Source organism: Streptomyces sp. NPDC007157, assembly GCF_040634235.1.
GTDB lineage: Bacteria > Actinomycetota > Actinomycetes > Streptomycetales > Streptomycetaceae > Streptomyces.
Window position 1 is genome coordinate 289,702 of record NZ_JBEYFE010000005.1, and the last position, 113,053, is coordinate 402,754.

Consider the following 113,053-nt stretch of genomic DNA (forward strand, 5'->3'; position numbering starts at 1 on the left):
GCGGCCGGGGGGGTGGGCGGCGGGGGGGGGGGGGGGGTTGGGGTGGGGGGGGGGGGGGGGGGGCGGCTGCCCGGCCCCCCCCCCCCCCCCCCGGCTCGGGTGCGTCATCAGTGCCCGATGGTCAGATCTCAAGCTTGAAGCCGACGTGCGAGCCGGTGAAACCGAGCCGCTCGTAGAAACGGTGGGCGCTGGTGCGTGACGCGTCCGAGGTCAGCTGCACCAACTGGCAGCCCTGACGGCGAGATTCCTCGATCGCCCACTCGATGAACCGGGTGCCCAGTCCGCCGCCGCGCTCGTCTGCGTGGATGCGTACGGCCTCGATGATCGACCGGGTGGCGCCGCGTCTCGACAGCCCGGGGATGATCGTCAGCTGGAGCGTGCCGACGACGCGGCCCTCGCGTACGGCGACCACCAGCCGTTGGTTGGGGTCGGCGCTGAGCCGCTCCAGGGCGCTGAGATAGGGCGTCAGGTCGTCCGGTGATTCCCGCCGGGCGCCCAGCGGGTCGTCGGCGAGCATGCCCACGATGGCCGGGATGTCGTCGGCGACCGCGGCACGTATGTCAAGATCTCCCATGCCCGCAGCCTATGCGGGCACGTTCAGCGATTCCACGACCCGCACCAGGGGGGCCAGCTCCGGGTTCCTGGCCGCCTCGTCCAGGGCCTCGCGCAGCGCGGTGTCGTTGGTGGGGCGAGCCTCTTCGAGCAGCCGCAGCCCCGTCTCGGTGACGTTCGTGTAGATGCCGCGCCGGTCGGTCGGGCACAGGTAGCGCTCCAGGAGGCCCCGGTCTTCGAGGCGCGTCACCAGCCGGGTGGTGGCGCTCTGGCTGAGGACGACGGCGTCGGCGACCTGCTTCATCTGCAGATGGCCCCCTTCGTCGTCGTGCTGTCGGCTGAGGACATCCAGCAGGGAGTACTCGCGCACGCTCAGGTCGTGCTTCCCCTGAAGGGCGCGCTCGATGTGCGCCTCGATCCTCCCGTGGAGCAGGGAGAGAGCGCACCAGCCTTGGGCAAGGGCGGTGAGCGCGGGGTCTGTCGCTGTCATTGGCGTGTTCCTCCGTCCCGGAGCGGCTGACACCAGGATAGAGCAGGTTCGCAATATCCAGCGGTTGCATATAGCCCGCGCATGCAATTAATGTGGACGCACGCTAAGCGCACCTGCAATCTTCTGGGAAGGTGTACCCCCCATGCCTCTCGCGCTTCTGGCCCTCGCGATCGGGGCCTTCGGAATCGGAACGACCGAGTTCGTGATCATGGGCTTGCTGCCCGAGGTCGCAGGCGATTTCGGGGTCTCCATCCCCACCGCCGGCCTGCTGGTGACCGGCTACGCGCTCGGTGTGGTGATGGGCGCCCCGCTGATGACCGTCCTGGGCACCAAGGTCCCGCGCAAGCGGATGCTGATGTTGCTGATGGGCTTGTTCATCGCGGGCAATCTGCTGTCCGCCGTCGCCCCCTCCTTCGCCGTCATGCTGATCGGCCGCGTGGTCGCCTCCCTCGCCCATGGCGCCTTCTTCGGTATCGGCTCGGTCGTGGCGGCCGACCTGGTCGCCCCGAGCAAGAGGGCCGGCGCCATCGCGATGATGTTCACCGGCCTCACCGTCGCCAACGTCGTCGGCGTCCCGCTCGGCACCCTGGTGGGACAGCACGTCGGCTGGCGCGTCACCTTCGGCATCGTCGCCGCCCTCGGCATCGTCGGCCTGGCCGGCATCGCCAAGCTGGTGCCCGAGCTGCCCAAGCCGGAAGGCGTGCGCCTGCGGCACGAGCTGGCCGCGTTCAAGAACACCCAGGTCCTGCTCGCCATGGCGATGACCGTCCTCGGCTTCGGCGGGGTCTTCGCGGCCATCACCTACATCGCACCGATGATGACCCATGTCGCCGGCTTCGCCGACGGCTCCGTCACCTGGCTGCTGGTCCTGTTCGGTCTCGGCATGGTCGGCGGCAACCTCGTCGGCGGCAAGTTCGCCGACCGCGCCCTGATGCCCATGCTGTACGTGTCGCTGAGTGCCCTGGCGGTCGTCCTCGCCCTCTTCACGGTCACCGCGCACAACAAGATCGCGGCCGCCGTGACCGTCGCCCTCATCGGTGCCCTGGGCTTCGCGACCGTCCCGCCGCTGCAGAAGCGCGTCCTCGACCAGGCGCACGGTGCCCCCACTCTGGCCTCGGCCGTGAACATCGGCGCCTTCAACCTCGGCAACGCCCTCTCCGCCTGGCTCGGCGGCATCGTGATCGCCGCGGGCTTCGGCTACACCTCCCCCAACTGGGTCGGCGCCGCCCTCGCCGCGGCCGCCCTGCTCCTCGCCTTCCTGTCGGCCGCACTGGAGCGTCGCGACAGCGCCCCGAGCGCCGTGGCCGCCGGCGCTGTACCCGCAGCGCAGCGGGAGTCGGTCCACCACTGAGACGGCCGCAAGGCCACAGTTACGGGTCCGGCACCGACCGAGCCCTGCCCTGGGACACGGGGCACCTCCCGGCCCGCCCATGCCCTCTCTGTCGGCGTCGGTGGCGGTGCCCCCGACCAGGACCACGGCTTCGCCACGGACGCCGTACGGGCACTTGTCTGACCGCACTCGGATCAGCGCGGAACGCCGGCTCCCTCAGGGGGCCGGCGTTTGACGTACCGTGGGTCCCTCAGCCCGCTGCCACCGTCAGCGGCGCGAACCGCCGCGTCCAGTCTCCCGGCAACTCCGTGATGCCATAGGTCATCACGGAGTTCATGGTGACGGAGGCCAGCCCGCGCTCCTTGGCCCATCCCAGCAGTTCCTCGTGCCGGATGTCGATGTCGGTGCGGAGCGGGCGGTCCGTGTGGGTGGCGAGCGAGGCGATGAGGGACTTCGCCGTCTCCGTGTCCCGGGCGATCAGCGGCCCGACGACATGGGTGTCCATGTTGGGCCACGCGGCCGCATAGCCGACGACCTGCCCGCCGTCCACGGCCACCCGCAGCTGGTCCGAGAACGCGGGCAGGCGGGCGATGAGAGGCGTGCGGTCGGTACCGAACACCTCCTCGTCCAGCCGCAGGATGGAGCCGAGGTCCTCGGCCGCGGCCGCCCGTGTCGCCACCCGGGGCTCGGGGCCGCCGGGAGTGAAGGGCCCGGTCAGCATCTCCGAGTGCCCCGTTGTCTTGAACCCCAGCTCCTCGTAGAGCGGACGGCCGTACGGCGTCGCGTACAGAGTCAGGGGAGTCGTTCCCATCACCGAGACCATGTGGCGCATCAGCCGGCGCCCGACACCCTGACGGGAATGCCGTGCGGCGACCAGGACCATGCCGATCGCACCGAGATCCGGGCGTTCGCCCGAGCCGTACTCCGTGATGACGCAGGCGGCGACCAGGCCTCCGCCTGGGTCGTCGATGCCGTATCCCTTTCCGGCCGTAAGGAGCAGGCGCCACTTGTGTTCCTCGCGCGGCCACCCCCGATCCTCGGACAAGTCGGCGCAGGCGGTGAGATCGCCTGGCGTCAGTCGGCGAATGGGCAGTGAGGCGACGGAAGGAGTGGGCACGCAGGTCAGGCTTTCCGACCGGCACCCGTGGCGTCCACCTGTTTCCAGGTAGACACACGCGCTTTTGGCCATGCCGTAGTCCTGAGCACAGTCCCTGGACAGGCGGGGGACGTTTCACGTGAAACATCGCCCCATGGCCGTTGCCCGAGACCTCCCCGGCGAGCGCTGATCCCTTCCCACTAGCCTCGGGACCATGGCGCGACTTCATCTCTTCGATCTCGACGGCACATTGCTGCACGGCACCTCCGCCCCCGTCGAGATCTCCCGTCAACTCGGCCTGGAAGCCCAGACGGTGGAGCTTGACCGGGCGATTTCAGCAGGACGGATAGCCCCGCCGGAGTACGCGGCGCGCGTGTACTCCCTCTGGGCCGAGCTGACCGACGCCCATGTCACCGCGGCATTCGACGGAGCGCCTTGGCTGGCTCGTATCCGGGACGTCTGGGCCGAGATCAGGGCAGCGGGCGAGTACTGCGCCGTGGTCTCGCTCTCGCCCTCGTTCTTCGTGGAGCGCCTACTGGGCTGGGGAGCCCATGCCGCCTTCGGATCGCGCTTCCCGGCGGTGCCCTTCGTCGAGCCGGTGGATCCGGCGGGCCTCCTTGATCCTGCGGCCAAGGTGACCATCGCCGACCGCCTGTGCGAGGAGTTCGGGGTCGGCCGGGCAGACTGCGTCGCCTACGGAGATTCGATGTCGGACAGGGAGTTGTTCGCCGTGGTTCCGGTGTCCGTGGCGGTCAATGCGGACGGACATCTCGCCGGTCTCGCAACGTACTCCTACACGGGCCGGGATCTATGGGATGCCTATGAATTGGCGCGCGGCACCAGGTAGTTGAGAGACCTTGTGGTTCGCCCGTTGTTGGATTCGTGGGGGAGACAGGGGGGACTTGTGCGCGGAGCGACGGCCGGTAGGGTCGACTCCGGTTCCCGTCCGGATGAGACGTCCGGCGGGAGTGACTGCGGTCCATGTCACACTTTCGCCTTACTTGTCCGTACGCGAAGGAAGCGCGGTTCAATGTGGCCGTGTCGGCCGCAGGCCGGACCGGGAAGAGCCAGCCGTCAACGGGGGAACACAAGCACCTTCCGAGTGAAGTGCGCAGACCGACCGAAAGATGTTCGAGGCGAGGCACACCATGGATGCTCCGACCACCACGTCGGCGGGCAACGACGGGGCCGGCGGAAGCAGCTGGTTCACGTCCCCCAGCAACACCCCGGTCGAGCCCGCCGCCGAACAACCGGTCGCGGCGCCGGGTGGATGGCAGGAAACGCCCCAGAGCCGCCCTCCCGCGTCCGGAGAGGCCCGGGAGCGAATACGGCCGACGGAGGAGCCCGCCCGCCTCCAGAACCCCGCCCAGGCTTCCCCCGCCGGGCAGTACGCGGCCTCCGGCCCCTTCACCCCCACAGCCGGGCAGCCGATGCCCCCCACGTTCGAACAGCGCGTCCCACCGCAGCGCGGCGTACAACCGACTACGGACGCCTCCCCGGACGCGATCCGCATCCGCGGCACCATGGCCGAGGTCGGTCCGATAGCCGACAAGGTCACCTCGTACTTCTACGCACTGCTCTTCGTGCGCCATCCCGAACTGCGTTCACTGTTCCCGGCCGCCATGGACACCCAGCGGGACCGGCTCCTGAAGGCACTGCTCACCGCGGCCGAGCACATCGACAACACGCCCGTCCTGGTCGAGTACCTCCAGAACCTGGGCCGCGGCCACCGCAAGTACGGCACCCGCCCGGAGCACTACCCGGCGGTCGGCGAGTGCCTCATCGGTGCGTTGAGCAGGTACGCCTCGGGCATCTGGGACCCGGAGACGGAGGCGGCCTGGGTGCGGGCGTACACGACGATGTCGCAGGTGATGATCGACGCGGCGTCGGTGGACGAACTGCGCGCACCGGCCTGGTGGCATGCGCAGGTCGTCGCCCACGACCTCAGGACCGCGGACGTCGCGGTGCTCACGGTCCGCCCGGACCAGCCGTACCCCTTTCTCGCGGGGCAGTACGCGAGCATGGAGACGCCCTGGTGGCCGCGGGTCTGGCGGCACTACTCCTTCGCCTCCGCCCCCCGCTCGGACGGGCTGCTGACCTTCCATGTGAAGGCGGTTCCGGCGGGCTGGGTCTCCAACGCGCTGGTGCACCGTGCCCGCCCCGGTGACGTCATCCGTCTCGGTCCTGCCGTCGGCTCGATGACCGTCGACCACTCCAAGGACAACGGACTGCTCTGCCTGGGCGGCGGCACCGGCATCGCCCCCATCAAGGCCCTGGTGGAGGACATCGCCGAGCGCGGCGCACGCCGCCCGGTCGAGGTGTTCTACGGCGCCCGTACCGACCACGACCTGTACGACATCGACACCCTGCTCCGGCTCCAGCAGAGCCATCCCTGGCTCTCGGTCCGCGCGGTCGTCGACCAGCAGGCGCATCTCCAGCTCCCCGACGCCATCCGCGCCTACGGTTCGTGGAGTGAGTACGACGCCTATCTCTCGGGTCCGCCCGGCATGATCCGCAACGGTGTGCACGCCTTGCGGGACGTCGGTATCCCGGCGCACCGCATCAGGCATGACTCGGTCGAGGAGCTGGTCGTGGTCGGCGACTGATCCATCACCCGAGGTCGGGGGCGTGCATGGCCCGTACGCCCTCGATGTTCCCGTCCAGGTAGTGCCGCAGCGAGAGCGGCACGAGGTGTACGGAGGCGATCCCGACACGGGTGAAGGGGACGCGAACGATCTCGTACTCGCCGGCGGGCTCCTCGACTTCGGGGCCGTGCCGCAGGGTGGGGTCCATGGACTCCAGCCGGCAGACGAAGAAGTGCTGCACCTTCACACCGGTGGTGCTGCCGCTGTCGCCGATGTGTTCCACGGTGTCCACGAAGCAGGGCACCACATCGATGATCTTGGCGCCGAGCTCCTCGTGCACCTCGCGGTGAAGGGCGTCGACGACAGTGGTGTCCTCCGGTTCGACCCCGCCACCGGGAGTGACCCAGTAGGGATCGACACCTGGCTTGGTGCGCTTGATCAGAATCAGGTCGTCGCCATCCAGGAGAACGGCACGTGCGGTGCGCTTGACCACGGGTCGGACGGTCATGGGAGAAATGTGGCCCAGCTGGTTCCACGTGAAACATCGCGAAGCCCCACCGTACGGCTGGATCGCGTCAACTCCGCCTGATGAGCTCAGCCCCAGTCCGCAGCCGCGTGGTGGAGCCACTCATGTGCCCGCGCCACATGCGGCATGGCGAGCGTGCCGGTCCGTACCACCAGGAAGTAGGTCCGCAGCGGGGGTACCGCGGGCTCGTGCAGCGCCATGACCTCGCCGCGGTCCAGGGCGGCCGTACACAGATAGCGGGGCAGTACGGCGAGGCCGGCGCCCGCGACCGCGCAGGCGAGGACGGCACGTAGGTCGGGCACGACGACCGTGCCGGAGGCGGCCGGCAGGGCGTCGAAGACGGAGCCCCAGTAGCGTGAGACGAAGGGCAGCGACTCATGGACCTCGACGACGGGCAGGTTCTCCAGGACCGGCGCGCCCTTGTCGCCCACCGTCCCGGTGCCGATCTCCTCGGCCCAGCGGGGAGCGGCGACCAGTACGTGCTCCTCGTCGCAGAGGGCGGTGGCGGTGAGCAGGGCGCCACGCGGCCGGGCCGTGCTGATGGCCAGGTCGTGGTGTCCGGCGGACAGCCCCTCCAGGGTCTCCTCGGCGGTGCCGAAGGAGGCGCGCAGCGCGAATCCCTGGCCGTCGTCGCCGGCGAGCTCCGAGAGGGCGGGGAGAGCTCGCTCGGCGGTGAACTCGGGCGGGCCGGCGAGATGCAGGGTACGTACCGAGGAGTCGTCGTCGAGGCCGCGTTCCGCTATCTCCACGAGCGCGTCGAGGTGCGGGGCGGCCTTGTGGGCGAGTTCGTCGCCGATGGTCGTCGGGGTCACCCCTCGGGCCTGCCGCAGGAAGAGCGGACGACCGAGCTGTCTTTCCAGAGTGCGGATCTGGGAGGTCACGGCCGGCTGCGAGAGTCCGAGCAGGGCCGCGGCGCGGGTGAAGGAGCCGGCCCGGTGCACGGTCACGAAGGTCCGTAGCAAGGCCAGGTCCATCGTTCACCCTTCTTTTCGCCCTGCCCCTCGCCGGCCCTCGGGACAGGTCCCCAACTATAAATAAGTCGATAGGTCTCTGTCCCTACAGTGATTGGACACTGACGCAGAGTCAACTAGCCTTGGTCGCGCGGTTCTTGGCGCGCGAGAGCCGGGACGGTCCGAGCCACGAGGGGGGAGGCTCGGACCGTCCGTTATACGTAGTCGGGTCGGCGCGGCCGTCCGTAATCCGGTCACTGATCCGACTCGTCGAGCGCGCGGAGCACATCGGCCACCAGATCTTCGGGATCCTCAGCTCCGACCGACAGCCGGATGAAGCCCTCCGGTACGTCGTCCCCGCCCCAGCGTCGCCGCCGCTCGGCCGTGGAGCGCACCCCTCCGAAACTCGTCGCATCTTCGACCAGCCGCAGCGATTCCAGAAAACGCTCGGCACGCGCGCGTGTGGGCAGCGTGAAGGAGATCACCGAGCCGTAGCGCCGCATCTGCTGCGAGGCGATCTTGTGCGCGGGGTCGTCGGGCAGCCCCGGGTAGCGCAGCCCGGACACGTCCGGCCGCCGGCGGAGCGCCTCCGCGAGCACCAGGGCGGTGGCGTTCTGCCGGTCCACCCGCAACTGGATGGTGGCCAGGGAGCGATGGGCCAGCCAGGCCTCCATGGGCCCGGCGATCGCGCCGATGATCTTGCGCCACCGGCGTACGGCGGCCATGGCCTCCGTGTCCCGGCCGGCGACGTACCCCAGCAGGACGTCCCCATGCCCGGTGAGCTGCTTGGTGCCGCTGGCCATGGAGAAGTCGGCGCCCAGCGCCAGCGGCCGCTGGCCGAGGGGGGTGGCGAGGGTGTTGTCGACGGCGACGAGGGCGCCACGCGCGTGTGCCGCCTCGGTGAGCCGCCGGATGTCGCACACGTCGAGCCCGGGGTTGCAGGGCGACTCGATCAGCAGCAGCTTCGCCCCGTCCAGAACGTCGAGCTGGGCGTCGTCGGCGGTCGGCGCGGGGCGCACCTCGATGCCGTAGGCCTCCAGCTGGGCGCGGACCAGGGGCAGCACCTGGTAGCCGTCGGACGGCACCACGACCACGTCGCCGGCGCGCAGCTGAGAGAAGAGCACGGCCGAGATGGCCGCCATGCCGGAGGCGAACACCAGCGTCTCGACGTCCTCGCCGGGCGCCTCCAGCTCGCCGATGGCGCGCTCCAGATGGGTCCAGGTCGGGTTCTCGTCACGACCGTAGGCGTACGGCCCGCTGACCTCGCCCGGCAGATGGAAGTGTGCGGCGAACACCGGGCCGGGCAGGGTCGGTTCGTTCTTGACCGGCTCGGGCAGTCCCGCGCGCACCGCGCGTGTGCCCTCACCCGTCGCGAGGCCGGACTCGGAGCTGGAATCGCTCATGCCGCTGTTCCTTCCACTTCGTCGCGTACTGCGGCGAGGAGGCCCTCGCTCGCCGCCTCCACCATCTCAAGACACTCCTCGAAGCCGTCCGGACCGCCGTAGTACGGATCCGGTACGTCGAGGTCGTCGGCGGCATCGGGGTCGTAGGAGCGCAGCAGGTGCACCTTCTGCGCGTCCTCCACGGTGGGGGCGAGGCGGCGCAGGGCCTTGAGGTGGCCGGAGTCGAGGGCGATCACGAGGTCCAGGCGGTCGAACCAGGACGCCTGGAACTGGCGGGCGGTGTGATCGCCGTCGTAGCCGTGTTCCTGGAGGACGCGGACGGTGCGCGGGTCGGCGCCGTCGCCCTCGTGCCAGCCGCCGGTGCCGGCGCTGTCGACCTCGACACGGTCGTCGAGCCCGGCCTCGGTCATGCGGGCACGGAAGACGGATTCGGCCATCGGGGACCGGCAGATGTTGCCGGTGCAGACGAAGCAGACACGGTAGGTCATCGGGCGCTCAGTCCGTGTCGGGAAGGATCATGTTCAGGGCCCACGACACGATCGAGATGATCAGGCCACCCAGGACGGCCGTCCAGAACCCCTGCACGTGGAAACTCAGGTCGAGCTTGTCGCACACCCACGACGTCAGCAGCAGCATCAGCGCGTTGACCACCAGGGTGATCAGGCCGAGCGTGAGGATGAACAACGGGAAGGTCAGGATCTTCACGATCGGCTTGACCAGGAAGTTCACCACGCCGAAGACCAGGGCGACCAGGATCAGCGTCCAGACCTTCTTGGTGGTGCTGTCGCCGGTCAGAGTGATCTTGTCGAGCAGCCACACGGCGACGGCCAGGGCGCCTGCGTTGGCGATCGTCTTGACTACGAAATTCTTCATGTGTCTGATCGTGGCAGACGAGATCAGATACGAGCAGTGGGGCGAGGGCGGACAACGGCGATGAAGGCATTCCGGCTGGACGAACTGGAGGCGGAACGCGCCGCCAACGACGGGGCGTACCTGCAGTTTCTGCGCGAGCGGAACATGTCGGTCGGCCTCTACGCCCTGAACGCGGGCGAGCAGGACCCGCAGAAGCCGCACAACCAGGACGAGGTCTACTTCGTCGTCAGCGGCCGCGCCGCGATCACCGTCGGCCTGGAGACCACGCAGGTGGCCCGGGGCAGTGTGGTGTACGTGCCGGCCGGGGTGGCCCACAAGTTCCATCACATCAGCGAGGATCTGAGGGTCCTGGTCGTCTTCTCTCCCCCCGAGGCGTGACCTTCCCCTCGGGGTTCCCTAGGGGAAGGGTCAGGGGAGGACAAGGGATCAGGGGCCTCCGGACGACCCCCTCGCGGCTCTAGCATCGAGTGCAGGACATCGCATCGTGCGGCGCGCACGAGACCGACGGTACGTGCCGAAGCGCACGGGAAAGCAGAGGGCAGGGCAATGCGAGAGATCTTCACGGGTCTGCCGTGGTGGGTGAAGTGGATCGCGGTGCCGGTCATCGCGCTGGTGGTGTTCGGCGGCCTGATCGGCTCCATCGTCGGCTTCCTGGCCTACCTGCTCTTCAAGTTGCTGATCTTCGTGGCGCTGGTCGGCGGACTGATCTACATCGTGCGGAAGTTCATGTCGAACTCCTCATCGAAGAGCGACTGGTGAGGACCGTGGGAATCGGTGACCGGTAACAGGAATCGCCGGTTCCCTCGGGGGAGGGAAGTTTCCCGCACGGGCCGACCGGGAGCGGTGGCGGACGGTTAGAGTCGCTGACCCCCTCGCGCTCCGGGAGTGACCCTTGGCCACGCTTGATGCCACCTCCGCCCCCACGGAACATTCACCACCCCCCACCCAGCGCCGGTCCGGCACACCCCCCGTGCAACGGCCGGCCACCTCGTCCGACCCCGCACAGCCGCACTCGGCCACTCTCATCGGCTCCGTGCAGCGTGCGATGCGCCTGCTGGAGTGTGTCGCCGGACACGAACACGGCGCCCCTGCCAAACAACTGGCCCGCGAGACCGCCCTCGCGCTGCCCACCGCCTACCACCTGCTGCGCACCCTGGTCCACGAGGGCTATCTGCGCCGCGACAAGGGGCTGTTCTTCCTCGGTGAGGCCGCGGAGCGGCTGAGCAGCAGCGGGGCGCAGCAGAAACGTCGCAGCGTGGTTGTCGACACCCTCGCCCACTGGCGGGATTCGATCGGTGCGCCGGTGTACTACGCCATGTACCGGGACGGCGAGATCGAGGTCGTGTGCGTGTCCGACTCCCCGGGCACCCCGGCGGTCGAGGAGTGGGCCGACTTCCGCGAGACCGCGCACGCGCACGCCATCGGCCAGTGTCTGCTCTTCCAGCTGGACGAGAACGCCCGCCGTGACCATCTCGACCGCTACCCCCTGCAGGCCCTCACCCCGTACACGGTCCGTGACAGCCATGCACTGCTGCGGCGGCTGGAACGGACGCGGCGGATGGAGCCGTTGGTGGAGCGCCAGGAGTACGCGCTGGGCACGGTGTGCGCGGCGATCCCCATCACCGTCGGCACCACGGCGGCCACGGTGGCCATCTCCCTCCCTCTCCACCAGGCCGACCGGCTGCTGCCCGCCGCACGCCAGTTGCAGGCGGAGGTGGGTCGGCATCTGGGATCCCTGGCGATCGCTATCAGTATCTGAAAACTCACTCCTTGTGATCTGCTGTGTACGTTCAGCAAGATTTGACCACCATCAAAGGGATAAAACCCGGCCAGTCGGTGTCATATGACGGGGTAGGCGATGCGCGAGTCCGTACAAGCAGAAGTCATGATGAGCTTTCTCGTCTCGGAGGAGCTCTCCTTCCGCATCCCCGTGGAGTTGCGCTACGAGACCTGTGATCCGTATGCCGTGCGGCTCACTTTCCATCTGCCCGGGGACGCGCCGGTGACCTGGGCCTTCGGCCGTGAGCTGCTGATCGACGGGGTGGGCCGGCCGTGCGGGGAGGGCGATGTGCATATCGCCCCCGCCGACTCCGAGGTGCTGGGCGAGGTTTTGATCAGGCTTCAGGTCGGGGGCGACCAGGCGGTTTTCCGGTCCTCGGCACCACCGCTGGTGGCCTTTCTCGACCGTACCGACAAGCTGGTGCCGCTGGGCCAGGAAGGTGCGCTCGCCGACTTCGACGCCCATCTCGACGAGGCTCTGGACCGCATCCTGGCCGAGGAGCAGAGCGCGGGCTGAAGCGTTACGGCACGGGGCGTGAGCCGCTCCGCCGAGCCGCGTGAGGATGCGCAGGAACGCTTCTGCGCGTCCCTGGGCGGCGGCGGAACGCTTCTCCTCGTGCGCGCCGTCATGTGCCGCCCACCGCGCCCTCACCGCTTCCGGCGCCGCCCTCGCCCGCTGCGCGCCGGGGCCTCCACGGACGCGACCGTCGCCGTGCCCGGCCGGTCGGCCGACACCACCAGGGCCGCGAGCAGCGTGGTGACGGGTACCGAGGCGACCAGGCCGATCGAGCCGACCAGCGTACGCACGATCTCCTCGGCCACCAGCTCACTGTTGGCGACCGTCGCCACGCTGCTCTGCGCGATGGAGAAGAGCAGCAGCAGCGGCAGCGCGGCGCCCGCGTAGGCCAGGACGAGGGTGTTGACGACGGACGCGATGTGGTCGCGGCCGATGCGGATGCCCGCCCGGTACAGCCCGCGCCAGCCCATCGTCGGGTTGGCCTCGTGCAGCTCCCAGACGGCCGAGGTCTGGGTCACCGTCACATCGTCCAGGACACCGAGCGAACCGATGATGACGCCGGCCAGCAAAAGACCACTCATGTCGATCGACGGGTACAGGCCGTGGATCAGGCCGGTGTTGTCGTCGGTGTTGCCGGTGAGCGCGGCCCAGTCGATGAACTCCGAGCCGAGGACGCCGATCAGGCACAGCGAGACCAGCGTGCCCAGCACCGCCACCGAGGTCCGGGCCGACAGGCCATGGCACATGTACAGGGCGATCAGCATGATGGCGCTCGCCCCGACCACCGCCACCAGCAGCGGATTCGAGCCCTGCAGGATCGCCGGCAGGATGAACAGGGTCAGCACCATGAAACTGACGGCGAGCGCGACGAGCGCCATCACACCGCGCAGCCGGCCCACCACGACGACGGCGAGTGCGAAGATCCCGGCCAGCAGCGCCATCGGGAGCTTCCGGTTCACATCGGTGACCGAGTACTGCAGGTCCTTGGGCGCCGAGGGCTCGTAGGCGACCACGACCTTCTCGCCCTCATCCAGTTGACGGGACTGGTCGGGCTGCACGATCTCGGTGAACGTGCGGCCTTTGTCCTTGCCGGTGTCGACCCGGACCGTCGCCTTCTTGCAGGTGCCGTCCTCCTCCTGCTTGGCGGAGCTGCCCTCGGCGGCGGAGGTGTCGCCGGTCGAGCCGCCCCCGGAGGCGTTGACCGACTTGCAGCTGACCGGGACGACCTTGGTGACCGTGGCCTGCTGTGTCTGGCGGTCGAAGCCGACGCCGGTGCGCTCGTGTGCCGGGGCGCCGCCGGGCCACAGCACCACGAGGCCGGCCACGACCGCTGCGGTGAAGGGGATGAGGATCGCTGCGATGACCTTGCGCAGATGCTTGGAGACCGGCGCGGCGGGGCCATGGCTGTGCGAGTGACCGTGCCCGCCGCCTGACCCGGAACCGCCCTGCCCGGGTCCTCGACCTGGCGGGTGGCCGTTGGCATGGCCGTCGTCGTGACTGTGGGCGTGCCCCTGGTCGTGCGGGTGGCCCTGCCCGTGGTCGTGCGCGTCACCGGCACCATGGCCCCCGTGGCCGGTTCCGCCGCCCTGTGCGGCACCGTTGCCGCGCCTCGGGTCGGGGGGCGGATAGGGGTGCTGCTGTGTCGTGGTCACCGCCCGATCATCGCAAGAACGGCAGGGGCCCTCTGTTCACCGCGCCCGAATTGACGCTAGCGTGGAGGCACCTTTGCACACGCGGGAGCTCGGAGCACCGGGCTGAGAGGGCGCTGACCTCCGTATTCGCGATGTTTCACGTGGAACGAGTGATGTTTCACAGGAAACGCCGCCCGACGGAAGCCGCTGCGTCGACCGCCGAACCTGTTACCGGGTAATGCCGGCGTAGGGAGTAGGTCTCATGACCAACAAGGACGCACGCACGCCTGCCCTCAGTCAGGACGAACAGCCCATTGCGGGTGAACCGTCCACAGGGGCCGGGAAGTCCATCGGCTGGCACAAGGGGTATGTCGAGGGTTCGCGCCCCGACCTTCGGGTGTCGGTCCGTCAGGTGCACCTCACCAACGGGCAGTCGGTCACGCTCTACGACACCTCCGGCCCGTACACCGATCCGCTCGTCGAGACCGACGTCCGCAGGGGTCTGCCGCCGCTGCGGGAGAACTGGATCATCGCCCGCGGGGACACCGCCGAGTACGCGGGCCGCCCCGTCCGTCCCGAGGACGACGGGGTCAAGCACACCTCGCCGCGTGGTGGGCTGCGCAACCTGGACGCGGTATTCCCGGGCCGCCCGCGCCAGCCGCGTCGCAGCCGGGACGGCGAGGCGGTCACACAACTGGCCTATGCCCGCCGGGGTGAGGTCACCCCGGAGATGGAGTACGTGGCCATCCGCGAGAACGTCTCCCCCGAGGTCGTCCGTGAGGAGATCGCGGCGGGACGGGCCGTGCTGCCGGCCAACGTCAACCACCCGGAGATCGAGCCGATGATCATCGGCAAGCGGTTCCTGGTGAAGGTCAACGCCAACATCGGCAACTCGGCGGTGACTTCCTCGATCGAGGAGGAGGTCGAGAAGATGACCTGGGCGACCCGCTGGGGCGCCGACACGGTCATGGATCTGTCCACCGGGCGCAACATCCACACCACCCGCGAATGGGTGCTGCGCAACTCCCCCGTCCCCATCGGCACGGTGCCGCTCTACCAGGCCCTGGAGAAGGTCGACGGCAGGGCCGAGGAGCTGACCTGGGAGATCTACAAGGACACCGTGATCGAACAGGCCGAGCAGGGTGTGGACTACATGACCGTCCACGCGGGGGTGCGGCTGCCGTATGTGCCGCTCACCGCCAACCGCAAGACCGGCATCGTCTCGCGCGGCGGCTCGATCATGGCGGCCTGGTGCCTCGCGCACCACAAGGAATCGTTCCTGTACGAGAACTTCGAGGAACTCTGCGAGATCCTCGCCGCCTACGACGTCACGTACTCGCTGGGCGACGGCCTGCGCCCCGGCTCCATCGCGGACGCCAACGACGAGGCCCAGTTCGCGGAGTTGCGCACGCTCGGGGAACTCAACCGGATCGCCAGGCGTTTCCATGTACAGACGATGATCGAGGGCCCGGGCCATGTCCCGATGCACAAGATCAAGGAGAACATCGACCTTCAGCAGGAGATCTGCGATGAGGCTCCGTTCTATACGCTCGGCCCGCTGACCACGGACGTCGCGCCGGCGTACGACCACATCACCTCCGGCATCGGTGCCGCGATGATCGCCTGGTGGGGCACGGCGATGCTGTGCTACGTCACGCCCAAGGAGCACCTGGGTCTGCCCAACCGGGACGACGTCAAGACCGGCGTGATCACCTACAAGATCGCCGCCCACGCGGCGGACCTCGCCAAGGGCCACCCGGGCGCGCAGGAGTGGGACGACGCGCTGTCCGACGCCCGCTTCGAGTTCCGGTGGGAGGACCAGTTCAACCTCGCCCTGGACCCGGACACGGCACGCGAGTTCCACGACGAGACGCTTCCGGCGGAGCCGGCGAAGACGGCCCACTTCTGCTCGATGTGCGGGCCGAAGTTCTGCTCGATGAAGATCAGCCACAGCATCACAGAGCGGTTCGGTGGGGCGGCGGCTGAGGGGGCGTCTGCCGAGGAGGTCGTGGAGGGGATGCTGCAGAAGTCGAAGGAGTTCGCGGCGAGCGGGAACCGGGTGTACCTGCCGATCGCGGACTGACATCGACCGTCGGTGCGCTGCACCGGGAGACCGGCGACGGCCCCGGGTGCAGCGCCCCCGCCCTGGCCGGCGATCGGCGGCGGCCGTGCGCCCGGAGGTCGCAACCGCCTAGCTCGTCGCGGGCTTGTCGCACAGGGCGTGGTCGACGAGGGCGCCCGTCGCGCGGTTGAGAGCCGCCAGATCCGGCGGCGCGGTAGTGGTGGTGAGGGAGACGGTCACCGCGCGTTTGCCGTCCGCGCTCACCGCGGGGCGGGTGTTGACACCCGCCCCGTCGCCCTCGTGGGCGTAGTAGAAACCGCCGCAGGAGAGCGGGATCCGGCGCAGCCCGAGACCGTAGGTGCCCTCGGGCATCTCCGCCACGTCCTCCGGGTCGTCGGTCCGCTGGACGGTCCGCCGCATCTCGCGCCACTGCTCGGCCGGCAGCAGCTTCCCACCGGCCAGCGCCCGGAAGAAGGTGTTCAGGTCGGCGGTGGTGCTCACCACCCCGGAGTCCGCGGTGTGCTGGAAGCTGTGCTCGGTGACGTCGAGACGCTTGCCGTCGGCGGTCGTCAGGTACGCGTTCACGTGCGGGTCGGGCAGGTAGGGGTCGAGCCCGGGAACGGAGGTGTTCCGCAGCCCCAGCTTCGCGATCACCCGGTGCTCGACCAGCGCGTCCCAGGGTGCGCCGCCGGCCCTCTCCGCGATCATGCCGGCCAGCAGGTAGTTGGTGTTGGAGTACGCCCACCGGGTGGCCCCGCCCGGCGCGGGCACGAACACCGGCCGGTGCTTCATCGCCACCGCGACCAGGTCGGCCGCAGGCGTGGCGTCGTAGCGGTTCTCGTCGAAGTGGTTGATCAACCGGTCCTGGATCTCCGGGTCGTCGACGTAGTCGTACAGGCCGCTGGTCTGGCGGAGCAGGTCGCGGACGGTGATACGGGTGCCGTCGTTGCCGTGGCCCGCGACGATGCCCGGCAGCCAGTGCTCGACGGTGTCGTCCAGCGACAGCCGCTTCTCCGCCACGAGTTGCAGGACCACGGTCGCCACGAACGTCTTCGTCGTGCTCGCCACGCGGAAGTGCGAGTTCCACGGGATCGGGGCCGAGGAACCGGCCGTCCGGGTGCCGATGCGTGCCATGAGTGGCGCGCCGTTCGTTCGGTCCACCCTGGCCAGCACGTTCACATCGCCGCCCCCGGCCTTCCGTACGGCTGCCAGGTCCTGCCGGAGTGCGTCCTGGTCGTACGAGTGCCTTGCGGCCGTGTGCCCGGCGGTGGCGGCGGTCGCGACCGCGGGCGAGCCCAGCGCGAGCAGTGCTGCCGCCAGCACGGCGGTCCTGGCCTTTTTCGACATCGGCATCTGCATGTTCGAATCCCCCGGTGCTCTGCGTCCTGGTCGGTGACGATCACCAGCCAACCGGATCCAGAAGCGCCGGAGAATGGGACTGCCCTCCGAACGAGGGGTGTACCTGGCCCCCCTTCGCCTTCACCCACCGGGGACGACGCGTTCGCGTGGACGGGGTGTCCGGCTTGCGCCCCCGGCGGGGGCGCAAGCCGGGCTATTCCGGCTGGTGCTCCGGGCCTCCGAAGTCCGGGCTGGTGTAGTCCGGGCTGGTGAAGCTCGGCCGGGAGGCGGGTGCGGTGCCGTCATCGGTGCTGAAACCGGGGCGGTCGTAGCCCAGGCGCGGCATCCGGCCCCCCGGACCCGACGGGGTGGTACGGCGCAGTTCGGCCGTGCCGGGCTCGGTGGCCAGTCCTTCCCGCAGGAAGGGCAGGATGCCGCGCTCCAGCAGGGCGTCCCGCCAGGCGTCCCGGGCCTTGGCCACCTCCCCGCCGGGTTCGCCGTAGGCTCCGGCCTCCAGTGAGGGACTGTTGCGCAGTGCGGTGAGCAGCAGCCCCGCGCCGGCCATCAGGATGGCGGCCGCGGTCACGACGCCGAAGACCCAGCCGGCGGTGAGCATGGTCTGGGCGAACGCCGGGGCCGGGTCCAGCATCTTCAGGACGTAGCCGACGAGCAGGAAGATCGCGGCGGCGGTACCGGCGAGCACGGGCGCCAGGACCAGGGCGAGGGCGAAGCCGCCGGCGCCGGTGGTCTCGGCGGCCTCGCCGAGGGTGGTGGCGAGCCCCATCGCACCGCCCGTGGCCGACTCCGCGGAGTCGGACTCGTGGACAGTGGCCGGGGTGGACCGCGCCGGGTTGCGCAGTTCCTCGCGGACCTTCACATAGTGCTGGTACTCAGCCGCCGCGGCCGCCGCTATCAGTGCGGTGGCGTTGAGCGCCATGGTGCGCAGCTGTTCGGTGTTCAAACGCTGGCCGGCACCGGCCAGTTCGGGACGGTAAGGGGCGGAGCGCAGCGCCTCATCGAGGATCCGCTCGTATTCCTGGCGGTCCTCGCTGTGCAGGTGCTGCGGAACGCTGTTCATGTGCATCCCCCGATGCTCCGTAGGGCTTGGGGCTCGCACGCCGGCGAGCCGTCGGGCAGAAACGGAGGGGAGCCTGCTACGGATAAACCGATGGTAGAGCCGTTAAGGCACGCGGTGACAGGGGGTTGCCGGAAATTGGGGGTGGCCCGCGTGTGACATCGGGGTACAGAACAGCGTGCCGAACGTTCAGCTGTCCAGCGGAAGTTGTCTGACCAGCAACTTTCCGGCCATGGTCACTCCGCCGTCCATGGCGATGGCCAGGCCGTCCGCGTAGACGTGTGGTCCCTCCACCAGGGGGCCGGTGGTCTCCTCGCCGTCCTCGGAGCCGACTTCCCCCAGCAGATAGGGAATCGGGCTGTGCCCGTGAACGATGCGGGTGCCGCCGTACGTATCGAGAAGGGAACGGACGGCGTCTGCACCCCCCTCGTCGCGGAAGGAGAACCGCTTGGTGAACTTCCGGAACAGGTCCCAGACCTCGTCCGCGTCATTACGGGTGATGGTCTCGCGGACTGTGTCGTTGACCGCCTCGATCGAGTCGCCGTAGTCGAGGTAGGCGGTGGTGTCGGAGTGGACCAGCAGATAGCCGTCGACCTCCTCGACCGCGTCCAGGCGGGCCATCCACTGGAGGTGGTGGTCCTGGAGCCGGTCCATGTCGGTCTTCTGACCGCCGTTGAGCAGCCAGGCCGCCTGGAAGGTGGCGGTGCCCGCCCCGGAGTTGACGGGGGTGTCGCCGAACCGCTTGGCGCCGAGCAGCAGCAGCTCGTGGTTGCCCATGAGCGCCTTGCAGTAGCCGCCGGCCGCGGCCGCCTCGGCGGACAGCCGCATCACCAGGTCGATGACGCCGATGCCGTCCGGACCCCGGTCGGTGAAGTCGCCGAGGAACCACAGCCGGGCGGTGCCCGCGCACCAGTGCCCGTCCGTGTCGATCAGTCCCTGCTCCCGCAGCGCGCCGATCAGCTCGTCGAAGTAACCGTGCACGTCCCCGACGACATACAGCGGGCCCGGACCGGCCGCCGTCTGAGCGACCGGATCGGCGGCCGGGTCGACCGGCAGCTGGAGCGTGTCGCCACGGTGGATGACCGGCAGGTCGCGCTGGGTCGGCGTGTACCCCTCGGGATATCCGTCGGGGTACGGCTCGTCGAGCGCCGGGGCCACGTCGCCGGGGTGGGTGCTCTGGACGTACGGACCGGTCTCGTTGACGTACGCGGGCACCCGGAAGTCGCGCAACGTCGCCGTCCGTTCCGCCTCGGGTCCCTGACCGGCCCCCTGAGTCATCAGACCCCTCCACCATCGCGCCGCATCTGCACCGCTTCGGACTGCCTGGTCGCAGCGGCCCGCGGTGTCGTGGGCCCATCATAGGAATGCCCGTCGCGCCGTGTGATGACCCAGGGGTGGTGAATCGGAGCGGGACTCCAGTTCCATGCGGCTTTCGCCCCGGTTGGGCAGGGGTTCGACCACCGGCCGCTCACCTGCCGGCAGTCTTTCGACGACATCCGGCAGGCGCGTCGGCCGCTCCCGTGTGCGCACGGACCCGCCGGGCGGGCGTAGCGAGCGGCCGCGGGTGGGTGCGGGGCGTCCGTGCGTGGGTGCGGGGCGTCCGTGCTACTCCTCCTCCGGTGCCCGTGGCGGGCTGACCGTGGTGCGCTGCGGGCGTCGCTGGGAGGAGGTACGCACGATCAGTTCGGTCGGTATCACCTGCTCGACCGGCTGGTCCGACTCCACTCCCTCGATCGCGTCGATGAGCAGCTGCACCACCGCCGTGCCGATGCGGCGCGGCTTCAGGGAGAGCGTGGTGATGGGCGGCTCGGTGTTGGCGTACACGGTCGACTCGCTGCAGCACACCAGCAGCAGGTCGTCGGGGACGCGCAGCCCGTAGCGGCGGGCGGCGGCGAGCAGGTCGGTGCCGTTGGGGTCGAAGAGGCCGTAGACGGCGTCGGGGCGGTCCGGGCGGGCCAGCAGCCGGTCGGCGGCGACCGCGCCCGCACAGGGGTCGTGCGCCGGGTAGGCCTCGTAGACCGGGTCCTGGCCGACCCGTTCGCACCAGCGCAGGTAGGCGGTGGTGGACAGATGGGTGTACGTGTCCGTCGTGGTGCCCGTGAGCAGGCCGATCCGGCGGGCGCCCGCCGCGGCGAGATGGTCGAGGATGCCGAGTACGGCGGCCTCGTGGTCGTTGTCCACCCAGGCGGTGACCGGGAGCGAGCCGGCCGGGCGGCCGTCGGAGACCACCGGCAGCCCCTGCCGGACCAGCTCGCTGACCACCGGGTCCTGGTCGGACGGGTCGATGACGACCGTGCCGTCCAGGGCGACGTTCGACCACACGTCGTGGCGTGAGGTCGCCGGCAGGATCACCAAGGCGTAGCCGCGGGCTAGCGCTGCCGAGGTGGCGGCCCGCGCCATTTCGGCGAAGTACGCGAACTCGGTGAAGGTGAAAGGTTCATCCCCGTACGTCGTCACGGTCAGGCCGATCAGTCCCGACTTGCCGGTACGGAGGGTGCGGGCGGCGGCTGAGGGGCGGTACCCCAGCCGGTCGGCGACCTCGCGGACGTGGCGCCGGGTGGCATCCGGGAGTCGGCCCTTGCCGTTCAGGGCGTCGGAGACGGTCGTGATGGAGACTCCGGCGGCGGCGGCCACGTCTCTGATGCCCGCCCGGCCTGGCCGGCTTCCTCGCCGAGAGGTTTCCGCGCGGCTCACCTGGTGCTTCCCTGCTGCTGTCATGGCGAGCCGATAGTAGGGCTCATGCGGTGGGGTAGTGCGGACGCATATGCACGCGTTGACAGGCACGTTTCTGCAAGGCCAAATGGGGTCAACTACCTTAGAAAGAAAGTCAGTTGAACGATCCAATGGCGAGACGTGACTTGTCGGCACGCATGGGCCTGCCAAGTGCCCGATGTCTCGAAGAGGTCTCAACTCACCTTCACGGGTGATGCGCGCCACGGCGTGAGCCACCGGCGCGTAGATATATGTAGGGCGCGCCCCCGAAAAATGCGCCTTCGTATGGTGATGCCCGTGATGCCAGTGGGACGGATGAGGTCAGGCCCCCGCCTGCCGGGTCCCTCCGGTGCTGTACGCAGCGGCACCGAATCCTCATAAGGTAAGCAGTATTGGATGCCGGCGGCGCGGACGGTCCGCCGGTGGTCGCGAGGAGGACTGCGGTGAGCGAGACGAGCCCCAAGCTGCGCGCCGAGCTGGAGAGTATCCCCACCTACAAGCCGGGCAAGCCTGCCGCGGCCGACGGCCCGGTCGCCTACAAGCTCTCCTCCAACGAGAACCCGTATCCTCCGCTGCCCGGCGTGCTGGAGTCCGTGACCGCGGCCGTTGCCGCCTTCAACCGCTACCCGGACATGGCGTGCACGGGCCTGATGAACGAGCTCTCGGACCGCTTCGGCGTCCCGCTCGGCCATCTGGCCACCGGTACCGGCTCGGTCGGCGTCGCCCAGCAGCTGATCCAGGCCACCAGCGGCCCCGGCGACGAGGTGATCTACGCCTGGCGGTCCTTCGAGGCCTACCCGATCATCACGCAGATCAGCGGCGCCCGCTCGGTCCAGGTGCCGCTCACGCCCGGGGAGGTGCACGACCTGGACGCGATGGCGGACGCGATCACCGACCGCACCCGCCTGATCTTCGTCTGCAACCCCAACAACCCGACCGGCACGGTCGTGAAGCGAGCCGAACTGGAGCGCTTCCTGGATCGGGTGCCGAGTGACGTGCTGGTGGTCCTCGACGAGGCCTACCGGGAGTTCATCCGCGACCCCGAGGTGCCCGACGGCGTCGAGATCTACCGCGAACGACCCAACGTCTGTGTCCTGCGGACCTTCTCCAAGGCGTACGGCCTCGCCGGGCTGCGCGTCGGCTTCGCGATCGCCCATGAGCCGGTGGCGGCGGCGCTGCGCAAGACGGCGGTGCCGTTCGGCGTGAGCCAGCTCGCCCAGGAAGCGGCGATCGCCTCGCTGCGGGCCGAGGACGAACTGCTCGGCCGGGTCGGCTCTCTGGTGTGCGAGCGGCAGCGGGTGGTCGGGGCGCTGCGTGCCCAGGGCTGGACGGTTCCGGAGACCCAGGCCAACTTCGTGTGGCTGCGGCTGGGGGAGCGTACGACGGCCTTCGCGCAGCTCTGTGAGGAGCATGGGGCGGTCATCCGGCCGTTCCCCGGCGAGGGTGCCCGGGTGACGATCGGGGAGACCGAGGCGAACGACATCTTCCTGAAGGCGGCGGAGAACTTCCGCAAGGAGCTCTAGCCGCAAGGAGCCTTGGCCGTCGGCCAGTTCCACACGTACGGGGTCGCCGTGAGGCGGCCCCGTTGCGTTTGGGTTTCACGTGGAACCGAGGGTCGCGGGGCGACGTGACGGAGAAGACAGGCCCCCCATGGATGCGTCGAAAATCAGTGCGTCATAATGGCTTGTGAATGTGAATGCATTCACAAGCTCGTCCTCTTTGGTCCGTGATGTACGTGACAAAAGGGGCAAAGTGCCGCTGTACCCCGGCGACGTAAGGAGACTGACGACGTGGACCTGGCTCTGGCGCCGGAGACACTGGCGCGTTGGCAGTTCGGCATCACCACCGTCTACCACTTCCTGTTCGTCCCGCTGACGATCTCTCTGGCCGCCCTCACGGCGGGCCTGCAGACCGCATGGGTGCGCACGGAGAAGGAGAAGTACCTCAGGGCGACCAAGTTCTGGGGCAAGCTCTTCCTGATCAACATCGCGATGGGTGTGGTCACCGGCATCGTGCAGGAGTTCCAGTTCGGCATGAACTGGTCGGACTACTCGCGGTTCGTCGGTGACATCTTCGGCGCCCCGCTCGCCTTCGAGGCGCTGATCGCGTTCTTCTTCGAGTCCACCTTCATCGGGCTGTGGATCTTCGGCTGGGACAAGCTGCCCAAGAAGATCCATCTGGCCTGCATCTGGATGGTCTCCATCGGCACGATCCTGTCCGCGTACTTCATCCTCGCGGCCAACTCATGGATGCAGCACCCCGTCGGCTACAAGATCGACAAGGCGAAGGGGCGCGCCGAACTGACCGACTTCTGGGCCGTCCTGACCCAGAACACCGCGCTGGCCCAGGCCTTCCACACGCTGACCGCGTCCTTCCTGACCGGTGGCGCGTTCATGGTCGGCATCGCCGCCTTCCACCTGTTCCGCAAGAAGCACATCACCGTGATGAAGACCTCGCTGCGGCTGGGTCTGGTCACCGTCGTCATCGCCGGCCTGCTCACCGCGATCAGCGGCGACACCCTCGGCAAGGTCATGTTCAAGCAGCAGCCGATGAAGATGGCCGCCGCCGAGGCCTTGTGGGACGGCCAGAAATCGGCACCGTTCTCGGTCTTCGCCTACGGCGACGTGAGCAAGGGCCACAACAGCGTCGAACTGTCGGTCCCCGGCATACTGTCGTTCCTCGCCGACGACAACTTCAACTCGTACGTCCCCGGCATCAACGACACCAACAAGGCCGAGCAGCAGAAGTACGGTCCTGGCGACTACCGCCCGATCATCCCCGTCACCTTCTGGGCGTTCCGCTGGATGATCGGCTTCGGCATGGCGTCCTTCGCCATCGGCCTGGTCGGACTCTGGCTGACCCGCAAGAAGTTCATGCTGGCCCAGCATCTGCGGGTCGGTGAGGACGAGGTGCCGCATCTGGTCCTCTTCAAGAACAAGGCTCTCAGCCCGAAGCTCGGCAGGCTGTACTGGCTGGTGGCGATCTGGACGCTGGGCTTCCCGCTGATCGCCAACTCCTGGGGCTGGATCTTCACCGAGATGGGCCGTCAGCCCTGGGTCGTCTACGGCGTTCTGCAGACCCGTGACGCCGTCTCCCCCGGTGTCTCCCAGGCCGAGATCCTCATCTCGATGATCACCTTCACCGCGCTGTACGCCATCCTCGCCGTCATCGAGGTCAAGTTGCTCGTGAAGTACATCAAGGCCGGCCCGCCCGAGCTCACCGAGGACGACCTCAACCCGCCCACGAAGATCGGCGGCGAGGCGCGTGACGCCGACAAGCCGATGGCCTTCTCGTACTAGGCCGAGGGAGACGCAGTCATGGAACTTCACGACGTCTGGTTCGTCCTGATCGCGGTCCTGTGGACCGGCTACTTCTTCCTGGAGGGCTTCGACTTCGGGGTCGGCATCCTCACCAAGCTGCTCGCCCGTGACCGGCCGGAGAAGCGGGTGCTGATCAACACGATCGGCCCGGTCTGGGACGGCAACGAGGTGTGGCTGCTCACCGCGGGCGGTGCGACCTTCGCCGCCTTCCCCGAGTGGTACGCCACGCTCTTCTCCGGCTTCTATCTGCCCCTGCTGGTCATTCTGGTCTGCCTGATCGTCCGGGGTGTCGCCTTCGAGTACCGGGCGAAGCGGCCCGAGGAGAAGTGGCAGCGCAGCTGGGAGACCGCGATCTTCTGGACCTCGCTGATCCCGGCGTTCCTGTGGGGCGTGGCCTTCGCGAACATCGTGCGGGGCGTGAAGATCGACCGGCACTTCGAGTACGTCGGCAGCGTCTGGGACCTGCTCAACCCGCACGCTCTGCTCGGCGGACTGGTGACGCTGACCTTGTTCACCTTCCACGGAACGGTGTTCACCGCCCTCAAGACCGTCGGTGACATACGGGTACGGGCGCGGAAGCTGGCGACCAAGGTCGGTCTGCTCGCCGCCGTGCTGGCGCTGGCCTTCCTGGTGTGGACGCAGGCCGACAGCGGGGACGGCAAGAGCCTGGTGGCCTTGGTCGTGGCGGTCGCCGCGCTGGTCGCCGCCCTGGGGGCCAACCTGCGGGGCCGTGAGGGATGGGCGTTCGCCCTGTCCGGCATCACCATCGTGGCCGCCGTGGCGATGCTCTTCCTGTCGCTCTTCCCGAACGTCATGCCGTCGTCGCTCAACGCGGACTGGAACCTCACGGTCACCAACGCCTCGTCGAGCCCCTACACCCTGAAGATCATGACGTGGCTGGCGGCGATCGCCACGCCGCTCGTCATGCTCTACCAGGGGTGGACGTACTGGGTGTTCCGCAAGCGGATCGGCACGCAGCACATCGCAGCCGAAGCCGCCCACTGAGTCGGCGCCGACTCGGCGCCGAACCGGCACCTGAGTCTGTACTGACTCCGCACTGAGTCCGCATGAGTCCAAGGAGTGGGTGTTTCACGTGAAACACCCACTCCGGGCCGAAGGGCATGTTTCACGTGAAACCAATCGATCCGCGTCTGCTGCGCTACGCCCGAGCCACTCGTCTCTTCTTGGTCGCGGTCGTCGGCCTCGGTGTGGTCGGGGCCGGGCTGGTCATCGCCCAGGCGATGCTCATCGCCGAAGTGGTGGTCGGCGCCTTCCAGCACGGCCACTCGGTATCCGAACTCCGCACTCCCCTGCTGCTGTTGGTGGTCGTTGCCATCGGTAGGGCACTGGTCTCCTGGCTGACCGAGCTTGCCGCGCACCGGGCGAGCGCGGCGGTCAAGTCCGAACTGCGGGGGCGGCTTCTCGACCGGGCCGTGGCGCTCGGGCCCGGCTGGCTGAGCGGTCAGCGGACCGGATCGCTGGTCACCCTCGCCACGCGCGGCGTCGACGCCCTCGACGACTACTTCTCGCGCTACCTGCCCCAGTTGGGGCTCGCGGTGGTCGTACCGGTCGCGGTGCTCGCCCGGATCGTCACGGAGGACTGGGTGTCCGCGGCGATCATCGTCGGCACGCTCCCGCTCATTCCGCTGTTCATGGTGTTGATCGGTTGGGCCACCCAGTCCCGTACGGACCGTCAGTGGCGGCTGCTGTCCCGGCTGTCCGGCCACTTCCTGGACGTGGTCGCGGGGCTGCCCACGCTGAAGGTGTTCGGGCGGGCCAAGGCGCAGGCCGAGTCCATCCGCCGGATCACCGGCGAGTACCGGCAGGCGACCATGCGGACCCTGCGGATCGCTTTCCTCTCGTCCTTCGCGCTGGAACTGCTTGCCACGCTGTCGGTGGCGCTGGTCGCCGTGACCATCGGTATGCGGCTGGTGCACGGCGACATGGACCTGTACATCGGGCTGGTCATCCTGGTGCTGGCGCCCGAGGCGTACCTACCGCTGCGGCAGGTGGGTGCCCAGTTCCACGCGGCGGCGGAGGGGCTCGCGGCGGCGGAGGAGATCTTCGCGGTGCTGGAGACGCCGGTGCCGGGGTCCGGTACGGGCGAGGTCCCCTCTGGGCTCTCCGGGGCCTCCCTGGCCTTCGAAGGGGTGACGGTCCGGTACCCGGGCCGCTCGGCGGACGCGGTGACCGAGGTGTCGTTCACCGTGGAACCCGGCGAGACCGTCGCACTGGTCGGCCCGAGTGGAGTGGGCAAGTCGACGCTGCTGAACGTGCTGCTGGGGTTCGTACGGCCGGTGGCGGGCCGGGTGCGGATCGGGGGAGCCGAGCTCGGCGAGGTGGACCTGGAGGCGTGGCGGTCGCGAATCGCGTGGGTGCCGCAGCGGCCGCATCTGTACGCCGGGACGATCGCCGAGAACGTACGGCTAGCGCGTCCCGACGCGGACGACGAGGCGGTACGGCGGGCGTTGCGGGACGCGGGGGCGCTGGAGTTCGTGGAGGCGTTGCCGGAGGGCGCCGGGACCGTGCTCGGCGAGGACGGGGCCGGACTGTCCGCCGGGCAGCGGCAGCGGCTGGCGCTGGCGCGGGCGTTCCTGGCAGACCGGCCCGTGCTGTTGCTGGATGAGCCGACGGCTGCGCTGGACGGGATGACCGAGGCGGAGGTTGTGGCGGCGGTACGGCGGCTTGCCGCGGGGCGGACGGTGTTGCTGGTGGTGCACCGGCCGGCGCTGCTCTCGGCGGCGGACCGGGTGGTGCGGCTCTTTGGCAGCGAGGCCCCCAGGGGGCTCCGCCCCCTGGACCCCCAGCCCCTCCGCCCACCCACCACCCGACTCGGTCGATGGGAAGGCGAGGCGATCGAACAGCTCGGTCGACTGGAAAGTGGACCGGCGGAGTTGCCCGGCGAGCTGGGAAGCGGCCCGGTGGAGGGACTTGGGCTGTCTGCGGGGGGCCCGGCGGAGGGGCTTGGGCTTTCCGGGCGGGGCTCGGCGGGGTGGTTCGGTCTTTCCGGGCGTGGCTCGGGGGAGTTGGTGGCGGGGTCTCGGCGGGGCGTTCTGAGGCGGGTTCGGGGGGACTCCGGGGCTCGGCGGGGACGGTTGTCGCTCGCTCTTCTGCTGGGGGCTCTCGCGCTCGGCAGTGCCGTGGGGTTGATGGCGACCTCCGGGTGGCTGATCTCGCGGGCCTCGCAGCAGCCGCCGGTGCTGTATCTGATGGTCGCCGTGACGGCTACGCGGGCCTTCGGGATCGGGCGGGCCGTGTTCCGGTACAGCGAGCGGCTCGTGTCGCACGACGCCGTGCTGCGGATGCTGGCCGACACCCGGGTCGCCGTGTACCGGCGCCTCGAACGGCTCGCACCTGCCGGGCTCCGGGCGACCCGGCGCGGGGATCTGCTCAGCCGGCTGGTCGCCGACGTGGACACGCTGCAGGACTACTGGCTGCGGTGGCTGCTGCCCGCCGGGGCCGCGGTGGCCGTGTCCGCCGGGGCCGTGGGGTTCACCGCCTGGCTGCTGCCCGAGGCGGGCGCCGCCCTGGCCGTGGGGCTGCTGGCGGCCGGCGTCGGTGTCCCGCTGGTGACCTCCGCCGTGGCCCGTCGCGCCGAGCAGCGGCTGGCGCCCGCCCGCGGCCTGCTCGCGACCCGGGTCACCGACCTGCTCACCGGCACCGCCGAACTGACCGTCGCCGGCGCGCTGCCCGCCCGTACCTCCGAGGCCCGGCAAGCCGACCGCACGCTCACCCGGATCGCCTCGCGGGCCGCCACCGCCACCGCGCTCGGTGACGGACTGACCGCTCTGCTCACGGGCCTGACCGTCGCCGCCACGGCACTGCTGGGCGCCCAGGGGGTCGCCGACGGCCGGCTGAGCGGGGTGGCGATGGCCGTGCTCGTGCTCACTCCGCTGGCCGCCTTCGAGGCCGTACTGGGGCTCCCGCTCGCCGTGCGGCACCGGCAGCGGGTGCGCAAGAGCGCCGAGCGCATCTACGAGGTGCTGGACGCGCCCGAACCCGTACGGGAGCCCGAGCGGCCGCGCCGGGCGCCCACCACGCCCTTCCCCGTCGTACTGAAGGGCCTGTCCGCCCGTCACGAGGGCCAGCGTCGGGACGCGCTCGCGGGGCTCGACCTCACCCTCCACGAGGGACGCCGGATCGCCGTGGTCGGCCCCTCCGGTTCCGGCAAGACGACCCTCGCCCAGGTCCTGCTGCGGTTCCTCGACCCGGACGCGGGCTCCTACACCCTGGCCGGCGTGGAGGCGCACGGCATGGACGGCGACGACGTACGCCGGCTCGTCGGGCTGTGCGCCCAGGACGCGCACCTCTTCGACAGTTCCGTACGCGAGAACCTGCTGCTCGCCCGCAAGGACGCCAGCGAGGAGGACCTGCGGGACGTGCTGGGCCGGGCCCGGCTGCTGGACTGGGTGGACGGGCTGCCCGACGGGCTCGACACCCTCGTCGGCGAGCACGGGGCCCGGCTGTCCGGTGGGCAGCGGCAGCGGCTGGCGCTCGCGCGGGCGCTGCTGGCGGACTTCCCGGTGCTTGTCCTGGACGAGCCCGCCGAGCACCTCGACCTGCCCACGGCGGACGCGCTCACCGCGGATCTGCTGGCCGCCACCGAGGGCCGTACGACCGTGCTCATCACCCATCGGCTGGCGGGACTGGAGGACGTGGACGAGGTGGTCGTGCTCGACGGGGGCCGGGTGGTGCAGCGCGGGCCGTACGCGGAGCTGGCCGCCGTGGCCGGACCGTTGCGGGGGATGGCGGAGCGGGAGGCGGCGACGGAGTCGCTCGCGGAAGCGTCCGAGGGCCTGGTGGGAGCGCCTTAGGGCCGAGTGGAGCACCTGCGGGCCGCGCAGCCCCCTGCGGGCCGCAGGCCGTCCCTTGGCCCTCCGGGGCTTCCGCCTTCGATGGGCGAAGAAGGGTTCGCGGCGCCGAACCTGACGGGGCGGCACGACGGTGATCTGGCAGGCGCCGCCGTACCGAACCGATCTGGCAGGCGCCGTACCGAGCCGGAGTCGGCAGTCCCTGCCGTAGCGCGTGCCGTGGCGGGGACCGCGGCGAGCGTCGGGCCGAATCCGGCAGCTTCAGATGCGGGCGGCCAGCAGCTGTTCGATCACGACCGCGACACCGTCCTCGTTGTTGGCCACCGTACGGCCGGAGGCGGCGGCGATCACGTCGGGGTGGGCGTTGCCCATCGCGTACGAGTGTCCGGCCCAGGTCAGCATCTCGACGTCGTTGGGCATGTCGCCGAAGGCCACGACCTCCTCGTGCGAGATGCCGCGCTCGGCGCACTCCAGGGCCAGCGTGCTGGCCTTGGAGACCCCCGGACCGCTGATCTCCAGCAGGGCGCTGGGGCTGGACCGGGTGACGTTGGCACGGTCGCCGACGGCGAGGCGGGCGAGGGTGAGGAACGCGTCGGGGTCGAGGTCGGGGTGGTAGGCGAGGATCTTGAGCACGGGCTCGCCGGCGCCCCGGCCGTCCGCCGCGAGGATCTCCTCGGCGGGCAGCAGATGGTCCGGCGTCTCCAGGTGCAGCTTGGGATAGGCAGGCTCCTGGTGGAAGCCGTACGTCTGCTCGACCGCGTACACCGTGCCGGGCACGGCATCACGCAGCAGTCGTACGGCGTCCAGCGCGTTCTCCCTGGCCAGTTCACGCACCTTCACGAAGCGGTGGGCGCCGGGGCCGCCGTGCAGGTCGACCACGGCGGCGCCGTTGCCGCAGATCGCCAGGCCGTGGCCGTGGACATGGTCGCTGACGACGTCCATCCAGCGGGCCGGGCGGCCGGTGACGAAGAAGACCTCGATGCCCGCCTCCTCGGCGGCGGCCAGCGCGGCGACCGTCCTCGGGGAGACCGACTTGTCGTCGCGCAGCAGGGTGCCGTCGAGATCGGTGGCGATCAGCCGGGGCGGGGTGGCGAAGGCGAGGGTCTCGGGCTGTCGGGTCGCTGAGGTCACCGCGCCATTCTCGCGCATATGCCCGCACGCCAGTGCGGTGCTGCGCACAGATGAGACACAGATGACTCCCCGAGCGTCCTCCGGGCTCGGCCCGGTGCCCCTCGACCCCTGGTCGGCGGCCCCCCGCCGGTCGGCCTCAGGCCAGCTGGGCCAGGGCCTCCATGGCGATCTGCTCGAAGACCTTCTCGTCGGCCGCGAAGTCCGAGTCCGGGATGGGCCAGTGGATCACCAGCTCGGTGAAGCCCAGTTCCTGGTGGCGGCCGGCGAAGTCCACGAAGGCGTCCAGGGACGCCAGCGGACGGGCCCGGTCCGGGGTGAACCCGGTGAGCAGGATCTTGTCCAGCTCCGACGCGTCCCGGCCGATCGCCGCGCAGGCCTCGCCGAGCTTCGCAGTCTGACCGCGCAGCGCCTCGACGGACTGCTCGGGCGTGCCGTTCTCGTAGAGCTTCGGATCGCCGGTGGTCACCCACGCCTGTCCGTACCGTGCGGCCAGCTTCAGCCCGCGTGGGCCGGTGGCCGCGACCGCGAAGGGCAGCCGGGGGCGCTGCACGCAGCCCGGGATGTCGCGCGCCTCGTGGGCCGAGTAGAACTCGCCCTCCTGTGTCACGGAGTCCTCGGTGAGCAGCCGGTCGAGCAGCGGCACGAACTCGGCGAACCGGTCGGCGCGCTCGCGCGCGGTCCACGGCTCCTGGCCCAGCGCGGTGGCGTCGAAGCCGGTGCCGCCGGCGCCGATGCCGAGCGTCACCCGCCCGTTGGAGATGTCGTCGAGGGAGATCAGCTCCTTGGCGAGCGTCACCGGGTGCCGGAAGTTCGGCGAGGTGACGAGCGTGCCCAGACGCAGCCGGTCGGTGACGGACGCGGCGGCGGTCAGCGTCGGAATCGCACCGAACCACGGGCCGTCCCGGAAACTGCGCCAGGACAGGTGGTCGTAGGTGTACGCGGTGTGGAAGCCCAGCTCCTCGGCCCGCGTCCAGGCGGTACGGCCGCCCTCGTTCCAGCGGCGGTACGGCAGGATCACGGTGCTCAGACGCAGACTCATGCGTCCGAGACTAAGGGGCCACACCGACGAGGGACGAAACGGTCACCGTATGCGGCCGCTCAGCCACGGCGTGAGGAAGTTCGCGGCCAGGTACTCCTTGTACGTACGGTCCCCGGGCAGCGGTACGACCAGCCAGGCCACTGGCGGGAAGCGGCGGGAGCGGACATGGGCCAGCCCGTCGAAGACGGAGCGGAGAAACGCGGGTACGTCGTCACGCGGGAGGTCGTGGAACGCGACGCCCTCCACCGTGATCAGCGCGTCGTCGTCCGGGTAGAGCCGCACGCTCACCCGGGGCAGCCCGCCGAACTCGGCGTATGCCTCGTGCGGCAGCGAACCGTCCGGGTCCGCGGTGACTCCGAAGCCCGCCGCGCTGCGCCGGGAGGTCTGGTCCGCGCCGATGTCGTGGGTCACCTCGATCTCGCGGCCGTACTCGGCGGCGATCGCGCGAAGAGCGGTCACGGCCGCCTCGGTCGTGGGGAGATGGTCCCTGCGGTCACTCTGGTCCATACCAGTCATCATGCAGGGGTCAGTGCGGGTCGGGGAAGCGCAGGTATTCCGGCGGTACGGCCTTGGTCAGCCACACCCCGTTCGCGCTGACGTGGAAGACATGGCCGGCCCGGTGCATCGCGCCCGCGTCCACCGACAGCACGACCGGGCGCCCGCGCCGGGCACCGACCCGGGTCGCGGTCTCGCGGTCGGCCGACAGATGTACGTCGTGCCTGCTCATCGGGCGGAGACCCGCGGTCCGGATCGCGTCCAGGTACCGGGCCACGGTCCCGTGATAGAGGTACGGCGGCGGGGTCGCCGGGGGCAGTCCGAGCTCGACGTCGATGCTGTGGCCCTGGCTGGCGCGGATCCGGGCGCCTTCGATCGCGAAGCGCTGCTTGTCGTTGGCGGCGACGACGTGGTCGAGTTCCTCGCGGGTGACCGGGAAGCCGTGCGCCGCTGCCGCTGCGAGCAGCGTGTCGATCTCCACCCAGCCGGCCTCGTCGAGCGTGAGGCCGATGCGCTCGGGCTGGTGGCGCAGGTGTTTCGAGAGGTACTTCGACACCTTCACGGTGCGCCGCTCGTCCCACGTCCTGTCATTCTGTCCGATGTTCGGTTTGTCGTTTGTTTTGTCGTGCGGTCTGTGGCTCTTCTTGTCGTTCACATCACCAGCGTGCCGGGAGAGACGCGGATCACGCAGTTATTTTTCGCGGGAGGTTTGATCCACAACCAAGTTCGGTTATCCACAGGGGAATTGGCCGTGCTGTGGACAACCTCTGGGCGGTTCAGGGTGTTTCGTCAAGATCGTTAACAGGTCTGTGATCTGCGGTGAGCGCGTCCAAGTGGCGTGCCCTGGCCTCCCGTTCAGCGGCCAGGGCGATGAACTCGGCGATGTGGTCCGGACCAACGAGACGTCCTACGGCCTGAATCGTGTCGGCGGGGAGAGACACGGTACGCGTCTCCTCCCGGGTCTTCGGCCGCTCCCCCGCACCAAGTCGCCTGCGCACCTCGCGGGTCGCGAACAGGCGCATGGCCCGGGCAAGTTCGGCGTCCACGGTCTGCTGAGCGAGCGGGCGCAGGCGCCGTACCAGGGAGGCCGCCTCGGCCGCCTTCGCGTCGGTGCGATGGTGCGGGTCGTCGAGGTAGCGGGCGAAGACGTGCTCGGTGGTGAACTCCAGGAAACGGGCGGCTATGTGCTCGACCTGGACCCGCAACTCCCGCAGATGGTCCGAGATCGCGGTGAGCGGTACCCCGGCCGCGTGCAACTCGGCGGCCACGGCCAGTTCTTGTGGGCTCGGTACCAGGAAGGAGTCGGGGTCGCCCGCCACCGGTTCCAGGACGCCGAGTGCCATGGCCTCGGCCACGGCCGTGTCGTCGGGGGTGCCGCCGAAACGGGCGTCCAGGTCGGCGCGGGACAGACGGGCCGGTTCCTCGTCGGTCCAGGGGCCCTCGGCCTCGGTGACGAGGCCCAGGACGCCGGCCAGGCCGCGGCCGGTGTCCCAGGCGTCCAGGAGCTCCTTGATGGAGGCCAGGGTGTAGCCGCGGGCGAGGAGGTCGGCGATCTGGTGGAGGCGGGCGAGGTGGACGTCGGAGTAGAGGTTGGCCCGGCCCTGGCGTTCCGGGCGGGGGAGGAGGCCCTTGTCCTGGTAGGCGCGGATGGTTCGGACGGTGGTCCGGGACCGGTGGGCCAAGTCCTCGATGCGGTAGGTCTTGTGGGGCGGGGGATCGGCCGTCACAGCCTCGGCTCCATCCTCGCGATCCTCCGCAGCACCCCCGGTGCCACCCGCGACAGCAACCGCGCTCCCCGTGCCTCCGGGGTCACCGGCACCACCGCCCTGTTGTGTTCCACCGCCTCCAGAATCGCGGAAGCGACCTTCTCCGGCGGGTAGTTGCGCATCCCGTACAGGCGTGCCGAGCGCTGCTGCCTGCGTCGTTGCTCCGCCTCGTCGACCCCGGTGAAGCGGGCCGTCGAGGTGATGTTGGTGTTGACGATGCCGGGGCAGATCGCGGTCACGCCGATGCGCTGAGCGGCGAGTTCGGCGCGCAGGCATTCGGACAGCATCAGGACCGCCGCCTTGGAGGTGCTGTAGGCCGGCAGCGCCCGCGAGGGCTGGAAGGCGGCCGCCGAGGCGACGTTCACGATGTGGCCGCCCTGGCCGCGGTCCGCCATCCGCGCGCCGAACAGGCGGCAGCCGTGGATCACGCCCCAGAGGTTGACGTCCAGGACCTTGCGCCAGTCCTCCGTGGTCGTCGTGAGGAACGAGCCGGAGAGGCCGATGCCCGCGTTGTTGACCAGTACGTCCAGGACCCCGTACGCGCGGTGGACCCGCTCGGCGAGCTTCTCCATGGCCTGTTCGTCGGAGACGTCGGCCGTCTCGGGCCACGCGTCCGCCGCTCCGATCAGCCGGGACAGCTCGGCGGTGCGGGCGGCGGCCTCCGCGTCCCGGTCCACGGCCACCACGCGCGCGCCCGCCTCCGCGAACGCGAACGCCGTGGCCCGGCCGATACCGCTGCCCGCGCCGGTGACCAGGACCAACCGGCCGCCGAACCGCTGGGCATGGCGGTCCGCGGGCTTCGGCTCGGTGCCCCGGCCGTCCTCGACGGAGATCACGAACTCCTCGATCCAGGCCGCCACCTGGTCCGGCCGGGTGCGCGGGATCCAGTGCTTGTCCGGCAGGGCGCGGCGTGTCAGCTGCGGTGCCCAGTGCTCCAGGTCGTCGTACAGCCGCTCGGAGAGGAAGGCGTCGCCGAGGGGCGTGATGAGCTGCACGGGCGCGTGCGCGTACGCGTCCTCGCGCGGGCGGCGCAGCCGGGGCCGTACGTTGTCGCGGTACAGCCAGGCACCGTGCGCCGCGTCGGAGCGGAGGGAGCCGGTCGGGTAGTCCCCGGCGGGGAGCTTCTCGGCCCGTCGGAGGATGCCGGGCCAGGCCTTGCCGAGCGGGCCGCGCCAGGCCAGTTCGGGGACGACGGGGGTGTGCAGCAGATACACGTACCAGGACTTGGCGCCCTGGCCGAGGAGCTGTCCCACCCGGCGGGGCGTGGGGCGCTTCAGGCGCGCGTTGATCCAGTGTCCGAAGTGGTCGAGGGACGGTCCGGACATCGAGGTGAAGGAGGCGATGCGGCCCTCCGTGCGCCCCACGGTGACGAACTCCCAGGACTGCACCGAGCCCCAGTCGTGGCCGACCAGGTGCACCGGGCGGTCCGGGCTCACCGCGTCGATCACCGCCAGGAAGTCGTCGGTCAGCTTGGCCAGCGTGAAGCCGCCGCGCAGCGGTTGCGGTGCGGTCGAGCGGCCGTGGCCCCGGACGTCGTACAGCACCACGTGGAAGCGCTCGGCCAGGCGGGGCGCGACCTCGGACCAGACCTCCTTGCTGTCCGGGTAGCCGTGGACGAGGACGACCGTCGGCTGTGCCGGGTCGCCCAGTTCTGCCACGCACAGTTCGATGCCACCGGTGCGTACCCGGCGCTCGCGTGCGCCCTTCAGTGCCGTCACTTGTCCTCCGCCCAGCGCCGCACGTGCGGCAGATCGTCGTCCAGCCAGAAGGCGCTCTGCTCGGGGTCCCGGGAGTCGGTGACCACGAGGATCTCCTCGAACTTGGCTCCGGTGCCCCGGAAGCCGAGGTGTGGTTCGACCGCCCACAGGCCCGGCTGGGGCGGGTGGTCGGAGAAGCGGTACGGCGACCACAGGGGCGACCAGCCCTCGCGGTGGCCGTGCAGGGCGTCGGCGGCGAGGCCCTTCAGGGACTGGGTGCCGAACCCGAAGAGGTGAGGTGACCAGCGGCGCTGTTTCACCCGGTCCACCTTGTGGGCGATCACGCCGAACGGGTAGGCGCGGTGCCGGTTGGCGTAACCCTGGCGGACCATCAGGCGGTCCACGTCCTCGTAGATCTCGCGCAGCGGGCGCCGTTCGCGCACCTCGCGCAGGATCAGTTCCCGGTGTGCCTCCAGGTCGGCCATCAGCCGGTCCTGGACGGGGTTGATCCCGAGGGAGCCCGAGTAGCCGATGTCGGCCGTGAAGCCGTCGTGGACCGGGGCCAGGTCCAGGATGAACGGCATCCCGGGGGCCAGCCGGCGGTCGGTCGGGAAGAACTGCAGCGGTATGCGGAAGTCCGTGAACGCGGTGCGGTCGCCGAACCAGGCGAAGGGGAGGTGGAACCAGTCCCGTACGCCACGGGCGCGCAGCCACTCGCGCTGCATCCGGGCCGCCTCGCGCTCGGTGATCCCGGGCTCCAGCCGGGCCGCGACCGCCTCCGCGCATTCGTACGCGAGTCGCTGCACCCGCCGGAAACCCTCCAGCTCCGTGGCGCGTTCGGAGAGTACGTCCTGCACTGTCGTCGTCATCCGCCCCGTCCCCGTCGACTGCGGTACGCGTCCGTAACTTGACACTGGTGAATGTGACAGTTGTTAGAGGCGGCGTCAATAGGAGGCGCAAGGCCTGTGGACAACTCTGTGTAGCTCTCAGGCAGGGGATCCCCTAGGGTCCCGTAATACTCGAGAGTGATGCGAAGACGGCTCTCGGGTCTGACGACCCCCGTGGTCCACGTCACTACCTTCGATGGCGTGACTGTGATCGCGACCGAAAGCCTGAGCAAGCGGTTCCCCCGGGTGACCGCGCTCGACCGGCTGTCCGTGGACATCGGACCCGGTGTGACCGGACTCGTCGGAGCCAACGGCGCCGGCAAGTCCACCCTGATCAAGATCCTGCTGGGTCTGTCCCCCGCCAGCGAGGGCCGAGCCGAGGTGCTCGGCCTCGACGTGGCGACCAAGGGTGCCGCCATCCGCGAGCGGGTGGGCTACATGCCGGAGCACGACTGCCTGCCGCCCGACGTCTCGGCCACCGAGTTCGTCGTGCACATGGCCCGCATGTCCGGCCTGCCGCCCACCGCCGCACGCGAGCGCACCGCCGACACCCTGCGCCATGTCGGGCTCTACGAGGAGCGGTACCGCCCCATCGGCGGCTACTCGACCGGCATGAAGCAGCGCGTGAAACTCGCCCAGGCGCTGGTGCACGACCCGCAGCTGGTCTTCCTGGACGAGCCGACCAACGGCCTCGACCCGGTCGGCCGCGACGAGATGCTCGGCCTGATCCGCCGTATCCACACCGACTTCGGCATCTCGGTCCTGGTCACCTCGCACCTGCTCGGCGAACTGGAACGCACCTGCGACCACGTGGTCGTCGTCGACGGCGGCAAGCTGCTGCGCGCCAGCTCCACCACCGACTTCACGCAGTCCACGACCACCCTCGCGATCGAGGTCACCGACAGCGACGAGCACCCCGACGGCACCCGCGCGGTGCGCGACGCGCTCCACGCGCGCGGGGTGGAGACGAACGCCGAGGGCGGCGGCCTGCCCGGAGCCGGCCACATCCTGCTGCTCACCGCCCAGGGTGAGGAGACGTACGACCTGATCCGCGACGTCGTCGCCGACCTCGGCCTCGGCCTGGTGCGCATGGAACAGCGCCGACACCACATCTCCGAGGTCTTCACGAGCAGCGACGAGCAGCCGAAGGAGGCGGCCGTCCATGGCGGTTGAGCAGCCCCTGGCCACCCCCGCGGGTGACCAGTCCCGAATCCACGACATCGGTTACCGCGGCTACGACGGCCCGCGCCTGGGCCGCGCCTACGCCCGCCTGTCCCTCTACTCGCAGACCCTGCGCGGCTCCTACGGCCTCGGCCGCTCGGTGAAGTCCAAGGTGCTGCCGATGCTGCTGTTCGCGGTGATGTGCGTGCCGGCGGCCATCATGGTCGCCGTCGCCGTCGCCACCAAGGCCCATGACCTGCCGGTGTCCTACACGCGGTACGCGATCATCATGCAGGCCGTCATCAGCCTGTACGTCGCCTCGCAGGCGCCCCAGGCGGTTTCCCGCGACCTGCGCTTCAAGACCATCCCGCTGTACTTCTCACGGCCCATCGAGACCGCCGACTACGTCCGGGCCAAGTTCGCGGCCCTGGCGTCGGCGCTGTTCATCCTCACCGGCGCTCCGCTGGTCGTGCTGTACGTGGGCGCCCTGCTGTCCAAGATGGACTTCGCCCACCAGAGCAAGGGGTTCGGCCAGGGACTGGTCTCGGTGGCCCTGCTGTCCCTGCTGTTCGCCGGCATCGGCCTGGTCATCGCCTCGATCACCCCGCGCCGCGGCTTCGGCATCGCCGCCGTGATCGCCGTACTGACCATCTCCTACGGCGCGGTCTCCACCCTCCAGGCCATCGCGGACGCCCAGGGCAGCACCGGCGCCATCCCGTGGATCGGCCTGTTCTCGCCCGTCACCCTGATCGGCGGCCTGAGCACCGCCCTCCTCGGTGGCACCAACACCTTCCCGGGCGGCGACGGACCCTCCCACGCCCAGGGCGCGGTGTACGTGCTCGTCGTCCTCGGCCTCATCGCCGCGGCCTATGGCCTGCTGCTGCGCCGTTACAAGAAGGTGGGACTGTGACCACGCTCTCCATCGACCACGTCTCCCGCTGGTTCGGCAACGTGGTCGCCGTCAACGACGTCACCATGACCATCGGCCCCGGCGTCACCGGCCTGCTCGGCCCCAACGGCGCCGGAAAGTCCACCCTCATCAACATGATGGGCGGCTTCCTCGCCCCCTCCACCGGCACGGTCACCCTCGACGGGCAGCCGACCTGGCGCAACGAGGCCATCTACCGGCACATCGGCATCGTCCCCGAGCGCGAGGCGATGTACGACTTCCTCACCGGCCGCGAATTCGTCGTGGCCAACGCCGAGTTGCACGGCCTGGGCGCCAAGGCCGCCCAGAAGGCGCTGGCCACGGTGGAGATGGAGTACGCGCAGGACCGCAAGATCTCGACGTACTCCAAGGGCATGCGCCAGCGCGTGAAGATGGCGTCCGCCCTGGTCCACGACCCCTCGCTGCTCCTGCTCGACGAGCCCTTCAACGGCATGGACCCGCGCCAGCGCATGCAGCTGATGGACCTGCTGCGGAAGATGGGCGACGAGGGTCGTACGGTGCTGTTCTCCTCGCACATCCTCGAAGAGGTCGAGCAACTCGCCTGGCAAATCGAGGTGGTGGTCGCCGGCCGGCACGCGGCCAGCGGCGACTTCCGCAAGATCCGCCGTCTGATGACCGACCGCCCGCACCGCTACCTGGTGCGCTCCAGCGACGACCGCGCCCTCGCGGCCGCCCTGATCGCCGACCCCTCCACCTCGGGCATCGAAGTGGACGTCACCGAGGGCGCGTTGCGTATCCAGGCCGTCGACTTCGGCCGCTTCACCGCCCTGCTGCCGAGGGTCGCCCGCGACCACGGCATCCGGCTGCTCACGGTCTCGCCGTCCGACGAGTCCCTCGAATCCGTGTTCTCGTATCTGGTCGCGGCGTAGGAGGCCGAAGATGTACGACCCCACAGTCGCCCGGCTCACCTATCGAGCCCTGCTCGGCCGCCGCCGGGCCCTCATCCTGGGGGCACTGCCCCTGCTGCTCATCGCGATCTCGGTCGTCGTCCGCGGCCTCGCCGGCGCCGACGACCAGACCGCCTCCGACCTGCTCGGCGGCCTCGCGCTCGCGACCATGGTGCCGATCATCGGCGTCATCGCCGGCACGGGGGCGATCGGCCCGGAGATCGACGACGGCTCGGTGGTGTACCTGCTGTCCAAGCCGATCAAACGGCCGACGATCATCCTCACCAAGCTGATCGTGGCGATCGCCGTGACGATGGTGTTCTCCGCCCTGCCGACGCTGATCGCCGGCTTCATCCTCAACGGCAACGGCCAGCAGATCGCCGTCGCCTACACGGTCGCCGCGCTGGTCGCGTCGATCGCCTACGCGGCGCTCTTCCTGCTGCTGGGCACGGTGTCCCGGCACGCGGTCGTCTTCGGGCTCGTCTACGCGCTGGTCTGGGAGGCGCTGTTCGGCTCCCTCGTCCCGGGCGCGCGCACGCTGAGCGTCCAGCAGTGGTCCCTGGCGGTCGCCCACAAGGTGACGGGCGGTGAACTGGTCACGTCCGACGTGTCCCTGGTGACGGCCACGGTGCTGCTGATCGCGGTGACGGTCCTGGCCACCTGGTATGCCGGTCAGAAGCTGCGCTCGCTGACGCTGGCGGGCGAGGAGTAGACGCCCGCTTTATTGACAGGGGCTTCACCTCTGTCCGGGCACACTGGACAAAGCGGGTGCACTGCGTAGGAGGCGCGGGATGGCTGAGGGTTTCGGAGACGGGGACTGGGACGGGGTTGTCCTGGACGAGGACTTCATACGGTCCGCGGGGACTTCGGAGCCGTCCGCGCGGGCGCGGATGCTGGCCGCGAGGTGGAAGGCCGAGGGGCCGGAGCCGCAGCCGTGGCGGTCGGACGAGCCGCCCGCGGGGTGGTTCTTCAGCAAGGTGCGGCGTAGGTGGTGGCGCCGGTGAGGTGGTGGGGTGGCTGCGGGCGCCCGCAAAATCAGTAGCGCCCAACTCGGCTCAGAGGCACAGTTGTTGTGTCACCCCACCATCTGGGAGAGGAGCCGGACGATGTCCATGCACGACAGTACGTCCCGCTCCCGTCAGGGCAGCCCGCGGCGGATCGCCGTGTAGCTGCCCGGGGCGGCCGCTTCGAGCACGCGATGGTCGCTCTCGCGTGGGCCGCCCACCCGGAGGATTGGCCGAGTGGTAAGGCACTGGCTTGCTAAGCCTTGGTCGGGCCCGGAAAGCCCGCGCACGTTCGATCCGTGCATCCTCCGCACCGTTTTGACGGCACCTCAGCCGAGCAGACGCTCCAGCACCACCGCAATACCGTCCTCCTCGTTGGAGGACGTCACCTCGTCCGCCACAGCCTTCAGCTCGGCATGTGCGTTGGCCATGGCCACGCCCCGGGCCGCCCAGGCGAACATCGGGATGTCGTTGGGCATGTCGCCGAAGGCGATCGTGTCGGCGGCCTTCAGGCCCAGCCGACGCGCGGCCAGCGACAGGCCCGTCGCCTTCGACAGCCCCAGCGGCAGCAGCTCCACTATCCCCTCGCCGGCCAGGGCGACCGTGACGAACCCGCCGGCCGCCCGACGGGCCACCTCGGCCAGTTCGTCGTCGGAGAGCCCGGGGTGCTGGATGTAGATCTTGTTCAGTGGTGCCGCCCAGAGATCCGCCGTGTCCCTCAACGGCGTCGACGGGAGCTTCCCGGTCACCGCGTACCCCGGCCCCACCAGCACCTCGCCGTCGAGGCCGTCGCGGCTCGCGGCGAGGTACAGCGGGCCGACCTCCGCCTCGATCTTCGCCAGGGCGACCCCGGCCAGCTGACGGTCCAGCGTCACGGACGTCAGCAGGCGGTGCGACCCGGCGTCGTACACCTGCGCCCCCTGACCGCACACGGCGAGGCCGTGGTAGCCGAGGTCGTCGAGGATGGGCCGGGTCCAGGGGGCGGCGCGGCCGGTGACGACGATGTGCGCGGCGCCCGCCGCGGTGGCCGCGGCGAGCGCGTCACGGGTGCGCCGTGAGATCGACTCACCGGGGCCGAGGAGCGTGCCGTCGAGGTCGGTGGCGATGAGCGCGTAGGGGAAACTCACCGGGACACCGGCTCCAGGACCTCCCGGCCGCCCAGGTACGGGCGCAGCACCTCGGGAACCCGGACCGAACCGTCGGCCAGCTGGTGGTTCTCCAGGATGGCCACGATCGTGCGCGGTACGGCGCACAGCGTGCCGTTCAGCGTGGCCAGCGGCTTGACCTGCTTGCCGTCACGGACCCGGATCGACAGCCGGCGGGACTGGAACTCGGTGCAGTCCGACGTCGACGTCAGCTCGCGGTACTTGCCCTGCGTCGGGATCCACGCCTCGCAGTCGAACTTGCGGGCCGCGGAGGAGCCGAGGTCACCGGTGGCGACGTCGATCACGCGGAACGGCAGCTCCAGCGAGGTCAGCCACTGCTTCTCCCAGGCCAGCAGACGCTGGTGCTCCGCCTCCGAGTCCTCGGGGGCGACGTAGGAGAACATCTCGACCTTGTCGAACTGGTGGACGCGGAAGATGCCCTTGGTGTCCTTGCCGTGCGAACCGGCCTCGCGGCGGAAGCAGGGCGAGAAGCCGGCGTAGCGCAGCGGGAGCCGCTCGGCGTCGATGATCTCGTCCATGTGGTACGCGGCGAGGGCCACCTCGGACGTGCCGACCAGGTAGAGGTCGTCCTTGTCCAGGTGGTAGACGTCCTGGGCCGCCTGACCGAGGAAGCCGGTGCCCGCCATGGACTGCGGCCGGACCAGTGCCGGGGTCAGCATCGGTGTGAAGCCGGCCTCGGTGGCCTGCGCGATCGCCGCGTTGACCAGCGCCAGCTCCAGGAGGGCGCCGACACCGGTCAGGAAGTAGAAGCGGGAGCCGGAGACCTTGGCGCCGCGCTCGACGTCGATCGCGCCGAGCAGCTGGCCCAGCTCCAGGTGGTCCTTGGGCTCGAAACCCTCGGCGCCGAAGTCACGGATCGCGCCGTGCGTCTCCAGCGTGACGAAGTCCTCCTCGCCGCCGACGGGCACGTCAGGGTGGACGAGGTTGCCGAGCCTGAGCAGCAGCTCCTGGGTCTCGGCGTCGGCCGCGTCGCGCTCGGCGTCGGCGGCCTTGACGTCGGCGGCGAGCTGGCCGGCCTTCTTCAGCAGCTCGGCCTTCTCGTCACCGGCGGCCTTGGGGATGAGCTTGCCGAGCTGCTTCTGCTCGTTGCGCAGCTCGTCGAAGCGGACGCCGGAGGACCTGCGCCGCTCGTCGGCGGAGAGGAGGGCGTCGACGAGCGCGACGTCCTCTCCACGGGCGCGCTGGGACGCGCGCACACGGTCGGGGTCCTCACGGAGCAGGCGTAGGTCAATCACGGAGCCAAGGCTACCGGTGTGGGGTTGCCCCCCACTAATCACTATTGACCCGTGTTCCGAATCGCGGCTTACGTTCCGTTATGGGGGAATTGCCGAGCGTGTCAATAAAAAGTGTCTCACTCCCCGAGACGGGGCAGGCGTGCGGCCCGCGGTTGACTCGATTCCCTTGCGGAGAGCGGGACTTGGGGGCGGGGTTGTCCACAGGAATCCCCACCCTCGCCAGAGTTATCCACAGGCTGTGTGGATGAGGTGTGGACTTCGGAATCGATCACTCCGGCTTCGGTGTGTGAAGAGAGGAATTCCCCGCTCAAACCAGGGCAACACCCACTTTCGAGTGGAAAGGCATCGCCCCAAAAGATGAACCATGGGAAACGAGTGGACGAAGGGTGATGTGAGTGATCACCGGCCCGCCGGTGGGTTGTAGGCCGATTTGTCGACAGAGTCAGGTGTTGCTGTCGACTTGTCCCCAGGTCGAGTTGGGGACCTGTGGATAACCTCTGTGGATAACTTAGATATGAACGTATGGCCGGTTAGAAACGGCCGTCCTGGCAGCGCGCCACCCAGTCCGAGGCCGCCATGAACTCCTCGTCCGACGTCCCCGGCCGCGTCGGTCCCACGGTCTCGCCCGGCTTGATGTCCGCCCGCGGGTACGAGCCGAGGAACCGGACCTGCCGGCAGATCCGCTTCAGCCCCATCAGGGCCTCCGCCACCCGGCGGTCGGAGATATGTCCCTCGGCGTCGATGCAGAAGCAGTAGTTGCCGATGCCGGCGCCGGTGGGCCGGGACTGCAACAGCATCAGGTTGATGCCCCGGGTGGCGAACTCGCCGAGCAGGTCGCGCAGCCCGCCGGGGTGGTCGTCGTTCTGCCAGAGCACGACCGAGGTCTTGTCCGCGCCGGTCGGGGCCGCGGGCCGCGCCGGACGGCCGACCAGGACGAACCGGGTCTGCGCGTTCTTCGCGTCGTGGATCTCGGTCTCCAGGGCCTCCAGGCCGTACCGCTCGGCCGCGAACTCACCGGCGAACGCGGCGTCGTAGCGGCCCTCCTGCACCAGCCGGGCGCCGTCCGCGTTCGAGGCGGCGGACTCCCAGAGGGCGTTGGGGAGGTGGGCCCGCAGCCAGTTGCGGACCTGCGGCTGGGCGACCGGGTGCGCGGTCACCGTCTTGATCTCGGAGAGCTTGGTGCCCGGGCGGACCAGCAGCGCGAAGGTGATCGACAGCAGCACCTCGCGGTAGATCGTCAGCGGCTCGCCCGCGACCAGCTCGTCGAGGGTCGTGGTGACCCCGCCCTCGACGGAGTTCTCGATCGGCACGAAGGCGGCCTCGGCCTCGCCGCCCCGCACCGCGTCCAGCGCTGACTGCACGGAGACGTATGGGATCAGCTCCCGGGTGGCCGTCTCCGGAAGAGTGCGCAGGGCGACTTCGGTGAAGGTGCCTTCGGGACCGAGATACGCATAGCTCGCTGGCATGTCCCTCACCCTAATGGGCGCAGGGGAGCGCGGCTCACTTGTCCCATCGGATCCACTCGACCGGGTGGTTTGAAACCCGGAACCGCAACTGTCCGGCCTCAGCCCTCCAGCAGCCGCTGCCCCACGTACTCCCCGTCGGCCGCCCCGCCCGGCACGGCGAACAGCCCGCTCGCCTCGTGCCGGATGTACTGCGAGAGCGCGTCCCCGCGGTCCAGCTTCCGCTGCACCGGCACGAACCCGCGCAGCGGATCCGCCTGCCAGCAGACGAAGAGCAGCCCCGCGTCCGGCGTTCCGTCGGCGTCGATGCCGTCGTGGTACGAGAACGGACGTCGCAGGATGGCAGCGCCCCCGTTCTGGTCGGGCCGGGTGATCCGGGCGTGGGCGTTGATCGGGACGACGTACTCGCCGTCGGCCCTGGCCTTCTCCAGGTCCATCGCCGTCGTCTCGGAGCCCCCGGACAGGGGTGCCCCGTTCGACTTCCTGCGCCCGATGACGTTCTCCTGGGCCGCGACCGACAGCTTCTCCCAGTCGTCGAGGAGCATGCGGATCCGGCGTACGACGGCGTAGGAGCCGTTCGCCATCCAGGCCGGGTCGCTCGAACCGGAGGCCGGTACGAAGATCCGTTTGTCGAAGTCGGAGTCCGTCGGCTTCGGATTGCGCGTGCCGTCCAGTTGGCCCATCAGGTTGCGGGCCGTCATAGGGCGGGTGGTGGCGCCCGGGGTCCGGTTGAAGCCGTTCATCTGCCAGCGGACCCTGGCCGCGCTGCCCGCGTCCTTCTGGACGGCACGCAGCGCGTGGAAGGCGACCAGGGCGTCGTCGGCGCCGATCTGCACCCACAGGTCGCCGTTGCTGCGCGCCCTGTCGAGGTGGTCGGAGGAGAAGTCGGGCAGCGGGTCCAGGGCGGAGGGGCGCTGCTTCTCCAGGCCGGTGCGGGCGAAGAAGCTGTTGCCGAAGCCGAAGGTGACGGTCAGCGACGAGGGACCGGCGTCACGGGCCACATCCGTGTCGTCCTGGGTCATCGCTTCGCCCGCCATCAGCCGCTCGGCCGTCGTCGACCAGCGACGCAGCAGCGCGGCGGCCTCCTTCCGCCCCGCGCCCGCCGCCAGGTCGAAGGCGATGAGATGGCCGCGGGCCTGGAGACCCTCGGTGATGCCGGGCTGATGTTTCCCGTGAAACATCGCCCGGTCGGAGCCCACCGAGCTGAGCGGGGTGGCCTGTGCGGGCGCGGCCGCGTAGCCGACGCCCGCGCCTGCCGCGCCGAGTACGAGTCCGGTGGCCCCGGCGGTGCCGAGCAGCGCGCGCCGGCTGACGCCTTGGGCCGGGGGAGCCGACGGGCTCTCCTCGGTGACCGACGGACGGAGGGACTGGGACGGTTCAGCCATGGTGCGGTTCAGCCGATCTGCGCGTTCTTGGAGACGGTCACCTGGTCGATGTCGGAGGTCCGCACGGTCACGGAGATCTGCCAGTCGCCGGCCATGGGGATCTGCACTCCGTTGGCGGCCCAGTGACCGGTGGTGACGTGGTCGGGGGCGACGGGAAGCGGCCCGATCTTCTTGGCGGCGAGCGTGAAGGCGACCTTCACCTCGGGGATGTCGAAGGCCCGGCCGTTGGGACGCTGGACGTAGACGTGCATCTCGTTGCTGCCCACGGCCGCGGGGTCGAGGTCGACGCGGACGACGCCCTTGCCGTCCTTGCCGCCGGTGTCGAAGGACATGTCGAGGGTCAGTGCGCCCGAGGACGAGTTCGATGCGGAGGACGAGGAGGAGGACGCCGCGGCGGCGGTGGCCTTGGCGTCCTGCTCGGTGCGGCCCGGTTCGGTCTGCGTCAGCACGGTCGTGACCGCGAGCAGGGCGACGGCGACCCCTGCCTCGGCGAGCACCGAACGGCGCAGGCCGAAGCGGTTGGGGTCGGCGTCGCGGACGCGCTTCTGCCGGGCGGCGTCCTTGGCGGCCTGCTGCCTGGCCAGTTGGGCGGCACGGTCGGGGTCCGTGGAGTTGTCACCGGTGGAGCCGCCCTTGCCGGAGACCTTGGCGCCGGACGTGCCGGAAGCGCCAGAAGCGGCGGAAACGCTGGATACGCCGGAGGTGCCAGAAGCGGCGGACGTGCTGGACGCGCCGGACTTGACCGACGCCTCCTTGGTCGCGGCGGACGCCTTGACGGTCTCCTTCGCTTCCTGCGCGTCGGTGACTTCCCCGACCGAGTCCTCCGTCTCCGTCTCCGTCACCGCAGTCTCCGCGAGCCGTCCCGTCCACCGCCGTGAGATGGACGCGATGCCGACCAGCAGCGCCACCAGTGCGATCTTGACCAGCAGCAGCTGTCCGTATGCCGTGTCGGTGAACGCCGACCAGGAGCCGAGCTGGCGCCAGGACTGGTAGATGCCGGTGGCGACCAGTGCCACCACGCTTCCGAAGGCCACCCGGGAGAAGCGGTGTACGGCGGTGGAGTCGACCGGGATGTCGGCCGGCGCCCGGTAGAGGGCGAACAGCAGGGCGGTCAGGCCGCCCAGCCAGGTGGCGACGGCGAGCAGATGGATGACGTCGACCGGCATCGCGATGCCCGGCTGGAGCCCGGTGGAGGCGTGCTCGGCCATGGCCCAGCTGGCCGCGAGCCCGGCGGCCACGACGGTGCCGCCGATGGCGAGCCCGAAGGTCAGGTCCCGCTTCTCGGCGCCCTCCTCACGCTTGTCGTAGGCCCCGAAGAGGACGGCGATGAACAGTGCGGCGGCCGCGAGCAGCAGCAGCCGGGAGATCAGGGCGGCACCGGGCTTGGTCTGGAGGACCTGGCCGAGCAGGTTCAGGTCGAAGATGTCGCCGAAGCTTCCGGAGGTGGTGTAGGAGCCGCGCAGGAGCAGCAGCCAGAGGGTGGCCGCGGTGAGCGTCAGCCAGCCGCCGACGACCAGTCGCTGCAGGGCCTGTACGCCGGCGCCGCGCTGCCAGCAGGCGAGCACGAAGGCGGCGCCGCCGACGAGCACGATGTATCCGGCGTACGACATGTACCGCCCGAAGCCGTAGAGCCAGCCGACGACCCCGCCGCCCGCGTCCTGGTCCCCGACCGAGGCGACGGTCTTGGAGGGCGCGCCGACGGAGAAGGTGTAGGCGCCGGCGACGGGGTGGCTGTCCGCCGAGACGACCTGCCAGGCGACGGTGTAGGTGCCCTTGCCCAGCCCGCTCTTGAGCTGGACGCCGTAGGTCGTCCCGGTCAGGTTGTTCGGTTTGGCCACGTCGACCCGTTTGCCCCCGGGGTCGAGGACCCGGATCGAGTTGTTGTTCAGCGACACGTTCTCGGAGAACGTGAGCGAGACCTGGTCGGGTGCCTTCGGGACCACCACCCCCTGGGCGGGGTCGCTGCCGGTCAGCGCGGCGTGCGCGGAGGCCGGCCCGGCGCCGGCCAGCAGCGCGCCGGTGACGGCGAGGAACAGCAGCACCAGCGTGCGCAGGCGGGGGGTGATGGTCCGCGTCAAGGTCGGTCCTCCCTCAGTGTCCGGTCGACGGGTTGTACGTGGCGGACTTCACCGGCATCTCGACGGTGAGCGGACCGGATTCGGCGAACTTCAGCTTCAGGGTGATCGTGTCGCCCTGCTTCGGGCGGCGCTTCAGCTTCTCGAACATCAGATGGTTGCCACCGCTTTTGAACACGAGTTGACCGTGGGCGGGCACCTCGAAGGAGCTGACCTCCTCCATCGCCCCGCCGTTGGTCTCGTGCATGGTGACCTGACCGGCGGAGTCGCTGGTGACGGACGTCAGCTCGTCGTCGGTGGCGCCTTTGTTGGTGATCGTCAGGAAGCCGGCGGCCATGTCGGCGGAGACCGGCTGGGGCATGTAAGAGGCGCCGACGGAGAGCCCGGTTCCCGAGGAGCCCGAAGAATCCGAGCCGCCGCAGCCCGCCAGGACCAGCGCGCCGGCCAGGGCTATGCCGGTCGTGGCCACGCCGGTCAGGGCGAGCCGTCGCCCGGTCAGCGCCGGGCGGGGCAGTGCCGGGAGGTTCAGGACCGGACGCCTCACGGGTTCTCCCCCTTGATCAGCTTGGGAAGGTCCTTGGTGTAGTCGTCGACGGTGGCGTCCTCGCCGTAGAGGACGTAACCGCCGTTGGTCTTCGGCGAGAACGCCATGACCTGGGTGCCGTGCACCGAGACGGTCTTGCCGGTCTTCTTGTCCTTGTGGGTCGGCTCGATGGAGATGCCGATGGTGCGGGCGCCCGCCTGGATGGTGGAGAAGTCGCCGGTCAGGCCGATGAACTGGGAGTCGATGCCCTTGAGCCACTTGCCGAGTTCGGCCGGGGTGTCGCGGGCGGGGTCGGTGGTGACGAACACGACCCGCAGCTTGGCCTGGTCGGCCTTGGGCAGTGCCTTCTTGGCGACCGCGAGGTTGTTCATGGTCAGCGGGCAGACGTCGGGGCAGTGGGTGTAGCCGAAGTAGATGAGCGTCGGCCTGCCCTTGGTCTCGGCGCGCAGGTCGTACTTCTTGCCATGGGTGTCGGTGAGCACCAGATCAGGCTTCTGGAACGGCTGGTCCAGGATGGTCGCGGCCTTGTTCGAGGTGTCCCCGGCGACCACGGTCACGGGTGACTTGCTGTCGTCGCCGCTGCCGCAGGCGGAGAGGGTCAGGGTGGCGGCGGCGAGCAGCGCGGCCGCGGCGAACGTCTTCTTGCGCATAGGAAAATGTCCCAGATGTGAGAGATCCGGCGCGCACCGGGGGCGTACGAGAGCTGCCGGGGTGTACGAGAGCTGTCGGAGCCTCGACAGCCTCGCACGGCCCCCTGTGCGCGCTACGGACGTGGGGCTCAGGCCTCGGAGCCGGTGGACCGGCGGCGGCCGGCGAGGACGCCGTAGGCGACCCCGGCCGCGCCGACCACGATGCCGACGACGCCGAGGACGCGGGCGGTGGTGTCACTGCCGCCCGAGGAGCCGGAGTCGTCGGAGGCCGTGGTCTCGGTCTTGGCCGCGGTGTCCTCGGCGGTGGCGGTCCCGTGGTGGTCGTCGGTGGCGGCGGACAGCGCGAGGGCCGGGGCCGGGTTCTCGGGCTCCTCCTGGCCCTTCTGCTGGACCTCGATCCAGCGGACGACCTCCTTGTCGGAGTACGTCTGGATCGCCTTGAAGACCAGTTCGTCGGTGTTCTCGGGCAGGGCGCCCACGGAGAGCGGGAACTTCTGGAAGTAGCCGGGCTCGATCCCCTTGTCCTCGGCGGTCCAGGTGACCTTGGTGACCGCCTCGTCGATCTTCTCGCCGTGCATCTCCATCGGCTTGGCCAGCTTGGACTTGGTGACCTCGACCTTCCAGCCGGCCATCGGCTGCGGCATCACGGAGGCCAGCGGGTGGTCGGCGGGGAAGTTGACCTCGACCTTGGTGGTCGAGGCGTTGTCGCGCTCATTGGGGACCTTGAAGTCGATGACCGCGTAGCCGCCCTTGGCTGCGGTGCCCTCGGGCTGCACGCTGACGTGTGCGAACGCGGGCGAGGAGACGGCCAGGACGGCCGTGCCCGCGACGGCGGTGACGGCGGCGGCACGGGAAGCCTTCATGGCACGGAAAGCCTTCATGGCAGGGAGCACTCCACTCTGAGTGAGTTCTGTCGTTGAGGGGGCGCGCGGGCGGCGGAAAGCGCGCACGCGCGCGTGCCGCGCGACGGCGGCAGGCCCCTCCGGATCCGGACAGATCCCGGGAAGTGCTCTGGTCGCGTCGCGTCAGGCGGCGAGAACGAGTACGGCGGCGGCCATGGGCGGCCCACGCCTGATCACGGAGTGCTGGAGTGCGACGGTGTGGGGCGCGGGCGGCTCGTCCCAGGTGTTGCGACGGCTGTGCGTGGGCGCCTCGGGTACGGCCACGAGCCCGGCGCACAGAGCGCACGCCAGCGCGAGCGCCCCGCGCAGGGAACGAACGAGCGCCCCCTCGGCGACCCCGTGCGCCGACAGCTCGATCAGCCGCAGCAACGCCAGGTCGCCCCGGCGCAGCAGCCAGCCGGCGACGACGGCCGCGAGGAGGTGTCCGAGGAGCATGGGCACGGAGGGCAGCAGCGAGCCGGAGGCCCCGGTGGCGTCCGCCGCATGGGCCGTTCCGCTCAGGCTCGCGGCCGAACCGGAGGTGGAGGTGCTGAGATGCGCGTCGGAGAGGATCTTGTACGCGTGGGCGGGGCTGAGCTGCGCCGCCCCGGCCCCGCACACCAGCCGCGCGGCCCGCTCGACCAGTGAGGCGTCACTGGCCGACATGCCCGGCATCGAGGACATGGAAGACATCGACATCGAGCCGGTGGACATGGCGCCGCCGCCGTGCTGACCGAGCCCGAACAGCGTGTGCAGCGTGGTCTGCATGACCGCGAGGAGCGCCACGATCCCCGGCAGTGTGCGGGCCCGCCCGGTGAGCGGGGCGACGAGCGCCAGGGTGCCCAGGAAGCCCGCGCCGAGCGTCCACAGCGGAACGGTCGCGCAGGATGCCAGCGTGTGCCCCGCCGCGGCCAGCACGACGCAGAGCGCGGCGAACACGGCGGCCCGCAGGAGCCGCAGTCCGCTTCCGGTGCGCGCCGCGCGCGGGTGGGGGGCGTTCATGGCGCGCTCATCATCGCACTGGGCCCGCACCCGCCATACGGCAGGTCCAACAGATTCGGTTACAGGTGAAAGGAGTGAAAGAACCGGAAGATCGTCCTTGCTGCGAACCGCCCACTCATACACCGAAACCTCCCAAGGCGCATCCCCCGGATGGGCGTTCTCACATGAACGGAGTGCTTACACCCGTGCACGGGTGGCAATAGGTATCGGTATGTCGAGCCGCGGCCAGGAGGCTGGAGCATGAGCATCTGGTGGTCACTCCATCTGCGGCGTGAGGCCGCGAGCGTCCCGCTCGCCAGGCGGTTGCTGATCGGCACGATGGAGACGGCGGGCGTCGACCCCGAGATCTCCTACGACCTCTCCGTGGCCCTCAGTGAGGCCTGCGCGAACGCCGTGGAGCACGGCGGGGCGGGCCGCCCTTCGGAGGCGTACCGGGTCACCGCCTATCTGGACGGCGAGAAGTGCCGTATCGAAGTGGCCGATTCCGGCCCGGGAGTCGGTCCGGGGTTCGCCCGCACCCAGGAGATCCGACCCGCTCGCCCCGACGCCGAGCACGGCAGAGGGCTCTGTCTGATCAGAGAACTCGCCGATCACGTCCACATCGGCAACAAGCCGGGCCGTGGTGGCACGGTGGTCAGCTTCGACAAGATCCTCAAGTGGACCAAAGATCCTTCCCTGCTTTCGGCATGACTCTCCCTCCTGCATAACCCGCGCGCTAGGGTGCGCGCATGATTCTCGGAAAGATTAAAGAAAAAGCAATCCTGCCCGGCGTGATATTGCGTCCCATTGCCGTCGGCGACGAGAAGCCGCTGTCCGCCGCGTACGTCGGCAACCGAAAGCATCTCGAACCCTGGGAACCGCTCAGACCCGAGTCCTTCTTCACCGTCGAGGGCCAGGCCGAACGCATCGATGGCCTGCTGCGACAGGCCGCCGACGGGATCATGGTCCCCTGGGTCATGGAGGCGGCCGAGGATCGCCGGATCGTCGGCGCGATCACCCTTTCCGGAATTTCCCTGGGTCCTTTCTGCAGTTCGTACGTCGGCTATTGGGTGGCCGGTGATCAACAGGGCCGCGGTCTGGCCAGCGCCGCTCTGGAGCGGGTATGCGAGATCGCCCGGGATGTCCTGGGACTGCACCGGATCGAGGCGTCCACCCTGATCGACAACACGACGTCGCAACGCGTGCTGAAGAAATGCGGATTCGAGACGATCGGAGATGCGCCGCAGTATCTCCACATCAATGGAGAATGGCGGGACAGCCGGCTGTTCCAGCGGGTTCTGCACGACCGCGACCCGGCCCTGTGAGGACGTCGCCCCACCTCTGTGACCAGTGTTTTTCCGCCGAGTTCAGCTTCCTGGGCGTTCACAGCCGGTTGCCAGCCCCTGCCCACGCCCCTGACAAACGGCCTTCCTAGCTTCGTCGGCCATGACGGGAAACCACAAAGACACGTCGATCACCCGCCGCCGCGCCCTCGTGGTGTCCGGCGGCACGGTGGCGGCCGGCGGCCTCGCGGTCGCCGGCTTCCAGTCGGCCTTCGCCGACGCGACCGACACCGGCACCGACGCGGACGCCACGGCCTCCGCCAGTTCCACCAGCAGTGAGTGCATGACGCTGATGAGCAGCGTCACGGAGGGCCCGTACTACCTCGATGGTGCCTTGGTGCGCAAGGACATCACCGAGGGCAAGGCCGGCGTCCCGCTCACCCTTCGCCTGACCGTCGTGGACGCCACCGACGGCTGCACCCCGGTCAAGGGCGCCGCGGTCGAGATCTGGCACTGCGACGCCTGGGGCTACTACTCCGGTTACACCACCGCCAACCCGGGCGGCTCCGCCCCCGCGGAGAGCGAGGAGGGCGACTCCGCCGACGACAACACCTATCTGCGCGGCTACCAGATCGCCAACGCCAACGGGGTCGTCAAGTTCGAGACGATCTTCCCCGGCTGGTACACCCCGCGCACCTGCCACATCCACGTGAAGGTGCACACGGGCGGCGAGAAGGAGGACGGCACCTACGAGGGCGGCATCGTCAACTACACCGGCCAGCTGTTCTTCGCCGACGACATCGCCGAGGAGATCTTCGCCCTCGACCCCTACGCGAAGCACACCGGCAGCTACACCGTCCTCGCCGACGACATGGTCTACGACGGCGGGGGTGTCTCCAGCGGTCTGCTGACCCTGAAGGCCGTGCACAAGAAGGACCCTTCGAAGGGTTACAAGGGTTCCCTGACCCTGGGCATCGACCCGGACGCCGAGAACACGGGCGCCGGCAGCGGCGGCGGAGGCACCCCGCCCAGCGGCGCTCCGACGGGCACTCCGCCGAGCGACAGCGCCTCCCCTTCGGCCTCCGCCTCCTCATAAGGTAAGGGACATGACAAGCCGCGAGGACGACGCGCTGGCGCAGGCCGCCGTGGCCGCGCTCACCGGTCAGCTGGCGCTGGCCCCGAAACCGGGGCTGCCCGACCCGCGTGACCTGGACGCCCGCAGCAGGCGCCGGGAGCACGACAGTCTGCGCTGGTCGGCCAGGGCGCTGGCGCCCGGCCTCGCGGCGATGGCCGCCTCCGCCCGCCGTACCGGTGAGGCCTCGCCGGTGCTGCGGGCGGAGCTGGGCGCGATCGGCCGGTCCACCGAGCACTCGGTCTCACTCGCCGGCGGCGGCCACAAGGGCGCCCTGTGGGCCCTCGGCCTCCTGGTCGCCGCGACCGCCCTGGACCCCCGGGCCAAGGCCCGCGAGGTCGCCGCCACGGCCCGCAGGATCGCCGCCTTCAACGACAAGGGCGCCCCCAAGCGCCCCTCCCGGGGTTCGTCGATCTCCGCCAAGTACGGCGCGGCCGGCGCCCGGGGCGAGGCCAGGGCCGGATTCCCGCACGTACGACGGGCGTTGGACGCACTGGCGACGGCCCGCAGGGCGGGCGCCACCGAGAACCAGGCCCGTCTCGACGCCCTGCTCACCGTGATGTCCACCCTCCAGGACACCGAACTCCTCTACACCGCGGGCCCCTTGGGTCTGCGTCACGTCCAGGCGGGCGCCCGCGGCGTCCTGGAGGCGGGCGGTACGGCGACGGAGGCCGGTGCCGAGGCGCTGATCGCCCTGGACGCCGACCTGTACGAGCGCGCCTGGAGCCCGCGGGGCAGCTCGGGCCTGCTGGCCGGCGCCCTGTTCCTGGACGCCCTCCCGACGCGGTGAGTCAGCCGTCGAGCACCTTGGCGAGCACCTCCAGGGCCTCCGGATAGAGCCGCTCCCGAGGCGTCCCGTACCCGACGACCAGGCCTTGCGGCCGCCCCGCACCGCCACCGGTGTGCCAGTGCTCCCCGAGGCCGCCCACCGCCAGCCCCGCGGCCGCCGCGCGGGCCAGCGTCTCCTGTTCGTCGGCCACCGAGACGAGCGCGTGCAGCCCGGCGGCGATCCCCCGCACGTTCCGGCCGGCGCCCAGCCGCCCCAGCAACTGGTCCCGGCGCCGTCGGTAGCGCAACCGGCACGCGCGCACGTGCCGGTCGTAGGCGTGGCTCTCGATCAGCTCGGCGAGCGCCAGCTGTCCGATGGACTCGGTGTGATGGTCGCTGTGCAGTTTGGCGTCGGCGACGGCGTCGACGAGATGCGGCGGCAGCACCATCCACCCGAGCCGCAGCGCGGGCCCCAGCGTCTTGGAAGCGGTCCCCAGATACACGACCTGCCCCGGCGCCACTCCCTGCAGGGCACCCACGGGCTGCCGGTCGTAGCGGAACTCCCCGTCGTAGTCGTCCTCGACGATCACCCCGCCACGCGCGCGTGCCCAGTCCAGCACGGCCCGCCGCCGCTCCGGATGCAGCGTGACCCCGGTCGGATACTGGTGGGCCGGGGTGAGGACGACCGCCGCCGCGTCTCCCAGCTCCGCCGCCCGCGCCCCCCGTTCGTCCACCCGCACCGGCACCACGGTCCCCCCGTTTTTGCGCACCACCTCCTGGTGGAACGGCATTCCGGGGTCCTCCATGGCCACGGCGGCGGACCCGCCCAGCACCCGCGTGAGCAGTGCGAGCCCCTGCACGTACCCCGAGGTGACGACGATCCGCTCCGGCGGCGCCACCACCCCACGGGCCCGCACCAGATACCCCGACAGCGCGGTCCGCAGCTCGATCCGCCCGCGCGGATCGCCGTAGTCGTACGCCAGGGAGGGCGCTGCGGCGATGGCCCGCCGCAGCGCCCGCAACCAGGCGGCCGCCGGGAACGCCCCGGTGTCCGGCCCACCGGGCCGCAGATCGAAAAGCGGCGCACGCGCGCGTGCGGCCGCCTCGGGAGCGTCACAGGCGCCGGAGGGAAGCGAGGCGACCCGGGTCCCGGACCCCTGCCGAGCGGTCAGATACCCCTCGGCGACCAGCTGGTCGTAGGCGGCCTTGGCGGTACCGCGAGAGATCCCGAGTTCAGCGGCGAGCCGCCGGGTGGCGGGCAACCGGGCTCCTGGCACCAGCCGCCCGACGCGAACGGCGTCCCGCAGGGCACGCTCCAGCCCGGCCCGTCGTCCGTCGCCGGTGTCGCCCTCCAGACGCAGTTCGACACCACTCCAGAAGTCGTCCACTTGTAACCCCCGTTGACTGGACCTACCCAGAGGCGTGGGGCCGTGTCGATGTGCGGCTACCGCCGCGCAGGCGCGACCAGCTCCCACGAACCCGAAGAACACAACAATGGCCGGGCACCCACCCAGGTACCCGGCCATTGACACCACACGTCAGCTCTTGAGCGAAGCCATCCACGCCTCGACCTCGTCCGACCGCCGGGGCAGCCCCGCGGAGAGGTTCCGGTTCCCGTCGGCCGTCACGAGGATGTCGTCCTCGATCCGCACCCCGATCCCCCGGTACCCCTCGGGCACGGTCAGGTCGTCGGCCTGGAAGTACAGCCCCGGCTCGACGGTCAGCACCATCCCCGGCTCGAGGACGCCCTCCACGTACGTCTCGGTCCGCGCGGCGGCGCAGTCGTGGACGTCGAGGCCGAGCATGTGCCCCGTCCCGTGCAGCGTCCACCGGCGCTGCAGTCCGAGCTCCAGCACCCGCTCCACCGGCCCCTCGACGAGCCCCCACTCGACGAGCCGCTCGGCCAGCACCCGCTGCGCGGCATCGTGGAAGTCGCGGTACTTGGCGCCCGGCTGCACCGCCGCGATGCCGGCCTCCTGGGCGTCGTACACCGCGTCGTAGATCTTCTTCTGCAGCTCGCTGTACGTGCCGTTGATCGGCAGCGTGCGCGTGACGTCGGCGGTGTAGAGGCTGTGCGTCTCCACGCCGGCGTCGAGGAGGAGCAGGTCGCCCGAGCGCACCGGGCCGTCGTTGCGGACCCAGTGCAGCGTGCAGGCGTGCGGGCCGGCGGCGCAGATCGAGCCGTAGCCGATGTCGTTGCCCTCCACGCGCGCGCGGAGGAAGAACGTGCCCTCGATGTAGCGCTCGGACGTGGCCTCGGCCTTGTCGAGGACCTTCACCACGTCCTCGAAGCCGCGGACCGTGGAGTCGACTGCCTTCTGCAGCTCGCCGACCTCCCACTCGTCCTTGACCAGCCGCGCCTCGGAGAGGAAGACACGCAGCTCCTCGTCGCGCTCGGCGGTGACCTTGTCGGTCAGCGCGGCCTCGATGCCGGCGTCGTACCCGCGCACGACCCGCACCGGGCCGGTGGCCTCGCGCAGCTTGTCGGCGAGTTCACGGACGTCGGCGGCGGGGATGCCGTAGAGCGCCTCGGACTCGGTCAGCGAGTGGCGGCGGCCCACCCACAGCTCGCCCTGCCCGGAGAGCCAGAACTCGCCGTTCTCGCGGTCGGAGCGGGGCAGCAGGTAGACGGTGGCCACGTGGCCGTCGTCCTTCGGCTCCAGGACGAGTACGCCGTCCTCCGTCTGGTCGCCGGTGAGATAGACGTACTCGACCGACGCCCGGAACGGGTAGTCCGTGTCGTTCGATCGGGTCTTCAGGTTGCCGGCCGGGATCACCAGGCGGTCGCCCGGGAAGCGGGCGGACAGCTCGGCGCGGCGGCGGGCGGTGTGCTCGGCCTGCTCGACGGGGGTCAGGTCGCGCAGCTCCGTGTCGGCCCAGCCGGACTTCATGTTCTCGGCGAGCTCGTCGGACACGCCCGGGTACAGGCCGTTCTTACGCTGCTTGATCGGCTCTTCCGACTCGGTCTCCGGGGTCTCCGGAGTTTCCGGGTTGAGCTCGTCGGCCACGGTCATCCTCCTAGACACTGCACTGGATCCCGTCCATCGTACGGTCGTACCGAAGGACGCCCCAGGGCCGGACGACTCTTGACCGGGTGACCTGCCTTTTTGACTGACCGATCAGTCGAAACGGGCCGCGAGGAGCACCACGTCCTCTTCACTGCCGGCCGAGTCCAGCCCGTCGGGCAGCACCGTGTGCAGCACATGGTCGGCGATCGCCCCGGGGTCGTGGCGCAGCGCGCGCGGGATGCTCGCGGCGGCCGTGTGCAGCCGGGCGAAGGCGCGGTCCATGGGGTCGCCGGTGCGGTGCAGCAGCCCGTCGGTGTAGAAGAGCACGGTTTCCCCGGCCTCGGCCTCGATCTCCACGCTGGGCGCCTCCCAGCAGGAGAGCATCCCGAGCGGCGCGGAGACCGATGTCTCGGCGAACTCGGTGCGGCGCTCCCCGATCAGCAGCGGCGGGCTGTGCCCGGCCCCGGCCAGGGTGACCTTGCGCAGCGCGGGCTCGCAGTAGGCGAACAGGGCGGTGGCGGCGCGGGCCGGTTCGGTCAGCCGCAGCAGCAGTTCGAGGTCGGAGAGGACCGCGACCGGGTCCTCGCCCTCCATCACGGCGTACGCCCGCAGGGAGGCCCGCAGCCGGCCCATGGCGGCCACCGCGCTGGGCCCGGAGCCGGTGACCGAGCCGACCGCGAGACCGAGGGCGGCGTCGGGCAGCGGCAGTGCGTCGTACCAGTCGCCGCCGCCGCGCGGGCCGGTGCGGTGCCGGGCGGCGAGCTGGACACCGGCCACCCGGGGCAGCCGGGAGGGGAGCAGTTCCTCGGCGATGGTCGCCATGCACGCGCGCGTGCGCTCGACTTCCAGCAGCCGGGCCAGGTGCTCGGCGGCGAAGCGGACGTACAGGCCGATGAGGTGGCGCTGGCGCTCGTTCGGCTCGGCCGGCCCGTCGTACAGCCACAGGACCGCGCCCAGGCGGGCGGCGGCGTCGGTGGTCAGGGGGAGCGCGTAGCTGGCGGCGTAGCCGAGGCGGGCGGCGACCTCGCGGTGCCGGGGGTCGAGGCCGTCCTCGGCGAACAGGTCGGGGTGGACGATCTCGGTGCCGGTGCCGGTGCCGGTGCCGGTACCGGTGCCGGTGCCGTACGGCAGCGCGCAGGCCGGGATCGTCTCCAGGTGGCCGAGGTCCGCGCGGCCGAGTCCGAGACCGAGCGTGGTGTGCGGGCCGAGACCGTCGGCGGGCTCCAGCGCTACGAGTCCGCGCCGGGCGCCCACGAGGGCGGCACCGGCGCGCAGCAGTTCCTGGAGGGCGGGCTCCAGTCCGCCGGTGCGGGCGAGCCGTTCGGTCAGTTCATGGAGGGTGGTGAGGTCGGAGACCCAGCCGGCCAGCCGGTCCTGGAGGACGGTGCCGGGCGCCGGTACGGCGGGGGCCTTCGGGACGGAAGGTGCGCCCGGGGCGGGGGGAACCGGCGCGACAGTGTGTGCGGGCGTGGGGACCGTTGAATCGATTCCAGCCACTTTCGGAGGGTGCGGGGCGCTCATCGTGTCCGGCTTTCAGACCTGTGCGTATTGCTCAAAAGCATCGCAAACCCCCATGTCCTTCTGCGCCGCTAGCAGTGTCTCCACATGTACACGCACTCGTGAGGGGATGTCCAGCATTGTCCTGCCGGGATTCCTGGTGTCCATGGGTCTTCCGGTGACTTCTCCCGGACGGCTTGCACAAAAGCAAAGTTGGCTTAAAACTGACTCGGGTAACGGCTCGTTGCGGTCGACTGGCCTTGCTCCACGGAGCGTCACAGCGGTCGTGATGGGTACGTACTCGGAGAAGGCCAGGGGTGGTTGGGGATCACCCGGAACCTGGCGACGGACCCGGGCGTCTTAACCACCGACGACCGTGCCCCATCCTCCCGTGGCGGCGGCGGAGAGAAACACTCGGAACGGCAAAACGCCAGACTTCGCCACCCCCACGCCGTGGCCGTGCTTTTGATGGACGCAGTATTGGATGCGGGCGCGGCCCCCGGCTCGACCCCCAGGGGTTCCCCTTGCCAGTGCAGGGGTGTGATGCGCCAACAGGTACGCACAGTGAAGTGATCGACACATGATGTGATGTGGTCCACGGTGTTGCCAGCGGTGCAACGGAAAGGAACGAGCGCTAATGCGCGAGATCCTCGGAAGGCGACGCAGGCTCCTGTCCAGGCGGAAAGACAAGGGGCCTGAGTTCCTCGGCGCGGCCCTGACCTTCGCGACGGAATGGCAGTGGCCCGTACTCCCGGGTGTGGCTCCGGACCCACAGGGCCGGGCCCGCTGTGCCTGTCCCGACCCGGAGTGCACGGTGCCGGGTGCGCACCCCTTCGACCCCGGTCTGCTCGCGGCCACCACCGACGAGCGCATGGTGCGCTGGTGGTGGGGCAACCGGCCGGCCGCGCCGATCATCCTGGCCACCGGAGCCGCCGGCGGCGCGGCACCCTGCGCGGTCAGTCTGCCCGCCCTCGCCGCCTCCCATGCCCTGACTCTTCTCGACCGCCGTGGCATGCGCCTCGGGCCGGTGGTCGCGGCGCCCACCCGCTGGGCGCTGCTCGTCAAGCCGTACTCCATGGAGCAGCTGGGCGAGTTGCTGTACGCCAAGGACTTCGTCCCGGGCTCGCTCCGCTTCCACGGGGAGGGCGGCTATCTCGCCCTGCCCCCCTCCGAGACCGGCCAGGGCGCCATCCGCTGGGAGCGCGCCCCGCTGCCCGGCTCGGCCAAGCCCTGGGTGCCCGATGTGGAGGCCGTGGTGGACGCCGTGGTCGACGCCCTCACCCGTACGGGTGTGAGCGCACCCGAGTTGTAAGGGTGTCGGGCGCGAGATCACGGCTTCTCGTGTCTCGCTGGTTATCTTCCGCACATGGTGCGTAATTCTGGGGGGCAACCCCCAGACCCCCGACTACGTCTGCTCGCCCTGGCGGGCGTCATGGTGTGCGCGGTCGCGTTGCCGCTGACCGTGGCGTCCGCGGGACAGGTGGGCGACGCCGCCGGACACCCCGCCAGGAGCGACGACGAGAAGCTGCCGGCTCCCGTGCGGTCCCCCATGGTGCTCGGCCTGGGCCTGGCCACGGCCGCCCGCTGCGGTCCCGAACTCACCTCTCCCGGCGGAGTGGAGGCGCAGACCTGTGTGATGACCCAGGGCGCGGACACCTGGGCGCGCACCTACTACCGCAACGCCACCGGGGCGGACCTGGAGTCCGTGCTGAGCCTGATGGGCCCGCACGGCCGCACCGTGCAGACGCACTGTGCCGCGGACGCCGACGACGAGCCCGCCACCTGTGAGACGCCCCGGGAGCACACGCGGGGCGCGCTGGACGCCTACACGGCCGTCTCGGAGTTCGCGGCGCGGGACGACGACGGGCCGTTGCTGCTGCGCAGCGCCAGCAACTCTGCGAGCGGCTCCGGGAGCGATGCCGGGGGTGACTTCGGGAGTCGTTCCGGGGGCGACGCCGGGCGGGAGGCCGGGCGGGAGGCCGCGGGCTTGTCCGGCAGCAACTCCGGTGGGTCAAGCGGGAGTTGACGTATCGCTACGGTCCGTACACCGGACGTCGGCATGACCGTGGGCATGAAAAGGCCCGGTTGCTGGCGACGGGGGATGCACCAGCAACCGGGCTACTGAGACCGTAACAAGAGATCGGCGGTTCGCAAATTCGATCTCGGCTATTCGGACACGTATTTGCTTGCCACGTAGGGAAGTTGTGACAGGAGTCACCCGAGTCAACGGGTCCGGAGCGGCTGACCGGTCGGTCAGCCGCGTCCCTCCGTCGGCCTTGATCGTCAGCTGAGCGTGACCTGCCGGTTGGTCAGCCCGCCGCGGGCCCGGCGCTCGTCCGCCGTGAGCGGTGCCTCCGAGGCCAGAGCGGTCGCGAGCCGCTCCGCGAACTCCGCGGCCGGCTTCTCCACGTCCTCGGCGCCGACACCGCTCGGCAGGTCCCAGACCGGCACGGTGAGACCGTGGGCGCGGAAGGAACCGACCAGCCGGGTCCCCTCGCCGAGACTGGACCCGCCCGCCGCGTGCAGCCGCGCGAGAGCGTCCAGAAGCTGCTCCTCGGGATACGGCATGACCCACCGAAGATGGTTCTTCTCCGGCGTCTCGCACCAGTAGGCGGAGTCGACGCCGGTCAGCTTCACCGTCGGGATGGCGGCCGCGTTGGCCCGCTCCAGGGAGGCGGTCACCTCGGTGGTGGCGTTCTCCGCGTCCTGCACCCAGAACTCGAAGCCCTCGTGCACGACCGGCACGAAGGGGCCCTCGGGGTCGAGCAGATCCTGCAGCCGGGGGCTGTCGGCGGGGGCGCGGCGGCCCTGCACCGGGGTGCCCGGTTCGGCGGCGAGGGCGCGCTGGAGGGTGTCGGCGAGGTCGCGGCTGATGTCGCCGGACGCCGTGTCGTTCTGCAGGCCGATGAGGACGGTGCCGTCCTCGCGGCGCAGCGCCGGCCAGGCCATCGGCAGTACCGTCGCGAGCGTGACCGAGGGGACGCCCTCGGGCAGGCCGTCCTTCAGGGTCAGCTCGACCGTGGCGGCGGGGACCAGCTCGCGCAGTGCCACCCAGTCGCCCTCGCCGGCCAGCCCCTCGAACGGGCGGTGCACCAGCTCGGTCGCCGCGTGTGCGGCCGCCCGGCCGTGGCACGCCTTGTAGCGCCGGCCGCTGCCGCAGGGGCAGGGTTCCCGGGCACCGACAACCGGAAAGTCTCCATCAGCGCTTCCGGCCTGGGCCGCATCGCTGAGCTGCGGCCGCGTGGCCTTTGTCTGGGGTCGCTTCTTGGCCATCTGGGTGTCTCCCGGTTACGGCTCGTCTCGTACTGGCGGGAGCCTAGCCGTTCATACCCTGAGCCACGGGTACCTGTGGACAGAGCCGCGGCACCGGGCACCCCCGGACGGGTCAGTACGGCTCGCCGCCGACCGGACAGGTCGGACATGGCGCGGTCCGGATCGGTACCGGCCGAACCGGATCGGTACCGGTCGGTCCAGGTCGGTCCGGGCCGGTCCGGTCCAGTCAGTCCAGGTCTTCGAATGCGTCGGCGAAGTCCAGACCGGCCATCTCCGGGGCGGCCGGCGCGGTGACGCGCGTAGCGAAGGCGTCCCGGCGGACCCTGCCGTCCGGATCACTCACGTTCTTGTGGACCACGACCCAGACCGTCACCTCGCCCCGGGCGTCGTCCCGGACACCCCAGTCGTCCGCCAGGGCCGAGATGATGTTCAGCCCGCGGCCACCGTGCGCCGTGACCGACGGGGTCATGGGAGCCGGGCGGGTCGGTCCGCCGCCGTCCGTCACCTCGACGATCAGTCGGCCGCGCGGGTCCACCCGCCAGGCGGCCCGGACGTCGCCGTCCCCGGCCAGCGCGTCCCCCAAGGGGCGGCCATGCTTGCACGCATTGCTCAAAAGTTCGGAAAGGATAAGTACGGCATCGTCGATGACCGATTCCGATACGCCACCGGTGCGCAACTGATCGCGCATGCGGTGCCTCGCCTTCCCCACGCCCGCAGGGCCATGGGGTACGGCCATGCTCGACGACGTGGGCACCTCCTGTGCCACCACCAACGCCACCCCCGAGACCTCCTTTGCCCCACGCCACGGTGTGGATGCCCCATCGGCCTGAACCGGAAACCGGCCAATGAATGTCCGGTGACGCACTCGCAACGAACGAATACGGACCGAACGCGCCGGAGCACACCCTGTGACGGGTTCGTTGCCATACCCCCCGGATATGGCTTCGTGTGGCTTGATTTCGATGGTGTGGCCGATAGGTGAGAATGGTGTGAGTGGGCTGTGGGGTCAAGGGGTGCGGCGATTCCTTACGCGACTCTTTATCTGAGCCTCGTTCAGCAGGAACGGGAGCCGGCTCGTCGGGCTCATCGTCCGAGCCGCCGCAGCACCGCCCCCGGCCGGTTGGTGATGATCGCGTCGATACCGAGCTCCAGGCACAGATCCACGTCCTCCGGCTCGTTCACCGTCCAGACGTGCACCTGGTGGCCGTTCCGCTTCAGCCGCTCGATGTAGGTGGGGTGGTTGCGCACGATCCGGATCGAGGGTCCCGCGATCCGCACCCCGGCCGGCAGCCGGCCGTCGCGCAGCCGGGGCGAGAGGAACTGCAGCAGATAGACCGTCGGCAGCGTCGGCGAGGCCGCCCGCACCCGGTGCAGCGAACGCGCGGAGAAGCTCATGACCCGCACCTGCGACTCGGCCGCCGTGGCCGGGGCGTCCAGGCCGAACCGCTTGAGCAGGTGCATCAGCCGCTCCTCGACCTGCCCCGCCCACCGCGTGGGGTGCTTGGTCTCGATCGCCAGCTCCACCCGCCGCCCGGCGTCCGCGACCAGCTCCAGCAACCGCTCCAGCGTGAGTACGGCGGTGTCCGCGCGGTCCTCCGGCCGGAACTCCCATTCGGGCTCCTCGTCCCGCCCCCGCCAGGCCGGGCCCTTCCTCCAGGAACCGAAGTCCAGGGCGGCAAGGTCCGCGAGCTCCAGGGCCGACACCGCTCCGCGCCCGTTGGACGTTCGGTTGACGCGGCGGTCGTGGACGCAGACCAGATGGCCGTCCGCGGTCAGCCGTACGTCGCACTCCAGGGCGTCGGCGCCGTCCTCGATGGCCTTTTTGTAGGCGGCAAGGGTGTGCTCGGGGGCGTCCTCGGAGGCCCCGCGGTGGGCGACGACCTGGATGCGATGCTGTGGTGCGTGGGTCACCGCGACATGGTGCCACCGTGCGGGCGTACGTGGGGGCATCCCCGATGCCAGCAAAGGGAACTTTTGTCAGACAAGCCCTATATAAAGGTTGTCGGTATACCCACAGCCACCGCTTATGGTGCTCTGACGGCCTGTGGGAAAAGCTGACGGCATACAAAAGCACGTGCACAGCTGAATCGCGCCGGACCGACAGCAAGCGTGAAAGAGCGTGACCGAGTGCGACCGAGAAGAAAAGCCGTGGACCGAGGAGAGAAGCTGTGAGCACCGAGAACGAGGGCAACCCGGTACCTCCGGCCCCGTCCGCACCTCCCGTGCCGCCGACGTCTCCCGCTGCCTCGCCGCAGGCAGCCGCGTCCGACGGCGGGGAAGCGCCGACCACCCCGATCCCGCAGGCGCCCCAGGGCGCGCCCGCGGGTGACCCTTACGCCGCACCGCGGGCCCCCGAGGGCTCCTGGCCGCCCCCGCCCCCCGCGACCCCTTCCTACGCGGACGCCGGCGCGGGTGCGGCCACCGGGTCGGCCGCCGGCGTCGGCTGGGGCGCGCCGTACGACCAGCAGCACCAGCAGTACCAGCAACACCAGCCGTTCCAGCAGCCGCAGCACGCGCCCAAGAAGGGCAGCGGGCGCGGCGGTCTGATCGCCGCCGTCCTGGTGGCCGCGCTGGTCGCGGGCGGCCTCGGCGGCGGCCTCGGTTACACGCTGGCCAAGAACAACGACGACATGGGCTCCACGACCGTCTCCGCCTCCTCCGACGGCGGCGCCACCCAGGTCAAGCGCGCGGCCGGCACCATCGCGGCGGTCGCCGGCAAGGCGCTGCCCAGCACGGTCACCATCGAGGCCGAGTCGACCAGCGGCGAGGGCGGCACCGGCACCGGGTTCGTCTTCGACACCCAGGGCCACATCATCACCAACAACCACGTGGTCGCGGACGCCCTCGACGGCGGCAAGCTGACCGCGACCTTCCCGGACGGCAAGAAGTACGACGCCGAGGTCGTCGGCCACGCGCAGGGCTACGACGTCGCGGTCATCAAGCTCAAGAACCCGCCGTCGGACCTCAAGCCGCTCGCCCTGGGCAACTCCGACAGCGTGGCGGTCGGCGACGAGACGATCGCGATCGGCGCCCCCTTCGGCCTGTCCAACACGGTCACCACGGGCATCATCAGCGCCAAGAACCGCCCGGTGGCCTCCAGTGACGGCAGTGCCTCCAGCAAGGCCTCCTACATGAGCGCCCTGCAGACCGACGCCTCCATCAACCCGGGCAACTCCGGCGGCCCGCTGATGGACGCCTCCGGCGCGGTGATCGGCATCAATTCCGCGATCCAGTCCGCCTCCAGCGGCGGCCTGGGCAGCACCGGGCAGTCGGGCTCGATCGGCCTGGGCTTCGCGATCCCGATCAACCAGGCCAAGTACGTGGCCCAGCAGCTGATCAAGACCGGCAAGCCGGTCTACGCGAAGATCGGCGCGTCGGTGTCCCTGGAGGACAGCAGCAACGGCGCGCAGATCACCGACTCCGGCTCGGGCGGCGCGGCCGCGGTCGAGTCGGGCGGCCCCGCCGACAAGGCCGGCCTCAAGCCCGGCGACGTCATCACCAAGCTCGACGACTCGGTGATCGACAGCGGCCCCACCCTGATCGGCGAGATCTGGACCCACAAGCCCGGCGACAAGGTCCAGGTCACCTACAAGCGGGGCGGCTCGGAACACACGGTCGAAATGACCCTGGGCTCCCGCGTGGGCGACAACTGACCCGCACACGCGCGTGCCGACCGGTTACTCTGTTCCCCGCGCCGATCTCGGTCGACGCGGGGTGGGTTGCCCGAGCGGCCTAAGGGAACGGTCTTGAAAACCGTCGTGGCAGCAATGTCACCGTGGGTTCAAATCCCACACCCACCGCAGGTGAACGGCCCCTGACCAGGTAGATCGGTCAGGGGCCGTTTGATCACTTGGTGTCGACGTAGTCGCCGGCGGCACTGGCGGAGGCCGTCGTGGTGGTGCCCGCGAAGGCGTAACGCCAGTAGCCGTCGGCGGATGCGGCGACGGTCGTCCTCAGGGTGCCGGTGCTGCTTGTGGTGACGGTCTTGACCGTGGTGTAGGTGCTGGTGCCCGCCTTGCGGAACTGCAGTTTCACCGGCTGGCTGGCGTACCCGTGGTACGCGTTGTCGTCCCAGTTCGCCCGGCTGAGCTTGCCCGTCACGGTCAGGGTCGCGCCCTTGCGCACCGGTTCGGGCGAGGCGTTGGTCGTGAGCTTGGCATACCGCTTGACGTTGAACTTGGTGGGCCAGTTCTGCGTTACGACGTCGTGGTCCTTGGAGCTGATGTCCACGTACGCCTGCCAGGCCCCCGCCTGCGCGTTCTCCAGTCCGTGGTAGCCCGGGTCCATGACGTAGCTCATCGAGCAGGTGGCGGTGGTGGCGTTGACGGCCTTGCAGCCCAGGTTGTCGTGGTATCCGAAACCGGTGGCGGTTGCCGTGCTCCAGATGCTGGAGTAGGCCGCGTTGATCCCGGAGCTGTCCGTGGCGGTGATCGCCAGGATGAAGGTCTTCTTCGCCGTGGTGCCGACCACGACGGACTTGCCACCGTTGAACGACACCTTTGTGATCTTCAGGTCCCCGTTCCCGCTCACGGCCTCGGCGGCCGGAGCGGTCAGAGCCGAAAGCGCCACCGCGGACGGCAGCAGGATGCCGACGGCAAGCTTGCGCATGAAACCCCCCATAGGGCAGGCCCACCGTCCTGATCCATAACGGTGGGATGTTGAACAGGTGTGCGGAGTTTAGAGGCGCGCGTGCAAGCCGATCGCGACAGGGCGGCGATGGACGCTGACCTGTGCGTTCCCGGGATGCTCGGCGGTTTTTCCCGTTGTACCCCGCCTGCCGCCCGTCCGGCGGGCGTACCGAGTGCTGTCGCAGGTCAGAGCCGCTCTTGGCGCCCCTTACGGGTGCGGTCTGGACGTGTGCCGCCGGGATGGGAAAGCTTCGGGGATGCGCTCAGCCGACTGGTACTTGACCGAAGACGCCGACGCCTTCCTGGCCCGGGCCGGGGACTTCCTGCGTTCGCGTCCCGTCCTGCACACCTCTGCGCTGTCGGTGATGGAGAAGCTACGCACCCTCGGGAGGGCAGGGGTGGGCGGCCGGGTTCCCGTGCTCGGCCGGCTGGAGCGAGCGGGTGAGGTCAGCGCCTTCTTCTACCGCTTTCTGCCCGGGGGGCCGACCATCTCCTCCCTGACACCCGAGCAGGCCGACGACCTCGCTGCCACCCTGGTCGCCCTCGGGCACTCCCTGCCCTCTGTCAGCGCGGACCACGACACCGCCACCGCCTTCGCCGAGGCCTGGCAGCGGCACACCGGTGCGACGCCGACGCTCCGCGTCCGGATGCACCTGTACCGACTCGGCACGCTCACTCCGCCGGATCCGTTCCCCTCGGGCAGGGCCCGGCTCATGGGCGAGCCGGACCACGAGCACCTCATGCGCTGGTGCCGTGAGTTCGCCGCGGACGTCGGGGAGGACGTCGTCATCGACGCGGACTCCTGGGCCGGGACCCGCTTCGCCGAGAAGCGTTACACCCTGTGGGAGACCCCGGACGGCACTCCCGTCTCCATGGCGGGCGTGAACCCGATGGTCGCCGGCATGGTCCGGGTGGATCCCGTCTACACCCCGGCCCACCTGCGCGGTCACGGCTACGCGGGCGCCGTGACCGTCGAGGTGAGCCGGGCCGCACTCGCCGCAGGCGCCCGAGAGGTCGTGCTGTACACGAACGCGGCCAACCCCACCAGCAACGCCCTCTACCAGCGGCTCGGCTACCGCAGGCTCACCGATTGGGCCGTGTACGACTTCTCGTACGCCGCTCCGGAAGCCGGCTAGGACCTCGGCGGGCTCTGCGGGTCGGCCGTTGCGCCGGTCGTCGGTGCGCCGCTCCCACTCCCTGGCGTCCGTCGTCTCCGTGATCTCGCGGCGGCGCCCACCGGCGCACGCCGGGAAATGAGGCGAGGACGACACGGGTCAGGGACATGAGTGGCAGGTCGATGGGGCGGGCGGGCGGTTGTCGGCGTTCGATTTTCAGGGGCGGTGGCCGGTCATGCGGGCCGCCGACGCGATCGTCGCGCGGGCCTCTTTCTCCGTCAGGCCGGTGTGGACGGCCGCGTCGATCAGCGGGGCTCGCAGGGCGCGGCCGATGCCGTTCTCGTAGGCGCGGCAGGCCGCCCAGAACAGGCGGGTGTTGCGCTGGCCCTCGTGGGCGGCGAGGACGAACTGGACCAGGCCCTGGCCGCGGTTGCCGACCGAGGGGTGGGTCGCGGGGTGGGGTGCCCGTGGGGGCGGGAGCAGGAGGCGGAGCAGGGACGGCGGGCAGGGGGCCGGTACCAGGTGTTCGGTGCCGGGCGCGGTGGCGTAGACGCCGTGGTCGGTGCGGGAGCCGGGGCCGACCAGGTAGCCGCCCGCGCCCCGGATGTCGATGCCGGGGGCGAGCCGGCCGGCCGAGTTGGGGATCACGGCGTCCGGCGGTCCGGTCAGCCAGAGGTGGCGGCCGCCGCTGGGCGTGAGCACGACGACGGTGGGCGGAATGGTGAACAGGTGCCGCAGCGCCAGTTCGCGCAGGGCGCCGGTGGCGTCCGTACCGGACTTCACGTCGAGGTCGACGCCGATGAGGCGGTACGGGGGCAGCCCGCAGGCGATGCCGTAGCCGGTCGCCCAGGGCGCCGCGGCGAACAGCTCGCGGATGCGGGCCGGGTCGGTGGTGGCGTCGTACACCCCGTGGCCGGGGCGGCCGCACTCGCCGTGGCAGGGCGGCAGCGGCGGTTCCGGCTCTCCGGGGTCCAGGGAACGGTCCGGAGTTCGGTCCGGGGACGGAGGCCGGTCCGGGGATCGGTCCGGGGACTGGGATCGGTGCGGGGAGCGAAGGGCCGGGAGTTTGGTCCGGGACAGGGGGATGACGGCCAGGCCGCGCTCGGCGGCTGACAGGGCGTGTGCGAGGGCCAGCGTCGTGGCCTGCCGGTCGGTGGTGGCCATGGATCCATGTTCGTACGTACGTTCGAAAAAGGGAAGAGGTGCCCGGTGTGACACGCCGAGGTCGGCAGCTTGGCCGGAAAGGGCGCCGGATCGGTTCTTCCCTTGGGGCGCTTGAAGGGGCGATGTCCGGACTGGTCATGACTGGGGCTGGAGTCGACCAAAGATGGCGAAAGGGGTTTATCGACTTGTCATCACGCTTGAGGGCGAATGATCCCGTCAGGGCTGGTTCGCCGGGGATTCGGTGGGCAATTCTGATCTCGCGACGTCGATGACAACCACCGAGGCGGTTGGCCAACTGCCCTGGAAAAAGCCTTACTTGACGTAGTTTCCGGCATAGCCGGGCTCTGAGAGGAAACAACATGGCAAGCATCCGTACCGCCCGCGTTCTCGCCGCCGTCTCCGCCCTCCCGCTCGCCGCCGCTCTCTTCGCCGGTGTCGCCGCCGCGGACAACGGCGCGCTCGCGGGCAACGGATCGAGCGCCAACACCGGTGTGGCGGGCATCATCGGCAGCGGCGTCGGCCACGACAACAACGGCAACTCCTCCACCACGCAGCAGAACGCGGTGGGCAACGGTGCCTCGAACCAGAGCAACACCGCGCAGGTCAAGGGCTCCGCGTGGACGGCCGTCCAGCAGGGCAACGACAACGTTGCCGTCCACTTCACCCGGCTGTGGTAGTCCCCGACTGAGCCCTGGTGGGGTGTGCTCTGTGGGGATGCGGCACGCCTGCGCGGCGGTACTCCGGTACCGCCGCGCAGGCGTTTTTCCGGCCCATGGCCGCTCGGCGACTCTCCGCCTGCCGGCTCCGCGCGCGGCCTGTTCGACCTTGACAGCGGGCCATATCTGACGGACAGTCAGAAACCATGCATCTGGCCCCCACCGAACGCCAGCAGCGGCTGCGCGCCGAACTCCGCGCCTACTTCAGGTCCTTGATCCCCTCTCCCGCCCCCGAGGCGCCCGAGGAACGCCGTGCGCTGCTGCGCCGTATCGGCGCGGACGGCCTGCTCGGCCTCGGCTGGCCCGTCGAGTACGGCGGTCAAGGACGGGGCGCCGACGAGCAGTTCGTCTTCTTCGACGAGGCGTACCGGGCCGGCGCCCCCGTCTCGATGGTCACGCTCAACACGGTCGGGCCCACGCTCATGAAGTACGGCAGCGAGCAACAGAAGGCCCGCTTCCTGCCCGGCATCCTCAGCGGTGACCTGGTCTTCGCCATCGGCTACAGCGAACCCGCCGCCGGCACCGACCTCGCCGCGCTGCGCACCCGGGCGGTGCGGGACGGCGACGGATGGCGGATCGACGGGCAGAAGATCTTCACCTCGGGCGCCCAGCACGCCGACTGGATCTGGCTGGCCTGCCGTACCGACCCCGAGGCGCCCAGGCACCGCGGCATCTCGATCCTCCTGGTCCCCACCGACGCCCCCGGGTTCTCCTGGACCCCGATCGAGACGGTGGGCGGCCAGATCACCACGGCGACCTACTACGACGGCGTCCGCGTCCCGGCCGGCCACCTGGTCGGCGCCGAGCACGACGGCTGGTCGCTCATCACCAACCAGCTCAACCACGAGCGGGTCGCCCTCGCCGCGACCGCCATGCAGGCCGAGGACTTCTACGACGCCGCGCTCACCGCCGCCCGCACCCCCGATCCGGTGACGGGCCGACGCCGTGTTGACGAGCCCTGGGTGCGTTTTCGGCTGGCCGAAGCGCATGCCCGGCTGGCGGCGAACCGCCTGCTCAGCTGGCGTCTGGTGGGGGACACGGGGGCAGGGCGGGTGGCCCCCGCGGAGGCCAGCGGCGTGAAGTTCGCGGGAACGGAATCGGCAGTCGCGACGTATCGCATGTGTCAGGAGATCGTCGGCGAGGCGGCATTGGTCCGGTCCGGATCGCCGGGGGCGTTCGGGGACGGCGAGCTGGAGCGGCTCAACAGGGCGGCGCAGATCAACACGTTCGGGGGCGGGGTGAGCGAGGTGCAGCGGGAGATCGTCGCGACGATGCGGCTCGGGATGAGGAGGGGTGGCCGTGGCCGGGGGGACTGACGAGCTGGGCGTGCGGCTCAAGGCGTACGAGGGGCTGCCGGCCTCCCGGGCGGGCACCGGCAAGGACCCGGTCAACCTGCCCATGATCCGGCACTGGTGCGAGGCGATGGGCGACACGAATCCGGCGTACCGGGGAGCCGATGCCGTCGCCCCGCCCACCATGCTCCAGGCATGGACGATGGGCGGCCTCTCCGGGAACACGGCACGCACCGGCGCGTACGACGAGCTGTCCGCCCTGCTCGACGAGGCGGGCTGTGTCTCGATCGTCGCCACCGACTGCGAGCAGGAGTATCTGCGCCCGCTGCGGCCGGGTGACGAGCTGGTCTTCGACACGGTGATCGAGTCGGTGTCCGGCCGGAAGACGACGAAGCTGGGCACGGGCTACTTCGTCACCACGCGCACGGACATCCGAGTCGGCGAGGAGCTGGCGGGCGTCCACCGCCTCCGCGTCCTCAAGTACGCGCCCGCGGGGAAGCCGGTCAAGGCTCCGCCGCGGCCCCGCCCCGTGATCAACCGGGACAACGCCGGCTTCTGGGAGGGCGTGGCCGAGGGCCGCCTCCTCATCCAGCGCTGCGCCGGCTGCGGCACCCTGCGCCACCCCTGGCTGCCGGGTTGCAACGCCTGCGGCTGCTCCGACTGGGACACGGTCGAGTCGGCCGGTGCGGGCACGGTCTATTCGTACGTCGTGATGCACCATCCGCCCTTCCCGGCCTTCACGGAATCCGAGCACGCCGGCGGCGCGGCGGGTCCGTACGCGGTGGGCCTGATCGAACTCGCCGAGGGCGTGCGGATGGTGAGCAACGTGGTGGGGGTGCCGTACGACAAGGTGCGGATCGGGCTGCCGGTACGGGTGGAGTTCCGCCGGTACGAGGACGAGGAGGGGGCGCTGACCCTGCCCGTCTTCCGGGGTGTCGAGGGCGAAGACACCCTCGCCGGTCTCGGTGGGGAGGTCTGACATGGACTTCACGCCCACCGGGGCGCAGGCCGAGGCCCGTGACCTGGCCGCCAGGATCTTCGCGGACCTCGCCACCCCGGAGCGGCTGCGGGCGGCCGGCACCGGCAGCGACCCGGAGCTGTGGAAGGCCCTCACGGCGGCCGGGCTGGTGGCCGCGGTGGAGGAGCTGGGTCTGCTGGGGCTGGTGCTGCTCCTGGAGGAACAGGGGCGCACCACGGCCCAGGTGCCGTACGCGGCGAGCTGTGTGTACGGGCAGCTGGCGATCGCGGCCCACGGCACGAGTGAGCAGCGGGAGCGGCTGCTGCCGGGGATCGGAGACGGGTCGGTGGTCGTCGCCGGCGCGTTTCCGGCCCAGCAGGGGGTACGACCCGGCGCGCGGGGCGGGTTGAGCGGCACCGTCCCCGTCGTCCCGTGGCTGCGCGACGCCACGCACGTGCTGGTCGCGGACGCCGGCCGGCGGCTCTGGCTGGTGCCGCTCGGGGAGGGCACCGGCATCGAGGAGACCGAGCTCACCGCGCCCTGGTCGGCGGGCCGGCTCACCCTCCACGAGGCCCCGGCCGAGCCCCTCGGCACCGGCACCGGCACCGGCACCGGCACCGGCACCGGCACCGGCACCGACCCCGGCCTCAGCCCCGGCCCCGGGCCCGACCCCGGCCTCAGCCCCGGCCCCGGCCCCGGGGGTACCGACTCCGGCGCCCTCGCTCCCGACTCCGGCGCCGACTCCGGCGCCCTCGACTCCGGTGCCCGCGCTCCCACCGCCTACGCCCCCGACGCCACCGCCTACGCCGACGTCCTGGCCGCCGCCCGTACCGCCTTCGCCGGGCTGCAGGCCGGTGTCTGTGCGGGCTCCCTGGCCCGGGCCGTCGCGCACACCAACACCCGCGAGCAGTTCGGACGCCCGCTCGCCACCCGGCAGGCCGTGCAACTCCGTGCCGCCGACGCCCATATGGACACCGAGGCGATACGGGTGACGGCGTACGAGGCGGCCTGGCGGCGGGACGCCGGGCTGCCGTACGCCACGCACGCGCTGACCGCCGCCTGGTGGGCGTCCGAGGCGGGGCAGCGGGTCGTGCACACGGGCCAGCATCTGCACGGCGGCGCGGGCGCCGACGTCGAGCATCCGGTGCACCGGCACTTCCTCTGGGGGCGCCAGCTGGACGCGTATCTGGGCAGCGGGAGCGAAGTGCTCCAGGAACTGGGGGAGTTGATCGCGAGTGGGAGTTGAGACGACACGGCCGGGGGTGGGCACCGTGCTGCCGCCGCTGGAGATCCCGATCACGCGGACGCTGATCGTGGCCGGCGCGATCGCGTCCCGGGACTACCAGGACGTGCACCACGACGCCGAACTGGCCCGGCTGAAGGGCTCCCCCGACATCTTCATGAACATCCTGACGACCAACGGCCTGGTCGGCCGGTACATCACCGACCACTTCGGTCCGACGGCGGAGCTCCGCAAGGTCGCCATCCGGCTGGGCGCGCCCAACTACCCGGGGGACACGATGGTGTTGACCGGCCGCATCGAGGAGCTGGACGAGGTGACGGGGACGGCGACGGTCCGGGTGGTCGGCGCCAACGGCATCGGCAACCACGTGACCGGCACGGTGACCGTCGCCCTCACCGAAGCCACGGTGACCGTCACCGTCACCGACGAGGAGGACGCATGAGCGTGCGGGGCCGGGACTCGCTCGGCGGGCGGGCGGCGATCGTGGGGATCGGGGCCACCGAGTTCTCCAAGGACTCGGGGCGCAGCGAGCTGCGGCTGGCGGCGGAGGCGGTGCGGGCCGCGCTGGCCGACGCGGGGCTGACCCCGGCGGACGTGGACGGGATGGTCACGTTCACGATGGACACCAGCCCGGAGATCACCGTGGCCCAGGCCTGCGGGATCGGCGAGCTGTCCTTCTTCTCCCGCGTTCACTACGGCGGCGGAGCGGCCTGCGCGACGGTCCAGCAGGCGGCGCTGGCGGTGGCGGCGGGGGTGGCCGAGGTCGTCGTCTGCTACCGGGCGTTCAACGAGAGATCGGGGCGCCGGTTCGGCTCGGGCGTGCAGCACCGGGAGCCGTCGGCGGAGGGCGCGGCGCTCGGCTGGGCGCTGCCGTTCGGGCTGCTCACCCCGGCGTCCTGGGTGGCGATGGCGGCGCAGCGCCACCTGCACACGTACGGGCTGACTCCGGAGGCGTTCGGGCAGGTGGCGGTGGTGGACCGGAAATACGCGGCGACCAATCCCGCCGCCTACTTCCACGGCCGTCCCATCACCCTCGCCGACCACGCGGCATCCCGCTGGATCGTGGAGCCGCTCCGACTCCTCGACTGCTGCCAGGAGACGGACGGCGGACAGGCGCTCGTCGTCACCTCGGTGGAGCGGGCGCGTGATCTGCCGCGTCCGCCGGCCGTGATCACGGCGGCCGCGCAGGGCGCCGGCCGGGCCCAGGAACAGATGACCAGCTTCTACCGGGACGACCTGACCGGGCTCCCGGAGATGGGCGTGGTGGCCCGGCAGCTGTGGCGCACCTCCGGGCTCGCCCCGGCCGACATCGACGTGGGGATCCTGTACGACCACTTCACCCCGTTCGTGCTGATGCAGCTGGAGGAGTTCGGGTTCTGCGGACGCGGGGAGGCGGCGGACTTCGTGGCCGAGGAGCGGCTGCCGCTGAACACACACGGAGGACAGCTCGGGGAGGCGTACCTCCATGGGATGAACGGGATCGCGGAAGGGGTACGCCAGTTGCGGGGCACGGGCGTGAACCAGATACCGGGCGCGGGCCGGGTCCTGGTGACCGCCGGCACCGGGGTGCCGACGTCAGGGCTGGTCCTGACCTCGGACGGGTGAACCGGCGGCCTGCCGGGGCGCGGCCCGGCGCCTCGGCCGTACTACCCCCTCAGGGGTAAACCCGCAGGAGTACTGCCCCCGTACTCCACCTTCAGGAGGTGTAGCCAGCCCTACCCCTACAACCTGAGGCGGACTCTCCTTCGGGACCTGCGGCCGATCCGCGGTCACGCTGTTCGCTCATAGCGTGGAGCCATGACCACACCCGTCTGCACCAGCGCTTCGGACGCCGCTGTCTCGGCGAGGCAGACCCGACCGTACCCGTCCTTCGCGTCGTACGTCAGGGCTCGCCAGCCGGTCCTGCTGCGCACCGCCCGGTCGTTGACCGCGAACCCGAGTGACGCGGAGGACCTGCTCCAGACCGCGCTCGCCAAGACGTACGTGGCCTGGGAGCGGATCGAGGACCATCGGGCGCTCGACGGCTATGTGCGCCGGGCCCTGCTGAACACCCGGACCTCGCAGTGGCGCAAGCGCCGGGTCGACGAGTTCGTCTGCGACGAACTGCCCGAGCCGGAGCCGGTGGGCGGCGGGGACGACCCGACCGAACGGCAGGCGCTGCACGACGCGATGTGGCGGGCGATCATGAAGCTGCCCGCGCGGCAGCGGGCGATGGTCGTGCTGCGGTACTACGAGGATCTCAGCGAGGTGCAGACGGCCGAGGTGCTCGGGGTGTCGGTGGGCACGGTGAAGTCCGCCGTGTCGCGTGCGCTCGGCAAGCTGCGCGAGGACCCTGAGCTGGACGTCGCCCGATAACGGACGGACCGCCGCCGACGTGTTAGTTGGCTCTCCCCTAGTGACATACCGACCGGTATGTGAGCAGAATCAGCGCAGCCCCTTTACCGCCGAGTAGGCAATGACGCCCCCGGGAGGACGCCGTGCTGAGCACCATGCAGGACGTACCGCTGCTGATCTCCACGATCCTGACGCATGGTTCGCGGGTTCACGGCGAGTCACAGGTGACCACCTGGACGGGCGAAGCCGAGCCGCACCGCCGCAGCTTCGCCGATGTCGGCGCCCGCGCCGCCCAGTTGGCCCACGCCCTCCGTGACGACCTGGGTGTCCAGGACGACGACCGCGTGGCCACCCTCATGTGGAACAACGCGGAACACACCGAGGCGTACTTCGCGATTCCCTCCATGGGCGCGGTCCTGCACACGCTCAACCTGCGGCTGCCCGCCGAACAGCTGGTCTGGATCGTGAACCACGCGGCCGACCGGGTCGTGATCGTCAACGGTTCGCTGCTGCCGCTGCTCGCCCCGCTGCTGCCGCACCTCAAGCCGCTTCGGCACATCGTGGTCTCCGGCCCCGGCGACCGTTCCCTGCTGGACGGCGCGACCGTGGCCGTCCACGAGTACGAGGACCTGATCGCCGGCAAGCCGACCGCGTACGACTGGCCGGAGCTGGACGAACGCCAGGCCGCCGCCATGTGCTACACCTCCGGCACCACCGGCGACCCCAAGGGCGTGGTGTACAGCCACCGTTCGATCTACCTGCACTCCATGCAGGTCAACATGACCCAGTCGATGGGCCTGACCGACCAGGACACCTCCCTGGTCGTCGTGCCCCAGTTCCACGTCAACGCCTGGGGCCTGCCGCACGCCACCTTCATGACCGGCGTCAACCTGCTCATGCCGGACCGTTTCCTGCAGCCCGCCCCGCTCGCCGAGATGATCGAGACCGAGCGGCCCACGCACGCGGCCGCGGTCCCCACCATCTGGCAGGGCCTGCTCGGCGAACTCACCGCCCGGCCCCGGGACGTCGCCTCGCTCACCCAGGTCACCATCGGCGGCTCGGCCTGCCCGCCTTCCCTCATGGCCGCGTTCGACAAGCTGGGCATGCGGGTCTGCCACGCCTGGGGCATGACCGAGACCTCCCCGCTCGGCACCGTCTCCCGCCCGCCGGCCCATGCGGTCGGCACGGACCAGGAGTTCGCCTACCGGCTCACCCAGGGCCGTTTCCCGACTGGTGTCCAGGCCCGGCTCAGCGGCCCCGGCGGCGAACGCCTCCCCTGGGACGGCGAGTCGGCCGGCGAACTGGAGGTGCGCGGCCCCTGGATCGCGGGCGCCTACTACAACGGCCCCGACGCCGACCCGCTGCGCCCCGCCGACAAGTTCAGCGAGGACGGCTGGCTGAAGACCGGTGACGTCGGCACCATCTCCCCCGACGGCTTCCTCACCCTCACCGACCGTGCGAAGGACGTCATCAAGTCCGGCGGCGAGTGGATCTCCTCGGTCGAACTCGAGAACGCGCTGATGTCCCACCCGGACGTCGCCGAGGCCGCGGTGGTCGCCGTACCCGACGAGAAGTGGGGCGAGCGCCCGCTGGCGACGGTCGTGCTGCGGGAGGGCGCCGACGCGACCTTCGAAGCCCTGCGCACCTTCCTCGCCGAGGAGGGCAAGATCGCGAAGTGGCAACTGCCGGAGCGCTGGACGGTGGTGACGGCGGTACCGAAGACGAGCGTCGGCAAGTTCGACAAGAAGGTCCTCAGGAGGCAGTACGCCGAGGGCGAGCTGGACATCACCAGCCTCTGACCACCCCGCACGGAAACGCCCGCACCGAAATGCCCCGAAACGCCCCTATAGGGGCGCGGGGCTGTTTCGATATGCGGCTACCGCCGCGTGGGCGCGACCAGCCACGATCTACCCGCGGCCGACGGTCGGCAGTTCCCCGAACGGCGCTCTCTCAGTTCGTCCCGATCCGCGCCAGGAGATCCACGATCCGGCCCTGCACCTCGGCACTCGTCGACCGCTCCGCCAGGAACAGCACCGTCTCACCGGACGCCAGCCGAGGCAGGTCCGCCTGGTCGACGGCCGCCGTGTAGACGACCAACGGCGTCCGGTTGAGCTGCCCGTTCGTACGGAGCCAGTCGATGATGCCGGCCTGGCCGCGGTGCACCTGCATCAGGTCCATCACCACCAGGTTCGGCCGCAACTGCCCGGCCAGCGTCACCGCGTCCGCGTCGCTCGCCGCCCGCGCGACCTGCATCCCGCGCCGCTCCAGCGTCGCGGTCAGGGCGAGGGCGATCTCCGCGTGCTCCTCGATGAGCAGCACCCGCGGCGGATGCTGCTCGGTGTCCCGGGGCGCGAGCGCCTTCAGCAGTACGGCGGGATCGGCGCCGTACGCCGCCTCGCGCGTCGCCTGTCCCAGTCCGGCCGTGACCATCACCGGCACCTCGGCCGCCACCGCCGCCTGCCGCAGCGACTGCAGGGCGGTCCGCGTGATCGGCCCGGTCAGCGGGTCCACGAACAGCGCCGCCGGGAACGCGGCGATCTGCGCGTCGACCTCCTCACGGGAGTGCACGATCACCGGCCGGTAGCCGCGGTCGCTCAGCGCCTGCTGGGTGGTGACGTCCGGCGCGGGCCACACCAGTAGCCGGCGCGGGTTGTCCAGCGGCTCCGGGGGCAGCTCGTCGTCCATCGGCTGCGGGCGCGGCGGATCCGCGACCTCGACCGCCCCGCCCGGACCGTCCAGCGGTTCTGGACCCTCGGCGGCGTTCACGTCCGGTGCGCCTATCGCGTACGACCGTCCGGCGCCCTCGGTGGCACCCGCGAGCCGGGACTGCCCGGCCAGCGACGGCTGGGGCAGCGGCTGGGCCGCCGGCTGCTCGGTCGGCGGATGCGGCCGGGCGGCCTGCTCGGGCTGCTGCTGCTCGTTGCGCGTGCCCAGCTTGCGGCGCCGTCCGTTGCCGCCGGGCTGGTGCGGGGGCGGGGTCGCCGTGGGCTGCTGCACCTGTGCGGCCTGCCGTGAGAACGGCACCCCCTGCCCCAGCGTCCGCACGCTGAACGCCCGGCCCTGCGTGGAGTCCGGGTCGGGCGGCGCGGGCGTCGCCGCCGCCTCGGCGGGCAACGGCTGCGCGGCACGCGCGGGTTGAGCGGCGGCCGCGGGCGCTTCGTCGGCGCCGCCCGGCCACTGCTGCGGCACGGGGGCCACGGGCGCGGCCTCCGCCGGCAGCGGCTGGGCGCCGGCCGGGGCGGGCTGCGCGGGCACCGGCTGACCCGGGGCCACCGGAGCGGGGCTCTGCGGCTGTGGCTGTGGCTGTGGCTGCTGTGCCTGCGCCGGAACGGCGGCCGCGCCCGGCAACGCCTGCGGAACCGGCCGGCCGGGCTGACCCGCCGGCACGGGCTGCTGACCGGCGGCCGCCGGGGCGACGGGGATGCCGGACGGCGCGGCGACCTGGGCCGTGGACCCGACCTGGGCCGGGACACCCTGCCCGGGCTGCCCCGGCGGTAGCGACCGACCGGACTGGTCGGGCCGGCCGGGCGCGCTCGCCTGCGCGGGCACCGTCGGCACAACGGCCGGCGAGGCCTCCTCGGGCTGGCCGACGGCCCGTCGACGGCGGCCCGTCGGCGCGTTGGTGGGGTGCGGCTGCGGCGGGGTGTGGTCCTCGGCCTGGTCGTGCGCCACGGCGTCGTGCCGACCCTCCTCGCCCGCCACCGCGACCGGTTCGGGGGCGCGGTCGGCCTCGGCGGGCGGCAGCGCGAAGACCGGGCGGGGGCCCGCCTGCTGCTGCTCGGCCTGCTCCGCCCGCTCGGCCGCCGCGGCCAGCGCCCGGCGCCGACGCCCGCTCGGCTGTGCCTCGTCGTCCTGCGGGGCAGCGGCAGCGGGTGCGGCCGCGGGCAGCGCCGGCGGTAGCGCCTGCCGCTCGTCGGGCTCACGCCGGGCGCGTCGCCCCGCCGCCGGCGCGGGCACGCCCTGCGGCGGAACGGTGCCCCCGAGCCCCGTACCCGCGGCGGCCGTACCGGCGCCCTGCTCGGCCGCCGTCACCACGGCACCCTCGGAGACACCGGCGATCCCGGCGCCCCCCGCGTCTTCGCCGGCGCCCGCGTCGGCCGGTCGTCCGCGCCGCCGCCCGGTACCGCCGGACGCCGACTCCACGCCCTCGACGCTCGCGGCGCTCTCGATCGCGGCGGGCCCGCTCTCCAGGGCAGCCGCCTCGGCGGCACGCCGGCGCCGCCGCCCGGTCGGCGCCACGGCCGGGGCCTCGCCGTCGGCGGGCTCACCGCCGGGCACGTCGCTCTCCAGGAAGGCGTCCACGGAGGCCCGCCGGGCCCGCCGCCGCCCACCGGCACCGCTGTCGTCGGCGGCCGGGATCATGGCCACCGCCGTACCGGGCGGCGGGGGCACGGCCCCGGCGCCGCCCCCGATCGGCACCTCCAGGACGAACGCGCTGCCGCTCATGCCGGGCACCTCGTGCGTCTGCAGTACACCGCCGTGCGCGCGCACGATCCCGCGCACGATCGGCTCGTGCACCGGGTCGCCCCCGGGGTACGGCCCGCGCACCTCGATACGGACGACCTCACCGCGCTGCGCCGCCGCGACCACCACGGTGTTGTCCATGTAGCCGCCGGCGGAGACGGGCGCGTTCCCGGTCGCGTCGACACCCGCGACGTCCGCGACGAGATGGGCGAGGGCGACGGCGAGCCGCCGCGGATCCACCTCGGCCTCGATGGGCGGCGCGTGCACCGCGAACTGGACCCGGCCGGGTCCGATCAGCTCCACCGCCCCGTCCACACCGGCGGCGACGACGGCGTCCAGCATCACTTTCGTGCGGTTGATGTCCTCGGTCCCGGCGTCCAGGGCCTGGTAGCCGAGCACGTTGTCGATGAGCTGGGTGATGCGCGAGTAACCGGCCGAAAGGTGGTGGAGCACCTGGTTGGCCTCGGGCCACAGCTGCCCGGCGTCGTCGGCGGCGAGCGCGGCCAGTTCCCGGCGCAGCTCGTCGAGCGGGCCGCGCAGCGACTGCGCGAGCAGGGTCAGCAGCTGCTCGTGGCGCCCGTGGAGGGCCTCGTACCGGTCCTTCTCCCGCTCGCCGAGGGCCGCGTACCGCTCCTCGCCGGACGCCAGCTCCTCGGCGTGCCGCTCGCGCAGCTCCTCGACCTCGGTGACGTGCTTCTGGCGCAGCGCGGTCAGGTCGGAGGCGTGCTCCTCGGAGAGCCGCTCCAGCTCTTCGGTGTGCGTCTTCTCCTGGGTGTCCTTCTCCTCGGCCAGGGCGTCGTACGGCCGCCGGTCGGTGAAGGTCATCACGGCGCCGACGAGCTGGTCGCCGTCGCGTACCGGTGCGGTCGTCAGATCGACCGGCACCTTCTTGTCGCCCTTGGCCCACAGCACCTGGCCGCGCACCCGGTGCTTGCGTCCGGAGCGCAGGGTGTCGGCGAGCGGGGACTCGGCGTACGGGAAGGGCGAGCCGTCCGCGCGCGCGTGCAGCACCAGGTTGTGCAGCTCCTTGCCGCCCAGCTCACCGGCCCGGTATCCCAGTATCTGAGCGGCGGCCGGATTGACGAGCACGATCCGCCCGTCGGTGTCCGTCCCTACGACGCCCTCGCTCGCGGCCCGCAGGATCATCTCGGTCTGCCGCTGCGAGCGGGCCAGCTCGGCCTCGGTGTCCACGGTGCCGGTCAGGTCGCGCACGACGAGCATCAGCAGCTCGTCGGAGCCGTAGCCGTAACCGTCGTACGCCTGCTGCCCGTTCTCCAGGTTGGCGCTGGTGACCTCGACCGGGAACTCCGAGCCGTCGGTCCGCCGCGCCACCATCCGGGTCGGCTTGGTCCGCCCGCGCGGATCCATGTGATCGGGCCGCCGCATGGACCCCGGGATGAGCCGGGAGTCGAACTGCGGCAGCAGATCCAGGAGCCCTCGCCCGACCAGCGCGGTACCCGGTGCCTCGAACGCCTCCAGAGCGATCGTGTTCGCGTTGACGACGGTCCCGTTGGCGTTGACCAGCACCAACGCGTCCGGCAGCGCATCGAGTATGGCTGCGAGGCGAGCAGCGCCTCGGGATGGCCTGCTGCTCACGAGACGCTTCCTCCCTGTTACCGCACCTTGCCGACCGCTCGGGCCATCTTGCCAACCGGCCCGCGGCGTGTCACGCGAGGGAGTCTAAAGGCACCGGTTGCGCTCACGTCGCCGGATGAGAGGGAGGTCGCACGACGAAGTGACGGCGAACATGTGCCCGACACGCCTCACCTCCGCCGTACCTCCGCGGGACTTTTACGGGAGCGGGGCCTCCGCCTTGAAACGGCTGTGCCGTCCTGATGGCCGAATCGCCTGACGGGCGGGCGGGCCGCTGGGCCGGGTTCCGGGCACGGCGGGCGGCCGGTGGGCGGGTTCCGGGAATCGACGGGCCCGGCGCTCATGGACCCAGGTCGGGCAGCAGGGGCACCATCCGGTTCCAGCGGCCGATCTCGCAGCCGTTGCTGCGGTCGTAGGTCGCGTCGACGGGGCGGCCGGCCCAGGTGCCGGTGACATGGGCGGTGGCCGGGCCGCCGTAGAGCATGGTGCAGGCGGCGCCGGGGGCGACCGGGGCGAAGGTGTCGCGTCCCCAGCGGGTGTTCCGGTCGAGCGCCTCGCAGGCTCCGCCCACGTCCGGGTGACTGCCGGCGCCGGGATGACAGGACAGCTCGTACGTCCCGTCCCGCCCGTCCCCGGCGTGCAGGACGGTGACGGTGAGGTGGTCACCCTGGCCGGCGGCGGAGGCGGGCAGGGCGGGGAGGGATCCGAGGACGGCGGCGACGGCCCCGAGGGCGCCCCGCACGGCGAAGTGAGACATGCCCTGTCCAACGTGCCGGCGGCCCGGACGTTGCGCCGCGCTCCCGACGGCCGGAAGGGCTTTGCCCTGTGGCCCGGCTGCCTAGTACCGTGGGAGCCGATTGGTGACAGCACGCTCGACTGTGTCATCATCTGCACGCACCACTCGCGCTCGCGCGGGCGGCTGTGCGGGAGGCGTCGCCTAGTCCGGTCTATGGCGCCGCACTGCTAATGCGGTTTGGGACTTCAATCCCATCGAGGGTTCAAATCCCTCCGCCTCCGCACCTGACTCAGGGAGCCCGACCATTTTCGGTCTGGGCTCCCTGAGTTGTTTGGTGATCACTGCCACTCCCGTCGGCCCTCGGTGGCGCGGGGCACCGGGCGCGCCGCTGCGACGGCCGGTCAGCCGGTGCGCTCAGGACCCCCGATATTTGACGTTTCCGCAGGTCGCAAGGGGTGCACCTAACGGATTTCACATGGCGGCGGCAGTCATGTAATGTTCTTCCTGTCGCCGCGAGCGGGCCGGAAGGGCCGAAAGCGAAGACGAAAAAGCAAGAGAACAAGCACTCGTAGCTTAACGGATAGAGCATCTGACTACGGATCAGAAGGTTGCAGGTTCGAATCCTGCCGAGTGCACACAGGTAAGAGGCCCCGGAGAGATCCGGGGCCTCTTGCGTTTTGGGGTCGGACAGCGGACCCTGCGTGCCGTCGCCTCCCCGGATTCTCTGACTATTGTCAGAGAATGGAGCGAGAGCAGATCGATGTAGTGCGCAGGTTCAACCGTGCGGTCACGCAGCGGGTCGGTGCCCTGAACGACGAGTACCTGTCGCGGGATCGTTCACTCGGTCTGTCGCGGCTCCTGTGGGAGATCGAGCCCGACGGCTCCGAGGTGCGCGTTCTCCGCTCGCGGCTGGGCCTGGACTCCGGGTACCTGAGCCGGCAACTGAGGCGGCTGGAGTCGGACGGCCTGGTGACCACGGACCCGGACCCGGATGACGGACGGGTGCGGAAGGTACGTCTCACCCGGACCGGCGTTGCGGAGCGGGCGGTGCTGGACCGCGCGTCGGACGGACTTGCGGAGTCGATCCTCGATCCACTGACCGATCACCAGCGGGGGCGCCTGGCGGCGGCGATGACGGAGGTCGAGCGGCTGCTGCTGGCCTCACAGGTGCGGATCGAGATCACGGACCCGCGCGACCCCGATGCCCGGTACTGCCTGCGCTCCTACTTCGAGGAGCTGGGACGGCGCTTCGACACCGGCTTCGACCCCGCCCACAGCCTCTCCGCGAGCGACGAGGAGATGACGCTGCCGGACGGACTGCTCCTGGTGGCGAGCGCGCAGGGCACTCCGCTGGGGTGCGGGGCGCTCAAGCTCCACCCCACGACCCGGATCGCGGAGGTGAAGCGGATGTGGGCGTCCCCGGACGTTCGCGGCCTCGGCCTGGGCCGCCGCGTCCTCGAGCGTCTCGCGGACGAAGCGATCACCCGTGGGATGGAGACGCTACGACTGGAGACGAACCGTACGCTCGCGGAGGCCAGACGCCTCTACGAGACCGCGGGATTCGTGGAGGTCGAGCCATTCAGCACGGAGCGGTACGCGCACCACTGGTTCGAGCGGAACCTCGCACGCTGACATGAGCCGACGGCCGCACCGGAACGTCCCCTTTCTCCGGACAGAGGTTCGTGCCCCGACCGTGCCAGATGCAGGAGCCTGATTAATGCGGGAAACACCAGGTCAGTGGCATGATGCGATTGTTCACGTGTGGATCTGTGCCGACGGCCACAGCGAAACGGGCTCCGCGTGGGCTCATACTGAGCCATGACTAAGCCTGCGGCGCCGAAGCGTCATCTGCCTACCAGCCCCTTCAAGGCCCCGGTCACACCGGCTCCCAAGCACTTCGCCATGGGCGATCAGGTCACCCATGACGTGTACGGACTCGGCCGGGTCATCGGCATCGAGGAGGGAACCGCAGCGCTCGTGGACTTCGGTTCGGCGCAAATGCGGATCTTGAGCCCGTACGCCAAGATGACCAAGCTGTAGGACCGCCGTGCCCGGTCACGGCACGCCGGGTCCCGTCAGGGACCTGTAACGAAAGGCAGACCTCTCATCGACTCGACGTCGCTGTTCTCCGCCGTGGAAGGGCAACCCCGCCGCTCCACCGCCGTATCGCCGCCTCCGACGATCAAGCCCTTCCAGGCTCCGGACTTCGGAGAAGACGAGATCTCCTGGTCCGAGGATGCGCAGGAGCCCGCCCCGGGCACGCCCGCGGCGCGGCCCAAGGCTGCCTAGCGGTCGGTCCGACCGCCACCTCGCGAGCGGCCACGCCGGCAACCGACAGCAAAGGCCCCGGGTTCGTCCGGGGCCTTTGGCGTTGGGGCGGGGCGGGGCAGCCGCGAGGTTCGGGCTTACGAGGGGCTGCCGGGGCGGACCGTGAGGTAGGTCCACCCGGTCCAGACGCCGCTGGTCTGGGCGCCCTTGGCCGGTGGTGTGTAGTGGGCGCGGACGCGGTAGTGGTCGTTGCTCGTGAAGAGCTTGAGAGCCCGCAGGTAGCCGTACCAGCCGTCGGAGTACAGGGGGACGCAGCTCTTCGAGGTCGCCTGGTGCCAGGCCCCCGAGTAGTAGTGCTCGAGGTACACCGAGGTGCAGCCGTTGGACTGATTGGGCCTGACCTGGACGTCGAAGCCCATGTTGACCTCGGACTTGTAGAAGACCTGGTAGGTGGTGGAGCCGATGCGGGTGGTCTTCAACGGGTACTGCAGCTCCGTGCGGACCGTGGGTGTGAGGGTCGTGCCGGTGGTCACCGTGCGCGGCGCGTAGCGGTAGTCACCCGCGAAGGCGGCGCTGAAGACGGTGTCGCGCGTGACCTTGTACGACGTCACGAGGTTCCCGTGCGCGTCGACCTTGCCGCTCTTGAGCTGCGCCCGAGGCTTGCCCGCGGGCTGGTCGTACAGCGTCACGGTGCGGGAGTTGTACGTGGTCCCCAGGTGCGCGGTGACCTTGACGGTCGCGCCGGAGTGGTACGACTTCGCGTCCGTCGTCACGGTCAGGGCGGGCGTGGCCCGGGACACCTGTACCTTCGCCGACGCCGTGACCGGGAGGTAGGACGTGCCGCCGTCGTAGGTGAAGGCGTAGGTGTTCGCGCTGCCCACCTGGGGGGTGTCGTGGAAGGCGAAGGTGCCGTCGGCGGCGACGGACGCGGTGCCCGCCGAGTAGCCGGAAGGGTGCGCCGCGTCTGTCTTGACGATGTGCACCGCGCCCGTCCGCACATGTGCGTGCGGCCAGGTGAGCCGCCCGGTGACGGTCAGCGGGGCGGCGCGGCCGGAGGCGGAGGGAGCGGTCAGCGCCATGGTGGGCGCGTACTTGGCGACCGGGAGGTCGAAGGGCCGGGTGGCCGGTCCGTAGTGGCCGCTTCCGGAGTAGTCGACGTGGAAGCTCAGTTGACCGGTGAGCGGAGCCGTGCCGTCGACGCGGTAGGAGCCGAAGAAGTCGATCGGGATCCTTGCCGGGGTGGCTGTCGGGTCCGGGATGAGCACGCCGTCCGGATCGGCGTCGTCGTAGCGCGTGATGCGCACGGTGCCGGGAAGCATGTGTTCTCCGGCGCCGAGGCTGAGGCTCGAATCGGGCGACACCACGAACGAGTAGGCCTCGCCGGGGGCGAGCGGAGTGGTTCCGCTTCCCCGGAGTGTGACCGGCGCGGTTTCCGGGTGGAGGGAGATGTGGAGCGTCGGTGTCCCCCCGGAGGCGTCGACGGCCACGCCGTAGACCCGGCTCCCGTCCGGCGCCCAGGCGAGGCCATGTGCGGCGGAGCTCAGATCCTGGGCGTAGGAGTAGTCGGTGTACTCGCCCTCGCCTGTTTCCGGAAACGTCACGAGTGCGCGGGAGCCACTGGCGATGGTCCCGTCCGGGGCCACGGCGACGGCCTTGCCGTACACCCCGCCGGCGAACTGTCCGTCGACCGCCAGATCCGAGGTGCGGTACCGGTCGGCGATCGCGCCCTGGAAGGACGGGACCGCCAGATGCAGCCCGTCCGCCGTGAGCGCGATGTCGCTCAGGTCGGGGACGGGCAGCGCCTTCGCGGCCTGCCGGGTCAGCGAACCGCCCTCGGCCCGGTACGTCACGACGGCGGAGGTGTCGCCCGTCTGCGCGGCGGCCGCGAGTACGCCGGAGGGCGTGGGGGTCGTGGCCAGCATCGGCGGTGCCGTCCAACCACCCGGATCCTGCTGGAGGGTGACCGCCCCGGTGCCGTCGACGGATCCGATACCGCCGGCGCCCGCCGTGCCGTATCCGAACCAGAGGGTGCCCCCGGCGACGGCCAGCGAGTCGGGACGGGTGCCCGCGCCCGTGGCGTAACGGGCCGACTCGGTCAGCTTCTCCGTGCTGATCACCGATATCGCGTCCTCGCCCGGGAGCGCCGCGTACAGCGCGGACCCGTCGGCGGAGACGGCGAGGCCGGTGGCGCCCGGCTCGTCGCCGATCAGCGTCGGGTTCCCGCCGTCGAGGTCGGTGACGAGGATGGCGTCGGTGCCGGCGCCGCCGCTGATGAACAGGTGTCCGTGCGGAGCGTCCACGACCAGGTGCGCGAAGTGCGCGATGGGCAGTGGCGTGTCCGAGGACGCCGCGTACGAGCCGACCGCGCCGGGACCCATGACGGTCGTCAGTCCCAGGAGCAGTGCTGCGGCGGTTGGTGCCGAGAGTCGTGCCGGCTTCATGAAAAGGCCCCCCACATAACCCTCACGATCGATCAAGGGGCGCAACCTAACACAGGGATTTGACAGCGGGCGGGGCGGGTCGGACGGCCCGCGAGCGACGGTGGGCGCGGCTCACGCCGTGGTGAGGACGCGGGTGCGCTCGCGGCCGCGGAGGGTCTGGCCGCGTACGACGATGATGCCCAGGCGGATGACGACCTCGCTGACGGCCATGAGCACCAGGGCGGCGACCCACGCCTGTCCGCTGGTGATGTCGTGGGAGGCCGAGAAGTGGGCTATGCGGGCCTCGCCGGAGGGGTGGGAGGTCCAGATCGCGAAGCCAAGGCGGAAGCCCATGCTGAGCACCCACAGGGCCGCCGCGCCCAGGGTCGCCTTGACCCGGACGTGCCCGTCCGCGAAGCGGACCCGGGTGAGCAGGCCGCCGGCCACGCCGCAGACGATGCCGATCCCGGCGAACGCCGCTGTGAGGGAGAGGTCGTTGCCCGCGGTCGGGATGTCGTGCAGGTAGCTGGTCGCCACCCAGGTGATCAGGCCCAGCGGCAGCAGCAGCCTGAAGGCCGTCAGCCTCTCCTCCCGCATCTGCTTGATGACCACGAGGATGAGCGCCACATCGATGATCCAGTCGGAAATCGTCATGCCTCGACTATCCGGTTCCGGACCCGTCCGGCACGTGGACCCATGGGTGGAAGCAGGGTGGAAATCGGGTGGATGCGGCTGCTCTACCCGGGGGAGGACTCAGCACGGCCCCGCGGAATCGCCGGACGCCCCGGACCCGTTGCGGTTCAGCCGTTCCAGGTATTCGTGGGCCAGATTCGTCGCGCGGGTGAACCAGTCGGTGAGGGTGGCCAGTTCGTCGGGGGTGTAGTCGGCGAACAGGTCCGTGAGGCCTCTGTAGTGGCCGGCGTACACCGCTTCGACACGGCTGACCGCGTCCGGGACCGCGGCCACGCGGACCCGGCGGCGGTCGTCGGGGTCGGGGCGCCGGGTCACGTAGCCCGCGCGTTCCAGGCGGTTGAGGATGCCCGTCACCGCGCCCGTCGTCACATGGGCACGGGCGGCCAGGTCGCCCGCCGTCAGCAGGTCCTCGCCCGCCTCCAGGACGAAGCCGAAGCAGGTGAGGTCCGTGACGTTGACCCCGAGCCGCCGGGCCAGCTCCTGCTGGCCGATCACATGGGCCGCGATGAGGTGGTCCATCGCGGACAGGGCGCGGGCGGGGTCCGCGGGCGGTCGCGGCTTGCCGTGCATGGTCGTTCCCGATTCCTTGGAGATTCGCCGATTCCCTTAGCACGTGAGAGATGTAGGGGGTAAATTCCTTAGACAGTGAGGGATTCTAGTGGTCCTCGCGTCGAACGTCGTGTTTCCGCTGTCATTGAAGTTTCCGCTGCCAGTGAAGGGGAGGCGGGTACGTGAGTCTGCACGATGAAGGTCACACGGTCGCCGGGTGGACGGGTACCGCGATCGCGACCGTCGGAAGCGGTCTGCTGGGGTGGGGGGTGTGTGCCGTCTCGGTCCCCGCCCTGGTCGGAGGGGGCGCGGTGGGCGCCGTGAGCATCCTGGTCACCTGGTATCTGCACCTCGCCGGCTGGGGCAAGCCGCCCGGCCCCCGGCCCCGGACGCAGTGGGCCCCCGGAGTACGGGACACCGGCGCACGCGAGGGCCACCCCGGATGCGTGGCGTGCCGGCTCGCGGGCCGTGGACGACGTACCGGGTCCGCGCCGGAGCCGGTGACCACCACCGGGGAGGCCGAGCCGGCCACCGCCCGCACCGGCGGCTGACCAGGAGCCGGCACCCACCGCCAAGTCCCCGGCTCCGCCCCGTTGTCAGTGCCGCCCTCTACGCTCGCGAGTGATGGCACAGGTGTGGAAATGCTCGGGGCTGCGGTGGTCGGACGACGGGCCTGTACTGGTGTGGAGCGGCGGGCGGCGCAGTGTGCTCGCGCCGGGCAAGCGCGTCGCCTTCAGGGCGGCCGACGGAGGTGTGCGGGAGTGCGTGGGGGCGCGTGGGCACCCCTGCGCGGTACACGCCTCCGTCTCCGGGCGGAGCACCGGCGCCCGCTGCGAGGAGTGTGGCCGGCTGGACCGGGCGCACTCCGTGGCCGCCGACGGCATCGCCGACGATCCTCGGCCGTACCACGTGTATCTGGCGTGGTTCGGGCCCGGGATGGTCAAGGTCGGGATCACCGGCGTCGAGCGCGGGTCGGCGCGGCTGCTGGAGCAGGGGGCCGTGTGCTTCAGCTGGCTGGGCGCCGGGCCGCTGATGGCCGCGCGGCGGGCCGAGGAGCTGTTGCGGGCCGCGCTCAGGGTGCCCGACCGGATCCCCTACGGCGCCAAGCGCGCCGCACGGGCCGCCCTGCCCGGCAGCGACACCGAGCGGGCCGCCGAGGTCGTCGTGCTCCATGCCCGGGCCCTGGCGCTCGCGGCGTGGCCCGAGGCGCTCGTTCCCGAGCCCTGCCAAGTCGTCGACCATGTGCGGGTGTTCGGCCTCGACGGGGCGCCCGCCGCGGTCGGCGAGGTGGTCGAGCTGGTCCCGGGCGGTGTGGTGAGCGGCGAGCTCGTCGCGGCCGCCGGGCCGGATCTGCATCTCGCCACCCGGCGCGGGGTCGTCGTCCTCGACACGCGCTTGCTGCCCGGGTGGGAACTGACCGCCGCCGGAGCGGGGGGCGACGGTGAACTTGGCGTGCCCGTGCGGGAGTTCTCCGCGCCCCAGGAGGGTCTGTTCTGACCCGTGCCGAACACCCGGGAAGGACCCCGGCGGCAGACCTGCCGAGGTCCGCCCGAATCCATCCGACAGGCGCCCCGTCGCCCGCCCCGGTACGCTCTCATCAGCGGTTCATCGGGCTTTCATCAGCGGATCGGGTCACACACCGGGCGTACATGATCCGCACAGCCCGCAGGCGGGCGCGGTCACGAGTTCGTGCGCATGTGATGGGTTTCCCAGGCGTTCCCTGAGAGGCGCCTGTGTGTTTCTTAGGGAAATCACAGATTAGTGAAAGCGTGTTCTCAGAGGACCCCGACAAGGTGTCCACCATGACCACGACCTCGCCCCAGGGGCGCACCGAACTGCTGAGGCCGGACGGGAGCCCCGTCCGAGTGCTTGTGGTGGACGACGAGCTGTCGATCACCGAACTCCTGTCCATGGCCCTGCGTTACGAGGGCTGGCAGATCCGGAGCGCGGGTGACGGCACGGGTGCCATCCAGACCGCACGGGAGTTCCGGCCCGACGCCGTCGTCCTCGACATGATGCTGCCCGACATGGACGGCCTCACCGTTCTCGGTCGCCTGCGGCGCGAGCTGCCCGACGTGCCGGTGCTGTTCCTCACCGCGAAGGACGCGGTCGAGGACCGGATCGCCGGTCTCACCGCGGGCGGCGACGACTACGTCACCAAACCCTTCAGCCTCGAAGAGGTCGTGGCCCGGCTGCGCGGGCTGATCCGCCGCTCCGGCGCCGCCGACCGGCGGTCCGACTCGGTGCTCGTCGTCGGCGACCTCACCCTGGACGAGGACAGTCACGAGGTCTCGCGGGCCGGGGACTCGATCCACCTCACCGCCACCGAGTTCGAGCTGCTGCGCTTCCTGATGCGCAACCCGCGGCGCGTGCTCAGCAAGGCCCAGATCCTGGACCGGGTGTGGTCCTACGACTTCGGCGGCCAGGCCAATGTGGTCGAGCTCTACATCTCGTACCTGCGCAGGAAGATAGACGCCGGCCGGGAGCCGATGATCCACACCCGGCGTGGGGCCGGTTACCTGATCAAGCCCGCCGCGTCATGAGCGGGCGACGACGGCCGCGTGCGCAGAAGCGACGAGCGGGACAGCCGCGCACCCTGCGGACCCGGCTCGTCGTCGTGTCCGTGACCCTGATAGCCGTGGTCTGCGCGGTGATCGGGACCGTCACCACCCTCGTGCTCCGCGACCACCTGTACGGGCAGCTGAACAGCAACCTGCGCGAGGTGGCACTGCGTGCGGCCGGCGGGCCCGTGGGCGGCTTCGACGGCAAGGGCAGCCCGCCGGCCGGCAACGCCAACAAGCTCAAGCCGAAACAGCCGAAGACCCTCGGCGACTTCGTCACCCAGGGGCCGCAGCCGCAGAAGACCATCGCGGCCCAGGTCGAGAACGGGTCGATCACCAGCGGCAAGGTCGGTACCAAGGAGAACAACTCCGCCGGCTACACCCAGATGACCCCCGACGACCTCAGCGACGCCCAGATCAAGGCGCTCGGTTCCGTCGCCCAGGACCAGCGGCCGCACACGGTCGACATCCCGGGCCTCGGCACGTACCAGGCCCAGTACGTCAAGGGCAACAACGGCACCTTCTACGTCGGTATCCCGACCTCCGACGTCGACGGCACGATCAACACCCTGATCATCGTCGAGATCAGCCTCACCCTCTCCGGCCTGATCGCCGCCTCCCTCGCCGGCACCGTCATGGTCGGTGTGGCCACCCGCCCGCTGCGCAGGGTCGCCAACACCGCCACCCGTGTCTCCGAACTCCCCCTGCACACCGGCGAGGTCAACCTCAGCGAGCGGGTCCCGGAGTCCGAGTGCGACCCGCACACCGAGGTCGGCCAGGTCGGCGCCGCGCTCAACCGCATGCTCAACCACGTGCACGGCGCCCTGCACGCCCGCCAGCAGAGCGAGATGCGGGTACGGCAGTTCGTCGCGGACGCCAGCCATGAGCTGCGCACCCCGCTCGCCTCCATCCGCGGTTACGCCGAACTGACCCGGCGCGGCCGGGAGGAGGTCGGGCCCGACACCCGGCACGCCCTCGGCCGTATCGAGTCCGAGGCCGGCCGGATGACCCTCCTCGTCGAGGACCTGCTGCTGCTCGCCCGGCTGGACGCGGGCCGTCCGCTGCAGTTCGAGCACACCGACCTCATCCCGCTCGTCGTCGACACCATCAGCGACTCGCGCGCGGCCGGCATGGACCACAACTGGCGGCTGGACCTGCCCGACGAGCCGGCCCTGGTGGCCGCCGACGCGGCCCGTATCCAGCAGGTGCTGGTCAACCTGCTCGGCAACGCCCGCAAGCACACCCCGCCCGGGACCACCGTCACCGCTCGTATCCAGCGGCGCGGGCCCTGGATGTGCGTGGACGTCGAGGACAACGGTCAGGGCATTCCGCCGGACCTGCTGCCGCACGTCTTCGAGCGGTTCGCGCGCGGCGACTCCGCGCGGTCGCGGTCCACCGGGTCCACCGGCCTGGGGCTCGCCATCGTGCAGGCCGTCGCGTCCGCGCACGGCGGTGCCGTCACCGTGGACAGCGTTCCGGGCTGCACGGTGTTCACCCTCTATCTCCCCGCGCTTGCCCCGGCGGCTCCCCAGCCGGCCCCCGAAACGAACTGGCAATCGCACTCACAGGCACAGCACAGTGCCACCACATGGGTGCAACAGGGCGCTTGACCAGAGTCGTTCCCATGCGAACCGACTCTTCTCCCGGCACCCTGCCGGCGCGGGAGCACCTCCCGGCCGGAGACGCCGGTACGCCTGTCCTGGACGTAGTGATCCCCGTCTACAACGAGGAGAAGGACCTCGGCCCATGCGTCGTCAGACTGCATGACCACCTCAAGCGCACCTTCCCGTACGCGTTCCGCATCACCATCGCGGACAACGCGTCCACGGACACCACCCCCCAGGTGGCACAGCGCCTTGAGGCGGAGATGGCCGAGGTCAAGTCGTTCCGGCTGGAGCAGAAGGGCCGCGGCCGTGCGCTGCGGACCGTCTGGTCGGCCTCGGACGCGCCGATCCTCGCGTACATGGACGTGGACCTGTCGACCGACCTGAACGCGCTGCTGCCGCTGGTGGCGCCGCTCATCTCCGGCCACTCCGACCTGGCGATCGGTTCCCGGCTGGCCCGCTCCTCGCGCGTGGTGCGCGGCGCCAAGCGGGAGTTCATCAGCCGCTCGTACAACCTGATCCTGCGCGGCTCGCTGCAGGCCCGCTTCTCGGACGCGCAGTGCGGCTTCAAGGCGATCCGGCGCGATGTCGCGCAGGTGCTGCTGCCGATGGTCGAGGACACCGGCTGGTTCTTCGACACCGAGATGCTGGTGATCGCCGAGCGCGCGGGACTGCGTATCCACGAGGTGCCCGTCGACTGGGTCGACGATCCGGACTCGACCGTGCACATCGTGAAGACGGCCACCGACGACCTCAAGGGCGTGTGGCGGGTCGGCAAGGCGCTGGCCACCGGTTCGCTGCCGCTGGACCGGATCGCCCGCCCGTTCGGCGACGACCCGCGGGACCGCGACATCCAGGACGTGCCGAAGGGCCTGGCCCGCCAGCTCGTCGGCTTCTGCGTGGTCGGCGCCCTGTCGACCCTCTTCTACCTGGTCCTGTACAGCCTCTTCCGGCAGTTCTCCGGTTCGCAGATCGCCAACGCGCTCGCGCTGCTGGTGTCGGCGGTGGCGAACACCGCCGCCAACCGGCGCCTCACCTTCGGGGTGCGCGGCCGCGGCGGGGCGGTCCGGCACCAGGCGCAGGGCCTGGTCGTCTTCGGCATCGGCCTGGCGCTGACCAGCGGTTCGCTCGCCGCCCTGAACGCGGCGAGCAGCGACCCCGCGCACTCCACCGAGCTGGCGGTGCTGGTCGCCGCCAACCTCGCCGCGACCGTCCTGCGCTTCCTGCTCTTCCGCGCCTGGGTCTTCCCGGACCGCGACGGCCCCCGGCAGGACTCCTCCACTGTGGTGGCCACGCACAACCCGTCGTCGCCGACGTACTCCACGGCCGCCGGCGGACACCAGCAGCCGGGCCCGCTCCCGCAGCGCCCGGCGCACCAGCCCTACGCCCAGGGCGCCACCACGACCACCCGACTCCGCGCCGGCGAAGCCGCGGACGGCACCTGGAGGGACGCCACCATGCAGTTGCAGCCGGTGCGCCCCCATGACACCGATCCGGGGGATCCCCGATGAGCAGCACCCACACCGACCGTCCGGCCCCGTGGAGCCCGGCCTCCGAGGCTCCCCCGGCGCCCCGGCAGGCGCCGGACGCCCAGGACGTCCACGACGTCCCGGCCCCGCCGGTGCCACGGACGGGCTCGGGCGAGCCCAGGCAGCCCTTCGCCCGCAGACTCTGGCGCGGCCGCCCCGAGGACCCCCGCTGGGCGCGCCCGGCCTTCCTCGGCCTGCTGCTCGTCACCGCGGTGCTCTACTTCTACGACCTGAGCGTCAACGGCTACTCCAACTCCTTCTACTCGGCCGCCGTCCAGGCGGGCACCAAGAGCTGGAAGGCGATGTTCTTCGGCTCGCTGGACGCGGGCAACGCGATCACCGTCGACAAGCCCTCCGCGTTCCTGTGGCCGATGGAGATCGCGGCCCGGATCTTCGGCCTGAACTCCTGGACGATCCTCGGCCCCGAGGTCCTCATGGGCGTCGGCACGGTCGCGGTCGTCCACGCCTCCGTGCGCCGCCGGTTCAGCCCCGCGGCCGGCCTGATCGCGGGCGCCGTGCTCGCGCTCACCCCCGTCGCGGCGCTGATGTTCCGGTTCAACAACCCGGACGCGATGCTGGCCCTGCTGATGGCGCTGGCCTGCTACTTCGTGGTCCGCGCGGTCGAGGACGGCAGGACGAAGTGGCTGGTGTGGGCGGGCGTGGCGATCGGCTTCGCCTTCCTCGCCAAGACCCTGCAGGCGTTCCTGATCCTGCCGGCGCTGGCGTTCGTGTACGCGGCCGTCGGCCCGCACGCGCTGAGGAAGCGGATCGGCCAGCTGGCCCTCGCGACCGGCGCGCTGATCGTCTCGGCGGGCTGGTGGGTGGCGATCGTCGAGCTGTGGCCGGCCTCCTCCCGCCCCTACATCGGCGGTTCGCAGGACAACAGCTTCCTGTCGCTGACCTTCGGCTACAACGGCCTCGGCCGGCTCAGCGGCGACGAGACCGGCAGCGTCGGCGGCGGTGGCGGCGGCACCGGTTCCGGGCAGTGGGGTGCCACCGGCTGGGACCGGATGTTCAACTCCGAGATCGGCAGCCAGATCTCCTGGCTGCTCCCGGCCGCGCTGATCCTGCTGGTCGCGGGCCTGGTGGCGACGCGCAAGCTGAAGCGGACCTCGGTGACCCGGGCCTCGTTCCTGGTCTGGGGCGGCTCGCTGCTGATCACCATGGTGGTCTTCAGCTACATGGCCGGCATCTTCCACCAGTACTACACGGTCGCCCTCGCCCCCTACATCGCCGCGGTGGTCGGCATGGGCGCGGGGCTGCTGTGGGAGAAGCGCGCCGAGCTGTGGGCGTCGATCACCCTCGCCGCCGCCGTGGTCTCGGCCGCGGTCTGGGGCTACGTCCTTCTCAACCGCACCTCCACGTACCTGCCCTGGCTGAAGTGGCTGGTCCTGATCGGCGGTCTGGCCGCCGCGCTCGGCCTGATCTTCGCGGGCCGGATCAGCCGTCGACTCGCCCTCGGGGCGGCCGCGGTGGGCCTGGTGGCCGCGCTGGCGGGCCCGACGGCGTACACCCTCAGCACGGTTGGCTCCGCGCACACCGGCTCCATCCCGACGGCGGGCCCGGCGGGCGCGAGCATGATGGGCTTCGGCGGCGGTCCCGGCGGGGGCGGCGGCCGGGGCGGCATGGGCGGCGGCGGTGGCTTCGGCCAGAACCAGCAGGGCCAGAACGGCAACGGCAACACCCAGAACCAGCAGGGCCAGAACGGCCAGAACGGCCAGCAGGGCTTCCCGGGCGGCGGCACCGCCGGCACCGGTGGCTTCGGCGGTGGCATGCCGGGCCAGAACCAGCAGGGCCAGGGCCAGAACGGCAACGGCAGCACGCAGAACGGCAACGGCTTCCCCGGCGGCGGGCAGATGGGCGAAGGCGGCGGCATGGGCGGCGGCGGTGGCGTCGGCGGCCTGCTGAACGGCGCGACCGTCACCTCCGAGGCCAAGAAGCTGCTGGAGAAGGACGCCTCGAAGTACACCTGGGTCGCGGCGGCCATCGGTGCCCAGAACGCGGCGAGCTACCAGCTGGCCACCGACGACTCGGTGATGGCGATCGGCGGCTTCAACGGCACCGACCCGTCCCCGACGCTCGCCCAGTTCAAGGAGTACGTGGCGGACGGCAGGATCCACTACTTCGTCTCCTCCGGCACCGGCGGTGGCATGGGCGGCAGCAGCAGCGGCACGTCCTCGCAGATCACCTCGTGGGTGGAGAAGAACTTCAAGAAGGTGACGGTCGGTTCGTCCACCTTCTACGACCTGACGCGGAAGGCGAGCAGCAGCTGACGGTTGCCTGATCGGCGAGAGGGCGGTGGCTTCGGCCACCGCCCTTTCGCGTACGTCCGGGGAAACTGCGTTGTACGCCGTATAAGAAGTCTCTTACGGTGTACAACATGACTTCTCAGGGCCACCCCCAGCGCTGGCTGATCCTCGGTGTGATCTGCCTCGCGCAGCTGACCGTGCTGCTCGACAACACCGTTCTGAACGTGGCCATCCCCTCCCTCACCCGGGAGCTGCACGCGGCCACCGCGGACATCCAGTGGATGATCAACGCGTACTCGCTCGTCCAGTCCGGCCTGCTGCTCACCGCCGGCAGCGCGGCCGACCGCTACGGCCGCAAGAAGATGCTGATCACGGGACTCGTCCTGTTCGGCGCGGGTTCGCTGGCCGCGGGCCTGGCCGGCTCCACCACCCAACTGATCGCCGCGCGCGCCGGGATGGGCGTGGGCGGCGCCCTCCTGCTCACCACCACCCTCGCCGTGGTGATGCAGATCTTCACCTCCGACGAACACCCCAAGGCCATCGGCATCTGGAGCGCGGTCAACGCGCTGGGCTTCGCCGCCGGGCCGCTGATCGGCGGGTTCGTGCTCAACCACTTCTGGTGGGGCGCGATCTTCCTGATCAACCTCCCGGTCGCGGCGCTGGCCCTGGCGGCGGTGGTCGTCCTGGTCCCCGAGTCGAAGAACCCGCAGGGCGACCGCCCCGACCTGCTCGGCGCGCTGCTCTCCACCATCGGCATGGCCGCACTGGTCTTCGCGATCATCTCCGGCCCGGAGCACGGCTGGACATCGGCGCGGGTGCTGGTCACGGGGGCCGTGGCGGTGACGGTCCTGGCGCTGTTCGCGTACGGGGAGAGCCGGATCCCCCACCCCATGCTCGACCCCCACTTCTTCCGGGACCGCCGCTTCACGGGTGCCGTGGCCGGTGCGGTGCTCATCACCTTCGGCATGGGCGGCGCGCTCTTCCTGCTCACCCAGCACCTGCAGTTCGTCCTCGGCTACGGCCCGTTGGAGGCCGGCCTGCGCACGGCACCGCTCGCGCTCGCGGTCGTCGCCCTCAACTTCACCGGCCTGTCGGCCAGGTGGGCCGCCAAGCTGGGTACGCCGGTGGCGATAGCCCTGGGGATGCTGCTGATGTCGCTCGGGCTGGTGTCCATCGCCGTACTGGATTCGAGCGGGTACGGCGGCACGCTGCTCGGTCTGCTGCTGATCGGAGCGGGGTGCGCGATCGCCAACCCGGCCATGGCGCACGCCATCATGAGCGCGATCCCTCCGGAGAAGGCCGGGGTGGGGGCCGGGATCAACGGCACGCTGGCGGAGTTCGGGAACGGGTTGGGGGTGGCCGTGCTGGGAGCGGTGCTGAGCTCTTCGGTGGCGTCGGGGAAGTCGCTGTCGGCGGGGCTGGGGGCCGGGCAGTTGGTGGGGGCGGTTGCCGTGGTGGTCGGAGGGTTCGTGGCGGCGGGACTTCTTCGCCGGGCGGAGAGGAATGTCGCCTAGTGGGAAGGGGGTATGTGTCGGATCGCGGGTGCGGGTGGTTCGTGGCCGGTCGCGCCGCGGCGGAGCCGCATATCGAACACGGTCCCGCGCCCCCGAAGGGACGCCGGCGTCCTAGCATCTTCAGAAGTGATCGTGGAGGAAGGTGTCGTGATGGCGCGGGCCAGTGTGTGGCTTGGGGAGAAGACGGGCAAAGGGGGCCGTAGCGGTCAGCCGTCCGGTCTCGACCGGTCCCGTATCACCTCCGTCACCGTCCGGCTCCTGGACTCCGACGGGCTCGACAAGTTCTCCATGCGGCGGCTGGCGGCCGAACTCAACGTGACCGCCATGTCCGTGTACTGGTACGTCGACACCAAGGACGACCTGCTCGAACTCGCCCTCGACGCGGCCTTCGGCGAACTGCGGCTGCCGGAGGCGGCCGACGGCGACTGGCGGGAGCAACTGCGGGCGCTGGCCACGGAGTACCGCGCGCTGCTGGTCCGCCACCCCTGGCTCTCCCCGCTGGCCGGCCGGTACCTCAACGTCGGTCCCCACTCGCTGGCCTTCTCCCGCGTGGTCCAGCAGGTCGTCCGCCGCGCCGGCCTGCCCGCACACGGGGTGACCGGCGCGATCTCGGCCGTCTTCCAGTTCGTCTACGGCTACGGCACGATCGAGGGCCACTTCGCCGAGCGGGTGGCAGCGGCCGGCATGACCCCGGACGAGTACTTCAGCACCGCGATGACCGCGGTGACCGAGGCCCCGGGAACGGCCGCCATCATCGAGGAATCGGCAGACCTCATGGCCGCGAGGGGCGGCGACACGGTCGCCGAGATGCTGGACCGGGACTTCGCCTTCGCCCTGGATCTGCTGATCGCCGGCATCGAAGCGAAGGTGACTCGACCCACCTGAGGGGCGCGGGACCGTGTCCGATATGCGGCTCCGCCGCCGGGCGCGACCAGCCACGAACCACCCGCACCCGCCGACCGACCCGCACCCCCCACCCCTCAGGCCTCCGGCGAGGCCAACCGCGCCGGGAACCCCCCGGTAGCCACCGGCCCCCACTTCTCCGGCGTCACCCGAATGATCGACTTGCCCTGCTTCAGCATCGCCGCCCGGTACTCGTCCCAGTCCGGGTGCTCCCCGGCGATGTTCCGGTAGTACTCCACCAGCGGCTCCACCGACTCCGGCGAGTCGATCACCTCCGCGCTGCCGTCGATCTGGACCCACGGCCCGTTCCAGTCGTCGCTCAGGACGATCACGCTCACCCGCTCGTCCCGCTTGGCGTTCCGGGTCTTGGCCCGCTCGGGGTACGTGGAGGCCACGATCCGCCCGGAGTCGTCGACCCCGCAGGTCAGCGGCGACCCCTGGGGGCTGCCGTCGGCGCGGCGCGTGAGCAGGATCGCGCGGTGGCGGGGCCGTACGAAGTCCAGCAGTTCGTCGAGGGAGACGGCGGTGTTCGTCGCGATGTTCGGTGCCATGCCGTCAGCCTAGGCCGAGGGGACCCGCCCCGCCTGATCGCTGCCTGACCCTGCTGGGCCTACGCCTGCGGCAGGGATTCGCCCTGGACCGCCTGGATCTCCAGCTCGACCTTGAGGGTCGTACCGATGGCCGCGATACCCGCCTGGACGACCTGGTTGTAGTTCATCGCGAAGTCCTCGCGGTGCAGCTCGGCCGTCGCGCGGAACGCGGCCCGCGTGCCGCCCCAGGGGTCGGCGCCGGTGCCCAGGTAGGCGAGGTGGAGGTCGACGGGTCGTACGACACCGCGCATGGACAGCTCGCCGTGGACCGTCCAGCGGTCGGAGCCGGCCGTCGTGAGGCCCGTCGAGGTGTACGTCAACTCGGGGTACCGCTCGACGTCCAGGAAGTCGGCCGAGCGCAGATGCGTGTCGCGCATGCCGTTGCCGGTGTCGATGGAGGCGGCCCGGATGACGGCCTGGACGCGGGACTTGGCGACGTCGTCGGGGGCGATCTCGATGGCCGCCGTGAAGTCGGTGAAGCGGCCGCGGACGCTGGAGATGCCCAGGTGCTGGGCGACCGCGGCGACCGTGGAGTGCGCCGGGTCGGCGGTCCACGGGCCGGGCGGCGGCAGCTCGGTGCCCCCCTGCCGGGCGAGCGTGACCTTGCCGATCTCGGCACGGCCGCTGGCGGTGACGATCGCGCTGGAGGCGGCGGGCGCGTAGCCCACGGCGGTGACGATGACGGTGTACGCCCCGGGCGCGAGCGGGTTCGGGTCCCGTACCGTGCCCTCGTCGTCCGCCTCGACGCGCAGCACCTGCGTGCCGGTCATGTCGGTCACCGTGACGACCGCGTGCGACACGGCCCATCCGTCCCGGGTGCGGATCCTGGCGGTGAGTCCCATCCCGAATTCTCCCTGAAAACCGATCTAGAGGCGTGAAAAGCCCTATAAATTGCACAGATTGCGACGGCCCGGGGCAGCCGATGAACCATCGCTGCCCCGGGCCGGGGTGAACTACTCGCCGGGGTGGGAGAGTTCGATGTCGTGCCCGTCGACACCGGCGCCGGTGACGTTCAGGGCCGTGGCGACCGGCGGGTAGCCCGTCGCGATCACGGTGTAGTCACCGCCGTCCAGGTCGGCGAAGGCGTACGCGCCGTCCAGGCCGGTGGTGGACGTGCCGACCACGTTGCCGGCCGCGTCCACGAGGGTGACGCGGGCGTCGGCCAGCGGCCCGTGCGGGGCCCTCACGACACCCTGGAGCTGGGCGCCGGCGTCCAGGTCGACCTCGATCCGGGTGACCCCGGTGGTGCCGATCTGGACCGGCAGGGCGCGGGGGCGGTACCCGGCCGCGTTCACCGCGACCGTCACCACACCGGGCACCAGGTCGCCGAAGACGAACTGGCCCTGTTCACCCGTGGCCGCGGTGGCCAGCAGGTCGCCGCGCACGTCGGTGACGATCACCATCGCGTCCTTGACCGGCAGGGCGCTGCCCGCGCCCCGCACCACACCGCTCAGCCCGCTGGTGCCGCTGAGCAGGATGTCGTACGGCAGCGGGTCCTCGCCCACCAGGACGGTGGAGGCCTGCGGCTGGTAGCCGTCGGCGGAGGCGATCAGCACGTACGAACCCGCGCCGGGGGCGTCCAGACGGTAGGAGCCGTCGAAGCCCGCGACCGAGCGGCCGAGCTGGCGGCCGGAGAGCGAGATGAGGGTGACCGCGGCCTGGGCGACCGGGGCGCTCTCGGCGCCGCGCACGAAGCCGTGCACCGGGGTGGAGCCGGAGCCCGCCGACTGCTCGGGGGCGGCGATGGTCGCCACGGCGGTGAACTGCCCGGCGGCTTCCGTGGCGGTGTCCGTGGTGCCGCTCACGACCGGGGTGGCCCAGCTGGGGACCGTCTCCTCGGCGGGAGCCGGGACGGCGGCGGCAGCGGCGACCGGAGCGGCCTCGATGCCCTGCTCCTCGGCGGCGGCCTGGGCGAGTGCGCCCTTGGTCCTCAAGGGGACCTCCTTGATGAACAGGCTGATCAGGAACGCGAGGGCCGCGAGGCCTCCGGCGATCAGGAAGACGTCGGCGATGCCGTGGCCGTACGCGCTCTCCATGAGGGTGCGCAGCGGGGCCGGCAGCTTGCCCAGGTCCGGAAGGCTGTCACTGGACGCGCTGGAACCGGCCAGGGCGGCCTGGTACTTGTGCGGGAGGGCGGCGGCGCCCTCCGTCACGTAGTGCGTGATCCGGTGGGCCATCACCGCGCCCAGCGCGGAGACGCCGACCGCACCACCGAGGGAACGGAAGAAGGTGACCGTGGAGCTGGCCGACCCGAGGTCGGAGGGATCGACCTGGTTCTGCGTGCACAGCACCAGGTTCTGCATCATCATGCCGATGCCGAGACCCAGCAGCGCCATGAAGATGGCCATCTTCCAGTACGCCGTGTCGTACCGGATGGTCCCGAGCAGGCCGAGGCCGGCCGTCACGAGCACGCCACCGCTGACCAGCCAGGCCTTCCAGCGGCCGGTGCGGGTGATGAACTGCCCGGAGACGGTGGAGGAGATGAACAGACCGCCGATCATCGGGATCGTCATCACGCCGGACATCGTCGGGGACTTGTCGCGGGCCAGCTGGAAGTACTGGCTGAAGAAGACCGTGCCGGTGAACATCGCGACACCGACGAACAGGGAGGCCATCGAGGCCAGCGTGATGGTGCGGTTGCGGAACAGCCGCAGCGGGATGATCGGTTCCTTGGCCTTCGACTCGATGAGCACGAAGATCAGGCCGAGCACGATCGAACCGCCGATCATGGCGTACGTCTGCCAGGAGATCCAGTCGTACTTGTCACCGGCGAAGGTGACCCAGACCAGCAGCAGCGAGACGGCGGCGGCGACGAAGAACGCGCCGGACCAGTCGACCTTGACGTCCCGCTTCACGACCGGCAGGTGCAGGGTCTTCTGCAGCACGATCAGCGCGACGACAGCGAACGGGACGCCGACGTAGAAGCACCAGCGCCAGCCCAGCCACGAGGTGTCGGTGATGACACCGCCGAGCAGCGGGCCGCCGACGGTGGCGACCGCGAAGGTCGCGCCGAGGTAGCCGGAGTAACGGCCGCGTTCCCGCGGCGAGATCATCGCGGCCATGACGATCTGGGCGAGCGCGGACAGACCGCCGACGCCGACGCCCTGGATGACACGGCAGGCGATCAGCATGCCGGCGTTCTGCGACAGACCGGCGGCCGCGGAGCCCAGGACGTAGATGACCAGGGCGATCTGGACGAGCGCCTTCTTGCTGTACAGGTCGGACAGCTTGCCCCACAGCGGGGTGGTCGCGGTCATGGCCAGCAGGGAGGCGGTCACGACCCAGGTGTAGGCGGACTGGCCGCCGCCCAGGTCGGTGATGATGTGCGGCAGGGCGTTGGTGACGATCGTGGAGGACAGAATCGCCACGAACATGCCGAGCAGCAGCCCGGATATCGCTTCCATGATCTGCCGGTGCGTCATCGGGGCAGCCTGCTCGACGGAGCCTCCCCCGTGCCTTGCATGGGCCCGCACACCGGCTGGTGTGGTCGTTGCCATGGGCTTCCTTTTCTTACGTCTTACGCGGGTGTACGGGTGGTCGATTCGAGTACGGGGGCGATGGTGGGGGCGCGGGCGGCGGAGGCGACCGTGGCCGTGGCGACGGCCTTCGGGGATCCCGGGACCGGCTCGGCCGGCCCCGTCGCGGTCGGCCGCACAGGGACGGTCCGGCAGTCGCCGAAGCTGTCCCGGAGCCGGGTCATCAGCCGGATCAGCTGGTCGACCTCCTCGTCGCTCCAGTCGCCCAGCCGCTCGGTGAGCAGCTCGGTGCTGCGCCGGGACAGGTCCCGCAGTGTCGCCTCGCCCGCGGGGGTGAGGTGCAGGATGCGGGAACGCTTGTCCGCCGGGTCGGGGGACCGCTCGATCCAGCCGCGCTCGGCGACATGCGCCACGTGCCGGCTGGTCACGGACATGTCCACGGCGAGAAGCTCGGCGAGCTTGCTCATGCGCATGGATCCGTAGCGGCCGAGCAGCGTCAGCACGGCCGCGGAACCGGCCGGGCATTCGTGCGGCAGGATCCGCGCGAGGTCCCGCTTCACAGCTCCGACGGCGCTGAGCTGACGCGCCAGCTCCTCGAACTGCGCCTGCTCCGCCATCACACCTCCCGTATTCGTTGCTTGGGGCAACCATAGAATGCTTGGTTGCCACAGGCAAATAAGTAGGGGGGCGCGGGGATAAAAACTTGGCAAAGACAAGTATTGCGAACGTAAACACCCAGGTGAGGCTGGTTGCACTTGTGGGCGGCCCCCCACTTGGGCCGGACCACGGGATTCGCTAGTGTCTCGGGGCATGGCTAACACCCAGGGCCCCCAGGGCAACTACGACCCCGCCGGCAGCACCCAGATGTTCCGCGCGTTCGTCGACGAGGCCCCGCAGACCTCCCAGCAGACGGCGTCCCCCTCCTCCACCGGCGGCCCCCGCATCGGCCTGATCCTCGGCGTCGTCGCCGTGGTCGTCGTGGTCGCGGCGGTGGCCTGGCTGGCACTCAAGTAGTCACTCGCCGCCCGCTCGGCCCCTCGGGCGACACGAGGGCCGGGGCGGCGGCCCGACGAAGAACCCGGGGTCCACTGCCCCGGGCTTTCGTCGTGCCCGCGCGGACGCGCCGGTTCACTTCCAGTCGACCGCCACGACCCGGGTCTCGACATGCATGCCCAGGGGCACACGCCAGTCGTCCACGCAGACCGTCCAGGACCCGCTCGTACGGGAGCCGGGCGCGACCGGGGCCGGCAGGGGCTCCGTCGATCCGATCGTCGCCCAGTCGATGCCGAGCAGGTCGATGATGTGCGTGCCGAGGGCGACCGTGCCGGAACGGACCGCCGTGCCGCCGGAGTTGCGGAACTCGACCGTCACCTTCTCGCACCACCGCTGGTCCGTGGGCTCGCGGGTGGGGGCGCTCCAGGTGAGGGCGGCGGGAGAGGTGCTGGTGGGGGTGGTGCCGGTGGGCGAAGTGGCAGTCGGTCGCGGTGGGTTCGGCGCCGGCGGAGCGGACCGTCGGGGCCGGGTGCCGGCGCGGTGGGAGGCGGCGGGTGACGGTGTCGTGGCCGAGGTCCCCGGGGCGGCCGACCCGGCCGCTGCCGCCGGCCGGCCGTCCTCCGTGGAGGGTGAGCCGTTGGCCGCCCCCGCCGGGGAACCGTCCAGCGGGACCAGCGTCACCGAGCCGGTAGGTCTCGACGACGCCCCCGAGGTCCCCGGTGAGGTGCCGGCCGCCCCCACCGCCGTATAGCCGCCGCTGCCACCGCCCCCGCACGCCGTGAGTGCCGAGGCCAGGCAGACGGCGGCCGCCGACGCTGCCATGACGGCGCCTCGGCGGCCACTCGGTGTCCTACGGAGAAGCATCGCGCCAGTGTGGCTGACACCCCGTCAGTAAGGAACCCGTCGGAACCGGTTCAGTCCGCGATCAGGCCCTCGCGGAGCTGGGCCAGGGTGCGGGTCAGCAGGCGGGAGACGTGCATCTGGGAGATGCCGACCTCGTCGCCGATCTGGGACTGGGTCATGTTCGCGAAGAAGCGGAGCATGATGATCCGGCGCTCGCGGGGCGGGAGCTTGGCCAGCAGCGGCTTCAGCGACTCGCGGTACTCGACGCCCTCCAGGGCCGTGTCCTCGTAGCCGAGGCGGTCGGCCAGCGAGCCCTCGCCGCCGTCGTCCTCGGGGGCCGGGGAGTCGAGGGAGGAGGCGGTGTAGGCGTTGCCCACGGCCAGGCCGTCGACCACGTCCTCCTCGGACACGCCCAGCACGGCGGCCAGTTCGGTGACCGTCGGGGAGCGGTCCAGCTTCTGCGAGAGCTCGTCGCTGGCCTTGGTGAGGGCCAGGCGCAGCTCCTGGAGGCGGCGCGGGACGCGGACCGACCAGGAGGTGTCGCGGAAGAACCGCTTGATCTCGCCGACCACCGTCGGCATCGCGAACGTCGGGAACTCCACGCCCCGTTCGCAGTCGAAGCGGTCGATCGCCTTGATCAGGCCGATGGTGCCGACCTGGACGATGTCCTCCATCGGCTCGTTGCGGCTGCGGAAGCGGGCCGCCGCGTAGCGCACGAGGGGGAGGTTGAGTTCGATCAGGGTGTCCCGGACGTAGGCACGCTCGGGGCTGTCCTCATCGAGTGCGGCGAGGCGCAGGAACAGGGAGCGGGACAGGGTGCGGGTGTCGAGGTTTCCCGAGGCCACCGGGGTTTCCGGGGTCGGAGGGGTCTCCAGCGCCGGGGCGCCGTCGATGCTGTCGAGCACGTCGATGGCGTCGAGCTCCTTGGGCGCTGCCTCGCTCTTCGTGAGCGTAAGCACCTTCGAGCTGCCCTGGTCTGCGGACATGCCACCCCCTTTGGGTCGCGGGACGGTCGCGGCGACGCCCCTCACGAGGAACGGCGCCTTCACCTGAATACCGGAGCCGAAGCCCCGGCAAACGCGCTTCCCGCAGAATGTCACATGTCGGCAACACGCTGTAGTGACATGTCGACATGAGAAATGTGAATCCGCCCTGGATGCAGGGGGTCTGACGGTATTTCGACCCCCAACTGTCGGGAAGTGCGCTGGTGAGCGATTCGCTCGTGACGGTGATGGCTCGATCCTGCTTGCGGTTATGGCCGCACCAAGTCGCCTGAAGCGTGTCTCGGACCGGTAACGGTTCCTGCTGCGGACGCTGCGCCGGTGCGTGCGGCGGGCCGTGCGACGGCGCATGCGCCGTCGCGTGCGGAGGGCCCCGGGGCCGGGCCTGGCGTGGGGCCCGGGGCGGGAGCCGCGGCGGTGGGTGCGGTCAGGCCTCGATGCGGTTGGCCGAGCGCAGTCGCTGGAAGCTGCGGGCCAGGAGGCGGGAGACGTGCATCTGGGAGACGCCCAGCTCCGCGCTGATCTGCGACTGGGTGAGGTTGCTGTAGTAGCGCAGCAGGAGGATGCGCTGTTCGCGCTCCGGGAGTTGGACCAGCAGATGGCGGACCAGGTCGCGGTGTTCCACACCGTCCAGGGCCGGGTCCTCGTAGCCGATGCGGTCCAGCAGGCCCGGCAGCCCGTCGCCCTCCTGGGCGGCCTCCAGGGAGGTCGCGTGGTACGACCGGCCGGCCTCGATGCAGGACAGCACCTCCTCCTCGCTGATCCGCAGCCGTTCGGCGATCTCGGCGGTGGAGGGGGAGCGTCCGAAGGCGGTGGTCAGGTCCTCGGTCGCGCTGTTCACCTGGACCCACAGCTCGTGCAGCCGGCGCGGGACGTGCACGGTGCGGACGTTGTCCCGGAAGTAGCGCTTGATCTCGCCGACGACGGTCGGCATGGCGAAGGTCGGGAACTGCACGCCCCGTTCCGGGTCGAAGCGGTCGATGGCGTTGATCAGCCCGATGGTGCCGACCTGGACGACGTCCTCCATCGGCTCGTTGCGGGAGCGGAAGCGGGCGGCCGCGTAGCGCACGAGCGGGAGGTTCGCCTCGATGAGCGCCGCGCGCACCCGGTTGTGCTCCGGCGTGCCCGGCTTGAGGTCCTTCAGCTGCCCGAAGAGCACCTGGGTCAGTGCCCGGGTGTCGGCGCCCCGCCGTTTCTCCGGGGGTGGCGCGGGGGCCTGGGCGGGCGGCTGGGCGGGTCCTTGGGCGGGTCCTTGGGCGGGGGGCTGGGCAGTGGGGGGAGCGGGGGCGGGCGCCTCTTCCTGGGGCGGCGCAGAACTGGCCGACACGGTCAACGCCACCTCTTCATCGGTCAATCATCCGTCAAAAGCGGTCATAGCATCACAAGACATGTGCACCATGCGCAAGCACCGCATAACGTCGTGTTGAGAGTGAAAGACGGCAAGTTGGGGCATAAGACGCAGAAAAGCCCCCCGCTGTTCCCGGCGGAGGGCCTGTCTCCAGAGGGTCCCGTGCGGTCTCCGGAAGGCCTCGTACGGCCCTCCAGGGGGCCGCCGTACGGCTCAGAACTCGTAGTCGGCGATCACCCACGTGGCGAACTCCCGCCACTGCGCCGCGGCCGCCTGGTGGGCCGGGTGCTCCAGGTACCGCTTCAGCGCGTCCCCGTCCTCGACCGCCGAGTTGATCGCGAAGTCGTGGGCGATGGGGCGCTCGGTGATGTTCCAGCCGCACTCCCAGAAGCGCAGCTCCTCGATCTGGCCGCCGAGTGCGGAGAAGGCCGCGGCGCCCGCGACGGCCCGCGGATCGTCGCGCCCGACGCCCTCGTCGAGCTTGAAGAGGACCAGGTGGCGGATCATGGTTGCTCCCGTGGGTGGTGCGCTATTTGGCTCCGTTGACGAGCCAGGTCATGAACGTCCCGATGGCCTTGGCCGCGTCCGAAATGCCCTCGAAGCCTATCTGGACGTAATCAGCCGCTTTGGCCGGGTCTGTGATGATCACGTAGAGCGCGAAGACCACGAGCACGTACGTGGCGATCTTCTTGGCATTCACCGCCACCGCGGCCTCCCCTGTGCCTGCCTCTGCCGGCGTGTCTGCGTAGCCTGTGGACCCTGCTGCCGGCCGCGAGTGTAACCTTCGCGCCCCCCTCGGGGGCCAACGGCCCGCTGGTCGAGGCCCGTTGCCGGGTCCCGGGGCGCGAAGGGGGGCGCGCGACGGAGCTGTGCGCGGCCATGAAGCAGAAAGGGCCCCGTCTTTCGACGGGGCCCTTTTTCAGCGGTAGCGGAGGGATTTGAACCCTCGGTGACTTGCGCCACACTCGCTTTCGAGGCGAGCTCCTTCGGCCGCTCGGACACGCTACCGAGAGAGACCTTACAGCACGGGGGGCCGTGCTCCGAAATCACTATTCGGGGGCCCGGGACCGGCGCTGGGAGCGGGCCTCAGCGGTCCCGGAAGAATTCCGTGAGCAGCCCGGCGGATTCCTCGGCGAGGACGCCCTCGACGACCTCGGGACGGTGGTTCAGGCGCCGGTCGCGCACGACGTCCCAGAGCGAGCCGGCGGCACCGGCCTTCTCGTCGCGGGCGCCGTAGACGACCCGGTCCACGCGGGACTGGACCAGGGCTCCCGCGCACATGGTGCAGGGCTCCAGCGTGACCACGAGGGTGCAGCCGGTGAGCCGCCACTCCCCGAGCGCCGCGGCGGCCCGGCGCAGGGCGAGGACCTCGGCGTGTGCGGTGGGGTCGCCGGTGGCCTCGCGTTCGTTGTGACCGGTCGCGAGCACCGTCGTGCCGTCCGGGGACAGCACGACGGCGCCGACGGGGACGTCCCCGCCCCGGACGGCCCGGCCGGCCTCGTCCAGGGCGAGCCGCATCGCGGCCCGCCAGCGGTCGCGTACCGGGTCGGCGGACCCGGCTGCCTCGTGGAAGGTCAGCGGACGGTCTCCAGGACCTCGGCGGCGCCCAGCACCTCGGCGATCTCGCTGAGCGCGTCGTCGCTGAGCGACAGGAGTTCCTTCGCGCTCACGCCCAGGTCGTCGAGGATCCCGGTGTCACCGACCGGGCCGGACGGTACGGCGGACGTGTCCGTGCCCGTGTCCGTGTCCTCGTCGTCCTCGGCCTCCGGCTCACCGTCCTCGGTGCCGTCGAGGTCGAGGGCGTCCAGGTCGTCGTCTTCGTCCATGGGCTCCCTTCCGAGCAGTTCGTCCGTGAGCAGGAGCTCGCCGTACGAGCTACGGGCGGCGGCGGCTGCGTTGGAGACGAAGACCCGGGGGTCCTCCTCGCCGTCCACGCGCACGACGCCGAACCACGCGTCTTCCTGCTCGATGAAGACGAGCACCGTGTCGTCGGCGTCCGACGCCGATTCCCGGGCCAGGTCGGCCAGGTCCGACAAGGTCTCCACATCGTCGAGCTCTGTGTCGCTCGCTTCCCACCCGTCTTCGGTGCGCGCGAGCAGTGCGGCGAAGTACACCGTGACTCTCCCACTGGTCTTAGGCGTGCCGGTTGGGGGTCCCCCCGGCGGAGGTTCTGGGCGGGGAGAGCTGGGCTCCGAGCCCCACCCACTCGGAATCGTGGCAGAAACAAGGCGTTCAGGGGACGTCTTCGGCTCCCTGTGTCTGGCAGTTTTGATCGCACGTATGCAAAGAGGCATCCAGGTGCCCGTGTACGGAATCACCAGCGCACTCGTTGCCGCCACCTGCGGATCGTACGCGGGTTTTCCCGCAGCCCAAGCACGGCCTTCCCCATGACGGACCGCAACGCGCCACAAGCAGTGGATCTTTGCCGAAGGATCGGCTTTACGGCTCTTACCGCCCCTACGGTTCTACCGACTCCTACCAGCGGAACGTCCGCATACGCATGGCGTGTCGCAGCCGGGCGGTTTTGACGCGGCGGGGCTGGACCCGGTCGCGCAGCGCCCTGGCCTCGGCGAGGTCGCGCAGGAACCGGGCCCGGCGGCGCCGCCGCTCGGCCTCGGTCTCGCCCTCCGGCGCGCCGTACGCGCGGTCGGGCGGTTCAGGCAGCTCAGGCAGATCAGACACGGTTGCACCACCCCAGGTCCGGTCATTCCCACTTTCCCCCGGACGGGGGGTTTGATGCCAGCGCGGACCCGCGCGAGGTGTACGCGGACGCGGTTACTGTTATGGGCATGCGTCTCCACGTCGTCGACCACCCTCTGGTCGCCCACAAGCTCACCACCCTGCGCGACCAGCGCACCGACTCCGCGACGTTCCGGCGGCTCGCCGACGAACTGGTCACCCTGCTCGCCTACGAGGCGACGCGGGACGTGCGGACCGAGGCCGTCGACGTCCAGACCCCGGTCTCGCCCACGACCGGCGTCAAGCTCGCCCGTCCGCGCCCGCTGGTGGTGCCGATCCTGCGGGCCGGGCTCGGCATGCTGGACGGCATGGTCCGGCTGCTGCCGACCGCCGAGGTGGGCTTCCTGGGCATGATCCGCAACGAGGAGACGCTCCAGGCGTCCACGTACGCCTCGCGGATGCCGGAGGACCTCTCCGGGCGTCAGGTGTACGTCCTGGACCCGATGCTGGCCACCGGCGGCACGCTGGTCGCGGCGATCCGTGAGCTCATCAGGAGGGGCGCGGACGACGTGACGGCGGTGGTCCTGCTGGCCGCGCCGGAGGGCGTCGAGGTCATGGAGCGGGAGCTGGCGGGGACGCCGGTCACGGTCGTCACGGCGGCCGTCGACGACCACCTCAACGAACACGGCTACATCGTCCCGGGCCTGGGCGACGCGGGCGACCGCCTGTACGGGGCGGCCGAGTAGGGGCGCCTGCCTCGGTGCCCCGGGGTGCGGGTGCGTCGGCGGTCGCGGGTTCGTGGCGGGCCGGTCGCACGGTTCCCCGCGCCCCCGACGGGGCGCGTGCGTCTCTTCGGCCGTGGGTCTGTGGCGACCGGTCGCGAGGGGTTCCCCGCGGGTCTGTGGCGACCGGTTGCGAGGGGTTCGCCGCGTCTCTTCGGGACGGCGGCGCTCCCTGTTCCCTGCTCGGCTCGCCTCTCAGCAGCCCTTCTTCGAGGTCGATGCCTTCGGCTCGGGGTTGGAGAGGGCCGTGATGGCCTTCGCCGCCGTCGCCTGGGGGGTGAGGGTCTTGAACGTGTTGCCCAGGATCAGGTCCACGGCGGCGCCCTTGCGGCCCGCCTCGGTGCGCTGGTCCGGTGCCGTGAGCTGTGTGGCCAGCACCGGCAGGGACGTGTGCAGGGCCGAGGCCGGTCCGAGCAGTACCGCCGTGCCCTTGACCTTCGCGTCGAACTTCGCCGGCGCGTTGCCGACGTCGCCGATCTTGAAGCCACGCTTCTTCAGTTCGTCCGCGGTGTCCTTGGCCAGGCCCGTACGCGTCGTGGCGTTGTAGACGTTCACCGTGATCTGGGCCGGTCTCGGCAGCGCCGCAGCCGACGCGCCGGCCGCCGGACCCGTGCTCGCCGCGGCCTGCTTCACGCACGCGGTGCCACCGGCCGCCGCCGCCTCTTTGTCGCCGCCCGTGAAGACGTCGATGAGCTGCAGGGTGCCCCAGCCGACGAGGCCGAGCGCGGTGACGGAGGCGACCATGGAGAGGACGAGCCGGGCACGCCGCCGGCGCGGGCGCATGCGAGGGTATTTGTCCCCAGTGATCCGGTACTGGCCGCCCATGCCGGGGGGAGTCAGCATGCTCATGAGCGCAGCGTAGTGCGCCACGAGTGCGTTGACTAATAGATGATCATCCGACGTCGCACGGTCCAACCCGAAAGGGGCAACCGGCGGGAAACGGCGGGGGGCGGGCGGGTGTCGGCCGTGTCGGTCGACACGGCCGGGTCAGCCCAGTTCGAGCACGCGCGCGTGCAGCACCTGACGCTGCTGGAGGGCTGCGCGGACCGCACGGTGCAGCCCGTCCTCCAGGTACAGGTCGCCCTGCCACTTCACGACATGCGCGAAGAGGTCGCCGTAGAACGTCGAGTCCTCGGCGAGGAGGGTCTCCAGGTCGAGTTGCCCCTTGGTCGTCACGAGCTGATCGAGGCGGACCGGGCGCGGTGCGACGTCCGCCCACTGCCGGGTGCTCTCCCGGCCGTGGTCGGGGTACGGCCGGCCGTTTCCGATGCGCTTGAAGATCACACGGAAAGCCTACCGGTCCTGACGTTCCGGGCGCAGCCATGGCGACCGAGTGCGACGCTGGAAAAGACGCCGTAAAGGTCACCAAAAAGGCGAAACGGGAACAGGGGTCCGATGATGAGTGCCGGTGAAGCCGCCCCAACCGGCGACGCGCCCTCGCCTCCACCCCCGGCCGCGGCCGCGATCGCCGCCGGGTACGGCTTCACCGGGCAGGCCCTGGACCTCGGTGCCCTCCTCTGGGACGGTCGGTGCCGTCCCGACGCCCCGATCCGCATCCCGCTCCCCATGCTCAACCGGCACGGCCTGGTCGCCGGCGCCACCGGCACCGGCAAGACCAAGACGCTCCAGCTGATCGCCGAGCAGCTCTCGGCGCAGGGCGTCCCGGTGTTCCTGGCGGACGTCAAGGGCGACCTGTCCGGCATCGCCCGCCCCGGGCGGCGCGACGAGAGGGTCCTGGAGCGGGCGGGTGAAGTGGGACAGGAGTGGACGGCGACCGGCTTCCCCGCCGAGTTCCTCGCACTCGGCGGCCTCGGCCACGGCGTCCCGGTCCGCGCCACGATCACCAGCTTCGGCCCGGTGCTGCTCTCGAAGGTGCTCCAGCTGAACCAGACCCAGGAACAGTCCCTCGGCCTGGTCTTCCACTACGCCGACACCAAGGGACTGGAGCTGATCGACCTCAAGGACCTGCGCGCGGTGGTCGCCTTCCTCACCTCCGACGAGGGCCGGCCCGAGCTGAAGGACATCGGAGGGCTGTCGACGGCCACGGCCGGGGTGATCCTGCGTTCGCTGACCGCATTCGAGGCGCAGGGCATGGCGGACTTCTTCGGCGAGCCGGAGTTCGACACGGCCGACCTCCTGCGTACGGCGCCGGACGGCCGGGGCGTGGTCTCGGTCCTGGAACTCCCCGCCGTCCAGGACAAGCCGCTCCTGTTCTCCACCTTCCTGATGTGGCTGCTGGCCGACCTCTTCCACGACCTTCCCGAGATCGGCGACGCCGACAAGCCGAAGCTGGTCTTCTTCTTCGACGAGGCGCACCTGCTGTTCAACGACGCCTCGAAGGCGTTCCTGGAGTCGATCACCCAGACCGTGCGCCTGATTCGCTCGAAAGGGGTCGGCGTCTTCTTCGTCACGCAGACCCCGAAGGACGTACCGTCCGACGTCCTGGCCCAGCTCGGCAACCGCGTCCAGCACGCGCTCCGCGCCTTCACCCCCGAGGACCAGAAGGCGCTGCGGGCGACCGTGCAGACCTTCCCGAAGTCGTCGTACGACCTCGAAGAGCTGCTCACCGGCCTCGGCACCGGCGAGGCCGTGGTCACCGTGCTCAGCGAGAGGGGCGCCCCGACGCCGGTCGCGGCGACCCGGCTGCGGGCCCCGGAGTCCCTGATGGCCCCGGTCGACGCGGCGGAACTCGACGAGGCGGTACGGGCGTCCGACCTCCACGGACGTTATGCACAGGCTGTGGACCGGGAGTCGGCGTACGAGAGGCTGCGGCGGACCCCGGCCGCCGCGCCGAAGGCCGCGCCCGCGCCCCGCGACGAGAAACCCCCACTCAAAGAGGAACCCTCGCTCGTCGAACAAGTGGTCGGCAGCGGGATGTTCAGGTCCCTCGCCCGCTCCGTGGGCACCCAACTCGGCCGCGAGATCACCCGGTCACTGTTCGGTACGGCGCGCCGGCGCAGGTGAGCCGGGTGAGCCGGGTGGGCCGGTGGGCCGGGCGCCCCGCACGGGCCGCCCGGCTGCCGACCGGCCGATCTCAACCGCGTTTCTGCTCCTGAGGCAGTGGCCTCGGCGGCTGCACCAACTTCGCCTCCGGCTTCGGCGCGCTGCGGACGGCCTCCGCGCGCAGCAGGGCGCGCAGGACCGCGTACGGGTCTGAGGACATGGCTGTGTTCCTTGCGTAGTACTGACTGACCTGGGGGAGTGCGGGACCTGTCGGTCGGTCAGCAGCGCAGGACCACGGTGCGCAGCAGGGGCGTGGCGTACGGCGGACGCGGTGCGGTCGCGCACGGGCGGTGGCGGTCCGCCGGGTCGGCGGGCGCCGCGTCGGGGAGCGGCGCGCGGCGCTGGGGTACGTCGGCGCGGTGCACGGCGCGGGCGGGGAGCCGCAGCGGGGTGTCGAG

Annotated in this window: 103 protein-coding genes, 5 tRNA genes, 1 pseudogene and 1 riboswitch (1 of these 110 cut by a window edge); of the genes and pseudogenes, 50 read left to right on the top strand and 59 right to left on the bottom strand. The window is 70.8% G+C overall.

The annotated features are described in order from the left end of the window. Nucleotides 1-121: 121 nt before the first annotated feature. Both ABZ642_RS11500 and ABZ642_RS11505 read right to left on the bottom strand, forming a co-directional pair. A complete protein-coding gene (locus ABZ642_RS11500) occupies nt 122-574 on the bottom strand; it encodes a GNAT family N-acetyltransferase (protein WP_360480855.1) in 453 nt (150 codons plus the stop codon). A 9-nt stretch (nt 575-583) separates the two neighbouring features. Further along, entirely contained in the window at nt 584-1,042 is a 459-nt protein-coding gene (locus ABZ642_RS11505; RefSeq protein ID WP_360480858.1) for a MarR family transcriptional regulator, read from the bottom strand. Nucleotides 1,043-1,184: 142 nt separating this feature from the next. Between ABZ642_RS11505 and ABZ642_RS11510 the strand changes: the two genes are divergently transcribed. Beyond that, nucleotides 1,185-2,393: an MFS transporter gene (locus tag ABZ642_RS11510; protein WP_360480861.1), complete on the top strand. Its 1,209-nt coding sequence runs from the start codon at nt 1,185-1,187 to the stop codon at nt 2,391-2,393. 229 nt (nt 2,394-2,622) lie between these two features. Here the strand turns inward: ABZ642_RS11510 and ABZ642_RS11515 are convergent, their stop codons facing one another. Then, complete coding sequence (locus tag ABZ642_RS11515) at nt 2,623-3,489, bottom strand: GNAT family N-acetyltransferase (RefSeq protein WP_360480864.1); 867 nt, start codon at nt 3,487-3,489, stop codon at nt 2,623-2,625. Nucleotides 3,490-3,682: 193 nt separating this feature from the next. Between ABZ642_RS11515 and ABZ642_RS11520 the strand changes: the two genes are divergently transcribed. After that, complete coding sequence (locus ABZ642_RS11520; protein ID WP_360480867.1) at nt 3,683-4,315, top strand: HAD-IB family phosphatase; 633 nt, start codon at nt 3,683-3,685, stop codon at nt 4,313-4,315. A gap of 280 nt (nt 4,316-4,595) precedes the next feature. Further along, complete coding sequence (locus tag ABZ642_RS11525) at nt 4,596-6,074, top strand: globin domain-containing protein (protein WP_360480870.1); 1,479 nt, start codon at nt 4,596-4,598, stop codon at nt 6,072-6,074. Nucleotides 6,075-6,078: 4 nt separating this feature from the next. On the opposite strand, the gene ABZ642_RS11530 is transcribed toward ABZ642_RS11525, so the two are convergent. The 5 genes from ABZ642_RS11530 to ABZ642_RS11550 form a co-directional block, all read right to left on the bottom strand. After that, a complete protein-coding gene (locus tag ABZ642_RS11530) occupies nt 6,079-6,561 on the bottom strand; it encodes an NUDIX hydrolase (RefSeq protein WP_360480871.1) in 483 nt (160 codons plus the stop codon). An 86-nt stretch (nt 6,562-6,647) separates the two neighbouring features. Next, the gene (locus ABZ642_RS11535) at nt 6,648-7,553 is read right to left on the bottom strand and encodes a LysR family transcriptional regulator (protein WP_360480873.1); all 906 of its coding nucleotides are present in this window, start codon (nt 7,551-7,553) and stop codon (nt 6,648-6,650) included. 230 nt (nt 7,554-7,783) lie between these two features. Continuing rightward, nucleotides 7,784-8,932 (bottom strand): cystathionine gamma-lyase, encoded by a 1,149-nt coding sequence (locus ABZ642_RS11540; RefSeq protein ID WP_360480876.1) that lies wholly within the window; start codon nt 8,930-8,932, stop codon nt 7,784-7,786. Beyond that, on the bottom strand, nt 8,929-9,420 hold the full coding sequence (locus tag ABZ642_RS11545) for a low molecular weight protein-tyrosine-phosphatase (protein ID WP_360480879.1): 492 nt from the start codon (nt 9,418-9,420) through the stop codon (nt 8,929-8,931). The genes ABZ642_RS11540 and ABZ642_RS11545 overlap by 4 nt, the downstream gene beginning before the upstream one ends. 7 nt (nt 9,421-9,427) lie before the next feature. Further along, entirely contained in the window at nt 9,428-9,805 is a 378-nt protein-coding gene (locus ABZ642_RS11550; RefSeq protein WP_360480882.1) for a phage holin family protein, read from the bottom strand. Nucleotides 9,806-9,865: 60 nt separating this feature from the next. On the opposite strand from ABZ642_RS11550, the gene ABZ642_RS11555 reads away from it, so the two are divergent. The 4 genes from ABZ642_RS11555 (at nt 9,866) to ABZ642_RS11570 (ending at nt 12,101) form a co-directional block, all read left to right on the top strand. Then, nucleotides 9,866-10,183, top strand: coding sequence for a cupin domain-containing protein (locus ABZ642_RS11555; protein WP_351695789.1), 318 nt, complete (start codon nt 9,866-9,868; stop codon nt 10,181-10,183). A gap of 168 nt (nt 10,184-10,351) precedes the next feature. Continuing rightward, a complete protein-coding gene (locus tag ABZ642_RS11560; protein ID WP_351695787.1) occupies nt 10,352-10,564 on the top strand; it encodes a DUF5326 family protein in 213 nt (70 codons plus the stop codon). Nucleotides 10,565-10,775: 211 nt separating this feature from the next. Beyond that, nucleotides 10,776-11,564 carry an IclR family transcriptional regulator C-terminal domain-containing protein gene (locus ABZ642_RS11565; RefSeq protein WP_360481314.1) on the top strand — a complete coding sequence of 263 codons (789 nt, stop codon included), beginning with the start codon at nt 10,776-10,778 and terminating at the stop codon, nt 11,562-11,564. Nucleotides 11,565-11,663: 99 nt separating this feature from the next. After that, nucleotides 11,664-12,101 (top strand): SsgA family sporulation/cell division regulator, encoded by a 438-nt coding sequence (locus ABZ642_RS11570; RefSeq protein WP_351748159.1) that lies wholly within the window; start codon nt 11,664-11,666, stop codon nt 12,099-12,101. A 131-nt stretch (nt 12,102-12,232) separates the two neighbouring features. Here ABZ642_RS11570 and ABZ642_RS11575 read toward each other — a convergent pair whose 3' ends face one another. After that, nucleotides 12,233-13,753 carry a YibE/F family protein gene (locus tag ABZ642_RS11575; protein ID WP_360480888.1) on the bottom strand — a complete coding sequence of 507 codons (1,521 nt, stop codon included), beginning with the start codon at nt 13,751-13,753 and terminating at the stop codon, nt 12,233-12,235. Nucleotides 13,754-13,824: 71 nt separating this feature from the next. After that, a riboswitch (TPP riboswitch) is annotated at nt 13,825-14,002 on the top strand. Between ABZ642_RS11575 and thiC the strand changes: the two genes are divergently transcribed. Further along, nucleotides 13,995-15,815: a phosphomethylpyrimidine synthase ThiC gene (gene thiC, locus ABZ642_RS11580; protein WP_360480891.1), complete on the top strand. Its 1,821-nt coding sequence runs from the start codon at nt 13,995-13,997 to the stop codon at nt 15,813-15,815. It overlaps the preceding riboswitch by 8 nt. Before the next feature lie 108 nt (nt 15,816-15,923). On the opposite strand, the gene ABZ642_RS11585 is transcribed toward thiC, so the two are convergent. The 4 genes from ABZ642_RS11585 to ABZ642_RS11600 form a co-directional block, all read right to left on the bottom strand. Continuing rightward, complete coding sequence (locus tag ABZ642_RS11585; protein WP_360480894.1) at nt 15,924-17,153, bottom strand: serine hydrolase domain-containing protein; 1,230 nt, start codon at nt 17,151-17,153, stop codon at nt 15,924-15,926. 193 nt (nt 17,154-17,346) lie between these two features. After that, nucleotides 17,347-18,216 (bottom strand): hypothetical protein, encoded by an 870-nt coding sequence (locus ABZ642_RS11590; RefSeq protein ID WP_360480897.1) that lies wholly within the window; start codon nt 18,214-18,216, stop codon nt 17,347-17,349. A gap of 180 nt (nt 18,217-18,396) precedes the next feature. Next, on the bottom strand, nt 18,397-19,485 hold the full coding sequence (locus ABZ642_RS11595) for a metallophosphoesterase (RefSeq protein ID WP_360480900.1): 1,089 nt from the start codon (nt 19,483-19,485) through the stop codon (nt 18,397-18,399). A gap of 327 nt (nt 19,486-19,812) precedes the next feature. Then, nucleotides 19,813-20,925 (bottom strand): LacI family DNA-binding transcriptional regulator, encoded by a 1,113-nt coding sequence (locus ABZ642_RS11600; protein WP_360480903.1) that lies wholly within the window; start codon nt 20,923-20,925, stop codon nt 19,813-19,815. A gap of 437 nt (nt 20,926-21,362) precedes the next feature. Between ABZ642_RS11600 and hisC the strand changes: the two genes are divergently transcribed. From hisC to cydD, 4 genes are all read left to right on the top strand, one after another. Next, entirely contained in the window at nt 21,363-22,442 is a 1,080-nt protein-coding gene (hisC, locus tag ABZ642_RS11605) for a histidinol-phosphate transaminase (RefSeq protein ID WP_360480906.1), read from the top strand. A 267-nt stretch (nt 22,443-22,709) separates the two neighbouring features. After that, nucleotides 22,710-24,218, top strand: coding sequence for a cytochrome ubiquinol oxidase subunit I (locus tag ABZ642_RS11610; RefSeq protein WP_360480909.1), 1,509 nt, complete (start codon nt 22,710-22,712; stop codon nt 24,216-24,218). 18 nt (nt 24,219-24,236) lie between these two features. After that, complete coding sequence (gene cydB / locus ABZ642_RS11615) at nt 24,237-25,244, top strand: cytochrome d ubiquinol oxidase subunit II (RefSeq protein ID WP_360480912.1); 1,008 nt, start codon at nt 24,237-24,239, stop codon at nt 25,242-25,244. 116 nt (nt 25,245-25,360) lie between these two features. Continuing rightward, complete coding sequence (gene cydD, locus ABZ642_RS11620) at nt 25,361-29,053, top strand: thiol reductant ABC exporter subunit CydD (protein ID WP_360480915.1); 3,693 nt, start codon at nt 25,361-25,363, stop codon at nt 29,051-29,053. Between the two features lie 258 nt (nt 29,054-29,311). On the opposite strand, the gene ABZ642_RS11625 is transcribed toward cydD, so the two are convergent. From ABZ642_RS11625 to ABZ642_RS11655, 7 genes are all read right to left on the bottom strand, one after another. Beyond that, nucleotides 29,312-30,199, bottom strand: a complete 888-nt coding sequence (locus ABZ642_RS11625) for a Cof-type HAD-IIB family hydrolase (RefSeq protein WP_360480918.1) — start codon at nt 30,197-30,199, stop codon at nt 29,312-29,314. Between the two features lie 118 nt (nt 30,200-30,317). Continuing rightward, nucleotides 30,318-31,220, bottom strand: a complete 903-nt coding sequence (locus ABZ642_RS11630) for an LLM class flavin-dependent oxidoreductase (protein ID WP_360480921.1) — start codon at nt 31,218-31,220, stop codon at nt 30,318-30,320. 42 nt (nt 31,221-31,262) lie between these two features. Continuing rightward, nucleotides 31,263-31,727 (bottom strand): hypothetical protein, encoded by a 465-nt coding sequence (locus ABZ642_RS11635; RefSeq protein WP_360480924.1) that lies wholly within the window; start codon nt 31,725-31,727, stop codon nt 31,263-31,265. A gap of 19 nt (nt 31,728-31,746) precedes the next feature. Beyond that, entirely contained in the window at nt 31,747-32,316 is a 570-nt protein-coding gene (locus ABZ642_RS11640; protein WP_360481317.1) for an RNA 2'-phosphotransferase, read from the bottom strand. Between the two features lie 175 nt (nt 32,317-32,491). Continuing rightward, nucleotides 32,492-33,442: a MerR family transcriptional regulator gene (locus ABZ642_RS11645; RefSeq protein WP_360480927.1), complete on the bottom strand. Its 951-nt coding sequence runs from the start codon at nt 33,440-33,442 to the stop codon at nt 32,492-32,494. Then, the gene (locus ABZ642_RS11650; RefSeq protein ID WP_360480930.1) at nt 33,439-35,199 is read right to left on the bottom strand and encodes an SDR family oxidoreductase; all 1,761 of its coding nucleotides are present in this window, start codon (nt 35,197-35,199) and stop codon (nt 33,439-33,441) included. The genes ABZ642_RS11645 and ABZ642_RS11650 overlap by 4 nt, the downstream gene beginning before the upstream one ends. Next, nucleotides 35,196-36,047, bottom strand: coding sequence for a M24 family metallopeptidase (locus tag ABZ642_RS11655; RefSeq protein WP_360480933.1), 852 nt, complete (start codon nt 36,045-36,047; stop codon nt 35,196-35,198). Before ABZ642_RS11655 ends, ABZ642_RS11650 begins: the two co-directional genes overlap by 4 nt. 225 nt (nt 36,048-36,272) lie before the next feature. On the opposite strand from ABZ642_RS11655, the gene ABZ642_RS11660 reads away from it, so the two are divergent. The 6 genes from ABZ642_RS11660 to ABZ642_RS11685 all read left to right on the top strand — a co-directional run bounded on the left by ABZ642_RS11660 (nt 36,273) and on the right by ABZ642_RS11685 (nt 40,377). After that, nucleotides 36,273-37,238: an ABC transporter ATP-binding protein gene (locus ABZ642_RS11660; protein WP_360481321.1), complete on the top strand. Its 966-nt coding sequence runs from the start codon at nt 36,273-36,275 to the stop codon at nt 37,236-37,238. Next, nucleotides 37,228-38,136 (top strand): ABC transporter permease, encoded by a 909-nt coding sequence (locus tag ABZ642_RS11665; protein WP_360480935.1) that lies wholly within the window; start codon nt 37,228-37,230, stop codon nt 38,134-38,136. Before ABZ642_RS11660 ends, ABZ642_RS11665 begins: the two co-directional genes overlap by 11 nt. Beyond that, a complete protein-coding gene (locus ABZ642_RS11670) occupies nt 38,133-39,044 on the top strand; it encodes an ABC transporter ATP-binding protein (RefSeq protein ID WP_360480938.1) in 912 nt (303 codons plus the stop codon). The genes ABZ642_RS11665 and ABZ642_RS11670 overlap by 4 nt, the downstream gene beginning before the upstream one ends. 10 nt (nt 39,045-39,054) lie before the next feature. Continuing rightward, nucleotides 39,055-39,774 (top strand): ABC transporter permease, encoded by a 720-nt coding sequence (locus ABZ642_RS11675; protein ID WP_360480941.1) that lies wholly within the window; start codon nt 39,055-39,057, stop codon nt 39,772-39,774. Nucleotides 39,775-39,853: 79 nt separating this feature from the next. Continuing rightward, nucleotides 39,854-40,066 (top strand): hypothetical protein, encoded by a 213-nt coding sequence (locus ABZ642_RS11680; protein ID WP_360480944.1) that lies wholly within the window; start codon nt 39,854-39,856, stop codon nt 40,064-40,066. A gap of 223 nt (nt 40,067-40,289) precedes the next feature. Continuing rightward, a tRNA-Ser gene (locus ABZ642_RS11685) sits at nt 40,290-40,377 on the top strand. An 18-nt stretch (nt 40,378-40,395) separates the two neighbouring features. Here ABZ642_RS11685 and ABZ642_RS11690 read toward each other — a convergent pair. The 9 genes from ABZ642_RS11690 to ABZ642_RS11730 form a co-directional block, all read right to left on the bottom strand. Further along, nucleotides 40,396-41,193 carry an HAD-IIB family hydrolase gene (locus tag ABZ642_RS11690; RefSeq protein WP_360480946.1) on the bottom strand — a complete coding sequence of 266 codons (798 nt, stop codon included), beginning with the start codon at nt 41,191-41,193 and terminating at the stop codon, nt 40,396-40,398. Next, complete coding sequence (gene serS / locus ABZ642_RS11695; protein WP_360480949.1) at nt 41,190-42,467, bottom strand: serine--tRNA ligase; 1,278 nt, start codon at nt 42,465-42,467, stop codon at nt 41,190-41,192. The genes ABZ642_RS11690 and serS overlap by 4 nt, the downstream gene beginning before the upstream one ends. A 530-nt stretch (nt 42,468-42,997) precedes the next feature. Continuing rightward, nucleotides 42,998-43,933, bottom strand: a complete 936-nt coding sequence (gene pheA / locus ABZ642_RS11700) for a prephenate dehydratase (RefSeq protein WP_360480952.1) — start codon at nt 43,931-43,933, stop codon at nt 42,998-43,000. Nucleotides 43,934-44,031: 98 nt separating this feature from the next. Next, nucleotides 44,032-45,315, bottom strand: coding sequence for an iron uptake transporter deferrochelatase/peroxidase subunit (gene efeB, locus ABZ642_RS11705; RefSeq protein ID WP_360480955.1), 1,284 nt, complete (start codon nt 45,313-45,315; stop codon nt 44,032-44,034). Nucleotides 45,316-45,323: 8 nt separating this feature from the next. Next, nucleotides 45,324-47,393, bottom strand: coding sequence for a copper resistance protein CopC (locus ABZ642_RS11710; protein WP_360480958.1), 2,070 nt, complete (start codon nt 47,391-47,393; stop codon nt 45,324-45,326). A gap of 13 nt (nt 47,394-47,406) precedes the next feature. Beyond that, nucleotides 47,407-47,868 (bottom strand): copper chaperone PCu(A)C, encoded by a 462-nt coding sequence (locus ABZ642_RS11715; protein ID WP_360481324.1) that lies wholly within the window; start codon nt 47,866-47,868, stop codon nt 47,407-47,409. 62 nt (nt 47,869-47,930) lie between these two features. Further along, nucleotides 47,931-48,584, bottom strand: a complete 654-nt coding sequence (locus ABZ642_RS11720; RefSeq protein WP_360480961.1) for an SCO family protein — start codon at nt 48,582-48,584, stop codon at nt 47,931-47,933. Nucleotides 48,585-48,712: 128 nt separating this feature from the next. Beyond that, a complete protein-coding gene (locus ABZ642_RS11725; RefSeq protein ID WP_360481327.1) occupies nt 48,713-49,447 on the bottom strand; it encodes a YcnI family protein in 735 nt (244 codons plus the stop codon). Between the two features lie 162 nt (nt 49,448-49,609). Beyond that, on the bottom strand, nt 49,610-50,467 hold the full coding sequence (locus ABZ642_RS11730; RefSeq protein ID WP_360480964.1) for a hypothetical protein: 858 nt from the start codon (nt 50,465-50,467) through the stop codon (nt 49,610-49,612). A gap of 240 nt (nt 50,468-50,707) precedes the next feature. Between ABZ642_RS11730 and ABZ642_RS11735 the strand changes: the two genes are divergently transcribed. From ABZ642_RS11735 to ABZ642_RS11750, 4 genes are all read left to right on the top strand, one after another. Then, nucleotides 50,708-51,157: an ATP-binding protein gene (locus ABZ642_RS11735; RefSeq protein ID WP_360480967.1), complete on the top strand. Its 450-nt coding sequence runs from the start codon at nt 50,708-50,710 to the stop codon at nt 51,155-51,157. 38 nt (nt 51,158-51,195) lie between these two features. Continuing rightward, complete coding sequence (locus ABZ642_RS11740) at nt 51,196-51,771, top strand: GNAT family protein (protein ID WP_360480970.1); 576 nt, start codon at nt 51,196-51,198, stop codon at nt 51,769-51,771. Nucleotides 51,772-51,892: 121 nt separating this feature from the next. Further along, a complete protein-coding gene (locus ABZ642_RS11745; protein ID WP_360480973.1) occupies nt 51,893-52,825 on the top strand; it encodes an intradiol ring-cleavage dioxygenase in 933 nt (310 codons plus the stop codon). A 10-nt stretch (nt 52,826-52,835) separates the two neighbouring features. After that, nucleotides 52,836-53,651: a triphosphoribosyl-dephospho-CoA synthase gene (locus ABZ642_RS11750; protein ID WP_360480975.1), complete on the top strand. Its 816-nt coding sequence runs from the start codon at nt 52,836-52,838 to the stop codon at nt 53,649-53,651. Between the two features lies 1 nt (nt 53,652). Here the strand turns inward: ABZ642_RS11750 and ABZ642_RS11755 are convergent, their stop codons facing one another. The 3 genes from ABZ642_RS11755 to ABZ642_RS11765 all read right to left on the bottom strand — a co-directional run bounded on the left by ABZ642_RS11755 (nt 53,653) and on the right by ABZ642_RS11765 (nt 58,158). Beyond that, on the bottom strand, nt 53,653-55,017 hold the full coding sequence (locus ABZ642_RS11755; RefSeq protein WP_360480978.1) for a PLP-dependent aminotransferase family protein: 1,365 nt from the start codon (nt 55,015-55,017) through the stop codon (nt 53,653-53,655). A gap of 150 nt (nt 55,018-55,167) precedes the next feature. After that, nucleotides 55,168-56,637, bottom strand: coding sequence for an aminopeptidase P family protein (locus ABZ642_RS11760; protein WP_360480981.1), 1,470 nt, complete (start codon nt 56,635-56,637; stop codon nt 55,168-55,170). 111 nt (nt 56,638-56,748) lie between these two features. After that, the gene (locus tag ABZ642_RS11765; RefSeq protein ID WP_360480984.1) at nt 56,749-58,158 is read right to left on the bottom strand and encodes a PP2C family protein-serine/threonine phosphatase; all 1,410 of its coding nucleotides are present in this window, start codon (nt 58,156-58,158) and stop codon (nt 56,749-56,751) included. Between the two features lie 613 nt (nt 58,159-58,771). Between ABZ642_RS11765 and ABZ642_RS11770 the strand changes: the two genes are divergently transcribed. Then, a complete protein-coding gene (locus ABZ642_RS11770) occupies nt 58,772-59,446 on the top strand; it encodes a bifunctional DNA primase/polymerase (protein ID WP_360480986.1) in 675 nt (224 codons plus the stop codon). 54 nt (nt 59,447-59,500) lie between these two features. Further along, a pseudogene (locus ABZ642_RS11775) lies at nt 59,501-60,049 on the top strand (hypothetical protein); the annotation flags it as partial. A gap of 368 nt (nt 60,050-60,417) precedes the next feature. Here ABZ642_RS11775 and ABZ642_RS11780 read toward each other — a convergent pair. From ABZ642_RS11780 to ABZ642_RS11790, 3 genes are all read right to left on the bottom strand, one after another. Further along, entirely contained in the window at nt 60,418-61,407 is a 990-nt protein-coding gene (locus ABZ642_RS11780; protein WP_360480989.1) for a DUF5926 family protein, read from the bottom strand. Nucleotides 61,408-61,633: 226 nt separating this feature from the next. Next, nucleotides 61,634-62,272 (bottom strand): ATP-binding protein, encoded by a 639-nt coding sequence (locus tag ABZ642_RS11785; protein WP_360480992.1) that lies wholly within the window; start codon nt 62,270-62,272, stop codon nt 61,634-61,636. 218 nt (nt 62,273-62,490) lie between these two features. Continuing rightward, nucleotides 62,491-63,318 (bottom strand): glycerophosphodiester phosphodiesterase, encoded by an 828-nt coding sequence (locus tag ABZ642_RS11790; protein ID WP_360480995.1) that lies wholly within the window; start codon nt 63,316-63,318, stop codon nt 62,491-62,493. 257 nt (nt 63,319-63,575) lie between these two features. Between ABZ642_RS11790 and ABZ642_RS11795 the strand changes: the two genes are divergently transcribed. Both ABZ642_RS11795 and ABZ642_RS11800 read left to right on the top strand, forming a co-directional pair. Continuing rightward, complete coding sequence (locus tag ABZ642_RS11795) at nt 63,576-65,060, top strand: trypsin-like peptidase domain-containing protein (RefSeq protein ID WP_360480998.1); 1,485 nt, start codon at nt 63,576-63,578, stop codon at nt 65,058-65,060. Between the two features lie 60 nt (nt 65,061-65,120). Next, nucleotides 65,121-65,207: transfer RNA gene (locus ABZ642_RS11800), tRNA-Ser, on the top strand. Nucleotides 65,208-65,253: 46 nt separating this feature from the next. Here ABZ642_RS11800 and ABZ642_RS11805 read toward each other — a convergent pair. Beyond that, a complete protein-coding gene (locus ABZ642_RS11805; RefSeq protein WP_360481000.1) occupies nt 65,254-66,015 on the bottom strand; it encodes a calcium-binding protein in 762 nt (253 codons plus the stop codon). A gap of 277 nt (nt 66,016-66,292) precedes the next feature. Here ABZ642_RS11805 and ABZ642_RS11810 point away from each other — a divergent pair, with 277 nt between their 5' ends. Then, nucleotides 66,293-67,171 carry a GNAT family N-acetyltransferase gene (locus tag ABZ642_RS11810; RefSeq protein WP_360481003.1) on the top strand — a complete coding sequence of 293 codons (879 nt, stop codon included), beginning with the start codon at nt 66,293-66,295 and terminating at the stop codon, nt 67,169-67,171. A gap of 195 nt (nt 67,172-67,366) precedes the next feature. Here ABZ642_RS11810 and ABZ642_RS11815 read toward each other — a convergent pair whose 3' ends face one another. After that, a complete protein-coding gene (locus tag ABZ642_RS11815; RefSeq protein ID WP_360481006.1) occupies nt 67,367-68,314 on the bottom strand; it encodes a bifunctional DNA primase/polymerase in 948 nt (315 codons plus the stop codon). Between the two features lie 359 nt (nt 68,315-68,673). On the opposite strand from ABZ642_RS11815, the gene ABZ642_RS11820 reads away from it, so the two are divergent. The 8 genes from ABZ642_RS11820 to ABZ642_RS11855 all read left to right on the top strand — a co-directional run bounded on the left by ABZ642_RS11820 (nt 68,674) and on the right by ABZ642_RS11855 (nt 76,656). Next, nucleotides 68,674-68,991 (top strand): hypothetical protein, encoded by a 318-nt coding sequence (locus tag ABZ642_RS11820; RefSeq protein ID WP_360481009.1) that lies wholly within the window; start codon nt 68,674-68,676, stop codon nt 68,989-68,991. A gap of 185 nt (nt 68,992-69,176) precedes the next feature. Further along, nucleotides 69,177-70,346, top strand: coding sequence for an acyl-CoA dehydrogenase family protein (locus tag ABZ642_RS11825; protein WP_360481012.1), 1,170 nt, complete (start codon nt 69,177-69,179; stop codon nt 70,344-70,346). Next, nucleotides 70,330-71,301 (top strand): bifunctional MaoC family dehydratase N-terminal/OB-fold nucleic acid binding domain-containing protein, encoded by a 972-nt coding sequence (locus ABZ642_RS11830; RefSeq protein ID WP_360481015.1) that lies wholly within the window; start codon nt 70,330-70,332, stop codon nt 71,299-71,301. The genes ABZ642_RS11825 and ABZ642_RS11830 overlap by 17 nt, the downstream gene beginning before the upstream one ends. Nucleotide 71,302: 1 nt before the next feature. After that, nucleotides 71,303-72,526 carry an acyl-CoA dehydrogenase family protein gene (locus ABZ642_RS11835; RefSeq protein WP_360481018.1) on the top strand — a complete coding sequence of 408 codons (1,224 nt, stop codon included), beginning with the start codon at nt 71,303-71,305 and terminating at the stop codon, nt 72,524-72,526. Next, entirely contained in the window at nt 72,516-72,965 is a 450-nt protein-coding gene (locus tag ABZ642_RS11840) for a MaoC family dehydratase (RefSeq protein ID WP_360481021.1), read from the top strand. Before ABZ642_RS11835 ends, ABZ642_RS11840 begins: the two co-directional genes overlap by 11 nt. Further along, on the top strand, nt 72,962-74,128 hold the full coding sequence (locus ABZ642_RS11845; RefSeq protein ID WP_360481024.1) for a lipid-transfer protein: 1,167 nt from the start codon (nt 72,962-72,964) through the stop codon (nt 74,126-74,128). Before ABZ642_RS11840 ends, ABZ642_RS11845 begins: the two co-directional genes overlap by 4 nt. Nucleotides 74,129-74,320: 192 nt before the next feature. Next, nucleotides 74,321-74,878, top strand: a complete 558-nt coding sequence (locus ABZ642_RS11850) for a SigE family RNA polymerase sigma factor (RefSeq protein WP_360481027.1) — start codon at nt 74,321-74,323, stop codon at nt 74,876-74,878. 134 nt (nt 74,879-75,012) lie between these two features. Then, nucleotides 75,013-76,656 (top strand): long-chain fatty acid--CoA ligase, encoded by a 1,644-nt coding sequence (locus ABZ642_RS11855; protein ID WP_360481329.1) that lies wholly within the window; start codon nt 75,013-75,015, stop codon nt 76,654-76,656. A 151-nt stretch (nt 76,657-76,807) separates the two neighbouring features. Here ABZ642_RS11855 and ABZ642_RS11860 read toward each other — a convergent pair whose 3' ends face one another. Further along, nucleotides 76,808-80,917, bottom strand: coding sequence for a PAS domain-containing protein (locus ABZ642_RS11860; protein ID WP_360481030.1), 4,110 nt, complete (start codon nt 80,915-80,917; stop codon nt 76,808-76,810). 337 nt (nt 80,918-81,254) lie between these two features. Beyond that, nucleotides 81,255-81,671, bottom strand: coding sequence for an SSI family serine proteinase inhibitor (locus tag ABZ642_RS11865; protein ID WP_360481033.1), 417 nt, complete (start codon nt 81,669-81,671; stop codon nt 81,255-81,257). A gap of 169 nt (nt 81,672-81,840) precedes the next feature. Here ABZ642_RS11865 and ABZ642_RS11870 point away from each other — a divergent pair. The 4 genes from ABZ642_RS11870 to ABZ642_RS11885 all read left to right on the top strand — a co-directional run bounded on the left by ABZ642_RS11870 (nt 81,841) and on the right by ABZ642_RS11885 (nt 83,690). Then, nucleotides 81,841-81,931, top strand: a tRNA-Ser gene (locus tag ABZ642_RS11870). 281 nt (nt 81,932-82,212) lie between these two features. Next, a tRNA-Arg gene (locus ABZ642_RS11875) sits at nt 82,213-82,285 on the top strand. A 106-nt stretch (nt 82,286-82,391) separates the two neighbouring features. Next, nucleotides 82,392-83,282: a helix-turn-helix domain-containing GNAT family N-acetyltransferase gene (locus ABZ642_RS11880; protein ID WP_360481036.1), complete on the top strand. Its 891-nt coding sequence runs from the start codon at nt 82,392-82,394 to the stop codon at nt 83,280-83,282. A 186-nt stretch (nt 83,283-83,468) separates the two neighbouring features. Next, nucleotides 83,469-83,690: a hypothetical protein gene (locus tag ABZ642_RS11885; RefSeq protein WP_360481039.1), complete on the top strand. Its 222-nt coding sequence runs from the start codon at nt 83,469-83,471 to the stop codon at nt 83,688-83,690. 365 nt (nt 83,691-84,055) lie between these two features. Here ABZ642_RS11885 and ABZ642_RS11890 read toward each other — a convergent pair whose 3' ends face one another. The 3 genes from ABZ642_RS11890 to ABZ642_RS11900 form a co-directional block, all read right to left on the bottom strand. After that, entirely contained in the window at nt 84,056-86,359 is a 2,304-nt protein-coding gene (locus tag ABZ642_RS11890; RefSeq protein WP_360481042.1) for a hypothetical protein, read from the bottom strand. A 111-nt stretch (nt 86,360-86,470) separates the two neighbouring features. Further along, the gene (locus ABZ642_RS11895) at nt 86,471-86,992 is read right to left on the bottom strand and encodes a hypothetical protein (RefSeq protein ID WP_360481045.1); all 522 of its coding nucleotides are present in this window, start codon (nt 86,990-86,992) and stop codon (nt 86,471-86,473) included. Between the two features lie 99 nt (nt 86,993-87,091). Next, nucleotides 87,092-87,601: a helix-turn-helix domain-containing protein gene (locus tag ABZ642_RS11900; protein WP_360481048.1), complete on the bottom strand. Its 510-nt coding sequence runs from the start codon at nt 87,599-87,601 to the stop codon at nt 87,092-87,094. A 161-nt stretch (nt 87,602-87,762) separates the two neighbouring features. Here ABZ642_RS11900 and ABZ642_RS11905 point away from each other — a divergent pair, with 161 nt between their 5' ends. The 8 genes from ABZ642_RS11905 (at nt 87,763) to ABZ642_RS11940 (ending at nt 97,922) form a co-directional block, all read left to right on the top strand. After that, nucleotides 87,763-88,131, top strand: coding sequence for an HGxxPAAW family protein (locus tag ABZ642_RS11905; RefSeq protein ID WP_360481051.1), 369 nt, complete (start codon nt 87,763-87,765; stop codon nt 88,129-88,131). Nucleotides 88,132-88,204: 73 nt separating this feature from the next. After that, entirely contained in the window at nt 88,205-89,077 is an 873-nt protein-coding gene (locus ABZ642_RS11910) for a DUF2797 domain-containing protein (protein ID WP_360481054.1), read from the top strand. Nucleotides 89,078-89,382: 305 nt separating this feature from the next. Beyond that, nucleotides 89,383-90,123, top strand: coding sequence for a response regulator transcription factor (locus tag ABZ642_RS11915; RefSeq protein ID WP_234491525.1), 741 nt, complete (start codon nt 89,383-89,385; stop codon nt 90,121-90,123). Beyond that, on the top strand, nt 90,120-91,751 hold the full coding sequence (locus ABZ642_RS11920) for a HAMP domain-containing sensor histidine kinase (protein WP_360481057.1): 1,632 nt from the start codon (nt 90,120-90,122) through the stop codon (nt 91,749-91,751). Before ABZ642_RS11915 ends, ABZ642_RS11920 begins: the two co-directional genes overlap by 4 nt. Nucleotides 91,752-91,765: 14 nt before the next feature. After that, nucleotides 91,766-93,256 carry a bifunctional glycosyltransferase family 2/GtrA family protein gene (locus ABZ642_RS11925; protein ID WP_360481060.1) on the top strand — a complete coding sequence of 497 codons (1,491 nt, stop codon included), beginning with the start codon at nt 91,766-91,768 and terminating at the stop codon, nt 93,254-93,256. After that, nucleotides 93,253-95,547, top strand: coding sequence for a glycosyltransferase family 39 protein (locus tag ABZ642_RS11930; protein WP_360481063.1), 2,295 nt, complete (start codon nt 93,253-93,255; stop codon nt 95,545-95,547). Before ABZ642_RS11925 ends, ABZ642_RS11930 begins: the two co-directional genes overlap by 4 nt. A gap of 107 nt (nt 95,548-95,654) precedes the next feature. Continuing rightward, nucleotides 95,655-97,037: an MFS transporter gene (locus tag ABZ642_RS11935; protein ID WP_360481065.1), complete on the top strand. Its 1,383-nt coding sequence runs from the start codon at nt 95,655-95,657 to the stop codon at nt 97,035-97,037. Between the two features lie 150 nt (nt 97,038-97,187). Continuing rightward, nucleotides 97,188-97,922 carry a TetR/AcrR family transcriptional regulator gene (locus ABZ642_RS11940; protein ID WP_360481332.1) on the top strand — a complete coding sequence of 245 codons (735 nt, stop codon included), beginning with the start codon at nt 97,188-97,190 and terminating at the stop codon, nt 97,920-97,922. A 95-nt stretch (nt 97,923-98,017) separates the two neighbouring features. Here the strand turns inward: ABZ642_RS11940 and ABZ642_RS11945 are convergent, their stop codons facing one another. The 4 genes from ABZ642_RS11945 to ABZ642_RS11960 all read right to left on the bottom strand — a co-directional run bounded on the left by ABZ642_RS11945 (nt 98,018) and on the right by ABZ642_RS11960 (nt 102,623). After that, entirely contained in the window at nt 98,018-98,491 is a 474-nt protein-coding gene (locus ABZ642_RS11945) for a PPOX class F420-dependent oxidoreductase (RefSeq protein WP_360481068.1), read from the bottom strand. A 59-nt stretch (nt 98,492-98,550) separates the two neighbouring features. Further along, nucleotides 98,551-99,372: a YceI family protein gene (locus tag ABZ642_RS11950; protein WP_360481071.1), complete on the bottom strand. Its 822-nt coding sequence runs from the start codon at nt 99,370-99,372 to the stop codon at nt 98,551-98,553. Nucleotides 99,373-99,483: 111 nt separating this feature from the next. Continuing rightward, on the bottom strand, nt 99,484-102,027 hold the full coding sequence (locus ABZ642_RS11955; RefSeq protein WP_360481074.1) for an MFS transporter: 2,544 nt from the start codon (nt 102,025-102,027) through the stop codon (nt 99,484-99,486). A 20-nt stretch (nt 102,028-102,047) separates the two neighbouring features. Beyond that, the gene (locus ABZ642_RS11960; RefSeq protein ID WP_360481077.1) at nt 102,048-102,623 is read right to left on the bottom strand and encodes a MarR family transcriptional regulator; all 576 of its coding nucleotides are present in this window, start codon (nt 102,621-102,623) and stop codon (nt 102,048-102,050) included. Nucleotides 102,624-102,816: 193 nt separating this feature from the next. On the opposite strand from ABZ642_RS11960, the gene ABZ642_RS11965 reads away from it, so the two are divergent. Continuing rightward, entirely contained in the window at nt 102,817-103,020 is a 204-nt protein-coding gene (locus ABZ642_RS11965; protein WP_360481079.1) for a hypothetical protein, read from the top strand. 114 nt (nt 103,021-103,134) lie between these two features. On the opposite strand, the gene ABZ642_RS11970 is transcribed toward ABZ642_RS11965, so the two are convergent. From ABZ642_RS11970 to ABZ642_RS12010, 9 genes are all read right to left on the bottom strand, one after another. Further along, the gene (locus tag ABZ642_RS11970) at nt 103,135-103,821 is read right to left on the bottom strand and encodes a hypothetical protein (RefSeq protein WP_360481082.1); all 687 of its coding nucleotides are present in this window, start codon (nt 103,819-103,821) and stop codon (nt 103,135-103,137) included. Nucleotides 103,822-103,913: 92 nt separating this feature from the next. Then, on the bottom strand, nt 103,914-104,828 hold the full coding sequence (locus ABZ642_RS11975; protein ID WP_360481085.1) for an RNA polymerase sigma factor SigF: 915 nt from the start codon (nt 104,826-104,828) through the stop codon (nt 103,914-103,916). Between the two features lie 442 nt (nt 104,829-105,270). After that, nucleotides 105,271-106,170, bottom strand: coding sequence for an RNA polymerase sigma factor SigF (locus ABZ642_RS11980; protein WP_360481088.1), 900 nt, complete (start codon nt 106,168-106,170; stop codon nt 105,271-105,273). Between the two features lie 234 nt (nt 106,171-106,404). Beyond that, nucleotides 106,405-106,698 carry a Dabb family protein gene (locus ABZ642_RS11985; protein ID WP_360481091.1) on the bottom strand — a complete coding sequence of 98 codons (294 nt, stop codon included), beginning with the start codon at nt 106,696-106,698 and terminating at the stop codon, nt 106,405-106,407. Between the two features lie 22 nt (nt 106,699-106,720). Beyond that, the gene (locus ABZ642_RS11990; protein ID WP_360481094.1) at nt 106,721-106,897 is read right to left on the bottom strand and encodes a hypothetical protein; all 177 of its coding nucleotides are present in this window, start codon (nt 106,895-106,897) and stop codon (nt 106,721-106,723) included. 217 nt (nt 106,898-107,114) lie between these two features. After that, nucleotides 107,115-107,199 (bottom strand) — tRNA-Ser (locus tag ABZ642_RS11995). A 78-nt stretch (nt 107,200-107,277) separates the two neighbouring features. Next, entirely contained in the window at nt 107,278-107,709 is a 432-nt protein-coding gene (gene tadA, locus ABZ642_RS12000; RefSeq protein ID WP_360481097.1) for a tRNA adenosine(34) deaminase TadA, read from the bottom strand. Between the two features lie 56 nt (nt 107,710-107,765). Continuing rightward, complete coding sequence (locus ABZ642_RS12005; RefSeq protein WP_360481100.1) at nt 107,766-108,305, bottom strand: hypothetical protein; 540 nt, start codon at nt 108,303-108,305, stop codon at nt 107,766-107,768. Between the two features lie 361 nt (nt 108,306-108,666). After that, nucleotides 108,667-108,864 carry a hypothetical protein gene (locus ABZ642_RS12010; RefSeq protein WP_360481335.1) on the bottom strand — a complete coding sequence of 66 codons (198 nt, stop codon included), beginning with the start codon at nt 108,862-108,864 and terminating at the stop codon, nt 108,667-108,669. A 116-nt stretch (nt 108,865-108,980) separates the two neighbouring features. On the opposite strand from ABZ642_RS12010, the gene upp reads away from it, so the two are divergent. Further along, nucleotides 108,981-109,616 (top strand): uracil phosphoribosyltransferase, encoded by a 636-nt coding sequence (gene upp / locus ABZ642_RS12015; RefSeq protein WP_360481103.1) that lies wholly within the window; start codon nt 108,981-108,983, stop codon nt 109,614-109,616. Between the two features lie 231 nt (nt 109,617-109,847). On the opposite strand, the gene ABZ642_RS12020 is transcribed toward upp, so the two are convergent. After that, nucleotides 109,848-110,501, bottom strand: a complete 654-nt coding sequence (locus ABZ642_RS12020) for a LytR C-terminal domain-containing protein (RefSeq protein WP_360481106.1) — start codon at nt 110,499-110,501, stop codon at nt 109,848-109,850. Nucleotides 110,502-110,639: 138 nt separating this feature from the next. After that, complete coding sequence (locus tag ABZ642_RS12025; protein ID WP_003955420.1) at nt 110,640-110,936, bottom strand: type II toxin-antitoxin system VapB family antitoxin; 297 nt, start codon at nt 110,934-110,936, stop codon at nt 110,640-110,642. Between the two features lie 114 nt (nt 110,937-111,050). On the opposite strand from ABZ642_RS12025, the gene ABZ642_RS12030 reads away from it, so the two are divergent. After that, on the top strand, nt 111,051-112,616 hold the full coding sequence (locus ABZ642_RS12030; protein WP_360481109.1) for a helicase HerA-like domain-containing protein: 1,566 nt from the start codon (nt 111,051-111,053) through the stop codon (nt 112,614-112,616). Nucleotides 112,617-112,686: 70 nt separating this feature from the next. Here ABZ642_RS12030 and ABZ642_RS12035 read toward each other — a convergent pair whose 3' ends face one another. Both ABZ642_RS12035 and ABZ642_RS12040 read right to left on the bottom strand, forming a co-directional pair. Further along, entirely contained in the window at nt 112,687-112,815 is a 129-nt protein-coding gene (locus ABZ642_RS12035; protein ID WP_360481112.1) for a hypothetical protein, read from the bottom strand. Between the two features lie 58 nt (nt 112,816-112,873). Beyond that, nucleotides 112,874-113,053: the 3' portion of a hypothetical protein gene (locus tag ABZ642_RS12040; protein WP_360481115.1), read on the bottom strand. Its footprint extends 162 nt past the window's final position; only the last 180 of its 342 coding nucleotides appear in the window; its start codon lies off the right edge, out of view; the stop codon is at nt 112,874-112,876.

Bases quoted from the DNA above. Each gene is read 5' to 3' on its own strand.
- ABZ642_RS11570 (WP_351748159.1), top strand. From the start codon at position 11,664: ATGCGCGAGTCCGTACAAGCAGAAGTCATGATGAGCTTTCTCGTCTCG.
- ABZ642_RS12035 (WP_360481112.1), bottom strand. From the start codon at position 112,815: ATGTCCTCAGACCCGTACGCGGTCCTGCGCGCCCTGCTGCGCGCGGAG.
- ABZ642_RS11730 (WP_360480964.1), bottom strand. From the start codon at position 50,467: ATGAACGCCCCCCACCCGCGCGCGGCGCGCACCGGAAGCGGACTGCGG.
- ABZ642_RS11810 (WP_360481003.1), top strand. From the start codon at position 66,293: ATGCGCTCAGCCGACTGGTACTTGACCGAAGACGCCGACGCCTTCCTG.
- ABZ642_RS11745 (WP_360480973.1), top strand. From the start codon at position 51,893: ATGACGGGAAACCACAAAGACACGTCGATCACCCGCCGCCGCGCCCTC.
- ABZ642_RS11735 (WP_360480967.1), top strand. From the start codon at position 50,708: ATGAGCATCTGGTGGTCACTCCATCTGCGGCGTGAGGCCGCGAGCGTC.
- ABZ642_RS11540 (WP_360480876.1), bottom strand. From the start codon at position 8,932: ATGAGCGATTCCAGCTCCGAGTCCGGCCTCGCGACGGGTGAGGGCACA.
- ABZ642_RS11805 (WP_360481000.1), bottom strand. From the start codon at position 66,015: ATGCGCAAGCTTGCCGTCGGCATCCTGCTGCCGTCCGCGGTGGCGCTT.
- ABZ642_RS11545 (WP_360480879.1), bottom strand. From the start codon at position 9,420: ATGACCTACCGTGTCTGCTTCGTCTGCACCGGCAACATCTGCCGGTCC.
- ABZ642_RS11595 (WP_360480900.1), bottom strand. From the start codon at position 19,485: ATGACTCAGGGGGCCGGTCAGGGACCCGAGGCGGAACGGACGGCGACG.
- ABZ642_RS11630 (WP_360480921.1), bottom strand. From the start codon at position 31,220: ATGAGTCTGCGTCTGAGCACCGTGATCCTGCCGTACCGCCGCTGGAAC.
- ABZ642_RS11985 (WP_360481091.1), bottom strand. From the start codon at position 106,698: ATGATCCGCCACCTGGTCCTCTTCAAGCTCGACGAGGGCGTCGGGCGC.
- ABZ642_RS11720 (WP_360480961.1), bottom strand. From the start codon at position 48,584: ATGCGCAAGAAGACGTTCGCCGCGGCCGCGCTGCTCGCCGCCGCCACC.
- ABZ642_RS11510 (WP_360480861.1), top strand. From the start codon at position 1,185: ATGCCTCTCGCGCTTCTGGCCCTCGCGATCGGGGCCTTCGGAATCGGA.
- ABZ642_RS11530 (WP_360480871.1), bottom strand. From the start codon at position 6,561: ATGACCGTCCGACCCGTGGTCAAGCGCACCGCACGTGCCGTTCTCCTG.
- ABZ642_RS11895 (WP_360481045.1), bottom strand. From the start codon at position 86,992: ATGACGATTTCCGACTGGATCATCGATGTGGCGCTCATCCTCGTGGTC.
- ABZ642_RS11770 (WP_360480986.1), top strand. From the start codon at position 58,772: ATGCGCGAGATCCTCGGAAGGCGACGCAGGCTCCTGTCCAGGCGGAAA.
- ABZ642_RS11780 (WP_360480989.1), bottom strand. From the start codon at position 61,407: ATGGCCAAGAAGCGACCCCAGACAAAGGCCACGCGGCCGCAGCTCAGC.
- ABZ642_RS11635 (WP_360480924.1), bottom strand. From the start codon at position 31,727: ATGGACCAGAGTGACCGCAGGGACCATCTCCCCACGACCGAGGCGGCC.
- ABZ642_RS11680 (WP_360480944.1), top strand. From the start codon at position 39,854: ATGGCTGAGGGTTTCGGAGACGGGGACTGGGACGGGGTTGTCCTGGAC.
- ABZ642_RS11920 (WP_360481057.1), top strand. From the start codon at position 90,120: ATGAGCGGGCGACGACGGCCGCGTGCGCAGAAGCGACGAGCGGGACAG.
- ABZ642_RS11975 (WP_360481085.1), bottom strand. From the start codon at position 104,828: ATGTCCGCAGACCAGGGCAGCTCGAAGGTGCTTACGCTCACGAAGAGC.
- ABZ642_RS11960 (WP_360481077.1), bottom strand. From the start codon at position 102,623: ATGGCGGAGCAGGCGCAGTTCGAGGAGCTGGCGCGTCAGCTCAGCGCC.
- ABZ642_RS11965 (WP_360481079.1), top strand. From the start codon at position 102,817: ATGGCTAACACCCAGGGCCCCCAGGGCAACTACGACCCCGCCGGCAGC.
- ABZ642_RS11820 (WP_360481009.1), top strand. From the start codon at position 68,674: ATGGCAAGCATCCGTACCGCCCGCGTTCTCGCCGCCGTCTCCGCCCTC.
- efeB (WP_360480955.1), bottom strand. From the start codon at position 45,315: ATGGCTGAACCGTCCCAGTCCCTCCGTCCGTCGGTCACCGAGGAGAGC.
- ABZ642_RS11525 (WP_360480870.1), top strand. From the start codon at position 4,596: ATGTTCGAGGCGAGGCACACCATGGATGCTCCGACCACCACGTCGGCG.
- ABZ642_RS11825 (WP_360481012.1), top strand. From the start codon at position 69,177: ATGCATCTGGCCCCCACCGAACGCCAGCAGCGGCTGCGCGCCGAACTC.
- ABZ642_RS11585 (WP_360480894.1), bottom strand. From the start codon at position 17,153: ATGCAGATGCCGATGTCGAAAAAGGCCAGGACCGCCGTGCTGGCGGCA.
- ABZ642_RS11750 (WP_360480975.1), top strand. From the start codon at position 52,836: ATGACAAGCCGCGAGGACGACGCGCTGGCGCAGGCCGCCGTGGCCGCG.
- ABZ642_RS11590 (WP_360480897.1), bottom strand. From the start codon at position 18,216: ATGCACATGAACAGCGTTCCGCAGCACCTGCACAGCGAGGACCGCCAG.
- ABZ642_RS11885 (WP_360481039.1), top strand. From the start codon at position 83,469: ATGACTAAGCCTGCGGCGCCGAAGCGTCATCTGCCTACCAGCCCCTTC.
- cydD (WP_360480915.1), top strand. From the start codon at position 25,361: ATGTTTCACGTGAAACCAATCGATCCGCGTCTGCTGCGCTACGCCCGA.
- ABZ642_RS11725 (WP_360481327.1), bottom strand. From the start codon at position 49,447: ATGAAGGCTTCCCGTGCCGCCGCCGTCACCGCCGTCGCGGGCACGGCC.
- ABZ642_RS11945 (WP_360481068.1), bottom strand. From the start codon at position 98,491: ATGGCACCGAACATCGCGACGAACACCGCCGTCTCCCTCGACGAACTG.
- ABZ642_RS11560 (WP_351695787.1), top strand. From the start codon at position 10,352: ATGCGAGAGATCTTCACGGGTCTGCCGTGGTGGGTGAAGTGGATCGCG.
- ABZ642_RS11970 (WP_360481082.1), bottom strand. From the start codon at position 103,821: ATGGCAGCGTCGGCGGCCGCCGTCTGCCTGGCCTCGGCACTCACGGCG.
- thiC (WP_360480891.1), top strand. From the start codon at position 13,995: ATGACCAACAAGGACGCACGCACGCCTGCCCTCAGTCAGGACGAACAG.
- tadA (WP_360481097.1), bottom strand. From the start codon at position 107,709: ATGCGGCTCGCCCTGGACGAGGCCGGCCGGGCCGTCCGGGGCGGGGAC.
- ABZ642_RS11625 (WP_360480918.1), bottom strand. From the start codon at position 30,199: ATGCGCGAGAATGGCGCGGTGACCTCAGCGACCCGACAGCCCGAGACC.
- ABZ642_RS11900 (WP_360481048.1), bottom strand. From the start codon at position 87,601: ATGCACGGCAAGCCGCGACCGCCCGCGGACCCCGCCCGCGCCCTGTCC.
- ABZ642_RS11855 (WP_360481329.1), top strand. From the start codon at position 75,013: ATGCAGGACGTACCGCTGCTGATCTCCACGATCCTGACGCATGGTTCG.
- ABZ642_RS11955 (WP_360481074.1), bottom strand. From the start codon at position 102,027: ATGGCAACGACCACACCAGCCGGTGTGCGGGCCCATGCAAGGCACGGG.
- ABZ642_RS11675 (WP_360480941.1), top strand. From the start codon at position 39,055: ATGTACGACCCCACAGTCGCCCGGCTCACCTATCGAGCCCTGCTCGGC.
- ABZ642_RS11865 (WP_360481033.1), bottom strand. From the start codon at position 81,671: ATGTCTCACTTCGCCGTGCGGGGCGCCCTCGGGGCCGTCGCCGCCGTC.
- ABZ642_RS11555 (WP_351695789.1), top strand. From the start codon at position 9,866: ATGAAGGCATTCCGGCTGGACGAACTGGAGGCGGAACGCGCCGCCAAC.
- ABZ642_RS11835 (WP_360481018.1), top strand. From the start codon at position 71,303: ATGGACTTCACGCCCACCGGGGCGCAGGCCGAGGCCCGTGACCTGGCC.
- ABZ642_RS11535 (WP_360480873.1), bottom strand. From the start codon at position 7,553: ATGGACCTGGCCTTGCTACGGACCTTCGTGACCGTGCACCGGGCCGGC.
- ABZ642_RS12020 (WP_360481106.1), bottom strand. From the start codon at position 110,501: ATGAGCATGCTGACTCCCCCCGGCATGGGCGGCCAGTACCGGATCACT.
- ABZ642_RS11500 (WP_360480855.1), bottom strand. From the start codon at position 574: ATGGGAGATCTTGACATACGTGCCGCGGTCGCCGACGACATCCCGGCC.
- ABZ642_RS11505 (WP_360480858.1), bottom strand. From the start codon at position 1,042: ATGACAGCGACAGACCCCGCGCTCACCGCCCTTGCCCAAGGCTGGTGC.
- ABZ642_RS11910 (WP_360481054.1), top strand. From the start codon at position 88,205: ATGGCACAGGTGTGGAAATGCTCGGGGCTGCGGTGGTCGGACGACGGG.
- ABZ642_RS11550 (WP_360480882.1), bottom strand. From the start codon at position 9,805: ATGAAGAATTTCGTAGTCAAGACGATCGCCAACGCAGGCGCCCTGGCC.
- ABZ642_RS11950 (WP_360481071.1), bottom strand. From the start codon at position 99,372: ATGGGACTCACCGCCAGGATCCGCACCCGGGACGGATGGGCCGTGTCG.
- ABZ642_RS11740 (WP_360480970.1), top strand. From the start codon at position 51,196: ATGATTCTCGGAAAGATTAAAGAAAAAGCAATCCTGCCCGGCGTGATA.
- ABZ642_RS11915 (WP_234491525.1), top strand. From the start codon at position 89,383: ATGACCACGACCTCGCCCCAGGGGCGCACCGAACTGCTGAGGCCGGAC.
- ABZ642_RS11600 (WP_360480903.1), bottom strand. From the start codon at position 20,925: ATGACAGCAGCAGGGAAGCACCAGGTGAGCCGCGCGGAAACCTCTCGG.
- ABZ642_RS11655 (WP_360480933.1), bottom strand. From the start codon at position 36,047: ATGACGACGACAGTGCAGGACGTACTCTCCGAACGCGCCACGGAGCTG.
- ABZ642_RS11520 (WP_360480867.1), top strand. From the start codon at position 3,683: ATGGCGCGACTTCATCTCTTCGATCTCGACGGCACATTGCTGCACGGC.
- ABZ642_RS11845 (WP_360481024.1), top strand. From the start codon at position 72,962: ATGAGCGTGCGGGGCCGGGACTCGCTCGGCGGGCGGGCGGCGATCGTG.
- ABZ642_RS11850 (WP_360481027.1), top strand. From the start codon at position 74,321: ATGACCACACCCGTCTGCACCAGCGCTTCGGACGCCGCTGTCTCGGCG.
- pheA (WP_360480952.1), bottom strand. From the start codon at position 43,933: ATGCCAGCGAGCTATGCGTATCTCGGTCCCGAAGGCACCTTCACCGAA.
- ABZ642_RS11940 (WP_360481332.1), top strand. From the start codon at position 97,188: ATGGCGCGGGCCAGTGTGTGGCTTGGGGAGAAGACGGGCAAAGGGGGC.
- ABZ642_RS12030 (WP_360481109.1), top strand. From the start codon at position 111,051: ATGAGTGCCGGTGAAGCCGCCCCAACCGGCGACGCGCCCTCGCCTCCA.
- ABZ642_RS11930 (WP_360481063.1), top strand. From the start codon at position 93,253: ATGAGCAGCACCCACACCGACCGTCCGGCCCCGTGGAGCCCGGCCTCC.
- ABZ642_RS11890 (WP_360481042.1), bottom strand. From the start codon at position 86,359: ATGAAGCCGGCACGACTCTCGGCACCAACCGCCGCAGCACTGCTCCTG.
- upp (WP_360481103.1), top strand. From the start codon at position 108,981: ATGCGTCTCCACGTCGTCGACCACCCTCTGGTCGCCCACAAGCTCACC.
- ABZ642_RS11925 (WP_360481060.1), top strand. From the start codon at position 91,766: ATGCGAACCGACTCTTCTCCCGGCACCCTGCCGGCGCGGGAGCACCTC.
- ABZ642_RS11765 (WP_360480984.1), bottom strand. From the start codon at position 58,158: ATGAGCGCCCCGCACCCTCCGAAAGTGGCTGGAATCGATTCAACGGTC.
- ABZ642_RS11880 (WP_360481036.1), top strand. From the start codon at position 82,392: ATGGAGCGAGAGCAGATCGATGTAGTGCGCAGGTTCAACCGTGCGGTC.
- ABZ642_RS11665 (WP_360480935.1), top strand. From the start codon at position 37,228: ATGGCGGTTGAGCAGCCCCTGGCCACCCCCGCGGGTGACCAGTCCCGA.
- ABZ642_RS11935 (WP_360481065.1), top strand. From the start codon at position 95,655: ATGACTTCTCAGGGCCACCCCCAGCGCTGGCTGATCCTCGGTGTGATC.
- cydB (WP_360480912.1), top strand. From the start codon at position 24,237: ATGGAACTTCACGACGTCTGGTTCGTCCTGATCGCGGTCCTGTGGACC.
- ABZ642_RS11815 (WP_360481006.1), bottom strand. From the start codon at position 68,314: ATGGCCACCACCGACCGGCAGGCCACGACGCTGGCCCTCGCACACGCC.